Genomic DNA, 108,971 nt, shown 5'->3' with positions numbered 1-108,971 from the left:
GGTGACCGAGGAGGAGCTGGCGGTCGCGCGCTCCTGGCGGGCCGGGCAGCTCTCGGTCGAGCTGCAGACCCCCCGGGCGATCGCCTCCGCGCTGACCACCCTGGTCGTGCACGACCTGCCGGACGACTACCACGCCCGGCTGCGGGAGTCGCTGCTCGCCGCCGACGTGGCGGAGGTCTCGGCGGCGGCCGCCGCGCACCTGCGCCCGGAGGAGCTGGCCCTCGTGGTGGAGGGCGACGCCGCGGTGATCCGCGACGAACTCGTCGCCACCGGCCTGGGCGAGCTGGTCGAGCCCGCCTCCTGACCGGCCGGGGCGGTGTGACTTCGGTCGCGCCGCCCCCGGCCGGGTGCCGTGGCCGTGGCCGGGCGGCCGACGTGGATGCTCCGGCGAGCCGCCCCGCCGGCCCACGATTCTCCCGTCCCACCGGCCCGTCCGGCGCCGTCGTTCCGTCCCGGCGGCCGGCTCGGGTGACGACGGCCACCGCCGGGCGGGGCCGCCGCCGGCCCCGGTCGGTGGGAAAGCGTTCCCGGCCGGGTCGCCGGGCTGGGTAGCCTCGCGGGCATGAGGATCGGCATTGTGGGGGCCACCGGCCAGGTCGGTGGCGTGATGCGGCAGGTGCTGGCGGAGCGGGAGTTCCCGGCGGAGCAGGTGCGGTTGTTCGCCTCGGCGCGGTCGGCCGGGCGCACCCTGCCCTGGCGGGACGGCGAGGTGACCGTGGAGGACGCGGCCACCGCCGACTACGCGGGGCTCGACATCGTGCTCTTCTCCGCTGGCAAGGGCACCGCGAAGGAGCTCGCGCCGCGGGTCGCCGCCGCCGGGGCCGTCGTCATCGACAACTCCTCGGCGTTCCGGATGGACCCCGAGGTGCCGTTGGTCGTCGCCGAGGTCAACCCGCACGCCGCGGCCGTACGCCCCAAGGGGATCATCGCCAACCCGAACTGCACGACGATGGCGGCGATGCCCGTGCTGCGCCCGCTGCACGCCGAGGCGGAGCTGGTCAGCCTGGTCGTCTCGACGTACCAGGCGGTCTCCGGCGCTGGCCTGGCCGGCGTCGCCGAGCTCGACGAGCAGGTCCGCAAGGTCGCCGAGCACGCCGCCGGCCTCGCCTTCGACGGCGCGGCCGTGGAGTTCCCGGCCCCCCGCTCCTTCGCCCGGCCGATCGCCTTCAACGTGCTCCCGCTGGCCGGCTCGATCGTCGACGACGGCAGCTTCGAGACCGACGAGGAGCAGAAGCTGCGCAACGAGAGCCGCCGCATCCTGGAGATCCCCGGGCTGCGCGTCTCCGGCACCTGCGTCCGGGTGCCCGTGTTCACCGGCCACTCGCTCCAGATCAACGCCCGCTTCGCCCGCCCGATCACCCCGCAGCGGGCCCGCGAGCTGCTCGACGGCGCCCCTGGCGTGGCGCTCGCCGACGTGCCGACCCCGTTGCAGGCGGCCGGGCAGGACCCGACCTACGTGGGGCGGATCCGCGCCGACGAGACCGTCGAGCACGGCCTCGCCCTGTTCTGCTCCAACGACAACCTGCGCAAGGGCGCCGCGCTCAACGCGGTGCAGCTCGCCGAGCTGGTTGCCGCCGAGCGCCGCTGACCGGCGCGCCTCCACGGGCCCCCGCCGGCTTCGGCGGGGGCCCGTCGCGCACCCGACCCGGGCTCGCCCGAGGCGCGTCGCGTTACCCCGTCCGGTCGGCGGGTAGACGGCGGTGCCGACACCGAGAGGGGAGCACCATGACAACGGTCGGAGAGTTCATGACGACCCGGTTGGTGACGATGGACGGCAACGACACGCTGACCGCCGCGGCGCAGGAGATGCGCGACAGCGCCATCGGCGACGTGGTGGTGACCGACGGCGACGACGTCATCGGCATCGTGACGGACCGGGACATCACGGTCCGGGGCGTGGCCGAGAACATGGACCCGAACTCGACGCCGCTCAACCGGGTCACCAGCAAGGACGTGATCACGGTGAGCCAGTACGACGACGCGGTGGCCGCCGCCGACCTGATGCGGACGTACGCCGTCCGCCGGTTGCCGGTCATCGACGACGGGCGGCTGGTCGGCCTGGTCTCGATGGGTGACCTCGCCGTGGAGCGGGAGCCGCAGTCGGTGCTCGCCGACATCAGCGCCGACGAACCGAACAACTGACCGTCCGCCGCGGCGCGCCGGCTCCCCGGAGCGGGAGCCGGCGTCGCGTCTTCACCGTCGGCGTGGCGCCGTCACCCCGGGGTGATGGACCGCCAGTTCTATGATCTTGCCGTGTCCGCACAGCCCCCCACACCAGGCCGGAGCCAACCGAGCGGATGGCCGCCCCAGCACCGATCCACGATGACGGCGCCGGCTACCGGTTCCGGACCCATGGCGGGAGCCTGGTCGGCCGGCAGGTCGATCACGACGACGATGCTGGTGGTGCTGCTCGGTCTGGTCGTGATCGCGCTGAACACCGCCGTCGCGTACGTGGCGGTGGGCGCGACGGTCGTCCCGATCATCACCGGCCTGCTTCTCTGCCTGGCCTTCGTGTTCGCCGTACGTCTGCTGCACCGGGCCGCGTGGCTGGCCTTCCTCGCGGTTGTTCCGGCCCTGTTCGTCCTGGTGGGATCGGTGCAGCTCGCGCCGGAGGCGGTGCTGGAGGCGCGCGGCGTCCGCCAGGAGGTGGCCATCGTCGACGTGCAGGTCGTCGGCAAGCGGCACGAGTTCACGCTCCAGGGCGCCGACGGGCGCCTCGACGAGCCGCTGGTCCACCAGGGCAGCAACCCCGGCTACCGGGTCGGCGACAGGCTCGCCGTGCTCACCGATCCGGACGGGGTGGTCGACCTCGAGGCCGCCGACCGGGTCGACTCCGGCGGCATGCTGGCGGCACTGCTCCTCGGCGGCGTGGGCTGGACCGTCATCGCGCTGCTCGCCGGGTGGCGCGGCCACGTCCGCCGGTGGAAGGGCCGCCACGACACCCTGGTGATCTAGCCGGTGCGCCCGCCCCGGAACGGGGAGCGGGCCGCACCGTCGCCCCTCGCCGGAGGCGACTCACCCCATCCGGGCGAGGTTGGCCCGGCATCGGACGGGGACCCCCTGCTCGGGACATTGACCGACGGGGAGGAGATGACCCGATGGTGGACGCGACGACGAGGTTCTTCGAGGACCTCGACCGGCGGGGGTACGACCCCCTGCTGGCGAAGTCCTCCGGGACGCTGCGCCTGGACCTGCACGAGGGGGCGCACACGACGCACTGGCTCCTGCGGATCGACCACGGGCACCTGCAGGTGAGCCGGGAGGACCAGGAGGCCGACACGGTGGTCGGCACCAGCCCCGACCTCTTCGAGGAGCTCGCCGCCGGCCGCGAGCACGGGGTGGCGGCGCTGCTGCGGGGGGACATGACGGTGAGCGGGGACCTCCGACTGGTGATGCAGATGGAGCGGCTCTTCCCCGGCCATCCGGACGCCCGCGGACCACGCCGGCACTTCGAGGTCCACCGGGAGGTGCGGTGATGGCGAAGAGCAACACGATCCGGATCCTGGACGGCAGCACCTTCGTGGTGTCGGAGGACACCGGGGACATCGAGGCGACACCGAGCGAGCCGACCGGGTTCTTCGCCCTGGACACCCGCTACCTGTCGACGTGGGTACTGACGGTGAACGGCGACCGGCTCACCCCCCTGTCGTACGACGACCTCCAGTACTACGAGGCCCGCTTCTTCCTGGTGCCGGGGATGGCGACGCACTACGTCGACGCCAAGCTGTCGATCGTCCGCGAGCGGGCGGTGGGGGGCAGCTTCCGGGAGACGCTCACCATCCTCAACCACGACGAGAAGCCGGTCGACTTGGAGATCAGGATGGAGGCGGCGTCCGACTTCGCCGACCTGTTCCAGGTCAAGGACGAGATCCTCAACAAGAAGGGCGAGATCTACACGGAGGTCGAGTCGGACCGGCTGCGCCTGGGCTACCGGCGGGGCAACTTCATCCGGGAGACGTTGATCTCCGCGTCCCCGGCGCCGCGGTATGACCGCAAGGGCTTCGCCTACTCCATCCACCTCCAGCCGAACGAGCGGTGGGAGTCCGAGATCGACGTCAGGACCATGGCGCTCTCCCCGGGCGGGCGGGACCTGCGGATGGGCCTGCGGGCACACACCACCGAGCGGCTCGCCCTCCAGCACGACCTCGAGGAGTGGATCGCCAGGGCCCCCAAGGTCAACAGCCAGCACGACCGGGTCGCCTCGACGTACCGGCGCAGCCTGATCGACCTGGCCGCGCTGCGCTTCTCGCCGCTCTCCCTCGGCGGGGCGTCGCTGCCGGCCGCCGGCCTGCCCTGGTTCATGACCATGTTCGGCCGCGACAGCATCCTGACCTGCCTGCAGACGCTGCCGTTCACGCCGGACCTGTCGAAGACCACGCTGCGGATCCTGGCATCCCTGCAGGGCACCCGGTTCGACGACTTCCGCGACGAGGACCCGGGCCGGATCCTGCACGAGATGCGCTACGGCGAGACGGCCGCCTTCGAGGAACAGCCGCACTCGCCGTACTACGGGTCGGTGGACGCGACCCCGCTGTTCCTGGTGCTGCTCGACGAGTACGAGAAGTGGAGCGGCGACACCGGGCTGGTCATGGAGTTGGAGCGGGAGTGCCGGGCCGCGCTGCGGTGGATCGACGACTACGCCGACCTGGTCGGCAGCGGCTACATCTGGTACGAGCGGCGCAACACCGACACCGGCCTGGAGAACCAGTGCTGGAAGGACTCCTGGGACTCGATCTCCTACCGCGACGGCACGCTGCCGCCGTTTCCCCGGGCCACCTGCGAGGTGCAGGGGTACGCGTACGACGCGAAGCTGCGGGCCGCCCGCCTGGCCCGCGAGTTCTGGGGTGACCCGGATTTCGCCGACCGGCTGGAGCGGGAGGCGGCGGAGCTGAAGGAGCGGTTCAACCGGGACTTCTGGGTGGAGGACGGTCAGTACTACGCCCTGGCCCTGGACCCGGACGGCCGCCAGTGCGACGTGCTCAGCTCCAACATCGGCCACCTGCTCTGGAGCGGCATCGTCGACCACGACCGGGCCGAGAAGATCGCCGAGCACCTGGTCGGTCCCCGGCTCTTCACCGGCTGGGGGGTGCGGACGCTGGCCGAGGGCGAGGTCCGCTACAACCCGATCGGCTACCACAACGGCACGATCTGGCCGTTCGACAACTCGTTCATCGCCTGGGGCCTGCGCCGGTACGGCTTCGCCGAGGAGGCGGCGGTCATCGCCAGCGGCATCCTCGACGCGGCCACCTACTTCGAGGGGCGGCTGCCGGAGGCGTTCGGGGGCTACCCCCGCGAGCTGACCAAGTTCCCGGTGGAGTACCCGACCGCGTGCAGCCCGCAGGCCTGGTCGACCGGCACGCCGCTGCTGCTGCTGCGCACGATGCTCGGCCTGGAGCCGCACGAGGGGCACCTCGCGGTCGAGCCCCGGCTGCCGATCGGGATGGGCCGCATCGAGGTGCTGGACATTCCGGGCCGGTGGGGTCGCGTCGACGCGTTCGCCCGGGGCCGCCTCGACATGCACCGGCTCACCGACTAGCGCGGCCCGCGTGCGCGGGGGCCGGCGGCGACCGGGTGGACCGGGCGCCGCCGGCCGACCGCGACGGCACCGGCCAGTTCATGGTCGGCCAGCCCACCACCGGGACGCTGACCACGCAGCAGGCCGTGGCCGCCCGGCACGCGCGGGCGGGGACGGGCCCGCCACGGTGGCGCGGCGGGTCGGCATGGGGTTGAGCCCGGCAGGGTAAGTTCGCGCCATGCCGGAACTCGTGTACCCGCCCGTGATCGCCGCCGCCAAGACGATGTTCCGGGTCCTCGACCTGAAGATCACCATCGAGGGCGCCCACCACGTCCCGCGTACGGGCGGGGCGGTGCTGGCGAGCAACCACGTCAGCTACCTCGACTTCATCTTCTGCGGGCTGGGCGCGCAGGAGTCGAAGCGGCTGGTGCGGTTCATGGCCAAGAAGTCCGTCTTCACGCACAAGGTGTCCGGCCCGCTGATGCGGGGCATGCGGCACATCCCGGTGGACCGGCGGGCGGGCGCCGGGTCGTACGCGACGGCGGTCAGCGCACTGAAGCGCGGTGAGGTGGTCGGCGTCTTCCCGGAGGCCACGATCAGCCGGTCGTTCACGGTCAAGGAGCTCAAGAGCGGGACCACCCGGATGGCGTCCGAGGCCGGTGTGCCGGTGCTGCCGATGGCGCTCTGGGGCACCCAGCGGCTCTGGACCAAGGGCCGGCCGCGCACCCTCACCCGCCGGCACACCCCGATCACCATCCTGATCGGCGAGCCGATGGACCCGGCCGACTACCCGGACGCCAACGCGATGACCGCCGACCTGAAGACGCGGCTGAGCGCGCTGGTCGACCGGGCCCAGCGGAACTACCCCGACGCGCCCGCCGGCCCCGACGACACCTGGTGGCTGCCGGTGCACCTCGGCGGCACCGCGCCCACCCTGGAGGAGGCCGCCGCCCTGGAGGTCCGCCGCCGGGCCGCCGCGGTCAACCCCGACGCCTGACGCGGGCTCCCACCCCGCACCTCGGCGGGGTGGCCGGATCGTTCCGCAGCGGGGCGGGATGGTGCCTGCCGCGCCGACGCGCGCCCGGCGAGGATTCAACCCATGAGCAGAGCAGCACTCGTCGTCGTAGACGTCCAGGAGTCCTTCCGCCGGCGCCCCGTCTGGGCGTACGCCTCGAACCCCGAGATCGTGGGCCAGGTCGGCCGGCTCGTCGACGCCGCCCGCGAGCGCGGCGACCTGGTCGTCTGGGTCCTGCACGCCGAGCCGGGCACCGGCGGGGTCTTCGACCCGGCCAGCGGGCACGTCCGCCTGATCGAGGGGCTGTCGGCCGCCCCCGGGGAACCGACGCTGGTGAAGACGTCGCACAACGCCTTCACCACCACCAACCTCCAGCAGGTGCTGACGACGGCGGGCGTCCGCGAGATCACCGTCTGCGGCATCCGCACCGAACAGTGCGTCGAGACCACCGCCCGGATCGGCTGCGACCTCGGCTACCAGGTGACCTTCGTGACGGACGCGACGGTGACCTTCCCGACCCCGCACCGGGACCTGCCGGCCACGGCCACGCTGGAGGAGATCCTCGCCGACCCGCGCACCCTGTCGGTCGAGGAGATGACCGCCCGCACCGAGTACGCCTTCGCCACCGTCCGCACCGTGGCCGAGGTGACCGGCGCGGTCCCGGCCGGCGCGCGGGGCTGAGCCGATGGCCCGGGTCGTCTTCCTGCTCGTCCCGCAGCTGCACCTGCTGGACCTCGCCGGCCCGGCCCAGGTCTTCTCCACCGCCGCCGATCTCGGGTACGACTACCGGCTGCACTACGTCGCCGACCGGGAGGTCGTGCCGACCGTGCAGGGCGTACCGCTGGTGGCCGGGCTCCGGTGGCCCGAGCTGACCCGCGACGACCTGGTGGTCGTACCCGGATGGCGGCTGCGCGCGCACGGGCCGCAGGGGCCCGTCGGGCCGGACGACCTGCGGCGGCTGGCCGACCACCACGCCGGCGGCGGCACCGTCGCCAGCGTCTGCGCCGGCGCGTACGCCCTCGGCCGGGCCGGCCTGCTCGACGGCCGGCACTGCACCACCCACCACGACGTGCAGGACGACCTGGCCCGCCGGTTCCCGGCGGCGCGGGTGGTCCGCGACGTGCTCTACGTGGTCGACGAGCGGGTGGTCACCTCCGCCGGCATCGCCAGCGGCATCGACGTGGCGCTGCACCTGGTGGCCACCCGGCACGGGCCGGCGGTGGCGGCCCGGATCGCCCGCACCCTCGTCGTGCACTCCCGGCGCAACGGTCACGAGCCGCAGGCCGGCGCCATGCTGCGGCACCGGTCCCACCTCTCCGACGCGGTCCACCGGGTCCAGGACCTGATCGACCGCCGGTTCGCCGAGCCGCTGCCACTGGCCGACCTGGCCGCCGCCGGCGGGGTGGCCGAGCGGACGCTGACCCGGCTGTTCCGGCGGGCCACCGGGCTGACCCCGCTCGGCTACCAGCAGCTGCTGCGGGTGGAACGCGCCGAGCACCTCATCGGGCACGGGGCCACCGTGGAGGGGGCCGCCCGCACCGTCGGCTTCACCGATGCCCGGATGCTGCGCCGGCTGCGGGCCCGTGCCACCCACGGTCGAAGCGTTCCGGCCGGTAGTAGTCGTCCCGGGAGTGGAACTCGACCGGCAGCGACCCGGGCAGGGTGATCCGGACCTCGCCGGCGCCCGGCCCGGCCCCGGCCCGCACCGCCAGCACGTCCCGCTCGGGCGGCGAGAGGTCCACCAGCTCGGGGTGGGCCAGCCGGAACCCGGCCACCGCCCGGCGCACCCGGCGGGTCAGCCCGGTGATCTCCCCGGCGGGGCCGGCGAGGCCGAGGGCCGGCTGCTGGATGGTGCGCAGCGCGTCGCAGACCACCAGCAGGCGGGCGGGCTCTGCGGGCCCGGCGGCCAGCAGCTCCAGCCGGGACGGCCACTGCCAGCGGATCTGACCGCTGACCAGGCCCGGCAGCCGGGCGCCCCGGCGGTGCCGCGCGCCGTCACCGACCCCGTCGACCAGGGCGAGCTGCGGCCCACCGCCGACGTACGCGATCCGCCGGTCGGTGACGGTCACCGCCACCGGCTCGGGCAGCGTCCACCGCCGCCGCGCCTCAGTCGGGCCGAGCAGGTGCCCGGAGGCGTGCAGCCGGTGCCGGGCGAGCACCCGCTCGCCGGCCTCGACGACGAGTTCGTGCCGCCGGTCCAGCGCCGGGGCCACCTCGTCGTCCGCGTCGAAGCGGTGCGGGGCGATGAAGAAGGGGGACGCGTCATCGTGCATCGTCATGACCTCCGGTGCCGACGGCATCTCATGACGAGCGTCGCCGACCCCCGGCCGGCTGTCATGACGCCCGTTAGGGGGTCGGCCGGTCGTAGGAAGCCTGTGACCGGTAGATGCCGATCTCCTCCGGCCGGACTAGGCCGTCCTCGATCGCCCGGGCGAGCAGCGCCGCCTTGGTGGCGGCCGGGCGCCCCGCTCGGGTGTACTTGATCCGCGCCCGGTCGACGTACTGCTTCACGGTGTGCTCGCTGATCCGCATCCGACGGGCCACCGACGCCTTCGACATCGACTGGAACCACAGCAGCAGCGCCTCGCGTTCCTTGTCGGACAGGGCGGGCCGGTCCGGGCGGGGGTCACCCACGATCGCCCCGGCGAGCGCCGGCGGCACGTACGGGCGGTCGCTGGCGGCGGCCAGCACGGTGGCCACGCAGTGCTCCCGCCCCTCGTGCTTGGCCAGGAACGCGACCGCCCCGGCGTCCAGGGCGGCGAGCATCGTCTGCGGGTCGGTGTGCTCCGAGTAGACCACCACCCGCCGGCCGGCCGCGCTCAGCTCGGCGAGCCTGTCCAGGACCATCCGCCCGTGCAGCCGCAGGTCGAGCAGGACCACGTCGGCGTCGGGGGCGACCCGCAGCACGGCGTCGGGGTCGTCGCCGGTCGCCAGCACCCGCAGCCGGGGCTCGGCGGCCAGCCAGACGCGGATCCCCTCGATGACGACCGGGTGGTCGTCCACGATCGCCACGCCGACCGGCCGGCCGCCGGTCACCCCCGCCACCGGGTCTGCGCCCATCTGATCTCCCCGTCCCGCTCGTAGAGGTACTCCACCCGCCCGTCGTCACCCGGCGGCCCGGCGGTGTCGGGACCGGCCCGGTCGGGCGTGACCAGGCCGACCACCACCTCGTCGGGCCCGGCGACCACGGTCAGCCGGGCCCAGCCCCGCGCGTCGGCCAGGAGCGCGGTGAGCGGTTCGGCCAGCCGGCGGCGTACCTGCACCGGCAGCGGCGGCGGGTCGCCGATCGTCACCAGGTCGATCGGCAGCCCGTTGCGTTCCGCCAGGTCGGCGGCGGCCCGCAGCTCGTGCAGCAACGGGTCGGGCACGTCGTCGGACTCGGCGATGAGCCGGCGCAGCCGGGCGGCGGCCAGCACGGCCCGTCGCTGCACGTCCGGGTCGGTCGGGTCGGCCCGGCCGTCGGCCAGCTCCGCGAGCACCTCCTCGGCGGCGCCGCTGACCAGCGTGAGGCGGGCGCGCCGCTCCCGCCGGGCCCGTTCGGCGGCGTCCCGCTCGGCCTCCGCCGTGTGGGCGGCGGCCGCCGCCCCGGCCCGCTGCCGGGCCAGCCGCGCGATCGCCGTGCTGCCCACGAAGACCCCCACCTGCAGCGTCGCGGTGGCGTAGACGTACATCGCGTACCGGGCCAGGTCGGCTGGGGCGGTCGCGCCGTGAGCGAGCACCCCGGCCAGCGCGATCAGCGAGTGCGCGCCCAGCACGGCGAGCAGCCCGGCCGCCCGCCGCCCCCACAGCACCACGACGAAGAACCAGCCGAGGGTGCCCCACACCCAGTTCGCGGCGGTGAAGAGCTGCCGCTCGCCGGCCGCGGCGAAGACCACCGGGTCGACCACCAGCAGCAGCGCGGCCAGCGGCCAGGCCGGCAGGGGAGCGCCGCGCAGCAGCCGGAGGCCGGCCAGCACCCCGACCGTCGCCACGAGCAGCCAGCCGGCCAGGACCACCGCCGGCGCGGCGAGTTCCGCCCGCGCGGCCAGTGCCGCGGGCAGCGCGATCGCGACGTGCCAGGCCAGGGCGATGACCACCGCCACGATCCGGGCGCCGCCGTCGGAGGCGGCGGCCACGGCCGCGGCCGGGTCCACCGGGGGCGGGCCTCCGCCGGGCGTACGCGCTGCCGGCACCGCCCGCGTCGACGCGCTCGTCGTCTCAGTCGACACCGGACCACTCCAACCGGATCCGGGTGCCGGCGCCGGGCCGGGAGTCGATCTCGGCGCGCCCACCGACCGCGGACGTCCGGCCGCGTACGGACTCGCGCAGTCCGTACCGGTGCGCCGGGACGGCGGCCGGGTCGAAACCGGGACCGTCGTCGGCGACCTCGACCACGACGGTGCCGTCGACCCGGGCCAGCCGCAGCGCGGCGGTCGCGCCGGGCGCGTGCCGGGCCACGTTGGACAGCGCCGCGTACGCGCTCTCGGCGAGCGCCTCCGCCACCGGCGCCGGCACCGCGCAGGGCGTCAGTTCGGTGGTGACCGGCAGCTCCGGCAGCCGGGCGCGCACCGCCCGCAGCCGCTCGTCCAGCGGCACCCGCCCCCCGCCGGGAGTCGTCCGCGCGTCGGCCAGCGCGGTGAGGGTACGCAGGTCGGCGGCACACCGCTCGCGCAGCGCGGCGGACGGACCGGCGACCGCGCCCAGCCCGACCATCGTCAGCGTGGCCAGCACCGTGTCGTGCAGGTCCCGGTTCTGCCGCCGCTCCGCCTCGCGGGCGGTCCGGGCGACCAGCGCCTCCCGGGTGAGCCGCTGGTGCGCGACGAAGGCGTCGTCGGCCCGGTCGATCCGCCGCCGCATGATGGCGGTCATCAGCGCGGCGCAGGCCGTCTGCACCAGCAGCGTCGCCGCGTGCGCGGCGGCCTCGTCGGGTCGACCGGCGGCGTGCGCGCCGGTCGCGTAGGCGACGGTCACCAGCAGCCCCGCCGGGACCGACCACCGGACCGCGCCGCTCAACTGCGCGTTGATCACCGTGGTGCTGGCCAGCACCGCGATCCAGCTCACCTCGCCGGGAAGCACCTCCGGGGCCACCAGCACCGGCATCGCCAGGCAGGCGGCGGTGGTCGCGACCACGTCGCCGACCACCAGCGCGCCACCGATGCCGTGCCGCAGCGCGCGGACCGCGTACCAGAACGACCAGGCGGTCAGCGCCGCCACGGCCGGAACCAGCAGCGCCGGCTCGACGGGCGGGGTGCGCACCGACAGGGCGACCACCGCGCCGACCAGGCCGCAGGTCAGCCGCAGCAGCGCCGGCGTCCGGGTGAAGATGAGGGCGAAGGCGCCGCCGGCCGGATTGTCCAGCGTGGTCGGCGACGTGCTGGGGGCGGCAACGGCCGGCATCGGGGCAGAGACGTCCTTCTGCGACAACGACCCGATCGGGGCCGCGCGGCGAGATCGACGCCGGAGAATAGCACGAGCACCCGCCCGTGATCACCCTCGGTGCACGCCGTGTCGCCGGTCCGTCAGCCCGTCGGCCCTCGCGGCGACGCCCGGTCAGTTGATCGGTAGGACCCTCGTCCCGCCGCCGGCGATCGACCGGGTCAGCTTCTTCCCGCTGGACCAGTACCAGCAGCGGACCCCCCGGTCGCCGCGCGCCCACGCCTCCTCGGACGGGAAGCGGTACGTGCTGCCCGTGCGGTAGCGGAGCATGCCGTCGACCGGCACCTTCGCGTAGCGGGCGATGACCGGCCGGCACTTCGCGTGGACGGCCTTCTCGTCCTTCGTCGCGTCCGCGTAGGACACGTCCGGGGCGGTCCAGACGCCGACGTACTCGTAGCGGTGGACCTTCGTGCAGGCCACCGCCAGCAGGTGTCCCCACTCGTCCGCCTCGGCGCAGCCGTACTTGAGCGGGGTGGCCGCCTTCAGCACGTCCCGCAGGCTGCCCGCCCGGGTGACGGCCGCGTCGTAGTCGCCCCTGGCGCCGCCCATGGCGTCGAGCTCGAACAGGTCGCACCGGTACCACCGGCTGCCGCCCGTCCAGCCGGCCGGCGAGGTGGGCGCCACCTGCACGGACAGGCGGGCGCCGCGCCAGTCGCCGCCGACGAACTCCTTGGCCTTGGCGTCGCACTCGGCGAACGCGCCCCGCATCGCCGCCGACCCGACGCGGGGCGGGACCGGGCGGGCGGCCAGGTCGCCGGTGAACGTGCCGATGTGGAACGTCTCGACCAGGTGCGCCTTCGCGCAGTCGACCGGTTGGTGGCTGGTGAGGTAGGCGGTCGGCTCGGCGACCAGGTGGCACTCGCCGGCCTGCGGCGCGAACTGGCGGGCCTCGGCCACGGGCCGCCAGTCGTCGGTCAGGTCCCCGTCGGTGCCGGCCGGCGTGCCGCACCCGCTCACCGCCGCCGCGACCAGCGCAGCCGAAGCCGTGACGCCCAGCCAGCGTCGCATGTGGTCCTCCCCGTGCCCCCGTGACAACCGGCGCAGCATATGGCACCCGGGGCCGACCCGGGTGCCCCGCCGGCGCCCGCCGGGGTCAGCCGAGGCGCAGGTGCAGGTCGCGCAGCAGCGCGATCTCGGCGAGGTGGTGGATGGCCTCCCGGTTGATGTGCAGCACGAGCGTCGCCAGCGACCGGTCCGCGTAGGGCCCCTCCGCCGGGCCGCACGGCCGGGCCAGGCCCTCGCGGCCCAGGCCGCGCACGCCGGCGACCCACCGGTCGTACGCCTCGTCGAGCTGCGCCAGCGCCGCGTCGGCGGTGCCGGCGTACGCGAAGGAGCCGTAGTCCACCGGGGGACCGCCGAAGTGGGCGGCGACGCGGGCGCCGAACACCCCCACGACGAGGTGCCCGAGCCGCCAGGCGATCGTGGTGACGGGCGCGGGCTCGGGCTGCGGCGACGCGAACTCGATCAGGTGGTCGCCCTGCCCGAGCGCCATCGGGGCGGTGCTCCGCCCGCGCGGCCGGACGCCCCAGGCGTCGGGGACGGGCTCCCAGTGGTACTCGGCGTCGGTCAGCCCGTCGAGGCGCGGGCGGGCCTGCCCCCGCCAGTGCCAGTCGAGCTGTTCGAGCAGCTCACCGTTCCAGTCGACGTCCATGCCCCGACGCTACGCCCTGCCTGCGGCGTACCGCCGACATTGGACCGTGGTGCTACCTTCGCGCCATCGCCGTTCTTACCGCCGCCGGGAGCCCACCGTGACGAAAAGGTACGCCGGCCTGCTCGCCGTCATCGCCGCGACGGCATGCCTCGCCGTGGTCGGCACCCTCGGCGGGTGGTACCTGGCCGACCGCACCGCATCCGGGCCGGTCGACCCCACCCCGTCCGGACCGGTCGCCACCACCGCCGCTGCCACCACTGGCGGCCCGTCGGCGGGCTCCGCGGCCACCGGCTCGGGTCCGTCGCCGTCGCAGCCCGCAGCCCGGACCTACCCGCTCGACGAGCTGCTCTACAGCCGGGCGGGGCTGACCGTCACGCTGGCCAGCGCCGAGACCACCGGCGGCAAGCTGCGGCTGAACCTCACGTACCGCAACGACTCCTCCGTCGCGTGGCCGGTGAGCTGCCCGACCGTCGAGGTCGACCGGACCTCGTCACGGATCGTGCTGTCGGACGGCCGGACGGTGCGTCCCGAGTCCACCTGGTGCACCACGACGCGACCCGACGAGTCCTTCAGCATCGCGCCCGGCACGCGGGTGGAGAGCTGGGGCGTGTTCCCGGTGGTCCCGGAGGCCGGGTCGTCCTTCGAACTGAGCTGGTACGACTTCCCGGCCCTCGACGTCCGGCTCCGCTGAGAGCCTGCTACAGCACCACCGGCAGGGGTTCGACCCAGCAACTCGCGGCGTGGGGCTCGACCAGCCGCCTCGCCTCCTCGGCGTCCGCCTCGGTGAGGAAGACGCCCAGGTTGTCCCGGCGTCGGCGGCCGTCCTGCTCGGTCACCGCCGTGAGCAGATGCACGCTGCGGTGCCGGTCTCGTCGTACGCTCCCCGGCAGGCCCGTGAGGAACGCATCCGCCACCTCCTGCGGCGAGGCTATGTCGAGCTCACCGCCGACCCCCGTGAGCGGCTTGGCCGGCCACACCGGGTTGTACGGACTGAACGTGTTGAAGAACGAGGGTTGCAGGTACGACAGCTCGCCCTCGCACCACCCCACGTTGCCGGTGACGACGTAGCCCGTCACCCCTTCGCTCGCCAACACGAGCACCCGGGCGCCCTCGGACCGGTGGTCGTCGTCCGGGATGCCACCGTGGATCCGCGCGGCCTCCTCCTCGGTCGCGCAGCGGATCACCAACCCGCGGTACGCCGCCTGGATCTGCACCGCGTCGACCGGGTTGAACAGCACCTCCACCGTCGTCGGCAGGTGACGGCCACCGTCGGGCATCAGGTCCGCCCGCAGCAGCAGCTGGCCGTGGGTGGCCGAGTACGACCACAGGGCGAACAGCCGTTCGCTGCGGAAGAGCTCGGCACCGGGGCGGAAGTCCTCATCACGGGTGAGCCAGACCTTCGACGTCATCCGGTCACCCTCGGGCGCAGCGACGGCCGGCGTCAAGATCGGAACCGTCCGACCGGCTGTGCGAAGGCTGTTGTGATCGTCGCAGCCGGAAGCTGTCTTGGCTGTACGACCACGTGTCCGGCTGTGCGGCGGCGAGCTACGAGGTCGATCGCCACTCGTCCGATGCTGGCAGGATGATCAAGTGCGTCGGGTTGCAGCGGAATGGACAGGTCGGCTCCCGGATCTGCGGCCAAGTCATGATCTTGCGCCGCTGTACCGCATGTTCGTGGCTTGGCCAGACTGAAGATCTCGCCTCCGGTGCCGGGGTCGGCGTGCCGGTGGAAGTAGCTACGAATCTCGGCGACATCGGCGGCGGCTCGTTGGCACCACGCGCCGCCCCACGCGGCATGACCGGCCGAGAGAAAGTCCTGGTGCGCCCGGCAGGATTCGAACCTGCGGCCTTGGGATTAGAAGTCCCCTGCTCTATCCGCTGAGCTACGGGCGCGCGCGTGCGTGTCGCGCGAGAAGGGTACCGCCGCCTGCCGGGTGACCGGTGGATCGGGTGGTCGCGTGCCACGTCGCGGATCAGGGTCGCACGCGCCCCCGGCGCCGGTCACCCGGGTTCCGGCGTCCGCGCGGCCCCGGGACCGTCGGGTCGTACCCTCGGCTGGTGCTGCTTGACCCGGACACCGAGAACGACGTCGCCTACGAGCTGTGCCAGCTCCTCGGCCGCGCGATCCTGCCCATCCGCCGGACCGACGCCGTGGCAGCGGACGGCGACCGGGGCGAGGGCACCGCGTTCCTCGTCACCTGGCAGGGGCGGGAACACCTGCTGACCGCCGACGCGCTCACCCACGCCGGGGCGGGGGAGATCGGGTTGCGGGCGAGCGTGACCGAGCCGGCCGGGGTCGCCGCCGACGCCGTGGCCCTGTCCGACCTCGCCGACCGGTGGCGGCACCACGAGGATCCCGGTGTCGCCGTCCTGCCCACCACCGGGCTGCACGAGCACGCCGCCGGGGAGGGCTGGCGGTGGCGTACCCAGCAGGTGCCGGACGCCATCGCGGCCGACCGGGACGCGATCGCCCGGATCGGCGCGGAGCCCGGCTCGGCCGTCGTGCTCGCCCACGGCGTCGGCGCGGACGGCGCCCGGCCGCTGGAGGTGGCGATCGAGCGGGTGGCGCGCGTGGGCGGGGGCGTCCGGCTCATGGCGGAGCTGCCGACGGGCTACGTGGGGGCGCCGGTGTTCGGCGTGCAGGCCGGCGACGACGGCGAGGTGGGACTGCGGTGCCTGGGCCTGGTCCTGCCGGCCCGCGACGGCGGCCACCCGCTGGCCACCTTCGACCGGATCCGGGCGGCCGTCGACCGGGCGTGAGGCCGGCGGCGCGGCGCGCGGCCGGCGTGGGCGCTCAGCCGGCCTGCGCGGGGGCGGGCGCCGGGTCGGCTTCGTCCGCCGGCTGCCGGCTCGCCGGTGGGCGCTCCCCGGCGCGGACCGTCGGCCCGGCGTCGAAGAACGCGTCGGCCCAGCGTCCGACCTCCGCGAAGACCTTTTCGCGTACGGCGGGACCGGAGAGCGTGAGGTCGTGCATGCCGCCGTCGAAGCGTGCCACGGTGACGTGCCGGCCGAGGCGGGGCGCCCAGCGGACCATGTGCTCGACGTCCAGGACGGCGTCGGCGAGGGCGGCCGACTCGTGCCACTTCGTGCCCTTGAACGAGCGGGTCGAGCAGGCGAGCAGCACCGGCACCTGGATGTCCAGGCCGGCGCGGAGCTGCCGCTGGGCGGTGCGGACGGCGTTGAGCCAGCCGGCCCGGACCGGGAACCCGGCGAGCGGCTTCCAGGCCAGGTCGTAGGTCCACTCGCCGTGGTGCTCGGCGTGCAGGCTCTCGCTGTAGACCGTGCCCAGCCCGAACGGCAGCACCCGGCGCGGCGCCCGGCGGCCCAGTTGGCCGACGGCGGCGGCGAGGGGGCGGCGCACCAGCCACGGGGCGTTGATGTCGAAGAAGGGGCTGTTCAGGAAGAGCCCGTCGATGATGCCGGCGTCGCGGCGGGCGTGCGCCCAGAGCGGCATGATCAGCCCGCCGGTGGAGTGGCCCATCGCGAGCAGCGTGTCGTGCCCGTCGTCCTCGCGGATGATCCTCGCGGCGGCGTCCAGCTCGGGGAAGTAGTCGCTGAGGTCGCGGCAGAAGTTCGGCGTCTGGTGCGGCCGCAGGCTGCGCCCGTACTTGCGCAGGTCCAGGGCGTAGAAGTCCCAACCCCGCTCGGCGAAGAAGTCGCCGAGGTGGCTCTGGAAGAAGTAGTCGGTGAAGCCGTGCACGTAGAGCACGGCACGCCCCGTCGGTCGGTCGGCCCGGCGCCGCACGAGGGTGGCGACCACCGGCCCCTCGTCGTCGGTGCCCAGGTCGATCGTCTCCCGCTCGTACGGCGGGCCCAGCAGGTCCGGTTCCACGCCCCCGACGGTACGCCGGGAAGCTACCGGGCGGTAGCTCTGGGCGCGCTGCCCGGCCCCGCCCGCCCGCACCCGGCGGACGGGGCCTCGGGCGTACGCGTCAGACGGTCTCCGCCTCGGCGCGGGCCGGGTCGGTGTCGGGCTCGACCTCGGCGGCCGGCGGGGGCACGTCGCGCAGGTGCTTGTTGTGCCGCGGCTCCTGCTTGGTCTTCGCGTCGTTGAGTCGCCGCCGCAGGTCGTCGCGGACGTCGTTGAGCGCGGCGTGCAGGTCCTCCTCGGCCGAGGTGGTGACGATCTTCTGGCGGCCGGCGATCCAGCACTCCAGGGTGACCTTCTGACCCTTGGCCTCCCGGTCCTTGACCGACACCTCCAGCTCGGTGGCGTCGGCGTGGAACCCGGCCAGCCGGGAGTCGAGCGTGGCGAACTGCTCCGCGATCCAGTTCCGGTCGCCCTGGGAGAACCCCGCGCCGACCCGCAGGCACTCCGCCACGGTGGCCGGGTTGGCGACGGCGCTCATCGCCGCGCCTCGCCGGAGACGGTGGCGGCTGCGGTGCTGGTCATCTTCATGATCGCTGACCTCTCGTTCGTCGTGCTGTCGGCGGTGCGGTTGATCGAATCCATACCCCGCCGCGCTCCGTCCGGAACGTGACGTGTCGCCCCGTCCGTGGCGGCGGCCGGCCAGATGATCATCGAGCCGAGGGACCGGGCTTCCCAGGGCCACCCGGCCCTAGCACACCGGGACCTTGATCAGGTTCTTGTCCACAGGCGGCCCGGTTGTCCACAGGTCGGCGCGCGGTGCTGGCGGCGCCCGGGCCGAGGGCCCAGGCTCGGCACCGAGTCGACTCGCGATGGCAAGCCCGATCTCCCCTGGAGGGACGATGTTCGACACCTACGTCACGATCGTGGCGGATGGCGAACACCCATCAGGCTCGCCATCCGCCACGATCGTCAGTTCTCGCCGTTCCCGGCAGCCAGTCGCCGGCTGATGCTCCGAACGGCGGCTGCCGTGTCAGGGTCCAGGCCGGTCGGCATCAGCCGGACAACGTCCCCCTCGCCCCCCACGGCGATCGGGCGCTGTCCCTCGGTCCGGGTCCGGTGTGGCAGGTACGACACGGTCGGCGGGGTGTCGCGGATCGTCTCTTCGACCCGGTCGACGAGCTGCTCCATCTGGACGGCGAGGTCGCGGCGGATGCGGGCTTCGGCGGAGCGGGCGAGGTACCCGCAGGCGCCAACGATGAAGGCGCTCAGGGCGATGCCGTACAGCTCTCGATCGACCTGTATGTGGGTGGTCTGTCCGATCAGGCAGGCGATAAGGGCGCAGGTAAAGCTGGCGGCAGCCACGATTGCGTATCCGAGCCCGGGGGCGATGTTGTCGTCCTCGGGGAGGTTGTGCGGGGTCTTGCGGTTGTGCACTGGGTCAGCTCCGTTCGGTTGTGCTGGTGGTGAACGGAGGTCGGGGTTGCGGTGCCGGCCTCCCGGTGCCCGCGCGGGGTCGCGGGCGTGGTGCGGTCAGGCAGGTCGGGTGTCCACGCCGCCAGCGCGGCCTCCGGGCAGGTGCGAGCGGGGCCGCAGCTCGGCGAGGCGAGCCAGGCCCGGCGCGCCTACGGCTGCTGGCAGGGTGCCGTCGGCGAGGTGGCCGCCCTCGCTCTGTCCGGGCGGCTTGACGGCCAGGGGGCGGACGTCGGCCTGCTGTACCGGGTGTGGGTCATCGTGGCCGCAGCTGCCCGGGTTGCCGGCGGCTGCCGTGACGGCGGTTGCCGCCGACGGGGGCGGCTGGTCGGCGGGTGCGCTGGGCAGGACGGCGGCGATGGCCAGGGCACAGGCCAGGATGGCGCGAACGATTGTGCGTGGTGGTTGCACGCAGGCCTCCCCCCGGTGGCCGTGCCAGTGATCCCGCCGGTGGGACCTGTGGCAGCTAGGGAGACATGGTTGCGCAAGGGAAAGGAACTCGCATCTGTCCACGCTGGATCTACTGGCGGGTAGATGAGTGACGTGCGTAGATCTGGGTAGTTTGCAGTGCTCCTGACGGTGCGTCATCTGCAAAATGCGGCCCGTGGAAATCCCATCCCGGGCGTGTCGTACACGTGTACGACTTAAGTTTGATCGTCGATCATGACAGGGTCAGCAACGTCCGATCCGCCGCATACACGCCGCGCACCCGCCCGCCCAACGACACCACCATCACCGGCACTCCATCCGGTACGTCCAGCTCGGCCCGCTCCTCAGCCGTCGGCATCCGCGCCAACACCTCCGAACCGCGCGGCACCGACACACGCTGCCGCTCCGTCGGCATCCGCACCCGGGTCCCGCGACCCGACGCCACGTCGACCAGCCCCTCCGCCCGCAACAGCCCCACCGCCCGACGGACCGTACCGCGGCCCACCCCGTGCTCCTGGCTCAGCCGCGTCTCTGAGGGCAGCAGGGCGCCCGGCGGGTAGTCCCCGGCGCGGATGCGCGTGCGCAGCTCGTCGGCGAGCTGGCGGTGCCGCGGCACGCCGGAGTGCAGGTCGATCACCTGGCGGACGGTAGGGGGTCCGGGGTGGACGTTCGCCGGGCGCAACGTTCGAACGTTTGCCTGTCGGGCGCGGTGGCTTCGGCGCCTCGAACGCCCCTGGTCGCCGCCGTGGTGCAGGCCGTTGCCCGTGTCTTGGCCTGAGTCGGACACAGCGAAGCCCCCGACCACCAGGGCCGAGGGCTCGTCGCTTAGCGGCCGGCTCGCCGTCGCTGACGGCGCTTCCACCACCGCGTACCGAACCGATCCCGGCGCGGCGCACCCTTGCACCACCAGCACCGCCGAGACAGCGTCGGGTCCGATTCCGACCGGTGCACACCGCGGCCCTTGCACCAGCGGCAGTCCCGCTGCGGACGCACCACGCAGTGCAGCGGATACCACAGCACGACCACGGCGACGAGCACGCAGCCGACCCAGCCACCCCTCACCCGCGCACCTCCACATCGGCCTTGCTGCTCGCCACCCATGCGTCCAGATCGGGTCGCGCGTACAGGTCCGCGGTCCCCCGCTTGCTGCGCGGCGCGGGCACCGTCCCGACCTTTCGCTGCAACCTCTTCTTGGCAGCCTCGAACGTCCACGGGAGCACGCCCGCCTCCACCGCCTCACGCAGCGTCAGAAAGTCCCCGGCAGGCCTTGATAGGGCCTCTACCTGCAATGTCTCCGGGGACCGGGGACATGCGAGCGCGCGGGCCTGCTTCACGGTCAGGTAGGCGACCTGCACCTCCGTCGCCTGGCCCCCGATGACGACCTGCCACCGGCCGAGGGTGCGCGACGAGCGGGGCATCGCGGCCTCCGGCACGAGCATCTTCCAGTTGTTCGTCGTGTAGCGGGCCAGGAAGCGGATGCCGAAGTTCTCCCGCGCCTCGGGGCCGCCGATCGCCCGGGCGGTGAGCATCTGCGCGATGGCGAACACGTTCACCTTCGCCGACCGGCCCATGAACAGCAGGTCCGCCAGGGCGGAGATGGCCGGTGACCGCTTCGGATCACTCTTCTCCCGCACCTCCGCCCAGAAGTTCGTCAACTGGCCGATGGTGGCGTTCAGCTCCTCGCAGATGACCAGCTCACGCTCGCCCGGGTCCCAGTCCTCCGGCTCGTGCAGCGCCAGCGTGTTGCGCTCGTCAGCCTTGCCGGCGAGGCGGATCAGCGCGTCGTGCATCTGCGCCGGCCGGGTGCAGTAGTCGACGCCGGGCAGGCCGACGGCCCACCGGTGCGATCCCTTGCGGTCGAGGATGGTCACCCGGCCGCCGCGGGCGAGCACCTGCACGGCCAGGAGCTGCGCGAGCACCGACTTGCCGGCGCCGCTGCCGGCCGACGCGGCGATGTGCGGGGAGTCGTCGTGCAGGGAGATTACGACCGGGTTGTCCCCCGCGCCCTGCCCGATGTAGAACTCCCACTCGGCCAGCCTGGGCAGCCGCTCGACGAGCTGGTCGTGGCCGACCAGCGCCGGGGGGCGCTTGCGGACCGTCCAGCGGGCGCGGACCCGGGGGCCGACCTGGTCCCACGACTCGACGAGGTCCGCGACGGGGATCTTGCTGCCGATGATGGACGATACGAGCCTCCGCTGATCGCCGGTGAGGTACGGGCTGTCGATGGTCAGCTCGATGCGCGGCCCGTACTCGGGCGCCGGGCGGCGGAACATCTCCAGCCGCGACGTGGCCGGCCGGGCGTGCCGCTGGAGCGCCCACAGGCCACGCTGCATGTGTTCGGGCAGCCACCGCAGCACCGGCTCGACGTGTTCGCCGTACCAGAGCCGCACCTTCTCCTCGGCGGGTGACAGCGGCTTGGCCAGCCGTGGGGTGAGGTTGCCGAGCGACGGGTCGACGTGCAGCTTCACGCCGGTCTGCAACCCGAGCGGCGGGGTGATGGCGGCGAGCGTGGGCGCGATGTACGCGGCGTGGAACCGGCGCCGTACCACTCGCTGCCGGCCCCGCCATACCGCTGCGACGGCGACGCTGCTGGCGGCGGTCAGGGTGGGCTCCGGCATGGCCGCGACCATGCCGGCGGTGGCCGGCAGGCCGATGCGCAAGATCTGCCTCTGCCAGCCGGTCATGCGAGCGGGGCCGCGGGTGCGGTACGGGTAGCCGGTGCGGCCGTCGAGGGGCCGTCCGGCGAGGTAGCGGTACGACACCCGCCAGAAGGTGTGCTTCACCATCAGTGCTCCTCTCGCACGAGGTGGGCCAGGGCGGCGCCCATGCCGAGCACGGCGACGGGCAGGCACGCGACGAGGGTGGTGATCCACCACGGGGCCGCGGTTACGCCGGCGGCGACGAGCAGGTGGTAGGCGACCTGGCCGAGCGCGCCGACGATCAGCGAGGCGATCGCCGACCACTTCGCGAAGGTGCGAGCGGTGCCCGGCACGCGCCCGGACAGCCAGATGTAGAGGGCGTACGCGCCGTACGTCTCCACGCCGACGGGCAGCGTGATCGCCGAGTCGATCGTCGCCCAGCCGCCCGGCGCCACGATGCCGGGCAGCAGGTTCACCTTCCCGAACCCGGTGAGTCCGCCGAGTCCGACCCAGCCGCCCCAGATCGCGACGAACGCGGGCAGGGCCAGCAGGACGATGGGCCACACGACGGCCCGACGGGCCGGCTTGGCGGGGGTGGGCGTACCCGGGTGACCGGCCGTCGTGACCTGCTCGTCCGGCTCGGCGGCGGGTGGGGCCGGAACGGGCTCCGGGGCCGGTTCGGTGGCGGGCTGGACCTGGGTGTCCGGTGGGTCCACGCGGGGTTCCATGAGCGATCCCCGGGCGGCGAGGTAGCCGCGCAGCGCCTCCGTTTGGTCCGTCTCGGCGGCCGGGGCGGGGGTGATGTCGAGCGGGTCCGTGCCCGGGTCTGCGGCCGGAGCGGGGTCGGTCGGACCCGGGTTCGGGCCGATCGGCTCGGCGTAGTCCCACGGGTCCGTGGCGGGCTCGTCGTCGGGCTCCTCGACCGGGTCGACCGGCGCACCGGAGCGCGCCCGAGCCATCCGCATCAGGTTCCCCAGGGCGCCGGCCCGCTTCTCGTCGACGCCGAACACGTCGGCCAGCACCGGGGTGGCGGGGACGAACCCGAGTTCATCGGCGAGCCTGCCGGCGGCCAGGATCATGTCGGCCGGATCCGTGCCGGCCTCCCGTGCCTTCTCCTCGGCGTCCTCACGCAGCCGGTCGCGCAGCTCGTCGGCCTTCGGCGCACCGATGCGGAAGGTACGCATCAGTCGATTGCGGCTGGGCATCGTGCCCAGCTCGGCGGCCAGCTCGCGGGCCTTCGGCAGCAACGCATCGACGGGCTGCGGGTACTTCACGCCGTTCACGGTCGGGGCGGTCATGCGTTGGCCTCCTGCTTGTCGAGCAGATCAGTGAGGGTCATGGCGGTGGGCTGCTCAGGCAGGGCGGCAGCCGGCCGGGGGTCGAGGACGACGGGCCGCATCAGCCAGCGGCGGCGGCCCTCCCGGTAGCCGCGCCGCGCCAGCCGGTACACGCGCGGCGCACCCCACCGGACGGCGACGAACACGGCGAGGAGCAGGAGCTGCACGGCCTGGGCGAGGGCCTTCAGCAGCTCCCACAGGGCTCGGCCGGTGAAGGCGAGCAGGAAGCTGCCGAGGCCGCGCTGGCAGCCGCAGGTGCCGGAGATCGTGCACATCAGTGCGTCAGCTCCTTCCGACGCGGCTGCGACGCCCGGCGCTGTGCCGCACGCTCGGCCGCCGCCCGGGCGCGAGCGGCCTGCGCAGCGTCGTCGGCCGGCTTCTGCACGAGCAGGTACGCGAGGGCCACCGGGCCGCCGAGGGCGACGGGCCCGCCGGTGAGGATCAGCAGGAGGTGACCGGCGGCGCTCACAGCACGCCTCCCACCTGCGTCGAGACGCACATGCCGCCCGCGCCGACCTGCTGGCCGGTGCACGGCTCGGACTGGTGGTTGGACATGAACGCCATGGCGGCGAGAGCGGCGCACACGAGGACGGTGCGCTTCACCAGCTTGTCGACGAACGCCATCACCGGTCACCGCCGTTCGCCTCGACGAGGACCAGGCGGTAGCCGCTGCCCGGCCGGTACTTGTCCGGGTCGAGGGCCAGGAGGGTGCGGAACACGCTGAGGGCGCCGTCACGGTCGGCGGCGGTGTGGATGTCGCGGGCGGTCAGCGTCGCGTTCGTCAGGCCGTCGGGGCCGGAGGCGCTGCTGGCGTCGATGGTGCGTTCCTCGACGCGGAACCCGGTGGTGGGCTGCGCAGACGTGAACGCGTAGTTGATGATGGGCATGGGTCAGGACTCGCTTCCTGGTCAAGGGCCCTGGCCGGCGGCGGAATCGCTCGGCCGGGGCCCGCTTACGTGGCTGGTTACTTGCCGCCCTGGACGTAGCCGTGCGGGTTCTTGCCGCCGTGCATCCGCTTGCTGTGGGCGTTGGCGTCCTTGTTGGCCTCGCGGAACGTCCTGCGGACCGGGCCGCGCATGTCGTGGTCCGAGCAGCCGCCCCGGAACGCGCTGCCGTCGGTGCTCGTCGACTTCTTGCTGAACAGGCCCACGGCGGGCCTCCCTTCGGTGTGCTGGTCCGGTGCTCTGGCCGGCTCCGCGCGGGCATCCGGCGATGGGCGGATGCCCCACGGGGGCGGTCAGGCCCGGCACTTCCCTGCGTGCGCGCTGGTGGCCACCAGCGCCGGAGCAAGGCCGATCTTCTCCACGCTCCAGCCGCAGCCGGTGCAGATGCCCTGGAACTTGTTGCCGAGCTGGTAGACGTAGGCACGCTTCAGGCCGGCGGTGAGGATGTCCCTCGATACCTGCATTGCTCTGCTCCTTCGGGTAGTGGGTCAGGCGGCGATGATGAGGGCGGCGATGAACAGCCACCCGACGTGCCAGGACTGGTCGAGGGCGTACGCGCCGGTGCCGAGCGATGGGTTGTCGTCCCGGCCCGGGCGGGGAGCGCCGAGGGCCAGGAAGCCGGCGAGGCCGAGCCGGCCGGCGATCCAGCGCAGCGGGGTGCGGCGGTCGGCCAGGTAATGCGTGCCGAGGTTGACCGCCATGCCGGCGGCGAGATGGGCCGGGGAGACGGTCAGGTTGAGCACGAGGACCAGGGCGCCGATGGCGGCGAGCTGGGTTGCGCCGTAGGTGGCCACGTGCGCGGCACAGGCCCGCCGACCGGCCCAGCCGGGCTGCCCCTTGTGGGCGGCTTGGTGGTCGGTCTGGATCCAGTGGTCGGCGACCTGGTGGGCGGCGTACAGGGCCGCGAACACGGCGGCGAAGTCGGCGGTCGTCATCTCGGCCTTCCTGGTTTCGCTTGCACGTTTGCGTCTCTGATGAGACGCTAACCCCGCCAAGGATGCTGTGTCAACTGAGACAGGGAGCTGATAGCGTGATCGACGTGATCCGGCCCAAGACGACCTACACCGACGAACAGAAGCGCCTACGCGCCGCCGCCATCGACAAGGCGCAGGCCGCAGAGCGGGCCGAGGAAGAGGCGTGGGAGGCCATCAAGGCGGCCCGGGACGCCGGAGTGCTCGACACCGACCTGTGCGGCGACATGACGCCAGCGCGGTTCAACCGGGCCACCCTCAACCGGAAGTACGGTCCGCGCCCACGCTCGGCCTGACCCCAGACACGCGACAGCGCCCCCGCCCGGCCCGAAGGCTGGACGGGGGCGCTGTTGCGTCGGCTACCCGACGGTGGGGCTCCCTTGTGGCCGCTGGTCGCTACCCTGCCCGGATGCGCCGTACCCTCCACCTCCCCGCCGCGCTGCTGCTGGTCGCCGTCCTGGCCGGCTGCGGCAGCGACCCTGAGCCGGCCGCCGCCCCGCCGTCGAGCGCCCCGGCCGCGACCAGCGCCGGCCCCGGCCCGACGCCGAGCGCCAGCCCGACGCCCAGCGCTTCCCCGTCCCACAAGCCGACCCTGCCGACGGAGATGACTGACGAGGGCGGCAGTTGCGTGTCCAAGAACCGCTGCGGCTACTACGTCGCGGGGTCGAGCTGCAAGAACGTGGAGTGGTGCGAGAAGGCGCACCTCGTCGAGCCCGGCACCTGGGTGACCGAGGGAGGGTCGGACCCTACGGACTGCATGTGGGGGGTGTCCCTGCCGCCGGACTACGGCGTTGACGACGGCGGCTACGCCCCGCACTACCTCCAGGTCGAGGTGCCGAAGGGCGCCATCTTCAGCACGCGTGACTGCGCCGCCGGCTGGACCTGGCTGCACCCCTGACCCTGGACACGACGAAAGCGGCCCCGCCACCCTCGAACCGAGGGCAGCGGGGCCGCAGTCTGTGCAGGTGGTGGTGCTACATGCCGTCGGCGGCGACCGGCGTTCGGCTGGCGACGCCGTTGCCGGACACCGCGGGGGTGACCGCCACGCCGGCCGCCGTCAGGCCGGCCAGCACGAGGACGATCCACTCGCCGGAGTCCAGGCCGCCCAGCACGGCGGTGGCGAGGGCCTGGAGGACGGCGAGGACGACCGCGACGGCGGTCTTGGCCCACCGGTACTGCGGGGCGAGGGGCACGAGGTACACGCCGGCGGCGGTCGCGGCGGCGATGCTGATCTGCACGACCTCTTCGGCGTCGATGCGGTTGTCGCCTCCGAGGGCGGCGTACGCGGCGACGAGGACCGCGCCGATGACGGCGGCGATGGCCTTGCCGTACTTCTCCATCAGGTCTCCTAGGGTGTGGTGATGGCTGGGATGCCGCAGTTGCGTGAGCACGGCTGGCTGTACGGGCCGGGCGACCCGTGGGCGCCGCTGGCGGTGGTGCGGTTGTTCGAGCACCGCGACGGGTCAGGCCGGTGGCAGGTGCGGTTGAGCGTGAACGGCCCGCAGGATGGCGAGGAGCCGTCGCAGGTCGTCGACTACGCGGACGAGGCGTCTGCGCGGGCGGAGCTGGCGCGGCTGTACGCGCAGGGTGAGGCCGACGGGCAGTGGCGCATCCGCCAGCCCGACGGGTACTGAGTCGGTCGGTCCCCCGCTACACCGACCGGCCGTTCACCGCGCCCGGGCGCCCGACGAGCTTCCGCAGCGCCGGCACGTCCGGCTCGGGACGCCACACCTCCGCCGCCACCGAGATCAGCGTGTCCGTCAACCGGGCCGCCGCCTGCTGTGCCATGTCGAGCTGAATCTGGATGGCGTCGAGCTGGCCGCGTAGCCGCTTGACGTCGCCCTCAGCCTCTTCCTTGATTCGGTCGGCGCGCTCCCGGGACTCCTGCGCCTCCCGGCGGGCGTCCTGCTCGCTGACCTTCAGCTGCTTGGCCCACTCCAGCAGCGCAGTGTCCCGTTGCGCGCGGCCCGCGACCCGGCTGGTGATGATGCTGGCCCCGACCACCGCGCCGCCGGAGAGCAGCCCTACCACCACCGGCGTCCAGTCGATGCCACCGGCCGACGCAGCGGCGAAGATCACTCCAAGGGTGGGGTCCACGCGGGCCGCCCCTCTCCACTGTCGATGGGCTCTGGCCAGCCCGCGATCAGACCCACGATCAGCGCGAACGCCCCCCACACCGCAGCAGACACCCAGCCGTCGGGCAGCTCCCCAAGCAGCCACCCGCACAGGTACAGAGAGCACCAGAGCACCTTGATGCTGATGGCGGCTACGAACGCCACCCGGTCTTTGCCTCGGACGGCCCCACCGGCGCAGACCACGGCCACCACGGCCCACAGCGCCGCCCACGGCCACAGCGGCACGGGTCCGTGCAGCCACGCGTAGAGGGTGTTGCTGTCGGGGCGGGCGGTGGCCAGGCGCAGGCCGTAGGCGGTGTCGAGGGCGGCGAACGCCAGCAGGGCGCTGCCGCGCCTGCCGACCCGCCCGTGCAGGGCGTTGGCCGCCCGGCGCATTAGCTCTGCGGGGCGTCGGCGACGGAGCCGAGGACCCGCCGGAACACCCGCTCCAGCTGGGCGTCGTCCACCGGCGCCCCCGGCGGGAGCTCCGCGGCGATGGCGCGGGCCAGGTCCCCCGGCTTGGCCAGCGCCACCAGCATGGCGTGCGAGGCGAACAGCACGTCCTTGACGGTGCGGGTGTCCCGCTTGCCGTCTCCGCGCTCGTCGACGTACTCGGCGGCCTTCGCCGCCCACACCACGTTTGCGTCGGCCTCGGTCAGCATGTCGTCCTCCTGCGGTGCGGTCTGCGGCGCCGACAGGACGCCGATGTGGATGAGGTAGCGGCGGAACAGGGCCGTCTGGTCCCGGCCGGCCTTGATGGCGTCGCGGTGATACGAGATGTGCGTGTGCCAGCGGTGCGAGCTGTCGCCGCTGGAGCGGCGGCCGAGGCGGTCCCAGCGGCGCACGACCTGCCCGTCGGGGCTGTAGATGACCTCGCGGATGTCGCGGGTGTCGTCGGCGCCCGCCTTGCACTGCGCGACCAGCCACATCGAGAACGTGGCCAGCGTGTGGCGCTTGCCGCGGACGGAGACGGAGAAGTCGCCGACGTCGAGCGCGGAGGCGAACTCGGTCAGGCCGGTCCGGTCCCGCGGGGACTCGACGACGGAGTAGTCGCCGGACACCACCCGGTCGGAGCCGCAGTGGTAGCCGCCCCGGTGGGCGGGGTCCCCGACGATGCCGACCTCGGCGGGTTCCAAGTCCTGCGACCGGACGGTGTCCTCGTCGATGTTCAGGTGGGCGAGCAGCAGCCGGCGGACGGCCAGCAGGTTCTCCGGTGCCCTGGTCACGGCCGCCTCCTCACTTGTGCACCAGGCACTTCGGGTCGGCCTCGACGGTGCGGAACGCCGCGTACACGGAGTGGTAGCCGCAGGCGAACACGCCGGCGCGGGGCTGCCAGCTCCCGTACGCCCGGCAGGCGTTGCGGGCCCGGGCCGTCACCGCCGGGCTGGACGCGTAGTCCCACCAGTGCTGGACCTGCGACAGCCGCGAGTCCTGCCAGTACATCGGCAGGATGTAGTAGCGGCGGTCCCACCAGCGCGTCGGGTTCTCCGTGCCGAGCTGCTGCACGGCCCGGCCGGCGGCGAGGTGGTCGGGGTGGTTGTCGACGGTGTGCGACGGCGCCCACAGGCCCACGTCCCCGCCGATCGCGTCGGCCGTCGAGACGATCGCGGCCTTCGCCGCCGCGATGGTGACGCCCTCGTTGGGCAGGCCGGCCTCGTGGATGCGCTCCTGCGGGATCCCGAGCGCGCCGGCCGCCGCCACCAGCTCGCGCAGCCTCGCCTCGCCGAACGTCTGCTCCGTGAGCAGCTCGTAGCCCTCGAGCGCCGGGTTGTGGGGCACACCCCACCAGCCCATCGTGCCGCCGCCGTTGAGGCCCTCCAGCACCACGGACTTCTCGCCACGGGACAGGAGCAGGATGTGCACGTCGCGGCCGGCGGCAACGTGCTCGGCCAGGACCACGCCGGCGGCGAGGGTCTCGTCGTCGGCGTGCGGAACAACGAACAGGGCGGGACGGCCCACAGGGTCCTCCGAGGGGTTAGAGAGCGATGACGGTCAGACGGCGGTCACCGAAGCTGCCCGTGCCGCCGTTGGTGTGGTACTTCGCGGTGAACGTGTTACTGCCGGGCGTCAAGCCCTCCTCGAACATGACCTGCCCGCAGCGGGCCTCCTGGCCGACCGTCGAGGACTGGAACCGCAGCGAACTCGCGTCCTGCGGGGCGCGGGTGGTCGCGCCGGTGACCTGGTAATCCATGTACGTCTTGGCGTTGGCGGTGCTGTTTGACATCAGCGCAGACCACAGCAGGATCGCCTTCGTGCCGGTCGTGACCGTTACCGACGGGCCCACCGTGGCCAGGTCCGTGTAGCCCGTCGACCCGGTCGTCTGCGTCGTGGCGATGGCGTCCGACTCGACGGCCCGTTCCGCCACCGAGTTAGGGCCGGTCGTGACGATCAGTCGGCCCGCCGTCGTCGCCTTCGCCGGAGCCGTCTCCAGCAGGTTGTCGCGGACGCTGGCGTTCCACTGCGCCGCCGTCAGCGCCGTGTTGCTCACCGCCGTCAGGGGCGTTGACCACGCCATGTCAGAGTCCCTTCACGATGCCGGTCACGGGGTCGAACTCCAGGCCGAGACCAGCGAGGAGAGCGCGGGCCTGCTCGGCGCGATCCACCGATGCCTCTTCCTGCGCGCGAGCTTCCTCACGCAGCTCCGTCACGGTCTGCCCGTGCGGCTGTCCCGACCTCAAAGCCGCCGAGTGGCCTTGCGGAAACCAGTTCCGGGTGCGCTCCTGCGGACGCTCGCCGAGGACCGCGAGGATCTGCGCGATGTCGTCCGGCCACTGCACCGTCAGCGGATGCCCAGCGGCGCACACCTCCGACGCCTGACCGGGCTGGACCTCCCGGGCGTCGAGGCAGCCATCGTGGGGGCACTCGACGACCATTCGCCCCCAGTTGATGTAGACCTGCGCGATGTCGGTCACGTCGCGAACACCCCCTGGTTGAAGCCCTTGCCGACGGCATTGAAGGTGAACATGTTCGATGGGTTGTCGATGCCGTTGACACCGAAGGCGCCCTGGTCGAAGCCCTTGCCGGCGACGTTGAACGTCAGGACGTTGCTGGGCTGCGACGGCTCCACCACCTCGCAGGCGAGCTCGACCTCGTGGATGAGCCCGAGCTTGCGGATCGTGTGACTGATCCGCTCGATGATGAAGCTCGCGTTGACGCCGAGCACGTCGTTGCGGACCGTCACCCGGTCGGAGATGCGCCGGGTCAGGATCTGCGTCAGGTACGCGTCGTCGAGGTTGGCGATCCTGAAGGTGACCACCGGCCGGGCCGTCGCGTACGTCGCCACGATCCGCGCCGCGATCGCCCGCGCGTCGTACACCGACGCCCACGGCACCTCACCCGGCCACGTCTGCCGCCCGTACGTGCCGACGCTCGACGGATCCTCCTCGACGACCCGCACCGTCCGGGCCACCGCCAGCGGGTACGCGCGCACCGCCAGCCGCGTGAGCAGCGCACCCGCCCCGCCAGCGGTCACGAACAGCGTGATGGACTGCCCGGAGGTGCGCGACAGGGAGACCGTCACCGACCCGTACCGCAGCTCGTAGTCCACGCCCTCCACCGGCGCCACCGCGCCGACGAACGGTTCGTGGCCCTGCACCGTGATCGGCAGAGACTCGCCCGCCGCGAGGGTGAAGGGCTGGTCGGTCTCCCACACCCGGGCGAGGGTGCCCGGCTGCCGCTGGTCGACGCTGAAGTCGGCCACGTTCGCGATGGCCTTCAGGCCGTGGTTGTAGGTGAACGAGCCCTTCAGCACCTTCAACTCGCTGGCCGGCCCGGACCCGGCGGGCACCCGGTGAGAGAAGGTGGCCTGCGACGTCTGCGACGCCGCCCGCATCAGCCGGTGGTGCCGGTCGCGGAACACGAACGTGCCGCCGTCGACGTACGCGATGGCCGGCGGGCCCTCCGACGCGACGATCCTGCTCACCGCGGTCGCCGCGTCGGTGCCCTCCTCCCACCACCAGGGCATGAGGGTGGCGCCCGGGTCAATGTCCCGGCCGCCCCGCCAGCCGATCGCGTCGAGCACCAGGCCGATCGCGGCACCAGTGCGCAGCCCCGAGTACACCGGCGTGGACAGCCGCTCGGCGCCCGGCCGGCCCCACGCGTCCAGACAGTCGACGGTGACGTCGTGCGCCGCGGCGCTCGGGTCGGCGTCCAGGTCGTCGATGACCCCGGCGAACAGGGTGCGTAGGGCGCCGCTGCTGGCCTGTGTGACGGTCAGCTCTACTGGCGTGCCTGGCACCACCCGGCCGGCGATCGGCGAGCTGGTGTTCTCCGGGGAGAACTGCCGGCCGTCGTTGCGCAGCCCGGCCGTCAGCTTGCCCGCGCTGGTGTCGGTGCTGGCCTGCGACGTGTCCCGCCCGTACGCCACCGTCAGGACCGGCTCGTCGAGGACGTATGACGACACGTCCTCCAGCGTCCCGGCGTACGTGCCCCGCCTCGACCAGTCGACGCCGAGGCGGTAGCCACGGACCGCCATCAGATCTTCCTCTCCCGCTTGAGCTGCTGGTAAGCGGACAGGACCAGCTCCTGCGCGGCCTGCTTGCTGGTGACCGGGCCGTGGAAGTGGAAGTGCACGGGTGCGCCGCCGGGGCCGTGCACGCCGGGCGTGACCGTCTCCGGCCGGTAGTTCTCGCCGAACGAGTACGTCGTGCCCGACGCGCCGACGCCGAAGATGGGTTCGCGGATGATCCCGCCGCGGGCCATCGCCCAGTGGTTGTGGGCGTTGCCGCCAGCGAAGTTGTGCTGGTTCCACACCGCGCCCGTGTACCGGTGCCCACGCCCGTTGAGGATGTTGTACTCCTGGAACGGGCTGATGAACTCCTTGGTGCGGGCCCGGTAGTTCGACCACACCCAGCGCGCCATCTGCCGGTCCGGCGGGTAGTCCACCGCCCGGTTCCGCGCGTGGTAGCTGAGGTTGCCCGACAGGGTGCGTGAGCCCGGCCGGAACCCGGAGATCAGGCCCAGCGCCGGGAACGCCTGCCGCAACACCTGCACCATCCACGGCGCCGTAGCGCCACCCTGCGGGGCCGCCGGAACCACCCGCTGCGCCGCAGCCTCCCGCGACATCACGAACGTGTCCCGCACATCCACCGGGTACTTCATCCGTCGGGCCCAACTCGCCCCGGCGAGGGCGCCGATCGCCCCGCCGTCGGCATAGCCGGCCACGGGCGGCAGCTCGCCGCGCTCGTTGATGTAGTCCAGAGTCGAGCGGCCCAGCTTCCGCGCCGACCGCTGCCGGATCATGTACTCGTCGGCCGTCGCCCAGATCGGAATGTTGTCGGCGGTCTCCGACGGCGAGTGCCCGGGGATCGGGCCGCCGTCGGCCTTCAGCAGCCGCGGGTTGATCGGGTAGCCGCCGAGCACCTGCTCCTTCGCCTGGCCGAGGGTGATGCCCTGCGCCAAGCTGCGCTGGAAGATGTAGAGGTCCGTGAGGCTGCCGACGATGCGGTCCATGCCGTCGACCAGCAGGTTCGTGGTCTTGCTCGGCGGGATGTTGCCGTACGTCTTGATGAGCTTCTCGGTCTCGGTCTTGTTCAGACCCAGCCGGCGGGCCTCCTCCTTGATCGCCTTGATGCGGCCCTCGTGCTTCTTCGTCGCCTCCGCGACACTCGCACCAGTCTCGATCTCCGCGTACGCCAGGTCCGACGACCGGCCGATCAGCTCCTGCAAGGCGTCGCGGTTGGTGCGGCCCTTGTCGGTGTTGATCGACAGGCTGCGGCCGTTCTGCTCCACCGAGGCGGACAGGCCATCCCACGACGCCTGGTAGCCCTCGTTCGCCTCGCTGTTGCGGATCGCGGCGCCGAACATCTGGTCGTGGGCCTGCCGCAGCAGGTTCGCGGCGGTCTTCTGCGCCTGCATCTCTCCGGTGACCAGGCCGAGGCTGGTGAGCAGTTGGTCCATCTCGCCCTGGGCCATCGCGTCGACCTGGCTGAGCAGCCGGGTCTGCGCCTCCAGCTCCTTGGCGGTCTTCGCCGTCGCCACGTACTTGCCGGACGCGTCACCGAGGGAGCGGTTGACCTCGTCGAGCTTCGAGCGGAACGTGCCGGAGGCGTCGGCGGCGGCGATCTCCCCATCGGTCAGGCCAGCAGCCTTCAACGTCGCGAAGTCGGCCGCCTCGGCGGTGCCGAGGGTGGCCTTGCGGTACGCCTCGGCTTCCTTGCTGCCGGCCTTGAAGCCGTCCGCCGTCAGGTCGAGCTGCCAGCCGAAGTTCTCCAGCGCGCCACCCGACGACAGCCAGTCCTCGGTCCAGTAGCGGCCCTTGTCGATGGCGGTGTCGACCGCATCCGACCAGCCCTTCACCGCCGCAGCGGCATGGACGATCCCGCCGCTGACCCGGATGAAGTTCGCCACCGACATGGACAGGTCATCGATGGCCGAAGCGCCCTCGTCGGCGTCCTCAGCGAGCATGGTGAACGTGTCGCCGACCGCCTCACCGAGCCGGTCGAACGCAGCCCCGATGGACGCCACCGCCGGGTCGGCCTTGTCGACCACGTCAGCGATGCCGGCCACCATGCGGCGGGCGCCGCCCACGCCGCCGGCGACGAGCGGCTCCACGAACCGCGACGACGCGAAGATGCGGTCCAGGTCCGGGCCCATCTTGCGCCACTCGCCGCGGATGTCGCTGATGCCGTCGAGCACCACCGGCACGAACCCCGCCGCGCGGCCCTCCAGGTCGCCGAGGATGAACGCGCCCAGCGACGCACCGGCCTCCTTCACCCGCGAGTCGCGGGCAGCCAGCTTCACGCCGCCGATGACGCCACCGATACCAATACCGCCGACCACCGCGCCGGCCACACCAGCGGCCAGCGTCGGCGCCAGCGCAGCAGCCAGCACAGCGCCGGCCGCGCCAGCACCAGGCCCCACCGGCATGGACGCCATCAGCGGGCCGACGCGGGCCCCGAACCTGGCCACGAAACCGTGGGCCGCCTCTTCCCCGACGTCGCCGATGCTCTTACGGAACCGGCCCAGGTCGGCGAGTGCCTTGTTCGCGCGGATCCGCAGCTCGACGTCGTCGGCGTCCTCACGCAGATTCTCGAGCCGCGACTGCGCCGCCTCGATCGCCTTGATGGCGTCGCGGGGGTTGCCCTTCAGGTCCAGCGTCGGCAGGTCGAACTTCTTCAGCTCGCGGTCGATGCGCCGGGTCAGCGACGACGAGAACTCCTTGCCGACCTTGTCGCCCTCAGGCTTGGTGTCGGTCTTGCGCAGCTTGTCCTTGAGCTGCTGGTCGAACTTGCTGGTGTCCGGCTCGACCTTGACGAACGCCTTCCGCAGGATCGCCATCAGTCGTCGCCTCCCGTCAGGCCGCCCGTCGCGCCGTGCTTGATGGCTGCCGGCACGAGGTGCGGGCGCGGGGGTACGTCCTCATGGCCTGCCTCGACGATCCACCCGTACCAGCCGCGTTTCGTCCACCCGACGCCGTAGAAGATGAGCCCGGTGCGTTCGTCTTCCATCCGCTCGATGCCGATGCCCTTGCTCTTGAGCTGCCCCGACTCCGACGGGGCTAGCAGGCGGGCGTCGCGGGCGATGTCGGAGGCCAGCTTGCGGGTCTCCGCCTGCACCTCGGGCAGCTCGGAGAGGGCGACCAGCACGTCCTGCGGGATGCCCCGGCTGTCGACGTCCACGGTCGCCCCCTCTCACGCTGGTATCTCGCCCCGCCACAACGCCTCACGGCGCTGCCGGATCCGCTCGTGCATCTGCTCGTCACGGCCCGGCAGCGGCGCTTCCAGCAGGTCGTGGAAGCGGGCACGCGGACAGTCCCGGTCGCACTCCAGGGCGCAATCCGGGTGGTGTGGCGGGCGCAGGTGCATGTAGAGCAGGTTGAGTAGCTGCCGCATCGGGATGCGGGTCAGCCAGTCAGCACCTCCGACACCGGACGCAGATGCGCCAAGGCCGGGTGTGTTGAGGACGAGGTGCTCGCACTCGGCGAAGTTGCTTGCTGCCCAGCAGAGGAGCCTTGCGGCTCCACGGTAGGGCGGCCGGCCTGCACCTCGAACAGCTTGAACGCCAGGTCCATCAGGCTGTCCTCGTTGGCCTTGTGCGCCACCGCGAGCCGGTAGAACCGGTCGAACTGCGAGTCGTCGCCGCCCGGCTTGGTGAGGGCCGCACGCAGCGCCCCCCACATCGCGCCCATGCCGCTGGTGCCGCTCTCCCCGCCGACCATCGCCGCCGCGAGCTGGAACCGAAGGATCGCCGGCATGACGCCCTCGACGACGAACTCCTTGCCGAAGAACTCGAACGTGTCCCGCTCGGACTCCGGCTCGATCTCCCGCAGCGCGGCGCCGAAGCTGCCCAGGTGCGCCACCGTCAGACCCCCGTCGCCTGCGCCAGCGACCCGGCCGTGAACCGCTTGTACGGGGTGGTCAGGATCGTCGTGTCGGGCAGCTCCACCGAGAACTCGACCGGCAGCCCCGCCTTCGTCGCCATCTCCGCCCGGCCCGTCTCCACGCTGCCGCCGTTGAACACCTGCGGCCAGATCAGGACCTCTTCCTCGTCCAGCGAGATGAAGCCGAGCGCGACCCGGACCTCCGCGCCGACCAGCGGCGGCACGTACTCGGACAGCTTCGTCGCACCGGTGCCGGAGACCGTGATGGTGCCGCCGTTCATGGCGAGCTTCCAGTTCACGTCCGAGATGTGCGACATGGTGAAGGCGACCGTGCCGCCCTTCTCCGTCGTCACCGTGCGCACCGGGTAAGCCGACTCGGCCACCCGGATCGCCTCGGTGCTGGTCGACTCGTTGTACGTCAGCCCGGCCTCCGTCGCACCCACCTGCAACCAGCCGTCCGTGGCGTAGTCGAACACCACCTTGCTGCCGGCCGCCGTGATGGTCGGCATCGTCGTCAGCCCGTACTTGTAGATGATCAGCCCGGGGCCGGTCTTGATCTGGCCCGGCTGGATCGTCGGCGTCGCCATCGCTCAGCCCCTCCGCTCGTTCTTCGCGGCCGGCGTGCCGGACGCCTCGGCGACGGCCTGCTGGCCGGCGTTCGACTTGGCGGTGGCGACGTACGCCTCCCAGCCGTTGTCCTTGACCTGCTTCTCCGACACGGTGTCGCCGACCCGGAACGCGAACACGCCGCGGCCCGGATCGCCGATGGGGATGTCGGTGGTGACCACGCGGTCGCTCACGATTCCTCCGGGTTCACTCGGTACTGCACCTGACTGATCACTCGGGCCCGCCCTGACGTCTCGTCAGGCGACCACAACATGGACACCGGCAGCGCGACCCCCGTCACCCAGGCGACCGCGCCGTGGAAGCCCCACAGGGCCGCCTCACCGGCCCGGGCCAGCGTTTTCGCCTCGAACTCGCTGCCGCCCCACCACTCGACCTGGTACTCCGGCAGGGCCTCCCACGGCCACGGCTGCGTCCCGCCGATGCGGGCCACCCTCACCGACGGCAGCGACCCGGCAGCGAGCCGGGTGCCGACACGGCCACCGTGCAGCGGCACCAGCGGCGGGAAGGTGTCGAGGTAGTCGACGAACGCCTGGTCGACGTCGGGCATCGTCGGGAACACCTGTCAGCCCTCCGCGATGTAGACGCGCCGCAGCGCCACCTCAAGGCCCGGCCGCCAGCCGGTCAGCGGGGAACGCCACTCGCCGACCTCGCCCTCCACCTCGTACACCTCGCCGCGGACCTCCATGCGGTCCGTGGGAAGCACGTCGGCGTCGGGCGGCCCGTAGCCGGTCAGGCCGACGATCACGCTCGGGCTGTCCGACGTGGTGGACTCATCCGGCGTGCGGGGCGCGAAGCCCCACCCCGGCGAGTCGGTGCGGGTGGCGGCGTTCCAGTCGCGGCCCTCGTTGCCGTACGGCCCGGCGACCAGCGGCGCCCGCAGAATCACCGCGGTCTCGCCGTAGGCGAACCTCACGGCTCCACCTGCTCATACAGCGGAGCGCCAGCGATGTCCGCCCCGCACGAGCAGTACGCCGCCCCGAACATCAGCGCGCAGATCGGCGAGTGCTGGACCGCGCTACCGGGGGCGGTGTCGACCGCGAACGCCGTCGCCGGGCCGGCTGTGCGGCACAGCTCCTGGAGCGCCTCGATCTCGCTCGGCCACAGGTTGAAGCCGGTCCGCTGCCGCGTGTCCGTGGTGACGCTGAACGGGCCCGCCGCCTGCTGCTGAAGCGCACCCGACCCGGCCTCCGCCCACCGCTTCACCGCGCCGAGCAGGATCAGCTTCGCCTCGGCGAGCTGGTCGGCGGTCGGCGCCGGATCGGTAGCGGCCAGACAGGGGGCGACCCGCGACGCCTTCGCGTTCGCGCCGGCAACCATCGCCTCGACCAGCTCCGTCGTGCGGAGACTGGCCGGCAGGTCGGTGACCTGAATGATCTCAGCCACGGGTCACCCCCTCCCGTTACTGGTTGGCGCGGGCGTCGTCGTCCGCCTTCAGCGCGGCGACGAGGTCGGGCTTCCTGCCGTCCAGGGACAGCAGGTCGGCCTCGTCGCGGCCCTCGTTGCGGCGCTCGATCTCGGCCCTCAGGTCGGCGACCTTCATGGCGTCGTAGCCCTCGGCGCCCTCGGCGTCCCCGCCCGCCTGGGAGCCGTCGTACGGCGACCACAGGCGCGACGCGAACCGCTCGTCCTTGTCGTCGGCCACGCTCACGACGACCCCGGTCTCGGAGTTGATGAAGCGGCCCATCAGACGTTCGCCACCGAGTCAGTGACCTTGGCGAAGCCGTCCAGGTCCATGATCCCCCAGCCGTACACGACCTCCAGGCGCAGCGCGATCTGGTTCTTGCGCTTCAGGTCGCCCTGGCCGTCCGGGTCGCCGTAGCGGATCAGCTCGACCGGCACGCGCCGCTGCACGCCCCACCGGAGCAGGTCCCACTGGCCGACGATGGCCTTGATGTTGGTGTTCGCCGACGCCTCCGGGGTGCCGGACACCGTGCTCGACGACGCGGCGGTCAGGCCCTCGAACGCGCTGATGTTCGAGCCGAAGCCGAACTCCGGGTACTTCTTGCGGCCGTCGCTGTAGCGGGCCGTCGCGATCGTCCACGCGTACGTCGGGTCGAACGCGATGCCGGTCGGCACGTACCCGTCGGCGATGACCAGGCCGGCGGCCTGCTCCAGGACGATGTCCGGCGTGGTCAGGGTCGCGGTCGTGATCTCCACCGCGTTGGTGGTCGACGCGATCCGGTCACCGGCGGCGATGCCCGCGATGACGGCGCCGCTGAGCGGGTTGATGCCGTGCAGGACACCGAGGTCGAGGGCCCGCGCCAGCGCCAGACCGCCCTCGCTGGAGAGGGTCGACAGGATGCCGAGCTGGTAGTCCTCGTCGGCCCACATGACTTCCTCGTTGAACCGCATCGTGACCTGCACCTTGTGGGGGGTCACGACCTTCGTGCCGAACGTGGCGTTCGTCGAGGACTTGTCCGCGCCCTCACCGACGTACTCGGCCCGCGGCCGGCCGGTCAGGGTCATGTGGGTGACCTCGCCGAACTGCTGCGGCTCCGCGCCCGACAGCTGGGCCACGGCCGAGCCGGTGGTGGCCTTGCTGAAGAGGCCGGCTGCAATGTTCTTCGGCAGGGTGATGTTGCTCGTGGCGAGAACGGCCACAGCCGTACTCCTTCCGGGTCAGTCTCCGGCGAACAGGGAGCGAGCCAGTTCCCGCTCCTCGCTTCCACCGGAGGTGGGAGATGTGCCCTCGCGGGGCACGTGGTTGGTCTTCTTGCGCTGCGAGCCACGCGCCAGCAAGCGGTCCGCCTGCTTCAGCAGCAGCTCGGGGTCGGTCGCGGTGAGGAACAGTTCGGCGTCCTCGGAGTCGATCGCGTGGAGCTTCACCAGGTGCTCACGCAACTGGCCGGCGACCAGGCTCGGCACCTTCGCCGCCTCGGCCTCAGCCTTGGCGACGCGGTCGTTCGCCTTCTCGATCTCCGACTTGTTCGCCTGCTCGATCTCGTCGAGCTTCGCGGCCTTCGCCTTCAGGTCGTCGTAGTCGGCGGGCTTGGCCCGCTTCACACGCTCCCCGATGATCCGGTTCAGGTCGTCCTGCGAAGTGATCGGCTTGAAGCCGTCGCCAGCGCCGGGCGTGGTGTCGCTGGTGGTGTTACCGCCCTCAGTCGACGTGCTCGTCTCGCTCACCGTTCCTCCTGCATGTCCGCGCGTTGACCGCCGCGCGTCGGCGTAACCCCGCCCTCGGCGGGAAGCTCAGTTGACGCCCAGGTCCTCGCGCATCTGGGCAGTGATCGCCTTCGGGTCGCCGCCAGCCTTCGACCGGGCCGCGTTGTACTGCTGGAGCAGCGCGTCCACGTCGTACGGCTCCCGCTGGCCCCGCCACACCGGCACCGGCTGGCAGTCACACTCGTTGTGCCAGTGGTTGTCGTCGCCGCCGGCCGACTCGCGGCTGAGGTATACCGCGCCGCGGCTGGCCAGCATCCGGCACCACGCGCACGTGTCGGCGCCCTGCGGCACCCGAGCCCACCGCGGCTCCGACGGATCGCGACGCACGTTGCGGTAGAGGGTGTTCCGGCCGCCTTGCTGCACCAGGCGCTGCACCGCGCCCGACGCCAGCCCGAGGGCCTTTGCGCTGTCGGTGGCGCCGAACAGCGGCCCGACAGCCCACCGAGCGACCGCCCGGACCTGCTCGTCCGGCAGCGCTTCGGGCAGCGTCGCCCGGAACGCCCCGGGAGCCTGTGCCTGCTCGCGCTGCTGGTCGTACCAGTCCGCCGCCACGGTCATTGCCAGATCCCCGTACGCGGCGACCAACTCGACCAGGAACGCCTCCAACGCCGCCACCACCGCCCGCGGGTCCGACACGTCGAGCATCGCCCACCACGCGGCCAGTTCGCGGCGCGCCAGAGCCACCACGTCCTGCTGCGACGACCGGTAGGCGGCAACCTCAGCCGGCGTCGCCACCGGTCACCACCGGATCCTGCCGGGCCGCCTGCGCCGCCGCCGCGAGGGCCGTCAGCCGCTGCTGAGCCTGCGCCCGCCGGCGGTCCGCCAACGCGCGGGCGATCTGCTGCCGGTCGAGGCCGAGCAGTTCCAGCCCCACCTCGGTTTCGGCCAGCCACGGGATCGCGCTGAGCTGCTTCATGCCCGCGTCGGCCTGCGCCGCCCGCGACAGAAACCGCGGGTCACGCCAGCGCGGCTGGATCGTCGCCCACTCCGGCGGGATGTCGTCGGCGGTGACGCCGTTCGCCATGGCCAGAGCCCGCACCGCCGCCCGCCGCAGGTACGGCGCCCAGTCGTCCGTCGCTCCCTCCGCCTCCGCGATCAGCTCGTGCTGCGACGCGTCGTACGCCTCCGCGCTGGTCGGGTTCGCCAGGTCGGTGATCGCCACCGCCGTATCCGGCAGCGACGTGGCGCGGGCGAACATCTTCGCGAACGCGTTCAGCGCCGCCAGGTGCGGCTCCGGCGACGACGCCGGGAACTGCTTCACGTCCGCCCGTGGCTGCGTGGCGTCGTCGTCATCCGGGACGCCCTTGATGCGGCCCATCACGACCTGCCACGCGGCCTTCGTGGTCCCGTCGGCGTTCTTGAAGATGCTCTCGTCGGCGCCGAGCAGCCACAGGTCGGGGATGGCGTAGATGTCGCTGTGCGCCTCCAGACGGATCAGCGCCCGGGTGGCCTGGTCTTGGAGGTTCATGACCTCGCGGGAGATCCTGCTCGACCCGAACGGGCGGTCCAGGCGGGGCCGGTACGGCAGCGGCTCCGCCGGCACACCCCACGGGTGCTCCTGCACGTCCACGGACCAGCCCGACGAATCCTGCTCGGCGACGACCGTGCGGCCCTCGAGGTACAGCGCCAGCGCTGTCGGCTTGCCCTCGCCGTCGCGGCCCGTGATGGACAGCAGGTTGTCCAGCCGGCGCCGGCGCGCGTTCCATACCCCGGTCGCGTTGGTCGCGTCCCGGAAGTGCAGCAGCGCCGGCGGCTCGCCGTCACCGCCGACCGTGTTGACGACGAACGCCGTCGAGTGGATCAGCGACGAGACAACGCCCTGCGACACCTCGGAGCCGAGGTTGTTGCCCTCCCACACCTCGCCCCAGCCCAGGCTGGCCAGGTCGCCGTCCGGCCACACGAAGCCGTCGAGGTTGCAGCGGCGGGCGAGGATGTCGACCGCCTTGCCCGACCAGCCCAGCACGATGCCGAGCCCCCAATACTGGGGTGGGATCACCGACCCGACGAGCCGGGTGACCCGCTTCATGTCGTAGTACGCCGACCGCAGCCGGTTCCGCTGCCCCTTCGCGTCGAGCTGCTCCAACAGCCCGTTCAGGGTGCGGTTGTCGTCATCCGGGACGCCCGGCAGGGTGATCCGGTCCATCATCAGAGCACCACCGCCTTCCGTCTGCCGCTGCTGCGTCCCACGCCGCTACCGCCCCGCCAGGGCTTGCGCGGCCGGCTGTGCTGCGCCCCGATCAGCGCCAGCGTGCCCGCCTGGATCGGCGTGATGTCCGACTCGGCCGTCTTGCGCGACCACACCCACATGCCCGTGTCACCGAGCGGGCGCTTGCCCGCCGGCAGGGCCGCCGACGTGAACTGCGGCTGCCCGATGTGCCAGAGCCATCCGGTCACGATCCCGTCGAGGACCCGCGAGCACCCGGCGCCCAGCTCGGCCACCTTCACCGGCATGACCTCGATCTTCGTGTTCTTGAAGAACCAGCGACCGTTGCGCTGCTCCAGCAGGGCGGCAATCGGCCCGCCCACGTCCACGATCACCGCACGGATCTGCGGGTTCGCTGCGAGGGTCGCCTCGATGTGCGGCACCAGCCACGCCACCCCGCGGCCCCGGGTGTGCTGGTCGTCGTCTAGCTCCATGTGCCAGCCGCCGTCCGCGCGCTGGCCGGCCAGGGCCACCGACGCCCACGCCAGATCCGGGCCGCACTCCACACCCAGGGCGAACCGGTCCACCGCCACCGACAACTCGTCGGCCTGGTCCCGCCACGACGGCGCCGGGATCACACCCGAGCCCTTCGCCGCATCCCAGATCCCGAGGCCCTCACGTAGGAACGACTCGTCCGCCGGCAGGTTCGCCCGCATCCGCAGCATCGCCTCACGGGGCGTGCGGTGCGGGTACGACGGGTTCGCCCGCTCCCACTGCTCCTGGTCGTCCGGGTCGGCGTCCTCGTCGGCGCTGCACTCGACGTACACCATGTCGTCGGACTCGCCGGACAGCGCCTGGGCCCGCTTGTTTGCGAACACCTCGCCTGGGTCCACCGGCCTCGGCGGCGTGCCCATGTAGAACAGCAGCGCCCCGTGCGGGTGCCTGCTCTGGTTGGTCGCGGCGATCATGTCTTCGAGGGCCTTCTCCGTCAGGATCTGCGCCTCGTCGAACACCTCGACGTCGACCTCGTCGAAGCCGCGGCCGAATCCCTGCTCCCGAGCACCGAACATGATCAGGCTGCCGTTGCGGAAGCCGATCTCCTGCTCGCCGTTCGCGGTGCGGATGTGGTCGACGTGCGGGGCGATCTTCTTCCGCCGCACCATGCCCTGCATCGACCGGAACGTGTTCGTCGCCGTCCTGGTGCGGTGCGCCGTCCACACGACCTTCAGACCCGGGAACAGGATGCACAGGATCACGACCAGGGCGCCGACGAAGTACGTCTTCCCGACCTGCCGCGGAATCGACAGCACCACGCCGCCGACCGTCGCCGCGTACTTCCCATCGGCCCGCTTGCCGAGCGCCAGCCGGCCGGCGCCGTCCTGCCACGGATCGAACAGCAGCCCCAGCTCCGCACCCTTCGCGCGGACCGCCGAGAAGCCCGTCGTCACGATCCCCGACGGGAACACGACGTGCCGGGCCGCCTCAGAGAGCTTCGGCGCTGAACGCCTCGTCGGAGACCGGACCGCCACGCTCCGCCTCCTGCTCCTCCCGGGCGTCGATCGCCTCGATGTCCCGCACCACCTCGACCAGCCGCTTCGTCAGCGCCGCCAGGTCCCGGGCCGGTGTGTTCGGGTCCTCGACCGCCTTAGCGATCCGGGCCCGCATCGCCACCAGCAGCTCACGAGTCGTGCCCTTGTCCGCGGCCTCGGTGACCGTCTTCGGCTTCGTCGGCGTCGCAGCCTCGCCAGGGGCGACCACGCGCAGAGCCTTGCGAGAACGAGGGGGCATGGTCACCTCCTGGTGGAAAGAAGCCCGGAGAGAGATCCCGCCTAAGCCGGGAGACGCGGGCCGGGGGTGGGGGTGGGGGACCTCCCCCTATGTCCGGTTTGGTCGGGTCAGGCTGCCGGAGCGTCGGAGGATCGGGCCGCCGTCGGTGCGGTCGCTCTTGGCTCGGTTGCACATGCGATGGGCTGCCTGCTTGTTGGCCAGGATGTCGGGACCGCCGCGGTTGACGGGGATGACGTGGTCGACGACGTAGCTCATGGGGTGCGGCACGCAGCCAGTGCAGGTCGGCCCGGTGCAGCGCTTGCCGTGCTCGCCTGGTGCAACGGTCAGCGAGTAGTCGATGGTGTCGCCGCAGATCCCGCATGGTGGCTTACCTCGGGCGATGGTGGCGCGGTGCCGGTCGCGGATGGCGGTGTTGCGAGGGGCGGGCACTTGTCACCTCTGCTCGTGCAGCTCGCGTCCGTCGAGGCTGTGGTGAACGACCACCCAGCCCATCGCCCCGTCCTCGGCCTTGACCGGCTCGGTGGTCGGACCGCACACGCAGTCCTGTCCGCCGCTGCTGTCGTGCTCGATGAGGTCGTTGATGGGCACGACGTGCTGGGTGCTCATCGCGCCTCCACCTCCCGCCGGGTGTGCGGGCAGGCCGGGCCCCGCTTGCCTGGCCTGCCCGCTGACCCCCCGCCCCGAGCCGGGCACGACGAAGCCCCGCCGGCGTAGAGACGCTGACGGGGCTTCAAAGCTGACGTTCTATGCGGCGCGGATCGGCTCCACGCCAGCCTTGGTCCTGATCTCGTTGATGAACTCGACCAGCTCAGGCGTGGCATGGAACAGCTCGTTGATGACCCGGGCCTTCTTGAATCTCGTGTGCAGTTCCTGCTCTTCGGCGTAGCCGCCGGGGATCACCGCCAGCACGTCGGTGGTTGGCTTGCCCAGTGCTCGGAGTCGGCCGTGAAGCTGGGTGCTGTACCCGATCTTCACGTACGGCCCGAACTTGATGAAGTAGACCACCGAGCCCAGCGACTTCAGCGCCGTACTCAGTTCCTTCATGCGCTGCCGATGCACGGCGCCCGCTGAGATCCCGAGGGACACCGCTTGCGCCAGGTCGCTGTACCCGCCGGTGGGACGGACAGGCTTGCTTGTACGCTTGGCCACGTCGACTCCTCTACAGTCGGCCACGCCCCGGGAGTGTTACCAGCACTCGCCGGGGCTTCTGCTTCCAGCACCTTGGCTGGATAGCAAAAAGGCTCGAACCGCTACGCCAGTTCAAGCCACCCTAATGGTGGGGGTGTTCTGCGCCGGAGTCAAGTTGACGCGCTCAGGGTCGCCATTCGTCTCGGTAGCCGGGCCGGTCGGCGTACGGCAGGGCGATGAGCTGCATCAGACGTCGGGCCTGGATGCTTCGGCGCTCTTCGCAGTCGTCGAGGATGCGCTGCTTGGCGTCCACCTCGGCCAGCACCCGCCCCGGATCCCAGCGCGCCATGTGCTCGGCGTTGGGGATGAACACCTCACGTGCCACCGTCCAGTAGTGGCCGCTGCGGTCCTCGGCGATGTGGCAGCGGTTCGGCTCGCTGTGGTGCTCGGAGTTGTGGTGCTCGGTAGTCCAAACGCCTGGGTTGGCGGCATCGGGGTGTAGCGCCTCGCGTGCCACCCGCTCGTCATCGTCGAGCTGGGCGCGCAGCCAGGTCGCCAGGTCATCCATGTCGCTCACGCTGCCACCTGCTCCCACAGCTTCTTGGCGTGCCCGCGCAGCTCGTTCAGGTCGAACACCGTCCGCCCCTTCCCGTCCTTGCCCAGCGGCTTGACGTCGCCCTTGAACGCCCACTTCCGCAGCATCGCCGGCGTCACCTCCCGCCGGTGCCGCAGCGACAGGTCAGCCGCCGCCGTGTACGCGTCCACCTCGACCGGGGCCTCGCCGACGAGCTGCCGCTGCCACCACTCAACGGTCTCCTCCGTGCCGCAGCCGGTGCACTGCACGAACGGCTGGTCGCCGTACGCGTGCAGCCGCGTGCCGCACGGGCCCGGGTTGGCGCCGTCGAGGTCGGCCACGATCAGCGGGCAGTCGCCGATGTAGAGCCGGTCGGTGCCGGCCGGGTAGGCGAGGCGTCGGGTGCGCGGATCACCGGCGATGTCCCGCAGATCCCGCGCGTGCTCGTCAGCGGCCCCGTGAGCGGCCAACCACACCGCATGGTGGGCGACGTATGCACCGAGGGCTGAAACCTCGTCAGCGGGCAAATGAAGGCCCCTCTCGTCGGCGATGATCCGCACCAGCGACACGAGGGTGGCTCGGATCGCCTGCCGGGCCTCCATCACCTCGTCGTCGGGCACCGGCGCGGACAGGCTCGACGACGCCACCCGCTCCCCGCCCCGTCCCCGGCGGATGAGGGTCAGCGCGAGTTCTTCGTGGAGCACGGCGGCGGTGCGGGCGTCCTCGGCGAGACGCCGGGTGTCCACCTCGCACAGGCGCAGCCCGTCGGCGGCCGGGCGGGGCAGGCAGCCGCGGCATTTCGTGTCGGTGCAGCCTTCGGCGTGCTGGCCGGTGATGCCGCAGTGGTCGGCGATGCAAAGGGTCGAGGTCACGGTGTCCCCCCGGTTGTAGGCTGGCCTGCGATCAAGGCGGGCGCCTGCGGGGTGCTCGGGGTGGGCCTCCTGGTGTGCAGCCGGGAGGCCCACCGGCGTCTACGGGGTTGGGGCCTTGCCTCGGTGGCGGCCGGTGGCCTGGCGACGCAGCACGTCTGACACCCCCGCCGACGTCCACCGCCGGCCGCGCTTGGTGGTGCGGCCTTCGGCGTTGAGTGCGGCGGCGACCTGCCGCGTGGACGCCCCGGCACGGCTCAGCTCCAGCAGGCGGCGGATGGTGGCCTGCTCGGTGGGGTCCTTGACGAGCTGCTTGTTGACGGACCGCTGCCCGAACGCCGGGCTGCCGTAGGCGAAGCCGCCTTTGGTGGCCTTCATGCGCCGGCCGCGCCGCATGCGGAGCACGATCATGTCCCGCTCGTACTCGGCCATCAGGCCGAACATCCGGCGCACGAACTTGCGGGTGGGGTCTTCCGGGTCGTCGCGGAGGTTGTTCTCGTTCGGGGCGGTGGAGTAGACCTCGCCGTCGAGCTTCCAGATGGCCTGCATGAAGGTCTCTTGGATCATCATGTCGCGGGCGAGGCGGTCGAGCTTGAACATCACGACGCCGCCGGCGCGCTTGGTGGCGATGTCGTGTTCGACGTCGGCCCAGCCGTCGCGTTCGGCGAGGGTGCCGCTGGCGTCGTCGCGGTGCCAGTCGATGATGCGCCGCTTGTTGGTCTTGGCCCACGCCTTGATGGCTTCGGTCTGGACGTCGAGGCCGAAGCCGTCTTCGGCTTGGCGGTCGGTGCTGACGCGGAGGTACGCGACCAGCGGCGGCAGGGTGATCACGCGGTGGCCTCCCGCGCCTCGTGCCACTTCCGGTAGCAGGCGGGGCGCTTGCAGATCGCCTTCTCGGGGATTCGGTCCGCCTGCTCCGTCAGGAAGGAGTCGAGCATGATCGTGGTGCGGGACGACTCGTCGCCGTCACGGCATGCGGCGAACCACCGGCCCGGGGCGGCCTGGGCGTGGTACCTCCATGCCTGGCCCGGGTGGTCAAGGTACGAGGCGTCGCGGTGGGCGAAGCGAATCTCGGTCATCTCTCGTCCTTTCGGGTGCTGTGACCTGCGGTGCCGTAGCTATTGAGATAGATCCGGCGCTTCTGGTGTCTGATTCGGGGCGGTTGGCGGCTTTCTGGTGCCGGGGAGTGTCAGTTATCGCGATGCAGGGGTGCCGATGTCTGGGAGTTATCCGGTGGGCTGGCGGCGCTTGCCCGAGTACCAGGGCAACGCGAGTCCGTCGTTCTCCCGGCGCGGCACGATGTGCAGGTGGAGGTGAAAGACGCTCTGCGTCGCCTCCCGGCCCGCCGAGGTGATGATGTTGAACGCGCCCTGGCAGAACATCGGGGCGAGCGCCGCCGCGAGCCGCATGGTCTCGGCGGAAACGTGCGGGTCTTCGGCTGCGTCTCGGACGTGCTTCACCGGGAGCACGAGCAGGTGCCCGGCGACGACGGGCTTGAGCGGTCGAATGGCGATGGCGTCGGTTCCGGCCGCGACCTGGGTTGCGGGTTCGCGGCCGGCAACGATCTCGCAGAACACGCATGGGCTGTCGGTCATCTCGGTCCCTCCTTGATCAATCCGTGCCCTCTGAGCAGTGCTTCTGGGGCTACGGCTGGCTGTCATCGGCGAGTGCATCGCGTACGTGCTGGCGCAGTCGGATCGTTCGGCGGGGCCGTTCCACGCCGTGATGGGCGGCCAACGTCTCCGGGTCGAGGTGGTCGGTGTGGCCGGTCTGGTGCGGCACCACCACCGGCGCGGGCTCGTCGTGGATCGGGCAGCCAGCGGGCCGCCGAGGGGAGACGACGCAGAACGCGCAGTCGTCCAGCTCCTCATCGGTCCACCGCGCTGCGGCGGCGATCTCGTCGAGGTGGAACGGCTCGCACGGCTGGGTGCGGGCACGGGGGATCTTCGGGCCGAGGAGCCGGGTGTAGGTGACGCCGCGTCCGCGGGGCCCGTTGGCGGCGAGCAGCGGGATGGCGCCGACCCAGCCGGCGACCTCGTGCACCCGGTTCCATTCGGCGGGGCCGAGCTTGCCGTCTTCCTTGCACTGGACGACGAGGAGCTGGCCGGGCTTGAACCCGACGAGGTCGATCTTCGTGCCGCCCTTGCTGCCGGCGGCGCGGAGCACGTCGTAGCCGTTGGCCGTCATGTCGTCGCGGGTCTTCCACTCGAAGCGGCGACCGGTGTCGTAGCGGGTCACGGCTGCGCCTCGGCGTCCTGGACGAGCCGGTAGCCGGTGCTGGTCGGGCGGAACCGGTCGAGCCGGATCCGGGTGCGGCGCCCGGGCTGGCCGTCGTCGTGGGTGCGGGCCGTCACCTGCTCGACGAGGGCCCGGGCGGGGACGGCGCGGTGGTGGGGCTTGGCGGGCTGGGCGGGTTCGATGGCGATGACGCGGATCTGGCGGCCGTAGCCGCGCGGGTCGTTGTCGGCCCAGACCTGGCCGGGACGGACGGTGGGCATGTCGGGCTGGGTCATCGGGTCACCTCGGCGTCGTCGGTCTGCTCGGCGGGCGGGGTCTGCTCGGTGGCGCAGTAGGGGCGGTGGGGGCCGGGGTCGCTGTTGATGTCGCAGGTGCACTCGGCGTAGTAGTCGGGGCTCACGGTTGCTCCTGTCGTCGGAGGGCGGGTGTCTGGCGGGCGAGGCGGTTGAGGGCGGCGCGCTGGCGGGCGGCGAGGTCTGGGTCGGCCTGTTGCGCTGCGAGCCGGTCGAGCACTTCCTCGGCGATGGGGCCGACGGGCTCGGGCTCCGCGCTGGGGGTGTTTTGTTGATCTCTCCCCCCTCTCGGGTCACGTTCCGGCCTCCCTATAGAGAGGCCGGAAAACGTGACTTTCCGAGGGAGGGGCCGCGTGACTTTCTCTTCCGGGCCGCGTGAGTTTCTGACCTGCGGAAACTCGGCGGATGTATCGACGCGTGACTTTCCCCGTGACTTTCGGCCAGACATCGACGTGTGACTTTCTCCGTGAGTTTCTTCGCCACGCTTCGTGGCTGACATGTCACCGCTCGTGTCGGTCATCGCTGGCCTCCGAATCGGGCATCCAGGACGCGGGAGCGGCGGCGAACCAGCGGGTTCCGTGACCCCGGCCGCCCTTCCCGCCCGTCTCGGCGCGCTCCGTCAACAGGCCCTGCTTCACCAGCTCGCGCAGCTTCCGGCGGGCCTTCTCCACCTGCGCCGCGGTCGGCTTCTCCGTCGAGAAGATCCGCCCCGCCGCCTCGTTCGCCGAGATCCCGTCGGTCACGCAGCGGCGGGCCAGCACCATCACGTCGGTGTCCTCGTTGTGGAACACCTCCGACAGGCCGGTCTCCCGGTTGTGCAGCACCCGCAGCGGCCCCACCTCGTTCATGGGCTGCTTCAGGTGGGTGAAGTCGATGACCGGGTCGCCCGGGTCGCCCCACAGCAGCACCACCGAGCCGCAGCCGGACGTGAGCCACGTCGAGCCGTAGATGCCGTTGATGTTGTTCGGCTTCCCGCCGTCCGCGCCGCTCTTCACCACGTGGTGCAGCTCGACGATCTGGACACCCTCGGCGAGGGCGAGCTGGCGGGCCCGGTTGTAGCCGGCGCCGACCTCGTCCTTCGACAGGCCCACCGCGGCGTCCTTGAGGCTGTCGACGAACACCACATCGGCGCCGTGCTGCTGGGCCAGGCGCAGCAGGCCGGCCGGGTCGGCGGCGAAGTCCGTCGGCGGCGGCCCGGACCAGAACCGCAGCACCTCGGCGAGGTAGGAGCGGCCAATCTCCTCTTCGGCGTCGGCGAACATGCGGGCGAGGTTGCGGCGGGCCTGCTCGGGCCGGTCCATCGCCAGGTACAGCACCCGCTGCTCGCACGGCTCGACGGGGAAGCCGAGCACCTCGCCGGAGATGCCGGCGACGGCGCGCAGGAGCTGCCCGGCGATGGTGGTCTTCCCGACGCCCTGCGGGCCGGCGATCATCAGTGCTTCGCCGCGGGCCCACAGGATGTCCTCGCCCTTGCCCCACAGCGCCGGGGGCGTCGGCGGCAGGTCGAGCAGGAAGCTCGCGCCGTCGTGCACGCGGGCCGCGTCGTCGGCCTGGGCCTTGGCCAGCACCGCCTGCTCTTCGTCGTAGGTGGCTTGGGCGGCGGCACGGGCCTTGAGCCGGATGAGTTCCCGCTCGGTCTCCTCCTCGAGGTAGCGCGCCTTGCGCTCCTCACGCTGGCGGACCAGCTCTTCGCGCTGCCGGACGCGGGCGGCTTCGACCTGGGCGCGGGCGGAGGCGGTCTGCTTCTCCCAGGCGGCGTGCTCTTCCGGGTGCCGGTCGGGGTCGAACGGGTTGGGTTCTTCCGGCGCCACGGTGTCCATGCCCTCCCAGTCGATGTCGACGGTCATGCCGTCACCTGCTCGCCGGGGGCCAGCGGGCGGCCGGTCTCCCAGTCGACGGGCCCGCCGTCGTAGCGGTAGCCGGGCGGTCTGCCGAGTTCGGCGTTGATCTGGGCGGCGCAGGCGGGCATCTCTGCCATGCGCTGCTGGTAGCGCTCCTCGGCGGTGGTCCGCTGCTGCGGATGGCGGGCCCAGGTGGCGTGCAGCTCGGCGACGTCGGCGACGTACTCGGCGGTGCGCCCGGACTCGTAGGCGAGGTGCATCAGGTAGGCGACCTGCTCGCGGTTGAAGGTCTGCTGAGGGCCCTGCAAGGCGTCAGCGGCGGCGAGGATCCCGCCGGCGCTCGGGGTGGTGCTGGTCATCAGGTCCCCCCTGGTCGTGGTCGTGCTGGTCGTGTGGTGGGGCCCCGTCGCGCGCTCGATGCGCGGTGCCGGCCTGGTCCGGGCGGGGCGGGCCGTCATCAGGCGGCCTGGTCGGTGAGCTGGCGGACGATGCGGCGGGCGTGGCCGCCGGAGAGGCGCAGGTGGGTGCCGATGGCGGTGGCGGTCATGCCGCGCTTGAGGCCGATGCGGAAGGCATGGACCCGCTCGGCTTCGGTGAGGCGAACCCGGTCGCCTTCGAGGGCGCGGCGCACGGCGACCTCGTCGACCAGCTCGTCGGTGTCGGGGCCGCCGAGGTTGGGCTGCTCGTTGGGGTCGTCGATGTCGTCCCAGGCGAGCGGCGGGGCCCAGCCGTGGCGTCGGGCGGACACCTTGGCCCGGGACGCCGGGTAGCCAGCCGGTGCCGGCACCGGCGACAGCTCCTCGTAGAGCTGGTGGATCAGGTCGGCGGTGGCCGGGGTGACGTTCTTCCGCCGGCCGCTGACGATCAGGTTGAGGTTGCCGACGCTCCAGCCGATGCGGGCGGAGAGAGTGGACTGGTCCCAGCCGAGCGTGCCGAGTGCCTGAAGGCGACGCCGGGAACCGGTGGCGTCGACGTAGGGCATCTGCGGGTTGGTGACGGCGAGGAGCTTCCGCGCGCAGGTGACGTGGACCTTGGTGGTCTTGCCGCCCAGGATGCGGCGGATGGTGTGCTCGGTGACGCCGGCGTTGCGGGCGAGGGTGTCCCGGCCGATGCCGCGGCGGCGCAGGGCGAGGATGTGCTCGCGGACGGGTGCCGGGTCGACCCAACGGTTCCATCGGCCGTAGGCGATCTGCCGGCGGCGGTGCCGCTCGTAGTCGGTGTGGCCGAGGGCTTTGGCCGTGGGGCCTTCGGTGATGATGATGGTCATGGCTCAGGCCGCCTCGGCGAGCTGGGCGGAGCGGGCGGACCAGGCGTCGAGCACCTGCGGGTCGCGGATGCCGTTCTGCTGGCAGACGGCCTTGATCTCGTCGAGGCGTTCCTGGGTTTGCGCGGCGGCGATCTCGTCGAGCACCTCGGCGGCGGTGAGCGGCTGCTCGTCGGCGGCGGTCGGCTCGATGAAGTCGGCGGCGGAGACGAGCCGCGGCGCGGGCCGGTGCTCGACGGTGACGCCCTGGTCGCGGATCTCCTCGGCGGTGTAGGGCATGCCCATGATCGCGTCGGATGCGATCCACCGGCACACCTCGGCGGTGGCGCGGGCGACGAGCATGGCGGCGGGCTGCTGCTTCCACTGCGACTTGCTGGTCAGCCCCATCTGCTGGGCGCGCTCGATCGTCCAGGTGGAGGTCTGCCACTCGCTGTCGTCCTTGCGGCGGCCGACGACGACGGCCCGCTCGGGGCTGGACTCCTGGACCTTCACCTCGTGGCCGAGGCCCTGGGCGATGGCCCGCAGCGTGATGGCCTTCGGGGCGGGGGTGCCCTGGATGTTGTCGAAGGCCCGCAGCGAGGCGATGGGGCTGAGGCCGACCTCGGCGCCGGCGAGGATGGCGGCGGCGGCCTCGGCGGGCTTGCCGCGGTAGGCCTGCGGGGCGACGGCGGTGTTGCAGATGCCCTCGGCGAGGCTGTGCGCGGCGTGGGCGGCCTGGGCCCACTGGACGAGCTGGGCGGTGGCGGGTTCGGTGCCGGTGGGGACGGCGAGGTGCTGGTCGGCGCGGACGGCGATGTCGCTCATCAGAACTCCAGGGCTCGGAGGGCGTACGGGGGCAGCGAGATGGTGGTGATGTCGGCCGGGTAGCCGGGCCACTCGCCGGTGCGTTGGCACTCGGCGAACTTGTCGATGGCCTTGTTGTTGAGGTGGCGGCCGGCGGCGAGTTCGTCGGGGCCGAGCTGCACGACGTGCACGAGGTGCGGTGGGGCCTTCTCGACGAACACGAACAGGAACGGCAGGTCGCCGAGGCCGAGCGTCCGGGCGCCGTCGAGGTAGTAGTCGGCTTGGGCGTGGTAGCCGTAGCGGGCGATGGCCTTGGCGACGTGTTCCTCGTCGGCGGACTCGCAGCTCTTGAGGTCGACGATGGCGTCGGTGCGCAGCCAGTCGAGGCGGGCGCGGCGCCAGATGCCGGTGCGCTCGTCGGTCCAGAACAGCGACTGCTCGGGCTGGCCCTTGGACAGCAGCGCCGCGGCGAGCGGGTGGCGGCGGACGGCGGCGGCCATCGCGTCGACCTGCTCGGCCTGGTGGGCGAGCAGCGGCACCTTGCCGGCGGCGTACGCCTCGGCGCGGGCTTCCTTCGCGGCCTTGGTCTGCCACGTCTTGGCGTCGACGACGACGATGGCGGCGCCGACGCCGAGCACGCGGGTGTGGAACGCCTTGCCGAGGTCGAAGTCCTCGCGGGACGGCGGCGGGTTGTCGACGTCGTGCCGGTAGTGGGCGGGGGTCTTCGGCGGGACGAGCTTCCGGGCGCCCGACGACGAGAGGCTGCCGCCGGGGACGGGGTCGGCGTGGTAGACGTTCTCCGGCATGTCCGGGTGGATGCCGGGCTCGGTAACGAGCACCTCGGTGGTCGTCACGCCGCACCCCACCGGTGCTCGGTGCCGGCGCCGATGCCCGCCATGTTGGCCACGGCGAGCGTCCGCGAGTCCCAGTAGTCGGGGTCGACACCGCTGCACTCCGGGCAGTACGACACCTTCTCGCCCTTGCCGTCGACGCCGAGCCGCCAGCCGGCGACGCGGGCAACCTCCTCGACGGCGAACGGCTTGTCCGCGCTGCCGGGGAGCGTCTCGCCGAGGTCGCAGTAGGTGCAGGTGAATCGCTGCTGGGTGGTCACGGCTGGCCTCCCGTGAAGACGTTGGGGTCGTGGATGGGGCAGCGGGGGCCCTGGATGAAGGCGCGGACGCCGACCTGGCTGCCGCACTCGCGGCCCTCGGCGCCGATCCAGTGCCGGCAGGGGCTGGTGGTGGTGCCGTTGCCGGGCGGGTGCTTGACCGTGGTGCTCATGCGACGGCCGGCTTGTGGTAGTTGTGCTCGCGGGAGCAGCCGGTGCAGCGCTGCTGGTTGTGGGTGCGGGGTCTGAACGGCTTGCGGCAGCCCCGGCACGTGCGGGAGGCGGGGAGGTTCGCCTTGGCCCACTCCTTGCGCTCCTTGCCGGTCATGCCGGCGCGGACGCCCTCGAAGTCGTGGGTGCGGATGGACTCGATGAAGCACTCGGTGGCGACGGGGCAGCCGTTGCAGCGGGCCTTGGCGCGGGGCTCGTCGGCGACCCGCTCGGGGTACATCTCGTCGGGGTCGACGCCGCGGCACTTGCCGCGGAGCCGCCAGTCGAGGTCGACGGTGGGGGCGGTCACCGGGTACCTCCTGCGGCGAGGTGGTCGGCGATGCGGGCGGGCTCCAGCGGGCCGACGATCAGCACGCCGAGGTGCTCGTCGACGACGGGCCGGTAGGCGACGGCGGCGAGTGCGGCGGCGGGCCGGCGGATGGGCGTGATGAGGGCGGTGGCGGTGAGGTCGGGGCGGCTGGTGGCGGGCTCGTCGCGCAGGGCGGCGAGGGGCGACCAGTTGTCGTCGGCGCCGGGGTGGGTGTCGAGGCCGAGGCGGGTGGCTGCGGCGGCGCGGAGGTACTGGACGGTGGTGATGCGCATGGGCGCGGGGGCGGTCACAGCGACACCCCCGGCAGCGCGACGGTCTCGACGGCCCGGGTCTCGGGGCGCTCGTCGTCGTCGATGACCGGCCGGCCGAGGTCGGCGAGGATGGCCTTGAAGTCGAGCGCCAGGTTGGCGACCTCGTCCTCCGCGAGGGGCCGGTAGTCGCCCTGCTCCAAGTACTCCAGCAGGCCCTGAACGTGCTTGATGGCGCGCTCGTTGCCCTGCGCCTGGTTGGCCCAGGCGGTGTTGGCCTTGACGGCGCTGTCGCGGTCGGCGCGGGTGCCGGCGAGTTCGCGGGTGGCGTGGTCGAGGGCAGCGCGCACGTCGGCCAGCTCGGTGGTGAGGGTGACGGCCTCCTCGCGGAACTCGTCGCGCTCCTGCTGCGCGTCGGCGACGGCGCGGCTGTAGACGGCCTGGGCGGCGCGGAGCTGCTCGACCTCGTCGCACAGGGCGGGCACGTCGGCGGCCGACATCCGGCCGGAGAACCTGTCGGGACGGGCCTCCCGCTGCATGCGCTGGAAGGTGACGGACCGGGCGCGGATGGCGTCGATGTCGTTGGTGGTCATGCGAGGCTCCAGATCAGGAGGGCCAGCAGGATGGCGTCGAGGGCGACAGCGAGCGGCAGCGCGTGGAGCAGGCCGCGGAAGAACGGGGCCGGCCGGGGTGCGACCGCTGGGCAGGCGAAGCCGTGCTCCCGGCCCGGGCGCGCCCAGCAGAGGCCGCAGTAGTCGGAGCTGGTGTTGACGGGCGTCCCGACGGTGGGCTTCGGCCGGTGGTGGATCGCGAAGACGGCCACCTGTCAGCCCACCAACTGGTCGGTGAGCACCGAGCAGGTCTCGCCCTCGCAGGCGTTCGCGGCGATGGCGAATGCCCGGACGAGGGGAAGGACCACCGGGTCGGCGACGAGGGACTCCATGGTGCGGGTCCAGTCGATGTCCGACTCGGTGAGCTTGCGGGCCGCGATGCGCAGGCAGGTGAGGCAGACGGAGGTGGTGAAGACCATCCGGCCGCTGAGCAGGTGGGTGATGGTCCAGCCTCCGTGCAGGCTGCCGTCCTCCTGGATGCCCGGCGTGATGGCCAGGCCGGGGGCGATGGTCTCGCCGATGACGGCCAGTTCGGTGATCGGGCCGTCGGGGCGGTCCTGCATGCAGATGGTGACGGGGACGATGCTCATGCGGCGGCCCTCCGGTGGGCGAGGTGGATGACGGGGGCGTAGGCCAGCTCGATGCGGGCCCGGGTGGCGTCGCACTCGTCGGTGGACAGGTCGCCCGGCAGGTAGCAGTCGGCGGGCACGAGGCGGGGCCGCCGCGGGGTGTGCGGGTACTGCGGCGGGTCGGCGGGCGTGGTGGCCGGCCTGGTGGGGGCGGGGGTCGCGCCGGCCCGGTCGAAGATGCGGCCGAGGTTGCCGAGGTCGATGGCGGTCATCGGTGGCCTCCGGTGCACTCCCACGCGGGCGGGTCGAGCGGGCCGTAGGGCAGCATCACGAGTCCGCTGGTCGCGCCGCAGGTCCGGCAACGGCGGTCCGGGTTGGTGTCCTTGGTCGGGGTGGCCCAACTCGCCTTAATCTCGGCGGCGGTCTCGTCCTCGACATCGGCGAAGTAGCCGTCGTGCCAGCCGGCCGCGTACTGCGACGACAGGTAGACCGGCAGGATGCCGAGGGCGACGAGCAGGTCCACGGCCTGGCGGATGCTGCTGGCGATGTGGCCGGCGGTCGGGCCGAAACGGCCGGTCGCGGACTTCCGGCGCCGGAGTTCGAAGCCGTTTGACCGGATGGTGATGCTGGTGTCGGCGTTCTCCCAGCGGTATTCCTTCCACTCCCAGCCGTTGGTGCGGGCCCAGCGGTGCACGTCGGCGAGGAGGCGCCGGTCGTCGGTGGTCTGGCTCATCGCGCACCGCCGGCGACCATTGCGCGGTAGTGGCCGGCGAGCAGCTCGTACACGGTCGCGTCGTCGTCGCACTCGGCGACGCCCTTGACCTCGTCAGCCCAGCGCTTGCCCATCGAGTCGATGACGTCGCCGGCCGGGTCGAGCAGGGCGAGGTGGTTGCCGAGCAGGTCGTAGGAGACCTGGCCGTGCTCGCCGGTGACGGTCCAGCGGTAGCCGATCTCGCGCTGGGTCTTGTCGGTGGCGAGCAGCTCGCCGGTGGGGATGACCGTGGCGGCTGGCGGGGTGGGCCGTTCGCTGGCCGGGCTGTGGTAGCTGTCGTTGAGTTGGCAGCGGCCCATGTGGTCGACGGCGCTGGGGTTGGGGTTCATGGTCTAATCCCTTCGTTCGGGCGTCCCTGCGGCTCTTGGTCGGGTAGCGGGGGCGCCGTTCGCGTCTCGGGCCGGGCGGCCCGGACGGGGTCTCAGGCGGCGTCAGCCGCGGTGCCGGCCTGTCGGCGGCGCTTCACGGCGAGCAGGATTTCGGCGAGGGCCTGGCTGAGGGACTCGGCGGCGGCCTGCCCGGCGGGGCTGTCCGGGTCGAGCGCGGTGATCTGCTTCCTCGGGCCCGACGGCAAGGCGTGGGCGCTGGACGTCGGCTGCGTCATGACGTCACCTCGAAGAGTTCTTCGACGGTGGTCCCGAGCCCCTCGGCCATCCGCATCGCGGTCTCCAGGGTCGGCGTGACCTTGCCCTGGCGGATCTTGTAGAGGTTGGTCCTCTCGATGCCGAGCGTGCGGGCGAGGTCGGTCTTGCTGACGTCCCCCCACCGCTGGTCGACGAGCTGGTCGAAGACGGTGGTGCGCATCCGAACCGGTGAGGGTGTGGCGTTGTCGCTACGTGTCGGTGCGGCGTTCATGCAACAGACCGTACGCCCGGAGTGCTCGATGTTGCAACCCTGCAACACATCGGCCGTTCGGGTGATTTGAGAGCGCCTGGAAAGTCACCTACCGTTGCACCCATGCAACGTGGAGAAAAGGCCGTCCGGGTATGGACTCGGCGGCATATCAGGCTGCGGCAAGAGCGCCGCACGACCCGTCCAGATCCGTCCCGACCTGCGGAAACGCCCCACGGATTGCTCTACCGTGTGCCTGTGGCGACCACTACAACACCCGAGCGTGGCAACTGGGCCACGTATGTGACCCGCGTACGCGAGCACGTCGGCATGACGAAATCGGAGCTGGCCCGACGCCTCGGCGTGGACCGCGGCACCGTCATCCGATGGGAATCGGGCAAGAGCCGACCCGAGGACGCCGTCGTCGTCACAGCCTTCGCCGAGCTGTTCGATCTGGACGTCGACGAGGCCCTCACCGCCGCCGGCCTGCGAGTCAGCGCCACCCCCGCGGCGCGCCCCAACCGCGACGCGCCACTCGATCCCGACCTGAAGGTCATCATGCGGAGGCTGACGAACCCCGACGTCAGCGAGGCCGAGAAGACGACTATCCGCGCCACACTCCGCTACCTCGCCCAGGTTGCCGAGCAGCAGGAGCGCGGCGCGGCTCCGAACCAGGACGACCGCGCCGTCAACTGATGCCCCGCCGCCCTAAGCCCGCGCCTGACCGGCCGGGCCGAGTTGTGCTTTACGTCCGCGTGTCCGCTCTCATGGGGCGCGGCGGCAACGACTTCCACAGCCCCGACGTGCAGGTCGCCGCCATGCGCCGCGCCACCATGGGGATGGTCGAGGTCGACCTCGTCGAGGACATCGACCGCAGCGGAACCCACTTCTCCCGCGAAGGCATCGAACGGGTCCGCCGGATGGCCCGCGCTGGGCACCTCGACGCCATCGCCGTCTACGACGTGTCCCGGTTCGGTCGAGACGTGCTGGAATCCCTGCTGGTGCTCCGCGAACTCGCCCAGTCCGGCGTCACGATCATCTCCGCGTGCGAGCACATCGACACGTCCTCGCCAGCCGGCGAGATGATGCTCATCAACATGCTCAACGTCGCCCAGTACCGGGCGCGTGAGATCGGCCGAGGCTGGTCCAACACGATCGCCCGCCGAGCCGAACGCGGACAGCACCATGGCCGGCCGCTCGGATACACCCGCCACGACAAGCGGATGGTGCCCGACCCGATCCTCGGGCCCGCGATCACCGAGGCGTTCCGCCGGTACGCCGCCGGCGACCCGATCGGCGAGATCACCAGCTACCTTGCGGCCGTGCGCGGCACCGCGATGATCGCCGCGAACGTCAAGAAGCTGTTCCGCAACCCCGTCTATCTCGGCCAGGTCGTCGCGGGCGACGAGGTATTCCCCGGACAGCACGAACCTCTCGTCGACGAGGACACCTGGCGGCGGGTGCAGGAGCGCCTCGTCGTGGACGCCGGGACCCCACCGAGGCATCTGGCGCCGACGTGGTCGCTGGTCGGGCTGTGCGAATGCCCGGCGGGCCACAAGCTGCAACGGCAGCCTCACCGCCACCGCCATGGCGGGCTCGTGGACCGGCTGGTGTGCGGCATGGGCCGCGGCGGCGTCGCTGGCGGCTGCGAGGGTGTGGGCCGCCCCCTGCTGGACGCGGTGGAGGCCGAGGTGCTCCGCCAGGTCGCCGAGTACGCGGCGCGCCTGCGCACGGACCACGAAGCGCGGGAGGCGCGGCTGGCGAAGCTGACCGCCGGCCGGGCGGACCGCGGCGCGTTGGAGCGGCGACTGAAGGATGCCCGCGCGGGCATGGTGCGGCTGGCGAAGAACAACGCGTTGGATCCCTTGCCCGGCGAGGTGTACCAGCAGGCGATGGCCGAGCTGCGGGATGCAGAGCGGGCGACGGTCGCGGAGCTGGCCCGGCTGGGGCCGGCGGAGGAGTCACCCGACCCGGCCGAGGCGGCGAGCGCAGTGGATGCTCTGCTCGGGTTGTGGCCGGAGATGACGCACGCGGAGCGGGGAAAGGCGCTGCGGGCGGTCGTGGAGCGGGTGGTGGTTCGGCCGGCTGGCCGGTGGCGTGAGCCCGAGTCGGAGCGCGTTGACGTGCAGTTCCGCTGGTAGCGGTTACCGATCTGTCAGGATCGTGGGCAACGTGCTGACCGCGCCGGAGTGGCGTCGCACCACCCAGAGCAACACCCTGGTGGCCAACTTCAAGGTCGCCTCGACCGCCCGCCGGCTCGACCGCGACAGCGGGCGCTGGGTCGACGGCAACAGCCTGCGTGTCCGGGTCAACTGCTGGCGCAAGCTCGCCGAGGGGGTGGCCGCCTCGGTGATGGTCGGCGACCCGGTGGTGGTCTGCGGCCGGCTCTACACCCGCGACTGGACGGACGACGCGGGCAACCACCGCTCGCTCTACGAGCTGGAGGCGGTCGCCGTCGGCCACGACCTGTCCCGGGGCCGCAGCCGGTTCCGGCGCAACCGGCCGACGATGACGACAAGCACGATCGAGGACACCGAGGCCGAGCACCGGGTGCACGGCGAGGCGACCGAGCCGGTGCCGGACGGGGAGGCCCCCGTCCTGCCGGACCGCCGCCCGCTCGACGACGACTTCGAGCCCGACTTCGGCGCGTACCCCGCCGGCCGCGCCCTGCCGGCCGACGCCGCCGTCGACGGCTCGCTCGACCCCTTCGACGACCCGGCGGACGACCCCCAGGGCGAGGAGCCCGACGGCCCGGAGCTGGAGGACGGCCGAGGGCCAGGGGAGAGGGGAGGGACGGGGGACGGCCGCGAGCCGGAGATCGATGGTCCGACGCCGGTGACCGACGGTCCGTCGCCGGAGGCCGGTCCGTCGCAGGACGCGGCGGGTGCTCGGGGTGACCGGCGTGACGTGGCGGCGAGGGAGCCGAGCCCGTCGTCCGAGGAGGTCGGGGCGGGCGTCTCCCCGACCGGCCGTGGCCGCCGGGGGCGGGGGAGGGTGCCGCAGCCCGCGTGACCAGCCGCGCCCGGGTGACACGCCGGGGGCGGGGCCGGGGTGTCGCAGCCCGGGTGAGTGGCCGCGTCCGGGCGACAGGACGGGGGCGGGGTGGCGCCGGCAGCGCCGGTGTCACCCCGCGTGTCGCCCGTGGCGCTCCGGTGGGCGGTGCGTTGGCGGGCGGCGTTTCGGGGCGCGGCGGTCAGGTCGCCCACCGGTACGGGCCCCCGACGCTCACCCCTGGACACTGCCCGATCGTGGCTTCGGTCGTGCGGTGATCGTTTGCGGATCAGCCGGGCGCGCGCCGTCGTTTCGCCCGGGCCGACGTCAAATGATCACGGGCCTCGTGGGGCTGCGTGCCGGTTCCGTCCGCCCCGTTCGTGTGGTCGTCGATCCGTTCGCCCCGCCTGGCCGGCCGGACGCGACGACCGGGGCGGGCCCGGCTCGGGGTAGTCGGGGACGGCGACGGCGGGGCGCGGGTGGTCGGGTTCTCGGTCGGGGACGGGTGGGCGCTCGGCTAGGCTGGCCGGCCGGAGGTGGTGGCGGGTGCGACAGGCAACGCCGGTGGCGACTGCGGCGGGACTGGTCGCGGGGTACGCCCTCGACGCGCTCCTCGGGGACCCCCGCCGGTACCACCCCGTGGCCGGCTTCGGCCGCGCCGCCGGGGCACTGGAGCGGCGGCTGTACCGCCCGGAGCGGCTCGCCGGCGCGGCGTTCACCGCGCTGGCGGTCGGCGCGCCGGTGCTGCTCGGGGTGGCCGCCACGGTTGCCACCCGACGCCGGCCGGTGGCCCGGGCGGCTCTGGTCGCCGCCGGCACCTGGACGGTGCTGGGCGGGCGCACGCTGCGGCACGAGGCCACCGTGATGGGGCGTGCGCTGCGCGCCGGCGACCTCCCGGCGGCCCGGCAGCGGCTCGGCCACCTCTGCGGCCGCGACCCGTCCGCGCTCGACGAGCCCGAGCTGGCCCGCGCCACCGTGGAGTCGGTCGCCGAGAACACCTCGGACGCGGTCGTCGCCCCGCTGCTGTGGGGCGCCGTCGCGGGGCTGCCCGGCCTGCTCGGGTACCGCGCGGCGAACACCCTCGACGCGATGGTGGGCCACCGCTCGCCGCGCTACGCCCGGTTCGGCACCCCCGCCGCGCGCCTCGACGACCTGCTCAACCTGGCGCCCGCGCGACTGACGGGCCTGCTCACCGTCGCGGTCGCGCCGACCGCGCACGGCGACCGGGAGCGGGCGTGGCACGTGTGGCGCCGGGACCGCAACGACCACCCCAGCCCCAACGCCGGGCAGTGCGAGGCGGCGATGGCCGGTGCCCTCGGCGTACGGCTGGGCGGGCGCAACGTCTACTTCGGGCGCTCCGAGGTACGTCCGTTCCTCGGCGACGGCCCCCGGCCCGAGGCGCGACACCTGAAGCGGGCCGCCCGGATCTCGGGCGCGGTCGGGCTGGCGGCGCTCGGGCTGGCCGCCGCGTACCCGCTGACCCTCGGCTGGCTGGTGGGCGCCGTCGGCCGCCGGGCCGTGCACCGCGGTGTCGTCGGGCAGCGCGTCCTCCGACAGCGCGTCCTCCCACAGCGCCTCCTCGGGCGGGGCGTCCTCGGGCGGGTCGGCATCGGCCGGCCCGTCGTCGGGAGCGTCGTGGCGTCAGCGGGGCGGGGGAGTCAACGGTGAACGGCGGCCTGCTGGTCGCCGGCACCACCTCCGACGCCGGCAAGAGCGTGCTCACCGCCGGCATCTGCCGCTGGCTGCACCGCCGGGGCGTGAAGGTGGCGCCGTTCAAGGCGCAGAACATGTCCAACAACTCCGCTGTCGTCGTCGGCCCGGACGGCCGGGGCGGCGAGATCGGGCGGGCGCAGGCGATGCAGGCCGCCGCCTGCGGGCTCGCCCCCGACCTGCGGTTCAACCCGGTGCTGCTCAAGCCAGGCAGCGACCTGGCCAGCCAGGTGGTGCTGCTCGGGGAGGCGGTCGACACGGTCACCGCGGGCAACTTCCGCGAGCTGCGTCCCCGGCTCGCCGAGACGGCGTACGCGGCGCTGGCCGAGTTGCGGGCCGCGTACGACGTCGTGATCTGTGAGGGCGCCGGCAGCCCGGCGGAGATCAACCTGCGCGCCGGCGACTACGTGAACATGGGCCTGGCCCGGCACGCCGGCCTGCCCACGATCGTGGTCGGCGACATCGACCGGGGCGGGGTCTTCGCCTCGATGTTCGGCACCGTCGCCCTGCTGGACCCGGCCGACCAGGCGCTGATCGCCGGCTTCGTGATCAACAAGTTCCGGGGCGACCTCGGGCTCCTCCGGCCGGGGCTGGACATGCTGCGCCAGGTCACGGGCCGGCCGACGTACGGGGTGCTGCCCTGGGCGCTCGACCTCTGGCTCGACGCCGAGGACTCGCTCGCCTACGGCCGGGTGCTCGGTCGACCGGCCGCCCCGCGCGGCACCGACTGGCTGGACGTGGCCGTGGTCCGGCTGCCCCGGATCAGCAACGCCACCGACGTCGAGGCGCTCGCCACCGAGCCGGGCGTACGGGTCCGGCTCACCGTCGAGCCGGCCGAGCTGGCCGCCGCCGACCTGGTCGTACTGCCCGGCTCGAAGTCGACCGTGGCCGACCTGGCCTGGCTGCGGCAGACCGGCCTGGCCGACGCCGTCCTGGCCCACGCGGCGGCGGGCAAGCCGCTGCTCGGCATCTGCGGCGGCTTCCAGATGCTGGCCCGGGCGATCCACGACCCGGTGGAGAGCCGGCAGGGGAGCGTGTCGGGGCTGGGCCTGCTGCCGATCGAGGTCACCTTCGACCCGCGCAAGACCGTCCGCCAGTCGGCCGGCACCGCCGGCGGCGACGTCCCGGTTCGCGGCTACGAGATCCACCACGGGTACGTCTCACACGCCGACCCGGCGCTGACCCCGCTGCTGACCTGCGCGGACGGCAGCGGCGAGGGCGCGGTGGACGGTGCCGTGCACGGCACCCACTGGCACGGCGCCTTCGAGTCCGACGGGTTCCGCCGCCGGTTCCTGACCGAGGTGGCCCGGCTCGCCGGCCGGACCGGCTTCACGGTGGCCCCCGACACGGTCTTCGCCGCCGCCCGCGAGCGCTCCCTCGACCTGCTCGGCGACCTGGTCGAGGAGCACCTCGACACCGACGCCCTCTGGCGCCTCGTCGAGTCCGGCCCGCCCGCCGGCCTCCCCTTCATCCCACCCGGCGCCCCACCCCGCCCCTGAAACCCACCCACCCGCGCCGCCGCACCGGCTGCCCTGGCGCACCTGCACCCTCGCACCAGCACCGCCGTCGCACCCCGCACCGCCGGCACCTTTGTGCCCTCGCACCCCGCACCGCCGGCACCTTCGTGCCCTCGCACCCCGCACCGCCGGCACCTTCGCGCCCGCGGCGCCCCGGCGCCCTGCACTCGCTCCGCACCGCCGCGCACCCGCGCCGCCCCGCGCCGCGCTCGCGAGGTTGATCAAGAAGTTTGCGTCCGGCGGGGCCGCGAATCATGACGCAAACCTCTTGGTCACCGATGTTCGGCGGTTTTGAGGCACGTGTCTGGGGTCGGTGCGGCGGCGATCTGCACGGGGCTCGGCAGGGCGCGACCCTGGCGGGGACTGGGGCCGGGGACCGGGGCGGGGACTGGGGCCGGGGACTGGGGCTGGGGACCGGGGCTGGGGACCGGGGCGGGGACCGGGCGGGGGTCAGTGGCGGATGTCGGCGGGGCGGTCGGACATGGGCAGCCCCGCCTCGCGCCACGCCTGCACGCCACCGATCATGTCGGTCGCGTGGTGCAGCCCGAGCGCCCGCAGACTCGCGACCGCGAGGCTGGAGCTGTAGCCCTGGCGGCACACGACCACGATCCGCTGGTCGTACCCCGTGGCCTCGGGGATCCGCCACGCGCTGGCCGGGTCGAGTCGCCACTCCAGCACCGTCCGGTCGATCACGATGGCGCCGGGGAGGTCGCCCTGCTCCCGCCGCTGCACGTCGGTGCGGGTGTCGACCAGCAACGCCCCGGTACGGACCGCCTCGACGGTCTGGTGCGGGGTCAGCCGGCGTACCCCGGCGCGGGCCTGTTCCAGGAGGGCGTCAACGCCCGGACTCATCACGCTGTGGGACACCAGCAGATCATCCCGCCCCGTCCCGGGTACCGCCCGACGAACGCCCCGGCCCGCCCGACGACCGCTCGTTCGGGCGACCCCCGATCGGAGTGCCCGTGCGGGCCGAGGACGCCGGGCTTGCCGTCGACGCCGGGCTTTCCGCCGACCCCCGGGCCTCCGCCGATCCGGCCCGCCCGGCGGCCGGGGATCCGGCCTGGTTACCGTCGGCCGCGTGGCAGTGGCGGTGGTCGAGGCGTACGACCGGCTGGCCCAGCGGGTGCTCGCCGGGCCGGCGCGGTTGGGACGGACCCGGCTGGTGGCGGTGGACGGGCCGAGCGGCGCGGGCAAGAGCGTGTTCGCGGCGCGGCTCGCGGACGCCCTCGCCGCCCTGCCCGGCGGCGGCCCGCCGGCGGTGGTGCACACCGACGACCTGCTCGACGGCTGGGACGACCAGTTCACCTTCTGGCCCCGGCTGGAGGAGTCGGTGCTCGGGCCGCTGCGCGCCGGTCGGCCGGGGGCGTACCGCCGGTACAGCTGGGTGCGCCGGGCCTTCCTGCCGCGCCCGGTGCCGGTCCCGGTCGTGCCGGTGCTGCTCGTCGAGGGGGTGAGTGCGGCGCGGGCCGCCGCGGCTGCGGACCTGACCCTGGCCGTCTTCGTCACCGCCCCGGCGCCGCTGCGGCTGGCCCGGGCGCTGGAGCGCGACGGCCCGGGGATCCTGCCGGAGCTGCGCCGCTGGCATCTCGGCGAGCGGGCGCACTTCGCCGCCGACGGCACGGAGGCACGGGCGGACCTGGTGGTCGACGGCGCCCCGGGCCTGCCACACGACGCCGACCGCTACTACGTGCGCCGCCGCTGAGGCCGTCGGGGCGCGCGGCGTCGCGGACCGCTGCCGCATGTCCCGTCGTTGAGGCCCCCGGGCGGCGTGACGTGGTCGGTCGGTCGCCGCGTGCGCCGCCGCTGAGCCCGCCGCTGGGTCGCCGGTCGGGTCGGACCCGCCCGTCGCGCCGGGCTCGGGCGGTGCGGTCGGTAAGGCCGGCATACGATGCCGGTCATGACCACACCGATCATGTCCGAGTCCGAGGTCCGGGCCGCCGTCGAGCGGGAGCTGCCCGGTGTCCGCGCCGACCTGGAACGCCTCGTCCGCATCCCCGGCATCGCGTTCGAGGGCTTCGACCACTCGCACGTGGAGCGTTCCGCCGAGGCGGTGGCCGAGCTGCTGCGCGGCTGCGGCCTCGACGTCGAGATCGTGCGCTCCGGTGGCCAGCCGGCGGTCATCGGGAAGAAGGCGGCCCCGCCCGGCGCGCCGACGGTGCTGCTCTACGCCCACCACGACGTGCAGCCGGTCGGCGACCTGACGCTGTGGGAGTCGGACCCGTTCGAGCCGGTGGAGCGGGACGGCCGGCTCTACGGCCGGGGCGCCGCCGACGACAAGGCCGGCATCATGGCGCACGTGGCGGCGCTGCGCGCGTACGGTGACGCGCTGCCGGTCGGCGTGGTGCTCTTCATCGAGGGCGAGGAGGAGTACGGCTCCGACTCGCTGGAGCGGCTGCTCGCCGAGCACCGCGACGAGATCGCCTCGGACGTCATCGTGATCGCCGACTCCGCCAACTGGGACATCGGCGTACCGGCGCTGACCACCTCCCTGCGCGGCATCGTCAACTGCTTCGTGGAGGTGCGCACCCTCGACCACGCCGTGCACAGCGGCATGTTCGGCGGCGCGGTGCCGGACGCCCTGACCGCCCTGGTGCGGCTGCTGGCCACCCTGCACACCGACGCCGGCGACGTGGCCGTCGACGGGCTGGTCGCCCGGGAGGGCGCGAGCGTCGACTACCCCGAGGACCGGTTCCGCGCCGAGGCCGGGCTGACCGAGGGCGTGAGCCTCATCGGCACCGGGCGGATCACCGACCGGCTCTGGACCAAGCCCGCCCTCGCGGTGCTCGGCATCGACGCCCCGGCCACCGCCGAGGCGCCGAACGCCCTGGTTCCCGCCGCGAAGGCCAAGCTGAGCGTACGGCTGGCGCCGGGCGACGACCCGAAGCGGGCGTACGCGGCCCTGCGCGCCCATCTGGAGAAGCACGCGCCGTGGGGCGCGCGGGTGAGCGTCACCTTCGAGCACGACGGCGACCCGTGCGTCATCGACGCGTCCGGCCCGATGTTCGACGCGGCCCGCTCGGCGTTCCGGACCGCCTGGGACGGCACCGACCCGGTGGACCTCGGCATCGGCGGCTCGATCCCGTTCATCGCCACCTTCCAGGAGATGTTCCCGCGCGCGGCGATCCTGGTGACCGGCGTGGAGGACCCGCACGCCCGGGCGCACGGCCCGAACGAGAGCCTGCACATCGGGGAGTTCGCCCGGGTCTGTCTCGCCGAGGCGCTGCTGCTGAAGAACGTCGCCGAGGCGGGCGTCGACGGGCGTTAGGTGTCGGAACCGTAACTTCGCGGTCGATGTGGGCGTTTGCGGTGTGTCGGCCGCGTGGTTGTTATAGCCTCTCGAACATGCGTACGAACGAGGTGATGGGCCGGCTCGAGGCCGCCGTCAGCGCACTGGGGGACGTCGACGTCTCCGCGTGGTCCGAGGACACGCTCAAGGAACAGCTCGGCGACCTGTCCGCCGCGCTGGTCGCGCTCGACCGAGGGCTCTCCCGGGTCGCCGAGGAGATCCGCGCCCGCGGCCTGCGCATCGAGGAACCCGTCTCGGCCTGACCCGCTCGGCATCCGGGTCAGGAGCGCCACCGCGAGGGCGGCACCCGTCCCTGAGGGGCGGGTGTCCGCCGGCGGTCGGGCGCGGCAATGCCCGGGTCGTGTCGGGGGTGGCTGGCAGGATGGAGCCCGTGCGGTTCCTCGACCTGGCAGCCACCTCCGCCGCCGTCGGCGCCACCCGGGCCCGACGGGCCAAGGTGGAGCTGCTCGCCGCCGCGTTGCGGGCGCTCGACCCGCCCGAGGTCCCGGCGGGCGCCGGCTGGCTGGCCGGCGAGTTGCGCCAGCGGCAGACCGGGGTGGGCTGGGCGAGCCTGCGTGACCTGCCGCCGCCGGCCGCCGAGCCGACCCTCACCGTGGCGGCCGTCGACGCGGCCATCGACGAGATCGCGGCCGTGCACGGGCCGGGTTCCCAGGCCCGCCGCCGGGCGCTGCTGGGCGCGCTCTACGCCGCCGCGACCGCCGAGGAGCAGCGGCTGCTGACCGGCCTGTTCAGCGGCGAGCTGCGCCAGGGCGCGCAGGCGGGGCTGCTCGCCGACGCGGTGGCCCGGGCCGCCGACGTGCCGGTCGCCGCCGTACGCCGGGCGCTGCTGCTCGCCGGCGACCTGCGCGCGGTCGCGGTCGCCGCGCTCGACGGGGGCGCGCCGGCGCTGGCCGCCTTCGGCCTCCAGGTCGGCCGCCCGCTCGCGCCGATGCTGGCCCAGAGCGCGCCCTCGGTCGACGAGGCGCTCGCGGCCACGGGCGTTCCCGCCGTGGTCGACGTGAAGCTCGACGGCATCCGGATCCAGGTGCACCGCTCCGGCGACGACATCGCCGTGTTCACCCGCAGCCTGGACGACATCACCGCCCGGGTGCCGGAGGTGGTCGCCGCCGTGCGGGCGCTGCCCGCCCGCGAGCTGGTGCTCGACGGGGAGGCGATCGGGCTCGACGAGACGGGCCGGCCGCTGCCCTTCCAGCAGACGTCGAGCCGGGCGGCGCGGCGCACCACGCCCAGCAGCGCCGGCCGCGCCCCGGTCGCGCCGGCCGTGCTCGCCGCCGCCGCGAGCACCGGCGAGACGGTGCTGACGCCGTACTTCTTCGACCTGCTCCACCTCGACGGCGACGACCTGGTCGACCGGCCCGGCCGGGAGCGCTGGGCCGCGCTCGACGCCGCGGTCGACGCATCGCTGCTGGTCGGCCGGATGGAGGTGGACGGCCCCGAGCGGGCCGGCGAGGCGTTCGCCGCCGCCATCGACGCCGGCCAGGAGGGGGTCGTGGTGAAGGCGCCCGACGCCCCCTACGACGCCGGCCGGCGGGGCGCCGCCTGGGTGAAGGTGAAGCCCCGGCACACCCTCGACCTGGTGGTGCTGGCGGTGGAGTGGGGCAGCGGCCGGCGTCAGGGCTGGCTGTCCAACCTGCACCTCGGGGCCCGCGACCCGCGCACCGGCGACTTCGTCATGCTCGGCAAGACGTTCAAGGGCCTCACCGACGAGCTGCTGCGCTGGCAGACCGAGCGCTTCCTCGGCCTCGCCGTCGAGCGCGGCGACTGGGTGGTGCGGGTCCGCCCCGAGCAGGTGGTCGAGATCGCCTTCGACGGGGTGCAGACCAGCTCTCGCTACCCGGGCGGGATGGCGCTGCGCTTCGCCCGGGTGGTGCGCTACCGCGAGGACAAGACGGCGGCGGAGGCCGACACCATCGACGCCGTACGCGCCATCCACGCCGGTCGCGTCACCGGCTGAGCGGGCGGGCGGGCCCGGCCGGCGGGGACGGTCAGGCTGCGCCCTGCGCCGCGGGCTCGGCGGCCCGGTCGACGGGCCCCCGCGGCCCCACGCCCGCCAGCCGGCGGGCCTCCCGGCGGGCCACCCAGCCGTAGCCGAACAGGGTCATGACGGCGAAGATCCACCACTGCACGACGTAGCCGAAGTTCTGCCAGTTGTTGGTGTATCCGACCGGCACGTCCTTGAAGGCCGGGTCCTCGACCGGGGCCTGCTCGTCCAGCAGCAGGTACGCCCCGTGCACCGGGTAGGGCAGCTCCCGGGCCAGCCGGGGCACGCCGATCCGCCGGGTCTCCAGCTTGCCGTCACGCCGGGTCACGGCGACCGAGCCGCTCTCGCTCAGGTGCACCCGCCCCGTCACGGTGACCTCGCCGGTCGGGAGGGCCGGCACGTCCGGCTGTACGGTCGCGTCGCCGCCCCGGGCCGGCGGGATCCAGCCCCGGTCCACCAGCACGGCCGTGCCGTCGCTCAGCACGAGCGGGGTGACCACCTCGAAGCCGACCGTGCGGTCCACCGAGCGCCCCCGGACCAGGACCACGTTCGCGGGGTCGTAGCGGCCGGTCACGGTGACCTTGGTCCAGGCCCGCTCCGCGGCGGGGGCGGGGCCGGCCGTGCCGCTGCCGCCGGTCGGGGCGGGCAGCACGTCACGCAGCGGCACCGGGTCCATCCGCAGGCCGGCGTCGATCCGTTCGTTGATCTCCGTGCGGCCGTGGTAGCGGTCCAGCTGCCAGTTGCCGAGCAGCACCATCACCGCCGCGGCGACCAGGGTCAGCGCGAGAATGCCCAGCCAGCGCGGCGTCAGCAGGAACCGGTACACGCCCACGAGGCTACCCCTGTGACCGGAGGCACTCGCTCCGACAGCCCCCTTCCGAACCCGGGCGGGCCGCCGCCGGGCCCGCCCGGCCGCGCGCCCACACCGTCGCCGGACCGGCTCGGCGGCACTCCGACACCGTCGCCGGGCCCGCACCGGCCCCAGCGCCGACACCGCCGACAGGGGCCGTTCGGCGGCGGTCACCCGCCGGTCGGTTGGGCTATCGTCACGCGGACGGACCGCGCGGTCGGTCCGCCGCAGGTCCCCCGCCGCCCCGCAGGGAGTCGATGATGACCGTCGTGCCGCGCCTGGTGCTCAGCGCGCCGTCCTCCGGCCACGGCAAGAACGCGCTGGCGATCGGGCTGCTCGCCGCGTTCGCCGACCGGGGCCTGGACGTCGCCGGATTCAAGGTCGGCCCCGACCACGTCGACGCCGCGTACCTGGGGCTGGCCGCCGGCCGCCCCGGTCGGACCCTCGATCCCCGGCTGGTCGGCGCCGACCGGGTCGCCCCGCTCGTCGGCCACGGCGCGGCCGGCGCCGGGCTCGCGGTGGTGCAGGGCAGCATGGGGCTGTACGACAGCCTCGCCGGCCGCCCGGAGAGCGAGTCGACGGCCGCCGTGGCCACCGCGCTGCGCAGCCCGGTCGTGCTGGTGGTCGACGTCGCCGCGACGGGGCAGTCGGTGGCCGCCCTGGTGCACGGCTTCCGGTCGTACGACGAGCAGCTCTGGCTCGGCGGGGTGATCCTCAACCGGGTGGCGTCCGCCCGGCACGAGGAGCTGCTGCGCGAGGCGCTCGACGACATCGGGGTGCCGGTCTACGGCGCGCTGCGCCGCCAGGACCTGCCGTCCGTGCTGCCCGCCCGCCGGTACGGGGCGGTGCCCGCGCTCGCCCGCACCGAGGAGGCCATCCGCGCGGTCCGCCGGCTCGGCGAGGCGGTCGCCGCCGCCGTCGAGCTGGACCGGCTGCTGGGCCTGGCCCGCTCCGCCCCGCCGCTGCCCGCGCCGCCCTGGACGCCGGAGGCGGGGCGGGAGACCGCCGGGTCGCGCCCGGTCGTCGCGGTCGCCGGGGCGCCGGGCGGCAGCTACAGCCACGCCGAGACCGCCGAGCTGCTCCGGGCGGCCGGCGCCGAGGTGGTGACGGTCGACCCGCTGCACGACGAGGCGCTGCCCGCCGGCACCGGCGCGCTGGTCGTCGGCGGCGGGCTGCCCGAGTCGTACGCCGGGCAGCTCTCCGCCAACCGCCGGCTCTGCATCGCGGTCGCCGAGCTGGCCCGCACCGGGCGGCCCGTCGTCGCCGAGGGGGCCGGGCTGCTCTGGCTGGCCCGGGAACTGGACGGGCTGCCCATGTGCGGCGTGCTCGACGCGGTGGGGACCCGCCGCGACGGCCTGGTGGTGGGCTACCGGGAGGCGACCGCGCTGACCGACAGCCTCGTGGGGCCGGCGGGCACGGTGGTGGCGGGGCACAAGGAGCACGGCAGCGTCCTCACCCCGCGCGCCGGGGCGCGGCCGGCGTGGAGTTGGGACGGCGGGGCGCCCGAGGGCTTCGTCTGGCGGGGCGTGCACGCCTCGCAGCTCACCCTGCACTGGGCGGCGTATCCGCAGCTGGCGGCCCGGCTGGTCGACGCGGCGGCGCGGGCGGCGGCCGACCCCGCGACCGCCCGGCCCCACGGGGTGCCCGCGTGATCGGCCAGGTGGCGGTCCGCCGCTTCCCGGCGCTGACGGTCTCCACGCCCCGCACCGAGGTACGCGCGCTGACCGGGGCCGACGCGGCGGCGGCCGACGAGGTCTTCGCCGACCGGCAGACCCAGCGGTGGCTGCCGCTGGCCGACACCTCCGGCCGGATCGACGGGCTGGCCTGGTGCACCGACCTGGCGCGGCAGCGGCGCGACAGCGGCGACGGCGACCACTACGCGGTGGTACGCCGGGAGGACGACCGGGTGGTGGGCTGCCTGTGGACCCGGCGCACCGACTGGGGCGCCCGGTGCACCGAGGTCTCCTACGCGATGGCGGCGCACGCGCGGGGCTTCGGCCTGGCGGCCGAGGCGGTCGACGCGCTCGCCATCGCGCTGATCCTCGAACACGGCTTCCAGCGCGTCGAGCTGCGGGTCGCCCCCGGCAACCTGGCCTCCCGCCGGGTCGCGGAGAAGGCCGGGTTCAGCTACGAGGGCCTGCTCCGCAACGCCGGCTTCGTCCGCGGCGGCCGGGTCGACCTGGAGGTCTGGTCCCTCGTCTCCGCCGACCTGCGCTGAGCCGCCCGGCCCGCGCCGACCCGCCCGGCCCGTGCGCGCAGCCGGTCAGCCGACCATGCGGTCCGAGGGCGGGGTGAACTGGCGGGTGGGCTGGCCCTTGAGGCCGTCGCGGAGGGTCTGCGCCACCGCCTTGATCGGGATCTGCGACTGGCCGTCGCCGACCGCGTTGAACGGGTTGTCCGGGTCGGAGATGAAGCTCGCCGCCGCCAGCTCCGGGGTGTAGCCGACGAACCAGGCCGACCGGGTGCTGTCGGTGGTGCCCGTCTTGCCCGCCACCGGGCGGCCCACGGTGCCCCGCACGCTGTCCGCGGTCGACCAGCCGCCGCAGCTCCCGCGCGCCGGGGTGTCGCCGGTCGGGCAGCGGGCGGCGTCGGTGGCGGCGCGGGCGGCGTCGGCGTTCACCACCTGCCGGCAGCGGGGCTTGGCGACCTCGCGTTCGATCCCGGAGGCCGTCTTCCAGGTGGTCGGCGTGCCGTCGCGGTTGTAGATCGCCTGCACCGGGATCGCCTCGCAGTAGCGGCCGTCCGCGGCGATCGCGGCGTACGCGTTGGCCATCTCCAGCGGCGTGGCGTCGGAGACGCCGAGGGTGAACGCGCCCCACTTCTTGACCTTGGCCGGGGACGCCTGTTCCTTGTCGACGTCCGTGCGCCAGCGCAGCCCGAGCTGCTCGGCGAGGTGGACCGCCTTGTCCGCGCCGACCTGCTCCTCCAGCCAGACGAAGTACGTGTTGACCGACTTGCCGAAGCCGGACCACATGGTCTGGTTGCCGCTCATCGCGCCGCTGGCGTTGGACGGCGCCCAGCCGTCGTAGACCTCGGAGCGGTACCGGTGCGGGGCGTTGAACGAGGTGGACAGCGGCATGCCCGCGTTCAGCGCGGCCAGCATCGGGAACATCTTGAACGTCGAGCCGGCCTGGTAGCCCGGCAGGTCGCCGCCGCCCAGCAGGGGCGCCACGGTGTTCGGGTAGTTCGCCTTGACCTTCGGCCCGGCCTCGGGGTTGGAGCTCTGTCCGTTCTGGCTCAGGTCCAGCGAGTACGTCCGGTTCACCGCCATCGCCTTGACCCGCCCGGTGCCGGGCTCGGAGACCACGATGCCGTTGGCGAACGGGCTGCCGGTGTTCTCCTTGGCGCCGACGTTCTTCTCGGCCGCCTCCTGGATCTTCGGGTCCATGCTGAGCACGATCCGGTAGCCGCCCCGGCGCAGCTTGTCCATCCGCTCCAGCCGGTTCTCGCCGAACGCGGGCTGCGCGCTCCACCAGTTCTTCAGGTAGTCGCAGGCGAAGCCCCAGCTGTTCCACTTCTCGGGCACGGCGGCACAGTCGTTCGGCGGGTAGGTCAGCTTCAGCCGGATCGGCTCGGTCTTCGCCTGCGCGGCGGCGTCCGGCGAGAGGTAGCCGAGCTGGGCCATCCGGTCGAGCACGTAGTTGCGCCGGCCGGTGGCGTCCTTCTGGTCGGAGCTGGCCGGGTCGTACTCGGACGGGGACTTGACCAGGCCGGCGAGGGTTGCCGCCTCGACGGGGCTGAGGTCCTTGGGGGCCTTGGAGAAGAAGATCTCGCTGGCCGCGTAGATGCCGTACGCGCGGTGCCCGAAGTACGCCGAGTTGAGGTAGCGCTCCAGGATCTGCTCCTTGCTCAGCTCCTTCTCCAGGTCCATCGCCATCCGCATCTCGCGGACCTTGCGCAGGCTGGTCTGCTGGGTGGCCTCCTGCACCTCCTTCGGCGTCTTCGCGCTGTCGCGCAGCGCCATCCGCACGTACTGCATGGTGAGGGTGGAGGCGCCCTGGGAGACGCCGCTGGAGCGGGCGTTCGCCACGAAGGCGCGGGCGACGCCCTTCGGGTCGACGCCCCGGTGCTGGTAGAAGCGGTTGTCCTCGGCGGCGACGATCGCCTGCTGCATGTGGGGCGAGATCTCGGCCAGCTTCGTGTACTGCCGGTACTCCTCGTAGAACATCGTCAGCACCGTCCTGCCGTCCGGCGCGTAGACGTACGACGTCTCGGCCGGCAGCGCGGTGGTGAGGATCTTGGTCTTGTGTTCCATGGCGTGCGCCGTGACCTTGGCGCCGAGGCCGGTGGCGGCGGCCACCGGGTACGCCACAGCGGCGACGACGATGCCGGCGATCAGCCCGGCGCGGAGGAGGGGAACGAGACGACCAGCGGCAGCAAGGGGTCGATTGCTCACCAGCTCAAGTTATGACATTTCCGATTCGCACTTGAGAAATATTCATGAACGCCCGTGTGGTGACGCGGCCCACGCCGGGATGCGCTGTCCCGCGCGCCACCTTCCCGGCAGGATCGCGGACATGCGTGGTCAGCCGACCGAGACCCGCCCCGAACCGGGGCCCGCCGGATACGAACCCGACCTCACCCACCACGGCGACGTCGAGGTGGGGCCGGGGCTGGTCGACCTCGCCGTCAACGTGCGGCGCGACGCCATGCCCGACTGGCTGGCCGACCCGATCACCGCCGCGCTCGGCGACCTCGCCGCGTACCCCGACCCGGGGCCGGCGCGGGCCGCCGTCGCGGCCCGGCACGCCCGCCCGCCGGCCGAGGTGCTGCTGACCGCCGGCGCGGCCGAGGGCTTCGTGCTGCTCGCCCGGGCGCTGCGCGGCGTGCGCCGGCCGGTGGTGGTGCACCCGCAGTTCACCGAGCCCGAGGCGGCGTTGCGCGCCGCCGGGCACCAGGTGGAGCGGGTGCTGCTCGACGCGGACGACGACTTCCGGCTCGACCCAACCAGGGTGCCCGCCGACGCCGACCTCGTGATGATCGGCAACCCGACCAACCCGACCTCGGTGCTGCACCCCGCCGGCGACCTGGCCACCCTCGCCCGGCCCGGTCGGGTGCTGGTGGTCGACGAGGCGTTCGCCGACACCACCGCAGCCCCCGGCGTGGCCGGCGAGCCGGAGTCGCTGGCCGCCCGGCGGGACCTGCCGGGCCTGCTGGTGGTCCGCAGCCTCACCAAGACCTGGGGCCTGGCGGGCCTGCGGATCGGCTACCTGCTCGGCGAGGCCCCGCTGCTGGAGCGGCTGGCCGCCGCCCAGCCGCTCTGGGCCGTCTCCACCCCGGCCCTGGCCGCCGCGTCGGCCTGCGCCACGCCCGTCGCGGTCGAGGCCGAGCGCGCCATCGCCGCCCGGCTCGCGGCCGACCGCGACCACCTGGTCGCCCGCCTGTCGGCCCTGCCCGGCGTACGCGTCGCCGGCCGCCCCGCCAGCGCGTTCGTGCTGGTGCACGTCCCCGGTGCCGCCGACGTGCGGCTCGCCCTGCGGCGGCGCGGCTGGGCGGTGCGCCGGGGCGACACGTTTCCCGGCCTCGGCCCGGACTGGCTGCGGATCGCCGTACGCGACCCGGCCACCACCGACGCGTTCACCGAGGTACTGGCGGAGATCCTGGAGGCATGATGCTGGAGACCACGATCGCGGCGATCCGGCCGCCGGACGAGCCGGCGATGGCCGCCGCCCGGGAGTTGCAGGGGCGGCTCACCAAGCCCGCCGGCTCGCTCGGCGCCCTGGAGGAGCTCTCCGTACGCCTCGCCGGCCTGGCCGGGCACTGCCCGCCGCCGCTGCCCGAGCCGGCCGCCGTCGCCATCTTCGCCGGTGACCACGGCGTGCACGCCCAGGGGGTGACGCCCTGGCCGCAGGAGGTCACCGCGCAGATGATCGGCAACTTCCTGGCCGGCGGCGCGGTGGTCAACGCGTTCGCCCGGCAGGCCGGCGCCTCGGTCACCGTGGTCGACGTCGGCGTGGCCACCCCGCTCCCGGTCGCCGCGCCGGGCGAGGAGGGCGCCGGCGCCCCGCCGACCCGCGGCGCGCCCCGGCTGGTCGCGGCGAACGTCCGCCCCGGCACCCGGGACCTGGCGGTGACCGCCGCGCTGACCCGCGACGAGGCCCGCGCGGCCGTCGAGACCGGCATCCGGGTGGCCGACGAGCTGATCGACGCCGGCGCGGGCATCCTGCTCACCGGGGACATGGGCATCGGCAACACCACGCCGGCCGCCGCCCTGATCGCCGCGTTCGCCGGCATCGACCCGGCGGAGACGACCGGCCGGGGCACCGGGGTCGACGACCCGACGTACGCCCGCAAGGTCGACGTCGTGCGGGCCGCGCTGCGCCGGCACGCCCCCGACCCGGCCGACCCGCTGGGCGTGCTGGCCGCCGTCGGCGGACTGGAGCACGCCGCGCTGGCCGGGCTGATCCTGGGCGCCGCCGCCCGCCGGACGCCGGTGTTGCTGGACGGGGTGATCGCGGTGGCCGCGGCGCTCGCCGCGGCGGCCCTCGCCCCGCACGCCGTGGCCGCCATGGTGGCCGGGCACCGCTCCGCCGAGCCGGGGGCCACGGTCGCGCTGCGCCGGCTGGGCCTGGAGCCGCTGATCGACCTCGGGCTGCGCCTGGGCGAGGGCACCGGCGCGCTGCTCGCGCTGCCGGTGGTCACCGGCGCGGTCCGGGTGCTGCACGAGGTCGCCACCTTCGACTCGGCGGGGGTGGCCGAGAAGTGAGCGGGCGGAGCATCGGGCCCCGCGGCGAGGCGACGACGTGAGCGGCAACCCGTACCCGCTCGGCCTGCGGCTCGCCGGCCGGCGGGTGGTCGTGGTCGGCGGGGGAGCGGTGGCCACCCGGCGGGTGCCCGCCCTGCTCGACGCCGGCGCGCACGTCTTCCTCGTCGCGCCGGAGCTGACCCCGGCGCTGCGCGCGCACGCCGACGCCGGACGGCTGCACTGGGCGCCGCGCCGGTTCGCCCCCGACGACCTGGACGGCGCGTGGCTGGTCCAGGTCGCGGTCGACGACCCGCTCGCCGCCGCGTCGGTCAGCGCCGCCGCCGCCGAGCGCCGCATCTTCTGCGTACGCGCCGACGACCGCGCCGCCGCCACCGCCTGGACCCCGGCGGTGACCCGGCACGGGCCGGTGACCGTGGCGGTGCTCGGCGGGGGCGACCCGCGCCGGGCGATGGCCGTCCGCGACGCCGTCCGCGGCCTCCTGGACGTGCGGACGGGCCCCCTGTCGACGCCCGCGGCGCAGGAGGGGACCCCTCCCCGCGCCCGGGCCGGGCGGGTCGCGCTGGTCGGTGCCGGCCCCGGGGACCCGGAGCTGATCACCGTCCGGGGCTGGCGGCTGCTCACCGAGGCGGACGTGGTGGTCGCCGACCGGCTCGTCCCGGGGCTGCTCCTCGACGAGCTGCGCGCCGACGTCGAGCTCGTGGACGCCTCCAAGATCCCGTACGGGCCGTCCCGCGCGCAGGAGGAGATCAACCGGATCCTGGTGGACCGGGCCCTGGCCGGGAAGGTCGTGGTCCGGCTCAAGGGCGGCGACCCGTACGTCTTCGGCCGCGGCGGCGAGGAGCTGCTGGCGTGCGCGGCGGCCGGCGTGCCGGTGACCGTGGTGCCCGGCGTGACCAGCTCGATCGCGGCCCCGGCCGTGGCGGGCATCCCGGTCACCCACCGGGGGGTGGCCCACGAGTTCACCGTGGTCTCCGGGCACGTCGCCCCCGACTCGCCGGCCTCCCTGGTCCGCTGGGACGCGCTGGCCGGGCTGCGCGGCACGCTGGTCGTCCTGATGGGGCTGAAGAACCTCGCGGCGATCACCGCGACGCTGGTCGCGCACGGCCGGCCGGCGCAGACGCCGGCCGCCGTGGTGCAGGAGGCGACGACCGGGGCGCAGCGGGTGCTCCGCTCCACGCTCGGCGCGGTGGCCGCCGACGTGGTCGCCGCGGGGCTGCGCCCGCCCGCGGTGGTGGTGCTGGGGGACGTGGTCGAGGCTCTGTCCGCGTCGACCGGGTGACCTCCGGCCCCGCCACGATCGTTTCCGCACAGTACGACGGCGGCCGGAGAGGGATTTCTCCGGCCGCCGTCGTCGCTGGTCAGGTCACTGCTTGAGCATGTTGTCCAGCAGCAGGGCGCAGCGGATCAGGCCGAGGTGGCTGTAGGCCTGCGGGTGGTTGCCCAGCCCGCGCTCGGCCAGCGGGTCGTACTGCTCGGGCAGCAGGCCCGTCGGGCCGGCGGTGTCCACCATCTGCGAGAACAGCTCCTCGGCGTCGGTGCGCCGCCCGGTGCGCAGGTACGCCTCGATGAGCCACGCCGTGCAGATGTGGAAGCCGCCCTCGCGCCCGGGCAGGCCGTCGTCCCAGTGGTAGCGGTAGACGACCGGCCCGCTGCGCAGGTCCGCCTCGATCCGCAGGACGGTGGAGAGGAAGCGCGGGTCGTCGCCGGGGAGCAGGCCGGACAGCCCGATCCACAGCGACGAGGCGTCCATGTCCTCGTCCCCGTACGCCACGCTGTAGGCCTCGACGGTCTCGTGCCAGCCGTACTCCAGCACGTTGGCGCCGATGCGGTCGCGCAGCTCCACCCACTCCGGCCGGTCCTGGCCGCCGTGCTGGCGCATCACGTGCAGCGCCCGGTCGACGGTCATCCAGCACATCACCTTGGAGAAGATGTGGTGCCGCGGGGGGAGGCGGGCCTCCCAGATGCCGTGGTCGGGCTCGTGCCAGCGGCGGCGGACCGCCTCGACCATGTTGTCGAGCACCCGCCACTCGTCCTCGCGGACGGAGCCACGGGCGTCGGCCACGGCCGCGATCAGGTCCGCGATCGGGCCGAAGACGTCGAGCTGGAGCTGGTGGTTGGCGAGGTTGCCGACCCGGACCGGCCGGGAGCCGGCGTAACCGGGCAGGGTGTCGATGACCGCCTCGGCGCCCAGCTCGTAGCCGTCCACCGTGTAGAGCGGGTGCAACCGCTCCGGGTGCCCGCCGGTGCGCTCGATGCACCCGTCGACCCAGCGCAGCAGCGCCTCGGCCTCCTCGATCGAGCCCAGGTCGACCAGGGAGCGCGCGGTCATCGCCGCGTCCCGCAGCCAGCAGTAGCGGTAGTCCCAGTTGCGGACGCCGCCCAGCTCCTCCGGCAGCGAGGTGGTCGCGGCGGCCAGGATCGAGCCGGTGGCCTCGTGGCAGAGCCCGCGCAGGGTCAGCGCGCTGCGGGCCACCAGGTCCCGGGCGGTGCTCGGCAGCCGCAGGGTGGCGACCCAGTCCTTCCACGGCTGCTCGGCCAGGGCCTGCCGCTCGTGGACCGGCAGCCGGTGGTGCTCCAGGCTGTGCGTGCCGAAGCGCAGCTCCAGCACGACCTGCCCACCGGCGGCGGAGAGGTCGACGACCGCCTTGGCCGTCTCGTAGCCGCCGTCGTTGGAGACCTGCCACTCGACCCCGGGGGAGTAGAGCGCGACCGGCTCGTTGGAGCCGAGCACCAGCAGGCCGTCGCCGATCGGCTGCAACTGCACCGCGACCTGGCCGAACTCCGGCCGGGGCGCGAACTCCAGCCGGGCCCGGCCCGAGCCGGTCAGCACCCGGACCAGGGTCGAGTCGCCGGTCACGACGGCCGGGCCGTCGGGCGTGGTCTCCTTGGCCGGCTTGTCCAGCCAGTCGGTGACGGTCAGCCCCGACCACCGGGTCTCGACGGTCATCGTGCCCGAGCGGTAGCGCTGGCCGAGCGGGATGCCCCCGCGCTCCGGCGCGACGCTGAAGTGCCCGGCCGGGCTGCCGCCGACCAGGTCGGCGAAGATCGCCGCCGAGTCCGGCTTGGGGTGGCAGAGCCAGGTGACCTTCGCCTCGGGGGTGAGCAGGGCCACCGTCCGCCCGTTGGCCAGCATCGAGTGCCGCTCGATGGGCACCGCCCGCTCGCCGAAGAGCCAGTGCCGGCGGGTTTCCAGCAGCAGGCCGAGGGCGCGGGCGGCCTCGATCGGCTCGGCGACCCGGTAGCCGGCCCTGGTGTCACCGGGGCCGATCTTGATGCCGACGTCCGGCCCATGCAGGTTGCCGAAGGCGTTCTCGTCGGTGACGTCGTCGCCGATGAAGAGCACCGCGCTGGCGGAGAGCTGGGTGCGCAGCTGGTCGACGGCCGTGCCCTTGTGGGTGGCGACCACCGACAGCTCGATGACCTCCTTGCCCTGGGTGACCGTGACGTCGTCCCAGGTCGCGGGGCCGCTGCGGACCGCCTCGATGGCGGCCGCCGCGACCTCGGGGGCCACCCCGCGGGTGTGCACCGCGACGCTGGCCGGCTTGCGCTCCAGCCGGATGCCCGGATGGGCCGCGGCGATCTCGCGCAGGGCGTCGCGCAGCCGCGTCCGGACCGCGATCAGCTCGGGCGAGAGCCGCTCGACGAAGCCGATGTCGAACTCGGAGCCGTGGCTGCCGACCAGGTGGACCTCGCTGGGCAGCCGGGAGAGGGCGGCCAGGTCGCGCAGGGCCCGCCCGGAGACCACCGCCACGGTGGTCTGGGGCAGGGCGGCCAGCGCCCGGACGGCCGCCACCGACTCCGGCAGCGGCACGGCCTTGCTCGGGTCCTCCACGATCGGCGCCAGGGTGCCGTCGTAGTCGCAGGCGATCAGAAGCTGGGGCACCCGGGCGATGCGGCCGATGGCGGCGCGCAGTTCCGGGTCCATCGTGCCGGCCGCCGGGGTGATGATCTCGCTGGCGGCGTTCACGCGACCTCCGCTTGAGGCACACCGAGCTCGGTGAGGAAGGACTTCGCCCAGTGCCCCACATCGTGGGTGCGTAGATGGCGTTGCATTGTCCGCATTCTGCGGCGTGCCTCCGGCTTCTCGACGTGCACGGCCCTCAGCAGGGCATCCTTGACCGCGTCAGGGTCGTGCGGGTTACACAGGAACGCCTGACGCAGCTCGGTGGCGGCGCCGGCGAACTCGCTGAGCACGAGTGCACCGCCCTGGTCGGCGCGCGATGCGACGTACTCCTTGGCTACCAGGTTCATTCCGTCTCGCAGCGGGGTCACCATCATCACGTCGGCGGCGGCGTACATCGCGGCGAGCTCAGTGCGACTGTACGACTGATGCAGATAATGCACCGCCGGCACGCCGACCCTGCCGAACTCGCCGTTGATCCGGCCGACCTCGCGCTCCACCTTCACGCGTAGTGCCTGGTAGTGCTCCACGCGCTCGCGGCTGGGCGTGGCGACCTGCACCATGACCGCGTCGGGAACTGTCAACTTTCCGTCAGCCAGCAGCTCGCGGAAGGCCTTCAGCCGCAACTCGATGCCCTTGGTGTAGTCCAGCCGGTCGACGCCCAGGATGATCGTCTTCGGGTTGCCCAGCTCCTCGCGGATCTCCTTCGCCCGGGCCTGGATGCCCGGGTCGGCGGCCAGCCGCTCCATCTCCTTCGTGTCGATGGAGATCGGGAACGCGCCGGCCTTCACCTGGCGGCCGTCGACCTGGATCATCTGCCCCTCGTAGCGCAGCCCGAGCAGGTGCCGGGCCAGGCGGACGAAGTTCTGCGCGGCGAGGCGCTGCTGGAACCCGACCAGGTCGGCGCCGAGCAGGCCGCGCAGGATCTCGGTGCGGAACGGCATCTGCATGAACAGCTCGATCGGCGGGAACGGGATGTGCAGGAAGAAGCCGATCCGCAGGTCGGGCCGCAGCTCGCGGAGCATCGCCGGGACGAGCTGGAGCTGGTAGTCCTGCACCCAGACCGTGGCCCCCTCGGCCGCGACCTCCGCCGCCGCCTCCGCGAAGCGGGCGTTGACCAGGCGGTACGCCTCGCGCCAGCGGCGCTTGTAGGCCGGCGTCTCCACCGCGTCGTGGTAGAGCGGCCAGATCGTCGCGTTGGACTGGCCCTCGTAGTAGCGCTCCAGCTCCTCCGCGCTCAACGGCACCGGGTGCAGCCGGATGCCCTCCAGGTCGAAGGGCTCGGGGGCGGCGCCGGTGCCGCCGGCCCAGCCGACCCAGGTGCCCTGGTGCTCGGCGAGGACGGGGTGCAGTGCGGTCACCAGCCCTCCGGGGCTGCGACGCCACTGCCGTCCCTCGGGGGTGCTCACCTCGTCGACGGGTAGCCGGTTCGCCACTACGACAAAGGAGCTGCGGACGGTCACGTTCGGCCACCTCCGGGTGCTGACGGGTCAACCGCGAATGAGCGTACTGAGCGTAGCTGCGGCTTCTGGGGCCCCGTGCCGGAGTCACCTACCCTTCCCACGATGGTCCAACCCCTTGCGTGATCTTGTCGATACCCCTGCTCGGAAGCAGGGGTGGCAGGGCGCGGGCGGAGCGTCGGAGGCGGGGTGATGTGGGGGCGGCGCCGCGAACCTGTCAGGATTGACGACGGCGTGCGTGCGGCCGGCCGCCGGCCGGCGGTGGCGGGCGGAAACCGCAGCCCGCGCCCGCGCCCGCCGACCCCAGTCGCAACCTACGGAGGTAGCCCGCACCGTGGCCCAGTACATCTACGTCCTGGAAAAGGCGCGCAAGGCGCACGGCGACAAGGTCGTGCTCGACAACGTGACGCTGAGCTTCCTCCCGGGGGCCAAGATCGGTGTGGTCGGCCCCAACGGCGCCGGTAAGTCCAGCCTCCTCAAGATCATGGCAGGCCTGGACCGCCCGAGCAACGGCGAGGCCCGGCTGATGCCCGGCTACACCGTCGGCCTGCTCGCCCAGGAGCCCCCGCTCAACGACGCCAAGACCGTGCTCGGCAACGTCGAGGAGGCGGTCGCCGAGACCAAGGCCAAGCTGGAGCGGTTCAACAAGATCGCCGAGCAGATGGCCACCGACTACTCCGACGAGCTGATGGAGGAGATGGGCAAGCTCCAGGAGGAGCTGGACCACGCCGACGCGTGGGACATCGACTCCAAGCTCGAACTGGCGATGGACGCGCTGCGCTGCCCGCCGCCGGACGCCGACGTGACCCAGCTCTCCGGGGGCGAGCGGCGCCGGGTGGCGCTGTGCAAGCTGCTGCTGGAGGCGCCCGACCTGCTGCTGCTCGACGAGCCCACCAACCACCTGGACGCGGAGAGCGTCTCCTGGCTGGAGCAGCACCTGGCCAAGTACGCGGGCACCGTCATGGCGATCACCCACGACCGGTACTTCCTCGACAACGTGGCCGGCTGGATCCTGGAGCTGGACCGCGGCCGGGCCGTCGGCTACGAGGGCAACTACTCCACCTACCTGGAGAAGAAGGCCGCCCGGCTGGCCGTCGAGGGCCGCCGCGACGCCAAGATGAAGAAGCGCCTCACCGAGGAGCTGGAGTGGGTCCGCTCCAACGCCAAGGCGCGGCAGACCAAGTCCAAGGCCCGCCTCGACCGCTACGAGGAGATGGCCACCGAGGCGGAGAAGACCCGCAAGCTGGACTTCGAGGAGATCCAGATCCCGCCGGGCCCGCGCCTGGGCAACACGGTGATCGAGGCGCACAACCTGACCAAGGGCTTCGGCGACCGGGTGCTCATCGAGAACCTGTCGTTCTCGCTGCCGCGCAACGGCATCGTCGGCATCATCGGCCCCAACGGCGTCGGCAAGACCACCCTGTTCAAGACCATCGTCGGGCTGGAGCAGCCGACGAGCGGCGACGTCCGGGTCGGCGAGACCGTCTCGCTGTCGTACGTCGACCAGAACCGGCAGGGTCTCGCCGGGGACAAGACGGTCTGGGAGGTCGTCTCCGACGGGCTCGACCACCTGATGGTCGGCAAGGTCGAGATGCCGTCGCGGGCGTACATCGCCGCGTTCGGGTTCAAGGGGCCGGACCAGCAGAAGCCGACGAAGGTGCTCTCCGGCGGCGAGCGCAACCGGCTCAACCTCGCGCTGACGCTGAAGATCGGCGGCAACGTGATCCTGCTCGACGAGCCGACCAACGACCTGGACGTGGAGACCCTCTCCAGCCTGGAGAACGCGCTGCTGGAGTTCCCCGGCTGCGCCGTGGTCATCTCCCACGACCGGATGTTCCTCGACCGGGTCGCCACGCACATCCTGGCCTGGGAGGGCGACGACGAGAACCCCGCCAAGTGGTTCTGGTTCGAGGGCAACTTCGAGGCGTACGAGAAGAACAAGGTCGACCGGCTCGGCGCGGAGGCGGCCCGCCCGCACCGGGTGACCTACCGCAAGCTGACCCGTGACTGAGAGCGGGGACCGCTGCCGATCATGAGTGATCGCTTTGTGTACCACTGCACCCTGCGGTGGTCCGACCTGGACGCGTACGGCCACATCAACAACTCGCGCTTCCTCACCCTCTACGAGGAGGCGCGGGTGGCGTTGATGTTCGCCGGCGGCCGGGCGTGGGGAGTGGGCTCGTTCGCCGACGGCGTCGTGATCAGTCGGCACGAGATCGACTACCTGCGCCCGGTCGAGTACGCCCTCGGCCGGGCCACCGCGGAGGCCGCCCCCACCGTGCGCATCGAGCTGTGGGTGGAGGAGATCCGGGGCGCGTCCTTCACCGTCGCCTACGAGCTCTTCGACGGCGAGGTCCTGGCCAGCCGCGCCCGTTCGGTGCTGGTGCCGTTCGACCTGACCCGGCAGCGGCCCCGGCGGATCACCCCGGAGGAGCGGACGTTCCTGCTCACGTACGCGCCGCAGGGGCCGGTGGCGTGACGGCGACCGACGGGCCGGCCGCCCGGGCACGGGCCGGCGGCGGGCCGGCCGCCGCCGGGCACGGGATCGCGGACGCCGCCGACGCGGGGGCCTTCCTGGCCCGCCTCGTCCGGCTGGACCGCGACGCCCCGGTCCGACTCCGGTCGACCGGCGCGACGGGCCGTACGGCCCTCTGGGGGCGCCTGCCGTGGGGTGTGCTGGTCGTCCGCCCGGTGGCCGGCGACGGCCCCGGCGACGCCACGGTCTCGGCCGGCGAGCTGCTGGCCGAGCTCGCGGCGGGCGGCGCGGCCCTGCCGACGCGGCGGGACGAGCGGTGGCGGTGGCCGCTGCCGCCCACGGCGAGCCGCCGGGTGGAGACGCTGCCGGGCGCGGAGCTGCGGCGGATCGCGGCGGCGGCCGCGGGAGCCCTGCGTGACGCCAGCGCCCACGGCGTCGGCGGGCGGGCGGTCGGGCAGCGGGCGCTGCGGGACGCGCTGCTCGACCACGTGCCGGTGGTGGTCACCCCGGACGACCCGCCCGGCGAGCCGGTCGAGGTGACCCAGCGGATGGTCCAGGGGTTGGTCCGGATGGGCTTCCTCGGGGCGGCCGAGGGGTCCGCCGAGGCGGGCGGCGGGGGCGACGTCCAGGTGCGAACGGTCGGCCGATGGGTCGGTCTGGTGGGACCGTACGGAGCGATCTGGTCGCAGAAGGCCACCGATCTTGCCGTGCGGCCCGTCTGAGTTCATCCGTTCGGATGACCCTTGGTCGTTCTTCTGTCCTGGTGCTGTCGTTGGGGGGGTGCTTCAACCCGGCTGTCCGGGTACCGTCCATCCTCGGATCCAACGCACTGTAGGCGACTGGATCCGCTGGGGAGTGAGGTGCGCGAGCGATGCCGTGGTGGTCATGGCGCCCCGGTCCCGCCAATGGCGGCGGCGACCCGGAAAGGCAGAGCGGGATCACAGTGGAGAGCACCGTCCGGGTCGGACCACCGACCCCGCGTCAGCCGGGAGACGACTGCCCACCGACGGAGCGTGCCGTGATAGCGGACATGCCCGCCACGGTCGAGCCGGTCACCCTGCGCCGCGTCTGCGACGCACTCGACATGCTCGACGTGCGCTACCTGGCCGACGGCGACGGCAACCTGCTGGCCATGTGGGAGCGGCACGCCGTGCTGGTCACCCTGGAGGGTCCGGAGGACGAGATCCTGGTGATGCGGGCCCGTCCACACGCGACGGTGCCGCCGGACTGGGCCGACCGCGCCTACCGGGTGGTCAACGAGTGGAACCACACCCGCCGCTTCTGCAAGGCCTACATCGGAGACCCGACCGAGCGCGGGCAGTTGCCGATCTACGCGGAGTTGCAGGTGCCGTTCGGCGCCGGGGCGCACGACGCGCTGCTGGTCGAGATGCTCGACTGTGGAGCGGCGGTCGCCACCAGCTTCGTGGACTGGCTGCACGACGAGGGCGCCCTGCTCTGAGCCGCCCGACGCCCGACGCCCGCCGGGCGACGTGTGCCGTACGACGCCGGGCCGGGCCCACCGGCCCGACGTCCGTGCGATCGCCCGGCGGCCGGCCGGAGTCCGTCCGGCGGCCGGTCGGGTCAGGTCGGTCGGCGTCAGGCCGGTCGGGTCAGGCCGGCCCCGCCGGGTCCTCCATCGCGTTGACCATGAAGTAGGCGGCCCGCTCCAGGTAGTCCCACAGCGCGGTGGCGATCTCCGGGGGCAGGTCGAGACGGTCGACGGCGCGGCGCATGTGGAGCAGCCACGCGTCCCGCTCGGCGGCGCCGATCCGGTACGGCGCGTGGCGCATCCGCAGCCGCGGGTGCCCCCGTTGCGCCGAGTACGTGTTGGGGCCACCCCAGTACTGTATGAGGAACAGGGCCAGCCGGTCCGCGGCCGGGCCCAGGTCCTCCTCGGGGTACATGGGGCGCAGCAGCGGGTCGGCGGCGACCCCGGCGTAGAACTCGTCCACCAGCTTGCGGAAGGTGGGCTCGCCGCCCACCGCCTCGAAGAGGGTCATCGACGCACCGGGCCGGTCGGACTCACCTGCGGCATTCACCGTTCCATCCTGCCAGGTGCCGCGCCGGGCGAGCGGAGGGTGCCGGCTGTGGGTCGGGTCACCGTGTGCCGCTGCTGTCCCGCCTCGCCGGGGCGACCGTCCAGCCGCCCGCCGGCCCGCCGGGCCGCTCCTCCCCGGGGCGCCCCTGCGCGCTCGCCGCGGTGGCGGGCCCGCCTGCCTGCTGGGGGGCCGCCCCGCTCGCCCGCTGGGCCGCCTCCACGGCCGCGTCGATCGTCGAGCGGCTCGGCCAGCGCAGGGCGGCGAGCGTCATCAACAGCACCCCGACGGCGCTCCAGACCCCGACCACGAGCGGGATGGAGTACCGCTCGGCAAGCAACCCGGTGACCAGGACGGCCATGCCCTGGATGACCTGGACGCCGGTCGCCATCACGCCGAAGGCGCGGGCCCGGAAGCCGTCGGGCAGGGCCCGGACGAAGAGCCCGTTGGCCACCGGCAGCATGCCCGCGACGGCGAACCCGCAGGCCGCGGCGAGCAGCGCCACCACCAGCGGCGGCGGGTCGAACAGGGCGGGCACCAGGGCCAGCGGGGAGAGCACCGCCAGCGGCCGCATCAGGCTCAGCCGGCGGTCCGGCCCGAACGCCCGGCTGACGATCAGGCCGCCGAGGATGAAGCCGACGGGGTTCGCCGCCATGATGATGGCCTGGGCGGCCCCGGCGTCCAGCCGGCCGGCGTGCTCGCTCGCCCAGGCGGCGGCGAGGCCCTCCGGCACCACGGAGAAGAGCATGGCGGCGAAGACCAGCACGGCGATGGCCCGCAGCACCGGGGTGCCGAACACGATCTGGAAGCCCTGCGCGGTCTCCCGCAGCAGGTGGCTGCGGTGCGCGGCGGTCATCGCCGACGGCCGGTCGGCCACGCCGAAGCGGACCAGCGCGGCCGACAGGGCGAAGGTCGCCGCGTTCACCAGGAGCGCGGCGGTCGGGTCGAACGCGGCGATGGCCGCGCCCGCCAGGTAGCCGACGACCTGGGCGGCCTGGCCGACGCTGCTGATCATCGACAGCCCGACCACCAGGCGGTCCCCGGTGAGGATCAGGGGGATCAGCGCCGACTTGGCGGCCTGGCTCGGTGGATTGGCCAGCGTGGTGGCGAAGAGCAGGGCCAGGATCACCGGGACGGGCATGCCGGGGATGGCGATGCACACCATCAGCACCATCCGGACCAGGTCGCAGATCACCATGACCTGCCGGTAGCGGTGCCGCTCCGCGAGCGTGGCGAGCAGGGGACCGCCGACCAGCCAGGGCAGGTAGCTCACCGCGAAGGCGGCGGCCGAGAGCGCGACGGACCGGGTCTCCTCGTAGACCAGCAGGGTGACCGCGGCCTTGGCGATGTAGTCGCCGATCCAGGAGAGAGCGCTCGCCGTGAAGACGGCGCCGTATTCGCGATTGGCGAACACCTCGCGGAAGGTTGCGGGCCCTTCCGGGGATGGTCGCTCGTCAGGCACCGTCGCCTCCATCGTTCCCCTGGGCGGGCCACTCGTGATGGACGGCCCGGGAACCGTCGTCAGATCTACGGATCAGCGAGGACGTGATCGCGCTCCGGGGAGCGTGCACCGGATTTTGCCCGATCGTCCGACGACTGGCTAGGGCGAAGGGGTTGATCGTCGCATCTCCGACTGAACGAACGGACGATACCCGAGGGGCCACCCGGCTCGCGACCCCCGCCACCCGGCGTCCCGGCGCCTCAGGTGGGGCCGCCCTGCCCGGTCTCACCGGGGGCGCGGACCGGCATGCCGGGGTAGAGGCGGGCGGCGGCGATCTTCGCGGTGATGCCGGAGTTCTCCAGCGCCTCGGCGAGCCGGCGACGCAGCTCCCGGCCGACGGCGAACTGCCCGTCGGCGGTCGTCTTGACCACCGTACGGATGACCGCGCCGTCGACCGTCATCTGCTCGACGCCCAGCACCTCCGGCGGCTCGACGATCTCCGGCGCCAGGTCGGGGTCCATGGCCACCGAGGCGGCGGCGGTCCGCAGCACCGCCGTGGCCTCCTCCGTGCCGGCGAAGCCGATCGGCAGGTCGACCACCACCAGGGCCCAGCCCTGGCTCTTGTTGCCCACCCGGACGATCTCGCCGTTGCGGATGTACCAGAGCACGCCCCGCCCGTCGCGGACGGTGGTGACCCGCAGCCCGACCGACTCCACCACGCCGGTCGCCTCGCCGAGGTCCACGGTGTCGCCCACGCCGTACTGGTCCTCGATCAGCATGAACAGGCCGGCGATCAGGTCCTTGACCAGGCTCTGCGCGCCGAAGCCGAGGGCCACGCCCGCGATGCCGGCGCTGGCCAGCAGCGGGGCCAGGTCGAAGCTGAACTCCTTGAGGATCATCAGCAGCGCGATGCCGAAGATGAACGCGGTGCTCAGGCTGCGCAGCACCGAACCGATGGCCTCGGCCCGCTGCCGGCGTCGCTCCGGGACGAACTCGCCCGGCTCGACGGTGGCCGTGGGGATCCGCTCGCGCAGCGGACGCAGCATGGTCGGCACGCCCGCGTCGGTGGTGGTGCGCACCAGCCGGCGGATCGTCCGGTGCACCAGCCACCGGGCGGCGATCGCCAGCAGCAGGATCAGCACGACCCGCAGCGGCTTGAGCAGGATCCAGTAGCTGCCCTCGGCGAACCACACCGAGCCGGTCATGTCGTAGACGCTCCGGCAGAGGGCGTCGTCCAGGCAGGTCGGCGACGGAGTCGGGTCCGGCGCCTCGACGGCGGGCAGGGCGAGCGGCGTCAGGCTGGCAGCGGTCACGCTGTCTTCGTACCCCACCCGGCACGGCCGGATCCCGTCGACCCTCCGCGTCGTGACCGGCCCGGCACCCCTCGCGGGACGGCGCCACCGGCCGCGGGCGAACCGGTCATCTTGACACGGGTGGGGATCGCTTCCGGAGGGACCCCGGATTAGTACGTGCAATCCGGGGGCCGATCAGGGACGATGGGCGCACGGACGTCGGTGATCCGGCCGGCGTCGGCCGTGGTGGGTCGCCGTGCCCGTTTCCGGTCGGCGGTGGTGAGCAGGGGCCGCTGAACCGGGAGGGTGAACGCGATGCCTGACATACGACCCACGGTGGGCTCCGGTGCGCTGGTCCTCAATGCCACCTACGAGCCGCTGTGCGTCGTGTCGGTGCGTCGTGCCGCCATTCTCGTGCTCTCCGCCAAGGCGGTCTGCGTCGCCGACGGCGACGGCATCCTGCACAGCGCCCGCGACGCGCTGCCGGTGCCGTCGGTCGTCCGGCTCACCCGCTTCGTGCGGGTGCCCTACCGCACCCACGTCGGGCTCTCCCGGCGGGCCATCTTCGCCCGGGACGGCTGGCGTTGCGCCTACTGCCGGGGGCCCGCCGAGACCATCGACCACGTCTTTCCGCGCAGCCGGGGCGGCCGGCACGCCTGGGAGAACGTCGTCGCGGCCTGCGCCCGGTGCAACCACACGAAGGGCGACAAGACGCCGGCCGAGCTGGGCTGGCGCCTGCACGCGCTGCCGGCGGCCCCGAAGGGCACCGCCTGGCGGGTGCTCGGTCACCGGGCGCCGGACCCCCGCTGGGCCGACTGGCTCGACCTGCGCGAGCCCGAGGCGGCCTGACCGTCGCCACCCCCGCGGAACGCGGCGGGCCGCACCGACGCGGCCGCCGGTCACGTCGTACGGGCCCGCACCAGGGATGCGAAGACCACCACGTTGTCGGCGTACCCGGTCTCCCCGCCGACCCAGCGCCCGCCGCAGGTGATCAGACGCAGCCGGGGACGGCTGAAGTCCCCGAAGACCTCGTCCACCGGCAGCCGGTCCTTGTCGAAGCGCTCGACGGAGTCCACCTCGAAGACGGCCACCGAGCGGTCCTGCCGGGCGACCTCGATCCGGTCCCCGTCGCGCAGGTCCCGCAGCTTGTGGAAGACCGCCGGCCCGGTGCCGGTGTCGACGTGCCCGACGATCACCGAGGGACCGTACTGCCCCGGGGTCGGGCCCTGGTCGTACCAGCCGGCCTCGTGGGCGCGGGCGGCCTCGGGCACCGCGATGCTGCCGTCCGGGGCGATGCCGACGCCGTGCACGGGCGCCCGGACGTCGATCGGGTCGATGGCGATGCCGACGGGCCGGCTGGCGGGCAGCACCGGGAACTTCTTCGGGGCGGGTCGCAGCCCCGCGAGGAACCGGTCCGGCAGCACGCTCACGCCGGCGATCCGCTCCACGCCGAGCATCGTGACGATCAGCGCCATCAACGTACCGATCACGAGGACCGGCAGGCCGGGCCCCCGACCGGGGGCCAGCCGGCGGCGGCCGGCCGGGATCCGGCCGTGGCGGGGCCGGGCCGGCAGCGGTCGGGCCTGCGGGTCGGTGGTGGCGACGCTCGCCGACACCGCCTCCCCGGCCACCCGGCGCAGCCGCCGGGCCGCCGCGGCCGCCGCCCGGCCGGACGCCCGCAGCGCCCGCCGGCCGGTCGCCCGGATCCGGTCCGGGTCCGATCGCCTCGTACGCCTCCGGGAGCCGGCCATGGCGACGGCGGGTCAGGAACCGGCCCCGGTCCGGCGGCGGTTGCCGAAGAAGCCGAAGCCGACGGCCAGGGCCACCACCGCGAGCCCGCCGACCATCAGCATCGAGCCGGTGCCCGAGGCGCCGGCGGTGCCGCCGCCCCCGGTGGCCGGGCCCTTGCTGGGCTGCTCCATGTTCAGCACCGTGAGCGTGGTGGTCGCGGTCCTGCCGTTGTCGCAGCGCAGGTTCACCGGGTAGTCGCCGGGCTCCTTGCTGCCCGGGATGGTGACCTGGCCGGTCAGGAAGCCGTCGTCCGGCCGCAGCATCACCCGCCCGAAGGCGTCGGAGTGCACGTCGGCCTGGCGGTCGTTGGCGTTGTCGCAACCGGCCCGGATGCTGACCCGGGTGCCGGCCTGCGCGCTGTTGGGCACCACCTCGACGAAGGCCTCCTCACCCGCCCAGGCGGGTGCGACGGTCGTCAGGACGAACGCCCCGACCAGGCCCAACACGGTCAGGGCGCGGGTCAGGGCACGTTGGAACGCTGTGAGCACCGGCATGATCCCCCCTTCCGGTGACGAACACCGGAATCCTCCCCGGGCAACAGGGCCTGCTTTCCCGCTGGCCGGGGGGCAAACCCGGGGGCGGTCAGCGGGGCCGGTCGGCGGGGGGCAGCGGGGTGACCGGCTGCCACTCGAGTGGGGTGGAGAGCACCATCGTGCTGGACGGCTGCCCGTACGGGGCGAGCCGGTCGATCACCGCCTCGAAGTCCCCGATCGACCCGGCGGCCACCTTGAGCATGCTGCACGCGTCGCCGGTGATGCGGTGGATCTCCAGGATCTCGGGCCAACCCGCCACGTCCGGGTCGTGCAGGATGCAGCGCGCCCCGTAACAGGACATCCGGATCAGCGCGACCACGGTGCGCCCGGCCCGGGTCAGGTCGACGTGGGCGTGGTAGCCGGTGATCACCCCGGACTCCTCCAGCCGGCGTACCCGCTCGGCCACGGCCGGCGGCGACAGGTGCACCCGCCGGGAGAGCTCGCTGAAGGAGAGGCGCGCGTCGGCCTGCAGTTCCCGCAGCAGCGCCCAGTCCATGTCGTCCATGGGGCGACCTTACTTTCTCGAAGCCGAATCCGGCTCATGCCTTCTGCGTCGCAGGTCAGACGGGGTGAGTGCCGTTGATCCGGCATTCCATCCGGGGGTTCCGCCGAGAGATCATGTCGGCATCCCGAAAACGGCCGACCGTCGGCCGTCCCGGGTGACGAAGAGCAGAGGGAGGCCACCGGTGGAGCAGACGGACGTGCGCGTACCCGCCAAGGCGGCGGTGCGCCCGGCGACCCCGCGGCAGCGCGCGGCCCGCGCCGCCCGCAACGGCGGCGAACCGACGCTGGAGTTCGCCGAGCGGGTGCCGTACGACGCGTACGTGCAGGCCAGCACGCTGCACCAGCTTCAGCAGCCGCTGAGCGACGACCCCGGTGAGATGTCCTTCCTGATGGTCAGCCAGATCATGGAGCTGTACTTCGGGCTGACCTGCCACGAGCTGCGCGAGACGCAGCGGCTGCTGCGCGCCGACCGGGTGTGGGACGCGCTGGCCCCGCTGCGCCGTGCCGCGCTGCACCTGGAGGGGCTGAACGCGGCCTGGAAGGGGCTGCGCTGGATGAGCCCGGCCGACTTCAACCGGTTCCGCAACCTGCTGGGCGAGGGCTCCGGCTTCCAGTCGGCGATGTACCGCCACCTGGAGTTCCTGCTCGGCCTCCGCGACGAGACGCTGATCCGGCCGTTCCGGCGGCAGACCGACGTGTACGCCGACCTGCGCGCCACCCTGGCGGCGCCGAGCGTCTGGGACGACGTGCTCGCCCTGCTGGCCCGGCACGGCCACGACCTCCCGGCCGACCTGCTCGACCGGGAGTTCGCCGCCGAGCACCAGCCGCACGCCGCCGTCGAGGCGGCCTGGGTGCGGATCTACGCCGAGCCGGGGCCGGAGAACCACCTGCGGATGCTGGGCGAGGCGCTGACCGAGGTGGCCGAGCAGTTCGGCGACTGGCGGCAGCACCACGTCAAGGCGGTGCAGCGGACAATGGGCGCCAAGGTCGGCAGCGGCGGCTCCGCCGGGCTCGCGTGGTTGCAGCGCAGCATGGCCCGGGTGGTCTTCCCCGAGCTGTGGTCGGCCCGGACAGCGATGTGACCCGAGAGCGAGAACACCCCATGAACACCGGAGCACCTGAGTCGTCCGGGCTCGCCGCCGGCGAGGCCGAGGCGCGCCGCCTCGACGCCGCCCACCCCGGGCACCGCCACCTGTTCCACGTGCCCCCGGCCGAAGGCGGGCGCTTCCGCGACGCCGCGTACCTGGCCGGCAACTCCCTTGGTCTGCAACCGCGGGCCACCCGCGACGAACTCGTCGCCGACCTGGACGCGTGGCGCCGGTTGGGCGTCGAGGGCCACCTGGAGGCCGAGCGCCCCTGGCTGCCGTACCACGAGCTGCTGACGGCGCCGGCCGCGCGACTGGTCGGCGCCACCCCGGCGGAGGTCGTGGTGATGAACTCCCTGACGGTCAACCTGCACCTGCTGATGGTCAGCTTCTACCGGCCGGCCGGGGCGCGGACCAGGATCGTCATCGAGGACAGCGCCTTCCCCTCGGACAGCTACGCCGTGCGCAGCCAGGCCCGCTTCCACGGCCTCGACCCGGACACCACGGTCGTCCGGCTGCGCCCGCGCGCCGGCGAGGACACCCTGCGCACCGAGGACGTGACCGCCTACCTGGCCGCCGAGGGCGACACGGTGGCGCTGGTGCTGCTCGGCGGGGTCAACTACCTCACCGGCGAGCTGATGGACATCCCGACGATCACCGCCGCCGGCCGCGCGGCGGGGGCCGTGGTCGGCTGGGACCTGGCGCACGCCGCCGGCAACGTCCCGCTCGCGCTGCACGAGTGGGACGTCGACTTCGCCGCCTGGTGCTCCTACAAGTACCTGAACTCCGGGCCCGGCGCGCTGGCCGGGGTCTTCGTGCACGAGCGGCACCTCGGCGACGCCGACCTGCCCCGCTTCGAGGGCTGGTGGAGCACCGAGGCGGCCACCCGGTTCGAGATGACCCCGGTCTCCCGGCCGCCGGCCACCGTGGAGGCGTGGCAGATCTCCAACCCGCCGATCTTCGCGATGGGCCCGGTGCGGACCTCGCTGGAGCTCTTCGACGCCGTCGGGATGCCCGCGCTGCGCGAGCGCAGCGTCCGGCTCACCGGCTACCTGGCGGGGCTGCTCGACGAGGTGACCGCGAACCGTCCGCTGACCGTGGTCACGCCGCGGGAGCCGGAGCGGCGGGGCTGCCAGCTCTCGGTGCGCATCGGCGCGGGCAGCGCGGCCGGGCTGGCCAAGCGGTTGCGCCACGAGCACGGCGTGATCGCCGACGCCCGGGAGCCGGACGTCATCCGGTTCGCCCCGGTGCCGCTCTATTCCACGTTCCACGACTGCTGGCGGGTCGCCGAGGCGCTGGCCGCCACGGTGGAGGTGAACTCATGACCGACGAACGCAACGAGATCGCGGTGGTCGGCGCGGGCCTGGCCGGCTGCCTGCTGGCCTGCTTCCTGGCCCGGCGCGGCTACCCGGTGGCGCTCTACGAGCGCCGGCCCGACCCGCGTACCGGCACGGTGGAGCGGGGACGCTCCATCAACCTGGCGCTCTCCGAGCGCGGCCTGGACGCGCTGCGCCGGATCGGCCTGGACGAGCAGGTGCTGGCGGACGGGCTGCCGATGCGCGGCCGGATGATCCACCCCGTGGACGGCGAGGCGCAGTTCCAGTCCTACAGCGCCGCCGGTGACCGGGCGATCAACTCGATCAGCCGGGGCGCGCTGAACAACGCCCTGCTGGACGCGGCCACCGCCCTGCCCGGGGTGCGGGTCGCCTTCGACCACCGGCTCGTCGGGCTCGACCCGATCGACGGCGGGATGACCTTCGAGACCCCGCAGGGCACGGTCGCGGCCACCGCGTCGGTCGTCCTCGGCGCCGACGGCGCGGGCTCGGCGGTGCGCGGGCAGCTGCTGGCGTACGGGCTGCTGACCGAGAGTGTGGACTTCCTCGACTACGGCTACAAGGAGCTGACGATCCCGCCGCTGGGCGGGGACTTCGCCCTCGACCCGGAGGCGCTGCACATCTGGCCGCGGGGCACCTCGATGATGATCGCGCTGCCGAACCCGGACCGCTCGTTCACCTGCACGCTCTTCTGGCCCACCCACGGCACCGCCAGCTTCGCCTCGCTGGGCAGCCCGGCGGCCATCGAGCGGCACTTCGCCGAGCACTACCCCGACCTGCCGCCGCTCGCCCCGGGCCTCGTCGACGACTACCAGCACAACCCGGTCGGCGTGCTCGGCACCGTCCGCTGCACCCCGTGGCAGGCGTACGGGAGGGTCGGCCTGCTCGGCGACGCGGCGCACGCCATCGTCCCCTTCTACGGCCAGGGCGCGAACTGCGCCTTCGAGGACGTGGTCGAGCTGGACCGCTGCCTGGACGAGTGCGCCGACGACTGGTCGGAGGCGCTGCCGCTGTTCCAGCAACGGCGGCAGGAGAACGCCGAGGCGATCGCGCAGATGGCGCTGGCGAACTTCGTGGAGATGCGGGACAAGGTCGCCTCGCCGCTGTTCCAGGCCGGCCGGAAGGTCGAGCACGCGCTGGAGCGGGTGCTGCCGGGCCGGTACGTTTCCCGCTACGAGCTGGTGTCCTTCTCGACCACCCCGTATGCGGAGGTGCGTCGCCGGGTCCGCCGGCAGCACCGGGTGCTCGGGGCGGTGGCCGCCGGGGTGGCGGCGGTGCTGGCCGGCGCGGTCGGCCTCACGATCAACCGAGGGAGGCGTCGATGACCGTGACCTGGGATCCCCGGCTGATGGCGGGACGGGCGCCCGACGGCCCGGGCCTGCTGCGCAACTTCGTCGGCGGCGAGTTCGTCGAGGCCGGGCGGCGGTTCACCAAGCGCAGCCCGGTGACCGGCGAGCCGGTCTTCGAGGTGGCCGAGGCCGACCGGGCGTGCGTGGACGACGCCGTCGCCGCCGCGCGGGCGGCGCTGCGCGGGCCGTGGGGCCGGATGGGGGAGCGGGAGCGCGCCGAGGTGCTGCGCCGGGTCGCCGACGAGCTGGAGCGCCGCTTCGACGACCTGGTCACCGCCGAGGTCGCCGACACCGGCAAGTCGATCTCGCAGGCGCGGACGTTGGACATCCCGCGTGGCGCGGCGAACTTCCGCGCCTTCGCGGAGATCGTGGCGACCGCGCCGACGGAGTCCTTCACCACGGTCACCCCGACCGGCGGCCGGGCGCTGAACTACGCGGTCCGCAAGCCGGTCGGCGTGGTCGCGGTGATCGTGCCGTGGAACCTGCCGCTGCTGCTGCTCACCTGGAAGGTCGCCCCCGCGTTGGCCTGCGGCAACGCCGTGATCGTGAAGCCCAGCGAGGAGACGCCCGCCTCGGCGACGCTGCTCGCCGAGGTGATGGCGGCCGCCGGCGTGCCCGCCGGGGTGTTCAACCTGGTGCACGGCTTCGGCCCGGACTCGGCGGGGGAGTTCCTCACCCGGCACCCGGGGGTGGACGCGATCACCTTCACCGGCGAGTCGGCCACCGGGGGCACCATCATGCGGGCCGCGGCCGACGGGGTGAAGGCCGTCTCCTTCGAGCTGGGCGGCAAGAACGCCGGGCTGGTCTTCGCCGACGCCGACCTCGACGCGGCGGTGGCGGGGTCGGTGCGCTCCAGCTTCACCAACGGTGGCCAGGTCTGCCTCTGCACCGAGCGGATCTACGTGCAGCGGCCGGTGTTCGAGGAGTTCACCGCCCGGCTCGCCGAGCGGGCCGCCGCGCTGCCGTACGGGTGGCCCGTCGACGAGGCCACGGTGAACATGCCGCTGATCTCGCACCAGCACCGCGACAAGGTGCTCGGTCACTACGAACTGGCCCGCACCGAGGGCGCGGAGGTGCTCACCGGGGGCGGCCCGCCGCGCTTCGGCGACGCCCGCGACGGCGGCGCGTACGTGCTGCCGACGGTGCTGACCGGGCTGGGCCCGCAGGCCCGCACCAACACCGAGGAGATCTTCGGCCCGGTGGTGCACGTCGCCCCGTTCGACGACGAGGACGAGGCGTACGCGCTGGCCAACGGCACCCAGTACGGCCTGGCGGCGACGGTCTGGACCCGCGACGTCGGCCGGGCCCACCGGGCCGGCACCCGGCTCGACGCCGGCATCGTCTGGGTGAACACCTGGTTCCTGCGCGACCTGCGCACCCCGTTCGGCGGGATGAAGGCGTCCGGCATCGGGCGCGAGGGCGGCGTGCACTCACTCGACTTCTACTCCGAACTCACCAACGTCTGCGTGGACCTGACATGAGCGGGCGCAGCGCGCGGACCATCAGCCGCAGTGCCGTGGAGCCCCGTGGCGGCTCCGAGGGCAGCGAGGAGCCGACATGAGCGTTGATTACGAGGCGGCGGCCCGGGAACTGGTCGACGCGCGGGAGAACGGCAAGCCCTGCCCGCCGCTGCGCGGGCGGCTGCTGCCCGAGGGGGACGTCACGTCGGCGTACGTGGTCCAGCAGCTCCAGGTGCGCCAGTGGTCGCAGCGGGGCCACCGGCGGGTGGGCGCGAAGATCGGGCTGACCTCCCGGGCGGTGCAGGAGAGCTTCGGCGTCTTCCAGCCGGACTTCGGGGTGCTGCTGGACGACATGGCGGTGCCCGACGGGGCCGAGGTCGCGATGGACCGGCTGCTCCAGCCCCGGGTGGAGGCGGAGGTCGCCTTCGTGCTGGGCACCGACCTGCCCGACGAGCGGATCACCACCGCGGACGCGATCCGGGCGGTCGACCACGTGCTGCCGGCGATCGAGATCGTCGACTCGCGGGTCGCGGGGTGGGACATCTCGATCGTGGACACCGTCGCGGACAACGCCTCCAGCGGCCTCTTCGTGCTCGGCACCGCGCCGCGTCGGCTCGCCGACGTGGACCTGCGGCTGTGCGGGATGGTGCTGGAGCAGGCCGGTGAGCCGGTCTCGGTCGGGGCCGGCGCGGCCTGCCTCGGCAATCCGCTGCACGCGCTGGAGTGGCTGGCACGGACGATGGCCCGCTCGGGCGATCCGCTGCGCGCGGGCGACGTGGTGCTCTCCGGGGCGCTCGGCCCGATGGTGCCGGTGACGCCGGGCGCGGCGTACGAGGCGCGGATCTCCGGTCTGGGCTCGGTGCGCACCTGCTTCTCCGGGAAGGCGTCGTGACCACCGGCGTGGCGGTGATCGGGTCGGGCAACATCGGCACCGATCTGATGATCAAGGTGCTCCGGCTCTCGGAGTCGCTGCGGATGGTGGCGATGGCCGGCATCGACCCGGAGTCCGACGGCCTGGCGCGGGCCCGGCGGCTCGGCGTGGCGACCACCGCCGGTGGCGTGGACGGCCTGGTGGCGATGCCGGAGTTCGCCGACGTCGAGCTGGTGTTCGACGCCACGTCGGCGGGCGCGCACCGGCACAACGACGCGGTGCTGGCCGCGCACGGTCGCACGGTGGTCGACCTGACCCCGGCGGCCATCGGCCCGTACGTGGTGCCGCCGGTGAACCTGGACGAGCACCTGGGCGAGCGCAACGTCAACATGGTGACCTGCGGTGGACAGGCGACGGTGCCGATTGTGGCCGCCGTCGGCCGGGTCACGCCGGTGGCGTACGGGGAGATCGTCGCCTCGATCGCCTCGAAGTCGGCGGGGCCGGGCACCCGGGCCAACATCGACGAGTTCACCGAGACCACCGCGCGGGCGATCGAGGTGGTCGGCGGCGCCGACCGGGGCAAGGCGATCATCGTGCTCAACCCGGCGGACCCGCCGCTGCTGATGCGCGACACCGTCTACTGCCTCTGCCCGGACGCCGACGCCGACCGGGCCGCGATCGCGGCGTCGGTGGCGCGGATGGTGGCGACGGTGCGGGAGTACGTCCCCGGCTACCGGCTCAAGCAGGACGTGCAGTTCGACCGGGTCGACACGTACGTGCCGGCGCTGGGCCGGCACCTGACCGGGTTGCAGGTCTCGGTGTTCCTGGAGGTCTCCGGCGCCGGGCACTACCTGCCGGCGTACGCCGGGAACCTGGACATCATGACCTCGGCCGCGCTGCGCACCGCGGAGCGGCTGGTCGCGCTGCGCCCCGAGACCGCCGCGGAGGTGCTGTCATGACCGACCTGTACATCCAGGACGTGACGTTGCGCGACGGCATGCACGCGGTCGCCCACCGCTACACCGTCGAGCAGGTGCGCACCATCGCCGCCGCGTTGGACGCGGCGGGGGTGGCGGCGATCGAGGTGGCGCACGGCGATGGGCTGGCGGGTTCCAGCGTCAACTACGGCCACGGCGCGGCCAGCGACGCGGAGTGGATCGCGGCGGCGGCCGAGGTGATGACGACCGCGAAGCTGACCACGCTGCTGCTGCCGGGGATCGGCACCATCGCCGACCTGAAGGCGGCGAAGGCCCTCGGCGTGACCAGCGTGCGGATCGCCACCCACTGCACCGAGGCCGACATCTCGGCCCAACACATCTCGTGGGCGCGGGAGAACGGCATGGACGTCTCCGGCTTCCTGATGATGTCGCACATGACCGACCCGGCCGGGCTCGCCGCCCAGGCCAAGCTGATGGAGTCGTACGGGGCGCACTGCGTCTACGTGACGGACTCCGGCGGCCGGCTGCTGATGTCGGACGTGGCGGCGCGGGTCGACGCGTACCGGCAGGTGTTGGAGCCGGCCACGCAGATCGGCATCCACGCGCACCACAACCTCTCCCTCGGGGTGGCCAACAGCGTGGTCGCGGTCGAGCACGGGCGGATCCTCGGCGACGCCGCGGCCGGCCCGCAGGCGGCCCACGGTCGGACGGTGCGGGTGGACGCCTCGCTGGCCGGGCAGGGCGCCGGCGCCGGCAACGCCCCGCTGGAGGTCTTCGTCGCGGTCGCCGAGCTGCACGGCTGGCAGCACGGCTGCGACGTCTTCGCGCTGATGGACGCCGCCGACGACATCGTCCGGCCGTTGCAGGACCGGCCGGTCCAGGTCGACCGGGAGACGCTCTCGCTGGGTTACGCCGGGGTCTACTCGAGCTTCCTGCGGCACGCCGAGCGGGCCTCCGACCGCTACGGCGTGGACGTCCGGTCGATCCTGGTCGAGCTGGGGCGCCGCCGGATGGTCGGCGGCCAGGAGGACATGATCGTGGACGTGGCGCTGGACCTCGCCGGCGACCAGCAGAAGGGTGGCAGAGCATGATCGGGCCGGACACCGCGGGCATCGCCGAGCGGCTGGGCGTGGCGGCGGACACCGCCACCGCGATCGGGCAACTGGCCGCCGAGACCGGTCTCGACGTCGACGCCGCGTACGCGGTGCAGACCGCGCTGGTGCAGCGCCGGCTGGAGCGCGGCGAGCGCCTCGTCGGGCTGAAGATGGGCCTGACCAGCAAGGCGAAGATGGCGCAGGTCGGCGTGGACGAGGTGATCTGGGGCCGGCTCACCGACACCATGCGGGTGCCCGACGGCGGCAGCGTCGACCCGGCCGCCTTCATCCACCCCCGGGTGGAGCCGGAGGTGGCGTTCCTGCTGGACCGGCTGCCCGAGCCGGGGGAGCCGGTCGGCGACTTCACCGACGCGGTCCGCGCGGTCGCCCCGGCCATCGAGCTGATCGACTCCCGGTACGCGAACTTCACCTTCTCCCTGCCGGACGTCATCGCCGACAACACCTCCGCCGCCGCGTTCGTCGTCGGGCCGTGGAGCCCGGTGCCCGACGGGCTGGAGAACCTGGGCGTGCTGCTGGAGGTCGACGGACGGGTGGCGCAGGTCGGCTCGACCGCCGCCATCCTCGGCGATCCCCGACGGGCCCTCGACGAGGGCATCCGGCTGGCCGGCCGGCACGGGGTGCGGCTGCGCGAGGGCTGGGTCTTCCTGGCCGGCGCGGCCACCGCCGCCGTCCCGCTGCGCCCCGGCGCCCACGTCCGCGCCGTGGTCGAGAAGCTCGGCACGGCCTCGCTGCGGGCGTCGGCATGAGCGGGCAGGCGCGCGTCGTCGCGGGCAAGGCCGTGCCCCGGGGCGCCTTCCCGCACGTCAAGGTCGCCGGCGGGTTCGTCTTCGTCTCCGGTACGTCGTCGCGGCGGCCGGACAACACCTTCGCCGGCGTCGAGGTGGACGAGTTCGGCACGACGAACCTCGACATCCGGGCGCAGACCCGGGCGGTGATCGAGAACGTCCGTGACCTGCTGCGTTCGGTCGGCGCCGACCTCTGCGACCTCGTGCAGGTCACCAGCTACCTGGTCAACATGAACGACTTCGGTGGCTACAACGAGGTGTGGGCCGAGTTCTTCGACGCGACCGGCCCGACCCGCACGACGGTGGCGGTGCACCAGCTGCCGCACCCGCACCTGCTCGTCGAGATTCAGGCCGTGGCCCTTCTTCCGTCAGGAGGTCAGTCGTGAGTGAGATCGCGGAGCCGTTCAGCTTCCCCGGTTGGATCGCGGAGAACCAGCACCTGCTCAAGCCGCCGGTCGGCAACAAGGAGATGTTCCCGGGCTCCGACGACTTCATCGTCATGGTGGTGGGCGGGCCCAACCAGCGCACCGACTTCCACGTCGACCCGTACGAGGAGTTCTTCTACCAGGTCAAGGGCAACATGCACGTCAACCTGATGACCCCGGAGGGGCCGCGTACGGTGCACGTGCGCGAGGGCCAGATGTGGATGCTGCCGCGCAACACCCCGCACTCGCCCCAGCGGCCCGAGGCCGGCTCGATCGGCGTGGTCGTGGAGCGGGTCCGCGAGGAGGGCACGCTGGAGAGGTTCCAGTGGTACTGCGCCGAGTGCGGGCACAAGGTGCACGAGGTGGAGTTGCAGGTCCGGGACATCGCCGCCGACCTGCCCCCGGTGTTCCAGGCGTTCTACGCCGACGAGGCCGCGCGCACCTGCGCGAACTGCGGCGCGCTGCACCCGGGCAAGGGCTGATGCGCGGTCCCGCCCCGGGCCTGCCGGGGCAGGCGCGGCTGCCGGTGGTCGACGTGCACACGCACGTCGTACCGAAGGGGTGGCCGGACCTCGGCGCGGCGTGCGGCGGGTCCGGCTGGCCCTGGCTGCGGGTCGACTCCGAGCGGGCGGCCATGATCATGGTGGGGGAGACGGAGTTCCGCCCGGTCGGGGCGGAGTGCTGGGACGCGCCCACCCGGCTCGGCGACATGGACGCCGACGGCGTGGACGTGCAGGTCGTCTCGCCCACCCCGGTCTTCTTCAGCTACGACCGGCCCGCCGACCAGGCGGTGAAGGTGGCCCGGATCTTCAACGACCTCACCCTGGAGGTCACCGCCGCCGGTGGCGACCGGCTGGTGCCGTTCTGCCAGGTGCCGTTGCAGGACCCGGAGGCGGCCTGCGCCGAGCTGGACCGCTGCCTTGCGGCCGGGCACGCCGGCGTGGAGATCGGCAACCACGTCGGCGACCGCGACCTGGACGACGCCGGGATCGTGGAGTTCCTGACGCACTGCGCCGAGGTGGGCGCGCCGGTCTTCGTGCACCCGTGGGACATGCCGGGCGGTCCCCGGCTGGACCGGTGGATGGCCCGCTGGCTCGCCGGGATGCCCGCCGAGACGCACCTGTCGGTGCTGGCGCTGATCCTCGGCGGCGTCTTCGACCGGGTGCCCGACACGCTGCGGATCTGCTTCGCGCACGGCGGCGGCAGCTTCCCGTTCTGGCTCGGCCGCGCCGACAACGCCTGGCACCGCCGGGGGGACCTGGTACGCGGCGCCTCCACCGCCCCGCCCAGCTCGTACGTCGACCGGTTCCGCGTCGACTCGGTGGTCTTCTCCGCGCCCGCGCTGCGGCTGCTGGTCGACACGATGGGCGCCGAGCGGGTGCTCGTCGGCAGCGACTACCCGTACCCGTTGGGGGAGCGGCCGGTCGGCCGGGTGGTGCGCGAGGCGGACTTCCTCACCGGGGAACAGCGCGGCATGCTGCTCGGCGGCAACGCGCTGCGGTTCCTCGGCACCCGCCCCTAGCGGCGCGGCGACGCCGCCGCCCGGCGGGGGTGGAATCCGGAGCCGTCGCGGCCCCCAGTGCGCGCGACGGCTCCGGAGCGTGGGATTCAGGAGCGCGGGCAGCTGTCCCGGTGCCCCTCGATCGCCGAGCCACCGATGTGCGGTGATCACCGTTGATCGGGTCCATCCTCGGTGCCGGAGCCGGTGGGCGGTCATCCCGATGTGGTCATGTCAGGGGGATATGGCGCTCGTCGCAGCGCCGGCCGGTCGTGTCGTGCGGCACGGCGGGGGACGGGCGGGCAGGATGAGGGGATGGCCGAGCCGCACGACCTGACCGCGCTGGAGCAGGCCGCCGCGATCGCCGCCGGCGAGCTGTCCAGCGTCGAGCTGGTCGAGCACCACCTGACCCGCGTCGACGCGCTCGGCGACACCGTCGGCGCGTTCGTCACGGTCACCCCCGAACGGGCCCGCGCGGCGGCCCGCGCCGCCGACGCCGTCCCCGCCGGCGAGCGCGGCCCGTTGCACGGCGTGCCTACCGCGATCAAGGACCTCACCCTCACCGCCGGGGTACGCACCACCTTCGGCTCGGCGGCGTTCGCCGACTTCGTGCCGCCCGTGGACGCCGACGTGGTCCGGTTCATGGCCGAGGCCGGGCTGGTGAGCCTGGGCAAGACCACCACCTCCGAGCTGGGCTGTTCGCTCTACTCGGAGGGGCTGGTCGCGCCGCCGGCCCGCAACCCGTGGGACCTGGCGTACACCGCCGGTGGTTCCAGCGGAGGGGCGGCGGCGGCCGTCGCGGCCGGGCTGGTGCCCCTCGCCCAGGGCTCCGACGGCGGCGGCTCGCTGCGCATCCCCGCGTCGCTGTGCGGCCTGGTCGGCTACAAGCCGAGCCGGGGCCTGGTCTCCGGCGGGCCGGTCGGCTCCGGCGCCTACGGCCTGCCGACCCACGGGCCGATCGGGCGCACGGTCGCCGACGTGGCGGCGCTGCTCGACGTGCTGGCCCGGCCGGTGCCCGGCGAGCCCTACCTGGCGCCCGCCGCGCCCGCGGGCGGCTGGCTCGGCGCGGCCCGGGCGGCCGACCCGGGGCGGCTGCGGGTCGGGCGGTTCACCACGCCGATGCTCGCCGACGAGCCGGTCCACCCCGACTGCCTCGCCGCCGTGGACCGGGCGACGGCGCTGCTCACCGCCGCCGGCCACGAGGTGGTCGACGTGCCCGCGCCCCTCGGGCCCGCCGTGTGGCCGCTGTTCGAGATCGTCTGGTACGTGCTCGCGCTCGCACCCGTGCCGACCGGGCGGGAGAGCGCGCTGCTGCCGCTGACCCGCCACCTGCGGGCCCGGGGCGCGGAGATCTCCGCCGGCACCCTCAGCGCCACGCTCGGCGAGCTCCAGGCGCAGGTACGCCTCGGCGTCCGCCGCACCGCCGGCTGTGACCTGCTGCTCTGCCCCACCCTCGCCGCGCCGCAGGCGCCGTTGGGCTGGTTCACCGAGGGCGGCGACCCGGTCGAGGACTTCGACCGGCAACGCCGGTTCTCGCCGTACTGCGCCGTCTTCAACGTCACGGGCGATCCGTCCGTGTCGCTGCCGGTGGGCGTCACCGCCGAGGGGCTGCCCGTGGGGGTCCTGCTGACCGGTCGCTACGGCGACGACGCGAGGTTGATCGCCACGGCTGCGCAGCTGGAGCACTCCAGTGGCGGGTGGGATCGCCACCCCGCAATCTGGCGGGCCGTGGGCTCCGCTAACGTGAATGGCAGCGGTGTCGGGCGGTCGGCGCCATGATCGTCCACCCGACCCGGATCCTTGAGGTCTCTTCTTCCGCCTGGGGGCGTTGGGATTGTCTGTAACCGAGACGTTGCTGGTCTTCGTCGGCATCCCGGCGGCCGCGGTGCTGGTGATCGCCGGTCTGGCGTACGCCGGTAGCCGTGGTGGCGGCGGTGGCGGCGCCAAGCGCTACCGACCGGGCCGGCCCTTCGACTTCACTCCGGTCTGGTTCCTGGGCCGGCCGGAGCAGCTGGCCGACTCGGCCGGCACCGCCCTGGCAGCGGGCGCCCAGGCGCCGGCGCTGACCAGCCACAAGCTCGAGCGGGCCGGCGTCGAGCCGCCGGCCGGTGGAACCGGAGGCGCAAGTGACCGTTGGTGAGAAGCAGGCCGGGACGGGAACCCCGCCCGAGGTGCTGGACGGGCCGTTCTCGACCCGCCAGCTGCTGCGCATCGACGAGGCCCTGCGCCTGGCCGACCAGGGCACCGGCCTGGTCTTCTCGGTCTTCGTCGGCGGTCTCGACGAGCCGATCCGGGAGCACGCCGAGCGGCTGCACCGCCAGCTCGCCGAGCCCGACCGGTCGATCCTGATCGCGGTGTCGCCCAACCAGCGGCAGCTGGAGATCGTCACCGGTCGGCACGCCCGCAAGCGGATCCCCGACACCTACGCCCGGCTCGCCGCGCTCTCCATGGTGGCGGCGTTCGGCGGCGGCGACCTGGCCGGCGGCATCATCAACGGCCTCGACCAGCTCGCCAGCCACGCCGGCAAGGGCTGAGCGACCCCGGCGCGCCTCGCGCCTCCCGCCTCACGACGAAGCCCGGTCCGCCACGCGGACCGGGCTTCGTCGTGTGCCGCGTACGTCAGGCGCTGCGGAGGTCCCGCTCGCGGGCCCGCAGGGCGCGGACGATGCCGTCGCGACCCTCGGCCACCAGCCGGCGCAGCGACGCCGGGTGGCCGTCGCCGGCCAGCCACGCGTCGGTGGCCGCCACGGTCTCGTCGTCCACCAGGTACGCCGGGTACGCCAGCTGCGTGAACTCCTGCGCCGGCTCGCTGTCCCGGCTGCCCCAGACCTGGTCCACCGCGGCGAAGTACTTCTCCCGGTAGGGCGCGACCAGCTCGATCTGCGCCGGGTGGATGAAGCCCTGCAACAGCGCCCGGTTGCGCCAGTTCGGCAGTGCGTCCGGGCCGGTCAGCTCGGCCCAGACGGCGGCCTTGTTCTCCGCCGTCGGCACCAGCGCGTGCGCGTACGCGGCCTCCCGCTCGCCGCTGGCCGTCCGGTCCCCGGCCAGTTCGGCCTCGATCTCGGCGGTGCCGGCCGCGCCGTTGGCGACCAGCGCGCCCAGCACGGCCCAGCGCAGCTCGGTGTCGATGGCGAGGCCGGCCGGGACGTCGGCGCCGGCCAGCCAGCCGCGCAGGATGGCCAGGTCCTCGGCCGAGCGGGCCGCCGAGGCGTACGCGCGGGCCCAGGTCAGCTGGAAGCCGCTGCCCGGTTCCGCCGCCGCCAGCGCCGTGCGCGCGGTGCGGGCCAGCTCCGCCCAGCCGGTCGGCGCCCAGGCCGGGTCGGCGTAGAAGCTGAGCGCCGACTTGGCCTGCCGCAGGGCGGCGTTGACCAGGTTGATGTCGGTCTCGGCGGGCAGCCCCGCCAGCACCAGCGCCACGTAGTCGCGGGCGGCCAGCTCGGCGTCGCGGGTCATGTCCCAGGCGGCGGTCCAGCACAGCGCGCGGGCCAGCGACGAGTCGAAGCCGGCGATGTGCTGCACCACGGTGGCCATCGACCGCTCGTCGAGGCGCAGCTTGGTGTAGGTGAGGTCCTCGTCGTTGAGCAGCAGCACGTCGGCGGCGGGCAGGCCGCGCAGCACGGGCAGCTCGGTGCGCTCGCCGGTGACGTCGACCTCGTGGCGCTCGCGGCGGACCAGCCGGCCGTCGGTCAGGTCGTAGAGACCCACCCCGATCCGGTGGGTACGCAGCGTCGGGTGCCCGGTGGGCGCCTCCTGGAGCACCACCACCTGCTCGTAGGTGCCGTCCGCGCCGATCGTCAGCTCCGGCCGCAGGGTGTTGACCTGCGCCGTCTCCAGCCACTGGGCGGCGAACTTGCGCAGCTCCCGGCCGGAGGCCGTCTCCAGCTCGGAGAGCAGGTCGTCGAAGGTGGCGTTGCCCCACGCGTGCTTGGCGAAGTAGGCCCGCAGGCCGGCCAGGAACGGCTCCTCGCCGACGTACGCGACCAGCTGCTTGAGCACGCTCGCGCCCTTGGCGTAGGTGATGCCGTCGAAGTTGACCTCGACCGCCTCCAGGTCCGGCATCTCGCAGTAGACCGGGTGGGTGGAGGAGAGCTGGTCCTGCCGGTAGCCCCAGTTCTTCCGGATGGACAGGAACGTCGTCCAGGCCTCGCGGAACCGGGTGGCGTGGGTGTTGCACCAGTGGCTGGCCCACTCGGCGAACGACTCGTTCAGCCAGAGGTCGTTCCACCAGCGCATGGTGACCAGGTCACCGAACCACATGTGCGCCAGCTCGTGCAGGATCGTGTTCGCCCGCTGCTCGTACTCGTAGTCGGTCACCTGGGAGCGGAAGAGGTAGTGCCCCTCGGCGTGCGTGACGCAGCCGAAGTTCTCCATCGCGCCGGCGTTGAAGTCGGGCACCCAGAGCTGGTCGTACTTGGGCAGCGGGTAGCGCACGCCGAACTGCTCGTGGAAGAAGTCGAAGCCCTGCTTGGTGACCAGGAAGAGGTCGTCCGAGTCGAGGTGCTGCGCCATCGAGGCCCGGCAGAACACGCCCAGGTCGATGCCGTCGTGGCTGTCGCGCACCTCGTGGTACGGCCCGGCGCAGAGGGCGGTGACGTAGGTGCTCATCCGCACCGAGGTGGCGAGGTGGACCGTCTTCAGCCCCTCGCCCGCCGCCTCCTCCCGCTCCACCGGCATGTTCGAGACCACCCTCCAGTGGTCCGGGACGGTGGCGTGCCAGGTGTAGACGCTCTTCAGGTCGGGCTGGTCGAAGCAGGCGAAGGCCCGCTGGGCGTCGGCCGTCTCGAACTGGCTGTAGAGGTAGGTCTCGCCGTCGACCGGGTCGACGGTGCGGTGCAGGCCCTGCCCGCTGTTCGAGTACGCGAACTCCGCCTCGACGACCAGCGTGTTCTCGCTGTCCAGTCCCGACAGGGTCAGGCCCTTCTCGGCCGACCAGTCGCTCAGGTCCACCGAGGCGCCGTTCAGCGTGGCGGACCGCACGGAGTCGGCGGCCAGCTCGATGAAGGTGCTCGCGCCGGGCTGTGCGCACCGGAACCGGACCTCGGTCGTCGAGCGGAAGGTGCGAGCCTCGGCCGCCCGTACGGCGGACGAGAGATCCAGACTGATGTCGTACCCGGTCACGTCGAGCAGGCGGGCCCGCTCGGTGGCCTCGACCTGCGTCAGGTTGCGCACTCCCGGCACTTTTCGTCTCCATCCCGTTTCGCCGCACGCCCTGTTGGCGCCGCCATCGACCGCTCGTGACGGCCGGATTCGAGTCTTCCATGCACGAACACCCTGTGGTGGTCGAGGTCACGCTCTCATTCCGCTGTCGGTCGATACCTGCGGGGGTGAGGATCGCAGGAGGCGCCGGGAGGCCGGCGCACCCGTCGTGAAGGGACCAGCCGTGAGCGAGCGTGCCGCCGTAGACATGTGGTTCGACCCCCTCTGCCCGTGGGCGTGGATCACCTCCCGTTGGCTGCTGGAGGTGGAGCAGGTCCGGGACGTGGACATCCGGTTCCACGTGATGAGCCTGTCGGTGCTCAACGAGGGCCGGGAGCTGCCCGAGCAGTACCAGGAGCTGATGCGGGACGGCTGGGGCCCGGTGCGGGTCTGCATCGCGGTGGAGCAGCGGTACGGCCAGGACGCCGTCCGGAAGCTCTACACCGCGCTCGGCACCCGGATCCACCTCGGGCAGGAGAAGATCACGCGGGAGCTCTGCGCCGCCGCGCTGGCCGACGTCGGGCTCGACCCGGCCCTGGCCGACGCCGCCGAGGGCACCGGCTACGACGAGGCGCTGCGGGCCAGCCACGAGGCCGGCATGCGGCCGGTCGGCACCGACGTCGGCACCCCGGTGATCCACGCGCCCGGCCCGGACGGCGGCACGGTCGCCTTCTTCGGTCCGGTGATCACCCCGGCTCCGAAGGGCGAGGCCGCCGGCCGGCTCTGGGACGGCGTCCTGCTGGTCGCCGGCACCCCGGGCTTCTACGAGCTCAAGCGCACCCGCGACCTCGGCCCCATCTTCGACTGACCCCTCCCTCCGGCCCGCCCTCCCTCCGGTGGGCTCCGCCCGGGTCGATCGAGGATTCCGTCGGATTCCCGACCCGAACCCCTCGATCGACGGAGGAAGGGCGGGCAGGCGGGGCCCGGGGGAGGGCGGGGGTCGGGCGGGTGGGGCGTCACCGGGGTGGCGGCGGGATCGTTGGCCCCGGTGTCCGCCGCAGCGACCCGCAGGGCCGCACCCCGCAGCTCGTGGAGGCAATTCCGATGGCCAAGCACCGTGTGCCCGGTGACGATCCGTCGACCCGGGAGGGGGTGACCGAGCGCCCGGACGCGGCGTACTGGTCGGTCGACGACTCCCGGTGGCCGGCGGTCCGACCCGACCTTCCCGCCCACATGGTGGACCTGCTCGCCCCGCCGATCGTGGTCGGCGTCGCCCGCGTGCCGGCCACCTCCCGGCTCACTCCGCCGGCCGAGCACCGGCTCACCCCGCAGGTCGGGCCCCACCCCGGTGCGCCGGCCGAGCCCCGGCCCGCGCCGCAGGTCGAGCCCCACCCCGGTGCGCCGGCCGAGTGAGGCGGGAGGTGGCCGGCACGCGGGCGACGCCCACCACCATCC

General features: G+C 73.4%; 132 protein-coding genes, 1 tRNA gene and 1 pseudogene (1 of these 134 running past the window's edge). 49 read left to right on the top strand and 85 right to left on the bottom strand.

Annotated elements, in window-relative coordinates; translation table 11 throughout:
• The 9 genes from AB0G08_RS13325 to AB0G08_RS13285 all read left to right on the top strand — a co-directional run.
• Positions 1-304, top strand: partial view of a pitrilysin family protein gene (locus AB0G08_RS13325; protein ID WP_358086896.1) — the 3' portion only. Its footprint begins 1,043 nt before the window's first position; 304 of the gene's 1,347 nt are visible here — the last part of the coding sequence; its start codon lies beyond the left edge, outside the window; its stop codon occupies positions 302-304.
• A 258-nt stretch (positions 305-562) separates the two neighbouring features.
• Complete coding sequence (locus tag AB0G08_RS13320) at positions 563-1,588, top strand: aspartate-semialdehyde dehydrogenase (protein WP_358086894.1); 1,026 nt, start codon at positions 563-565, stop codon at positions 1,586-1,588.
• 137 nt (positions 1,589-1,725) lie between these two features.
• Positions 1,726-2,142, top strand: a complete 417-nt coding sequence (locus AB0G08_RS13315; protein WP_358086892.1) for a CBS domain-containing protein — start codon at positions 1,726-1,728, stop codon at positions 2,140-2,142.
• A 210-nt stretch (positions 2,143-2,352) separates the two neighbouring features.
• The gene (locus AB0G08_RS13310; protein WP_358086891.1) at positions 2,353-2,955 is read left to right on the top strand and encodes a hypothetical protein; all 603 of its coding nucleotides are present in this window, start codon (positions 2,353-2,355) and stop codon (positions 2,953-2,955) included.
• 143 nt (positions 2,956-3,098) lie between these two features.
• Positions 3,099-3,476 (top strand): SCP2 sterol-binding domain-containing protein, encoded by a 378-nt coding sequence (locus tag AB0G08_RS13305; protein WP_358086889.1) that lies wholly within the window; start codon positions 3,099-3,101, stop codon positions 3,474-3,476.
• On the top strand, positions 3,476-5,536 hold the full coding sequence (locus tag AB0G08_RS13300; RefSeq protein WP_358086887.1) for a glycogen debranching N-terminal domain-containing protein: 2,061 nt from the start codon (positions 3,476-3,478) through the stop codon (positions 5,534-5,536). The genes AB0G08_RS13305 and AB0G08_RS13300 overlap by 1 nt, the downstream gene beginning before the upstream one ends.
• 217 nt (positions 5,537-5,753) lie before the next feature.
• Positions 5,754-6,512, top strand: a complete 759-nt coding sequence (locus AB0G08_RS13295) for a lysophospholipid acyltransferase family protein (RefSeq protein ID WP_358086885.1) — start codon at positions 5,754-5,756, stop codon at positions 6,510-6,512.
• A 102-nt stretch (positions 6,513-6,614) separates the two neighbouring features.
• The gene (locus AB0G08_RS13290; protein ID WP_358086883.1) at positions 6,615-7,211 is read left to right on the top strand and encodes an isochorismatase family protein; all 597 of its coding nucleotides are present in this window, start codon (positions 6,615-6,617) and stop codon (positions 7,209-7,211) included.
• 4 nt (positions 7,212-7,215) lie between these two features.
• Positions 7,216-8,196: a DJ-1/PfpI family protein gene (locus AB0G08_RS13285; protein ID WP_358086882.1), complete on the top strand. Its 981-nt coding sequence runs from the start codon at positions 7,216-7,218 to the stop codon at positions 8,194-8,196.
• Here AB0G08_RS13285 and AB0G08_RS13280 read toward each other — a convergent pair.
• From AB0G08_RS13280 to AB0G08_RS13255, 6 genes are all read right to left on the bottom strand, one after another.
• Positions 8,078-8,803 carry a hypothetical protein gene (locus AB0G08_RS13280; protein ID WP_358086980.1) on the bottom strand — a complete coding sequence of 242 codons (726 nt, stop codon included), beginning with the start codon at positions 8,801-8,803 and terminating at the stop codon, positions 8,078-8,080. The two genes, AB0G08_RS13285 and AB0G08_RS13280, sit on opposite strands and share 119 nt — an antisense overlap.
• Before the next feature lie 73 nt (positions 8,804-8,876).
• Positions 8,877-9,590, bottom strand: coding sequence for a response regulator transcription factor (locus AB0G08_RS13275; protein ID WP_358086880.1), 714 nt, complete (start codon positions 9,588-9,590; stop codon positions 8,877-8,879).
• The gene (locus AB0G08_RS13270) at positions 9,563-10,702 is read right to left on the bottom strand and encodes a hypothetical protein (protein WP_358086978.1); all 1,140 of its coding nucleotides are present in this window, start codon (positions 10,700-10,702) and stop codon (positions 9,563-9,565) included. Before AB0G08_RS13270 ends, AB0G08_RS13275 begins: the two co-directional genes overlap by 28 nt.
• Before the next feature lie 25 nt (positions 10,703-10,727).
• The gene (locus tag AB0G08_RS13265) at positions 10,728-11,906 is read right to left on the bottom strand and encodes an ATP-binding protein (protein ID WP_358086878.1); all 1,179 of its coding nucleotides are present in this window, start codon (positions 11,904-11,906) and stop codon (positions 10,728-10,730) included.
• A gap of 153 nt (positions 11,907-12,059) precedes the next feature.
• On the bottom strand, positions 12,060-12,953 hold the full coding sequence (locus AB0G08_RS13260) for a septum formation family protein (protein WP_358086876.1): 894 nt from the start codon (positions 12,951-12,953) through the stop codon (positions 12,060-12,062).
• Between the two features lie 85 nt (positions 12,954-13,038).
• Positions 13,039-13,596 carry a DinB family protein gene (locus tag AB0G08_RS13255; RefSeq protein WP_358086874.1) on the bottom strand — a complete coding sequence of 186 codons (558 nt, stop codon included), beginning with the start codon at positions 13,594-13,596 and terminating at the stop codon, positions 13,039-13,041.
• A gap of 97 nt (positions 13,597-13,693) precedes the next feature.
• Between AB0G08_RS13255 and AB0G08_RS13250 the strand changes: the two genes are divergently transcribed.
• Positions 13,694-14,287 (top strand): hypothetical protein, encoded by a 594-nt coding sequence (locus AB0G08_RS13250; RefSeq protein WP_358086872.1) that lies wholly within the window; start codon positions 13,694-13,696, stop codon positions 14,285-14,287.
• Between the two features lie 7 nt (positions 14,288-14,294).
• On the opposite strand, the gene AB0G08_RS13245 is transcribed toward AB0G08_RS13250, so the two are convergent.
• The gene (locus tag AB0G08_RS13245) at positions 14,295-15,005 is read right to left on the bottom strand and encodes a hypothetical protein (RefSeq protein WP_358086870.1); all 711 of its coding nucleotides are present in this window, start codon (positions 15,003-15,005) and stop codon (positions 14,295-14,297) included.
• A gap of 408 nt (positions 15,006-15,413) precedes the next feature.
• Positions 15,414-15,489 (bottom strand) — tRNA-Arg (locus tag AB0G08_RS13240).
• Between the two features lie 165 nt (positions 15,490-15,654).
• On the opposite strand from AB0G08_RS13240, the gene AB0G08_RS13235 reads away from it, so the two are divergent.
• Positions 15,655-16,356: a hypothetical protein gene (locus tag AB0G08_RS13235; protein ID WP_358086868.1), complete on the top strand. Its 702-nt coding sequence runs from the start codon at positions 15,655-15,657 to the stop codon at positions 16,354-16,356.
• A gap of 34 nt (positions 16,357-16,390) precedes the next feature.
• Here the strand turns inward: AB0G08_RS13235 and AB0G08_RS13230 are convergent, their stop codons facing one another.
• The 13 genes from AB0G08_RS13230 to AB0G08_RS13170 all read right to left on the bottom strand — a co-directional run bounded on the left by AB0G08_RS13230 (position 16,391) and on the right by AB0G08_RS13170 (position 25,161).
• Positions 16,391-17,428 (bottom strand): alpha/beta hydrolase, encoded by a 1,038-nt coding sequence (locus AB0G08_RS13230; RefSeq protein ID WP_358086866.1) that lies wholly within the window; start codon positions 17,426-17,428, stop codon positions 16,391-16,393.
• 100 nt (positions 17,429-17,528) lie between these two features.
• Positions 17,529-17,945, bottom strand: coding sequence for an HPF/RaiA family ribosome-associated protein (locus tag AB0G08_RS13225; RefSeq protein ID WP_358086864.1), 417 nt, complete (start codon positions 17,943-17,945; stop codon positions 17,529-17,531).
• 431 nt (positions 17,946-18,376) lie between these two features.
• Entirely contained in the window at positions 18,377-18,841 is a 465-nt protein-coding gene (locus AB0G08_RS13220; RefSeq protein WP_358086863.1) for a hypothetical protein, read from the bottom strand.
• Positions 18,842-19,538: 697 nt separating this feature from the next.
• Entirely contained in the window at positions 19,539-19,943 is a 405-nt protein-coding gene (locus AB0G08_RS13215; RefSeq protein ID WP_358086861.1) for a GntR family transcriptional regulator, read from the bottom strand.
• A gap of 421 nt (positions 19,944-20,364) precedes the next feature.
• Positions 20,365-22,092, bottom strand: a complete 1,728-nt coding sequence (locus AB0G08_RS13210; protein ID WP_358086859.1) for a hypothetical protein — start codon at positions 22,090-22,092, stop codon at positions 20,365-20,367.
• Positions 22,092-22,910: an ABC transporter permease gene (locus tag AB0G08_RS13205; protein WP_358086976.1), complete on the bottom strand. Its 819-nt coding sequence runs from the start codon at positions 22,908-22,910 to the stop codon at positions 22,092-22,094. Before AB0G08_RS13205 ends, AB0G08_RS13210 begins: the two co-directional genes overlap by 1 nt.
• A gap of 329 nt (positions 22,911-23,239) precedes the next feature.
• Complete coding sequence (locus AB0G08_RS13200; protein ID WP_358086858.1) at positions 23,240-23,557, bottom strand: hypothetical protein; 318 nt, start codon at positions 23,555-23,557, stop codon at positions 23,240-23,242.
• Positions 23,557-23,751, bottom strand: coding sequence for a hypothetical protein (locus AB0G08_RS13195; protein ID WP_358086857.1), 195 nt, complete (start codon positions 23,749-23,751; stop codon positions 23,557-23,559). Before AB0G08_RS13195 ends, AB0G08_RS13200 begins: the two co-directional genes overlap by 1 nt.
• A complete protein-coding gene (locus AB0G08_RS13190) occupies positions 23,748-23,906 on the bottom strand; it encodes a hypothetical protein (protein ID WP_358086855.1) in 159 nt (52 codons plus the stop codon). The genes AB0G08_RS13195 and AB0G08_RS13190 overlap by 4 nt, the downstream gene beginning before the upstream one ends.
• Positions 23,906-24,169, bottom strand: coding sequence for a hypothetical protein (locus tag AB0G08_RS13185; protein ID WP_358086853.1), 264 nt, complete (start codon positions 24,167-24,169; stop codon positions 23,906-23,908). Before AB0G08_RS13185 ends, AB0G08_RS13190 begins: the two co-directional genes overlap by 1 nt.
• Positions 24,170-24,246: 77 nt before the next feature.
• Positions 24,247-24,432 (bottom strand): hypothetical protein, encoded by a 186-nt coding sequence (locus tag AB0G08_RS13180; RefSeq protein WP_358086851.1) that lies wholly within the window; start codon positions 24,430-24,432, stop codon positions 24,247-24,249.
• Between the two features lie 87 nt (positions 24,433-24,519).
• Complete coding sequence (locus AB0G08_RS13175) at positions 24,520-24,690, bottom strand: hypothetical protein (RefSeq protein ID WP_358086849.1); 171 nt, start codon at positions 24,688-24,690, stop codon at positions 24,520-24,522.
• Between the two features lie 24 nt (positions 24,691-24,714).
• Complete coding sequence (locus AB0G08_RS13170; protein WP_358086847.1) at positions 24,715-25,161, bottom strand: transcriptional regulator; 447 nt, start codon at positions 25,159-25,161, stop codon at positions 24,715-24,717.
• Between the two features lie 95 nt (positions 25,162-25,256).
• On the opposite strand from AB0G08_RS13170, the gene AB0G08_RS13165 reads away from it, so the two are divergent.
• Together AB0G08_RS13165 and AB0G08_RS13160 are read left to right on the top strand one after the other, a co-directional pair.
• Positions 25,257-25,493, top strand: a complete 237-nt coding sequence (locus AB0G08_RS13165; protein ID WP_358086845.1) for a hypothetical protein — start codon at positions 25,257-25,259, stop codon at positions 25,491-25,493.
• A gap of 113 nt (positions 25,494-25,606) precedes the next feature.
• Entirely contained in the window at positions 25,607-26,095 is a 489-nt protein-coding gene (locus AB0G08_RS13160; RefSeq protein ID WP_358086843.1) for a hypothetical protein, read from the top strand.
• Positions 26,096-26,171: 76 nt separating this feature from the next.
• Here AB0G08_RS13160 and AB0G08_RS13155 read toward each other — a convergent pair whose 3' ends face one another.
• A complete protein-coding gene (locus tag AB0G08_RS13155) occupies positions 26,172-26,537 on the bottom strand; it encodes a hypothetical protein (RefSeq protein ID WP_358086841.1) in 366 nt (121 codons plus the stop codon).
• Positions 26,538-26,558: 21 nt separating this feature from the next.
• Between AB0G08_RS13155 and AB0G08_RS13150 the strand changes: the two genes are divergently transcribed.
• Positions 26,559-26,831 carry a hypothetical protein gene (locus AB0G08_RS13150; RefSeq protein ID WP_358086839.1) on the top strand — a complete coding sequence of 91 codons (273 nt, stop codon included), beginning with the start codon at positions 26,559-26,561 and terminating at the stop codon, positions 26,829-26,831.
• A gap of 16 nt (positions 26,832-26,847) precedes the next feature.
• Here AB0G08_RS13150 and AB0G08_RS13145 read toward each other — a convergent pair whose 3' ends face one another.
• From AB0G08_RS13145 to AB0G08_RS12895, 51 genes are all read right to left on the bottom strand, one after another.
• Positions 26,848-27,294 (bottom strand): hypothetical protein, encoded by a 447-nt coding sequence (locus tag AB0G08_RS13145; protein ID WP_358086837.1) that lies wholly within the window; start codon positions 27,292-27,294, stop codon positions 26,848-26,850.
• Complete coding sequence (locus AB0G08_RS13140; RefSeq protein ID WP_358086835.1) at positions 27,273-27,707, bottom strand: hypothetical protein; 435 nt, start codon at positions 27,705-27,707, stop codon at positions 27,273-27,275. Before AB0G08_RS13140 ends, AB0G08_RS13145 begins: the two co-directional genes overlap by 22 nt.
• Complete coding sequence (locus tag AB0G08_RS13135) at positions 27,707-28,537, bottom strand: hypothetical protein (protein WP_358086834.1); 831 nt, start codon at positions 28,535-28,537, stop codon at positions 27,707-27,709. Before AB0G08_RS13135 ends, AB0G08_RS13140 begins: the two co-directional genes overlap by 1 nt.
• 10 nt (positions 28,538-28,547) lie before the next feature.
• Positions 28,548-29,270 carry a PIG-L family deacetylase gene (locus AB0G08_RS13130; protein ID WP_358086832.1) on the bottom strand — a complete coding sequence of 241 codons (723 nt, stop codon included), beginning with the start codon at positions 29,268-29,270 and terminating at the stop codon, positions 28,548-28,550.
• A gap of 16 nt (positions 29,271-29,286) precedes the next feature.
• Entirely contained in the window at positions 29,287-29,826 is a 540-nt protein-coding gene (locus AB0G08_RS13125; RefSeq protein WP_358086830.1) for a hypothetical protein, read from the bottom strand.
• Between the two features lies 1 nt (position 29,827).
• Positions 29,828-30,223, bottom strand: coding sequence for a hypothetical protein (locus tag AB0G08_RS13120; RefSeq protein ID WP_358086828.1), 396 nt, complete (start codon positions 30,221-30,223; stop codon positions 29,828-29,830).
• Positions 30,220-31,785: a hypothetical protein gene (locus AB0G08_RS13115; protein WP_358086826.1), complete on the bottom strand. Its 1,566-nt coding sequence runs from the start codon at positions 31,783-31,785 to the stop codon at positions 30,220-30,222. The genes AB0G08_RS13120 and AB0G08_RS13115 overlap by 4 nt, the downstream gene beginning before the upstream one ends.
• Positions 31,785-34,589 carry a hypothetical protein gene (locus AB0G08_RS13110; RefSeq protein ID WP_358086824.1) on the bottom strand — a complete coding sequence of 935 codons (2,805 nt, stop codon included), beginning with the start codon at positions 34,587-34,589 and terminating at the stop codon, positions 31,785-31,787. Before AB0G08_RS13110 ends, AB0G08_RS13115 begins: the two co-directional genes overlap by 1 nt.
• Positions 34,589-34,930, bottom strand: coding sequence for a hypothetical protein (locus AB0G08_RS13105; protein WP_358086822.1), 342 nt, complete (start codon positions 34,928-34,930; stop codon positions 34,589-34,591). The genes AB0G08_RS13110 and AB0G08_RS13105 overlap by 1 nt, the downstream gene beginning before the upstream one ends.
• A 12-nt stretch (positions 34,931-34,942) precedes the next feature.
• A complete protein-coding gene (locus tag AB0G08_RS13100) occupies positions 34,943-35,143 on the bottom strand; it encodes a hypothetical protein (protein WP_358086820.1) in 201 nt (66 codons plus the stop codon).
• Between the two features lie 11 nt (positions 35,144-35,154).
• Positions 35,155-35,610: a hypothetical protein gene (locus AB0G08_RS13095; RefSeq protein WP_358086819.1), complete on the bottom strand. Its 456-nt coding sequence runs from the start codon at positions 35,608-35,610 to the stop codon at positions 35,155-35,157.
• 2 nt (positions 35,611-35,612) lie between these two features.
• Entirely contained in the window at positions 35,613-36,218 is a 606-nt protein-coding gene (locus AB0G08_RS13090) for a hypothetical protein (RefSeq protein ID WP_358086817.1), read from the bottom strand.
• A 3-nt stretch (positions 36,219-36,221) separates the two neighbouring features.
• Positions 36,222-36,431, bottom strand: a complete 210-nt coding sequence (locus AB0G08_RS13085) for a hypothetical protein (protein ID WP_358086815.1) — start codon at positions 36,429-36,431, stop codon at positions 36,222-36,224.
• The gene (locus AB0G08_RS13080) at positions 36,428-36,805 is read right to left on the bottom strand and encodes a hypothetical protein (protein ID WP_358086813.1); all 378 of its coding nucleotides are present in this window, start codon (positions 36,803-36,805) and stop codon (positions 36,428-36,430) included. Before AB0G08_RS13080 ends, AB0G08_RS13085 begins: the two co-directional genes overlap by 4 nt.
• Before the next feature lie 15 nt (positions 36,806-36,820).
• Positions 36,821-37,171, bottom strand: a complete 351-nt coding sequence (locus AB0G08_RS13075; protein ID WP_358086811.1) for a hypothetical protein — start codon at positions 37,169-37,171, stop codon at positions 36,821-36,823.
• Positions 37,168-37,641, bottom strand: a complete 474-nt coding sequence (locus AB0G08_RS13070; protein WP_358086809.1) for a hypothetical protein — start codon at positions 37,639-37,641, stop codon at positions 37,168-37,170. The genes AB0G08_RS13075 and AB0G08_RS13070 overlap by 4 nt, the downstream gene beginning before the upstream one ends.
• 16 nt (positions 37,642-37,657) lie before the next feature.
• Positions 37,658-37,942: an SAP domain-containing protein gene (locus AB0G08_RS13065; RefSeq protein ID WP_358086807.1), complete on the bottom strand. Its 285-nt coding sequence runs from the start codon at positions 37,940-37,942 to the stop codon at positions 37,658-37,660.
• Positions 37,942-38,859, bottom strand: a complete 918-nt coding sequence (locus tag AB0G08_RS13060; protein ID WP_358086805.1) for a hypothetical protein — start codon at positions 38,857-38,859, stop codon at positions 37,942-37,944. Before AB0G08_RS13060 ends, AB0G08_RS13065 begins: the two co-directional genes overlap by 1 nt.
• An 18-nt stretch (positions 38,860-38,877) precedes the next feature.
• Complete coding sequence (locus tag AB0G08_RS13055) at positions 38,878-39,384, bottom strand: hypothetical protein (RefSeq protein ID WP_358086803.1); 507 nt, start codon at positions 39,382-39,384, stop codon at positions 38,878-38,880.
• A 66-nt stretch (positions 39,385-39,450) separates the two neighbouring features.
• Positions 39,451-40,158: a hypothetical protein gene (locus tag AB0G08_RS13050; RefSeq protein WP_358086801.1), complete on the bottom strand. Its 708-nt coding sequence runs from the start codon at positions 40,156-40,158 to the stop codon at positions 39,451-39,453.
• Complete coding sequence (locus AB0G08_RS13045) at positions 40,142-41,569, bottom strand: phage portal protein (protein ID WP_358086799.1); 1,428 nt, start codon at positions 41,567-41,569, stop codon at positions 40,142-40,144. Before AB0G08_RS13045 ends, AB0G08_RS13050 begins: the two co-directional genes overlap by 17 nt.
• Positions 41,569-43,014 (bottom strand): hypothetical protein, encoded by a 1,446-nt coding sequence (locus tag AB0G08_RS13040; protein WP_358086797.1) that lies wholly within the window; start codon positions 43,012-43,014, stop codon positions 41,569-41,571. Before AB0G08_RS13040 ends, AB0G08_RS13045 begins: the two co-directional genes overlap by 1 nt.
• Positions 43,015-43,048: 34 nt before the next feature.
• Positions 43,049-43,354 carry a hypothetical protein gene (locus tag AB0G08_RS13035; protein WP_358086795.1) on the bottom strand — a complete coding sequence of 102 codons (306 nt, stop codon included), beginning with the start codon at positions 43,352-43,354 and terminating at the stop codon, positions 43,049-43,051.
• Between the two features lie 87 nt (positions 43,355-43,441).
• A complete protein-coding gene (locus AB0G08_RS13030) occupies positions 43,442-43,783 on the bottom strand; it encodes an HNH endonuclease (protein ID WP_358086793.1) in 342 nt (113 codons plus the stop codon).
• A 3-nt stretch (positions 43,784-43,786) separates the two neighbouring features.
• Positions 43,787-43,960: a hypothetical protein gene (locus AB0G08_RS13025; protein ID WP_358086791.1), complete on the bottom strand. Its 174-nt coding sequence runs from the start codon at positions 43,958-43,960 to the stop codon at positions 43,787-43,789.
• A gap of 138 nt (positions 43,961-44,098) precedes the next feature.
• Positions 44,099-44,503 (bottom strand): GIY-YIG nuclease family protein, encoded by a 405-nt coding sequence (locus tag AB0G08_RS13020; RefSeq protein WP_358086789.1) that lies wholly within the window; start codon positions 44,501-44,503, stop codon positions 44,099-44,101.
• A gap of 163 nt (positions 44,504-44,666) precedes the next feature.
• On the bottom strand, positions 44,667-45,050 hold the full coding sequence (locus AB0G08_RS13015) for a DUF6221 family protein (protein ID WP_358086974.1): 384 nt from the start codon (positions 45,048-45,050) through the stop codon (positions 44,667-44,669).
• A gap of 5 nt (positions 45,051-45,055) precedes the next feature.
• Positions 45,056-45,928 carry a hypothetical protein gene (locus AB0G08_RS13010; protein WP_358086787.1) on the bottom strand — a complete coding sequence of 291 codons (873 nt, stop codon included), beginning with the start codon at positions 45,926-45,928 and terminating at the stop codon, positions 45,056-45,058.
• Positions 45,929-46,027: 99 nt separating this feature from the next.
• Positions 46,028-46,756 (bottom strand): recombinase family protein, encoded by a 729-nt coding sequence (locus AB0G08_RS13005; protein ID WP_358086785.1) that lies wholly within the window; start codon positions 46,754-46,756, stop codon positions 46,028-46,030.
• On the bottom strand, positions 46,753-47,004 hold the full coding sequence (locus AB0G08_RS13000) for a hypothetical protein (protein WP_358086783.1): 252 nt from the start codon (positions 47,002-47,004) through the stop codon (positions 46,753-46,755). Before AB0G08_RS13000 ends, AB0G08_RS13005 begins: the two co-directional genes overlap by 4 nt.
• 147 nt (positions 47,005-47,151) lie before the next feature.
• A complete protein-coding gene (locus AB0G08_RS12995) occupies positions 47,152-47,520 on the bottom strand; it encodes an HIT family protein (protein WP_358086781.1) in 369 nt (122 codons plus the stop codon).
• 49 nt (positions 47,521-47,569) lie between these two features.
• Entirely contained in the window at positions 47,570-48,163 is a 594-nt protein-coding gene (locus tag AB0G08_RS12990; protein WP_358086779.1) for a hypothetical protein, read from the bottom strand.
• The gene (locus AB0G08_RS12985) at positions 48,160-48,438 is read right to left on the bottom strand and encodes a hypothetical protein (RefSeq protein ID WP_358086777.1); all 279 of its coding nucleotides are present in this window, start codon (positions 48,436-48,438) and stop codon (positions 48,160-48,162) included. The genes AB0G08_RS12990 and AB0G08_RS12985 overlap by 4 nt, the downstream gene beginning before the upstream one ends.
• Positions 48,435-48,563, bottom strand: a complete 129-nt coding sequence (locus tag AB0G08_RS12980; RefSeq protein ID WP_358086776.1) for a hypothetical protein — start codon at positions 48,561-48,563, stop codon at positions 48,435-48,437. Before AB0G08_RS12980 ends, AB0G08_RS12985 begins: the two co-directional genes overlap by 4 nt.
• A 393-nt stretch (positions 48,564-48,956) precedes the next feature.
• Complete coding sequence (locus tag AB0G08_RS12975; RefSeq protein WP_358086774.1) at positions 48,957-50,303, bottom strand: AAA family ATPase; 1,347 nt, start codon at positions 50,301-50,303, stop codon at positions 48,957-48,959.
• Complete coding sequence (locus AB0G08_RS12970) at positions 50,300-50,656, bottom strand: hypothetical protein (RefSeq protein ID WP_358086772.1); 357 nt, start codon at positions 50,654-50,656, stop codon at positions 50,300-50,302. Before AB0G08_RS12970 ends, AB0G08_RS12975 begins: the two co-directional genes overlap by 4 nt.
• Positions 50,657-50,754: 98 nt before the next feature.
• Positions 50,755-51,564 (bottom strand): hypothetical protein, encoded by an 810-nt coding sequence (locus AB0G08_RS12965; RefSeq protein WP_358086771.1) that lies wholly within the window; start codon positions 51,562-51,564, stop codon positions 50,755-50,757.
• A gap of 3 nt (positions 51,565-51,567) precedes the next feature.
• Entirely contained in the window at positions 51,568-52,365 is a 798-nt protein-coding gene (locus AB0G08_RS12960; RefSeq protein ID WP_358086769.1) for a hypothetical protein, read from the bottom strand.
• Positions 52,365-53,198, bottom strand: coding sequence for a PD-(D/E)XK nuclease-like domain-containing protein (locus AB0G08_RS12955; RefSeq protein WP_358086767.1), 834 nt, complete (start codon positions 53,196-53,198; stop codon positions 52,365-52,367). The genes AB0G08_RS12960 and AB0G08_RS12955 overlap by 1 nt, the downstream gene beginning before the upstream one ends.
• Complete coding sequence (locus AB0G08_RS12950; RefSeq protein WP_358086765.1) at positions 53,195-53,455, bottom strand: hypothetical protein; 261 nt, start codon at positions 53,453-53,455, stop codon at positions 53,195-53,197. The genes AB0G08_RS12955 and AB0G08_RS12950 overlap by 4 nt, the downstream gene beginning before the upstream one ends.
• A complete protein-coding gene (locus AB0G08_RS12945; RefSeq protein ID WP_358086763.1) occupies positions 53,452-53,625 on the bottom strand; it encodes a hypothetical protein in 174 nt (57 codons plus the stop codon). The genes AB0G08_RS12950 and AB0G08_RS12945 overlap by 4 nt, the downstream gene beginning before the upstream one ends.
• Positions 53,622-53,972: a WhiB family transcriptional regulator gene (locus AB0G08_RS12940; protein WP_358086761.1), complete on the bottom strand. Its 351-nt coding sequence runs from the start codon at positions 53,970-53,972 to the stop codon at positions 53,622-53,624. Before AB0G08_RS12940 ends, AB0G08_RS12945 begins: the two co-directional genes overlap by 4 nt.
• Positions 53,969-54,283, bottom strand: a complete 315-nt coding sequence (locus tag AB0G08_RS12935) for a hypothetical protein (RefSeq protein ID WP_358086759.1) — start codon at positions 54,281-54,283, stop codon at positions 53,969-53,971. Before AB0G08_RS12935 ends, AB0G08_RS12940 begins: the two co-directional genes overlap by 4 nt.
• Complete coding sequence (locus AB0G08_RS12930) at positions 54,280-54,834, bottom strand: hypothetical protein (protein WP_358086757.1); 555 nt, start codon at positions 54,832-54,834, stop codon at positions 54,280-54,282. The genes AB0G08_RS12935 and AB0G08_RS12930 overlap by 4 nt, the downstream gene beginning before the upstream one ends.
• Positions 54,831-55,064: a hypothetical protein gene (locus tag AB0G08_RS12925; RefSeq protein WP_358086755.1), complete on the bottom strand. Its 234-nt coding sequence runs from the start codon at positions 55,062-55,064 to the stop codon at positions 54,831-54,833. The genes AB0G08_RS12930 and AB0G08_RS12925 overlap by 4 nt, the downstream gene beginning before the upstream one ends.
• A 3-nt stretch (positions 55,065-55,067) precedes the next feature.
• Positions 55,068-55,442: a hypothetical protein gene (locus AB0G08_RS12920; RefSeq protein WP_358086753.1), complete on the bottom strand. Its 375-nt coding sequence runs from the start codon at positions 55,440-55,442 to the stop codon at positions 55,068-55,070.
• Positions 55,439-55,693, bottom strand: coding sequence for a hypothetical protein (locus AB0G08_RS12915; protein ID WP_358086751.1), 255 nt, complete (start codon positions 55,691-55,693; stop codon positions 55,439-55,441). The genes AB0G08_RS12920 and AB0G08_RS12915 overlap by 4 nt, the downstream gene beginning before the upstream one ends.
• Complete coding sequence (locus AB0G08_RS12910) at positions 55,690-56,154, bottom strand: hypothetical protein (protein ID WP_358086750.1); 465 nt, start codon at positions 56,152-56,154, stop codon at positions 55,690-55,692. Before AB0G08_RS12910 ends, AB0G08_RS12915 begins: the two co-directional genes overlap by 4 nt.
• The gene (locus AB0G08_RS12905; RefSeq protein WP_358086748.1) at positions 56,151-56,522 is read right to left on the bottom strand and encodes a hypothetical protein; all 372 of its coding nucleotides are present in this window, start codon (positions 56,520-56,522) and stop codon (positions 56,151-56,153) included. Before AB0G08_RS12905 ends, AB0G08_RS12910 begins: the two co-directional genes overlap by 4 nt.
• Before the next feature lie 92 nt (positions 56,523-56,614).
• Entirely contained in the window at positions 56,615-56,797 is a 183-nt protein-coding gene (locus tag AB0G08_RS12900; RefSeq protein ID WP_358086746.1) for a hypothetical protein, read from the bottom strand.
• Positions 56,794-57,048, bottom strand: coding sequence for a helix-turn-helix domain-containing protein (locus tag AB0G08_RS12895; RefSeq protein WP_358086744.1), 255 nt, complete (start codon positions 57,046-57,048; stop codon positions 56,794-56,796). The genes AB0G08_RS12900 and AB0G08_RS12895 overlap by 4 nt, the downstream gene beginning before the upstream one ends.
• A 234-nt stretch (positions 57,049-57,282) precedes the next feature.
• Here AB0G08_RS12895 and AB0G08_RS12890 point away from each other — a divergent pair, with 234 nt between their 5' ends.
• The 5 genes from AB0G08_RS12890 to AB0G08_RS12870 all read left to right on the top strand — a co-directional run bounded on the left by AB0G08_RS12890 (position 57,283) and on the right by AB0G08_RS12870 (position 63,224).
• Positions 57,283-57,720 (top strand): helix-turn-helix transcriptional regulator, encoded by a 438-nt coding sequence (locus AB0G08_RS12890; RefSeq protein WP_358086742.1) that lies wholly within the window; start codon positions 57,283-57,285, stop codon positions 57,718-57,720.
• Complete coding sequence (locus AB0G08_RS12885) at positions 57,720-59,165, top strand: recombinase family protein (protein ID WP_358086740.1); 1,446 nt, start codon at positions 57,720-57,722, stop codon at positions 59,163-59,165. The genes AB0G08_RS12890 and AB0G08_RS12885 overlap by 1 nt, the downstream gene beginning before the upstream one ends.
• 19 nt (positions 59,166-59,184) lie before the next feature.
• A complete protein-coding gene (locus tag AB0G08_RS12880; protein WP_358086972.1) occupies positions 59,185-60,036 on the top strand; it encodes a single-stranded DNA-binding protein in 852 nt (283 codons plus the stop codon).
• 525 nt (positions 60,037-60,561) lie between these two features.
• Positions 60,562-61,683, top strand: a complete 1,122-nt coding sequence (locus tag AB0G08_RS12875) for a cobalamin biosynthesis protein (RefSeq protein ID WP_358086738.1) — start codon at positions 60,562-60,564, stop codon at positions 61,681-61,683.
• Positions 61,680-63,224 (top strand): cobyric acid synthase, encoded by a 1,545-nt coding sequence (locus tag AB0G08_RS12870; protein WP_358086736.1) that lies wholly within the window; start codon positions 61,680-61,682, stop codon positions 63,222-63,224. Before AB0G08_RS12875 ends, AB0G08_RS12870 begins: the two co-directional genes overlap by 4 nt.
• A 468-nt stretch (positions 63,225-63,692) precedes the next feature.
• Here the strand turns inward: AB0G08_RS12870 and AB0G08_RS12865 are convergent, their stop codons facing one another.
• Positions 63,693-64,094: a rhodanese-like domain-containing protein gene (locus tag AB0G08_RS12865; RefSeq protein ID WP_357867486.1), complete on the bottom strand. Its 402-nt coding sequence runs from the start codon at positions 64,092-64,094 to the stop codon at positions 63,693-63,695.
• Here AB0G08_RS12865 and AB0G08_RS12860 point away from each other — a divergent pair.
• The 4 genes and pseudogenes from AB0G08_RS12860 to AB0G08_RS12845 all read left to right on the top strand — a co-directional run bounded on the left by AB0G08_RS12860 (position 64,029) and on the right by AB0G08_RS12845 (position 68,503).
• Positions 64,029-64,944: pseudogene (locus AB0G08_RS12860) on the top strand (hypothetical protein). The gene AB0G08_RS12865 and the pseudogene AB0G08_RS12860 overlap by 66 nt on opposite strands.
• A gap of 210 nt (positions 64,945-65,154) precedes the next feature.
• The gene (locus AB0G08_RS12855; protein ID WP_358086970.1) at positions 65,155-66,507 is read left to right on the top strand and encodes a dipeptidase; all 1,353 of its coding nucleotides are present in this window, start codon (positions 65,155-65,157) and stop codon (positions 66,505-66,507) included.
• A gap of 77 nt (positions 66,508-66,584) precedes the next feature.
• A complete protein-coding gene (locus tag AB0G08_RS12850) occupies positions 66,585-66,791 on the top strand; it encodes a hypothetical protein (RefSeq protein WP_334607940.1) in 207 nt (68 codons plus the stop codon).
• A gap of 119 nt (positions 66,792-66,910) precedes the next feature.
• Positions 66,911-68,503, top strand: a complete 1,593-nt coding sequence (locus AB0G08_RS12845; RefSeq protein WP_358086734.1) for an ATP-dependent DNA ligase — start codon at positions 66,911-66,913, stop codon at positions 68,501-68,503.
• A 31-nt stretch (positions 68,504-68,534) separates the two neighbouring features.
• Here AB0G08_RS12845 and AB0G08_RS12840 read toward each other — a convergent pair whose 3' ends face one another.
• Positions 68,535-69,362, bottom strand: coding sequence for an SURF1 family protein (locus AB0G08_RS12840; protein ID WP_358086732.1), 828 nt, complete (start codon positions 69,360-69,362; stop codon positions 68,535-68,537).
• A 278-nt stretch (positions 69,363-69,640) separates the two neighbouring features.
• On the opposite strand from AB0G08_RS12840, the gene AB0G08_RS12835 reads away from it, so the two are divergent.
• Together AB0G08_RS12835 and AB0G08_RS12830 are read left to right on the top strand one after the other, a co-directional pair.
• Positions 69,641-71,032 (top strand): cobyrinate a,c-diamide synthase, encoded by a 1,392-nt coding sequence (locus AB0G08_RS12835; RefSeq protein WP_358086730.1) that lies wholly within the window; start codon positions 69,641-69,643, stop codon positions 71,030-71,032.
• Positions 71,029-71,598, top strand: a complete 570-nt coding sequence (locus AB0G08_RS12830) for a GNAT family protein (protein WP_357867275.1) — start codon at positions 71,029-71,031, stop codon at positions 71,596-71,598. Before AB0G08_RS12835 ends, AB0G08_RS12830 begins: the two co-directional genes overlap by 4 nt.
• A 45-nt stretch (positions 71,599-71,643) precedes the next feature.
• Here the strand turns inward: AB0G08_RS12830 and AB0G08_RS12825 are convergent, their stop codons facing one another.
• Positions 71,644-73,776, bottom strand: coding sequence for a transglycosylase domain-containing protein (locus AB0G08_RS12825; RefSeq protein ID WP_358086728.1), 2,133 nt, complete (start codon positions 73,774-73,776; stop codon positions 71,644-71,646).
• A gap of 121 nt (positions 73,777-73,897) precedes the next feature.
• On the opposite strand from AB0G08_RS12825, the gene cobC reads away from it, so the two are divergent.
• Genes cobC through cobA form a run of 3 tightly spaced genes read left to right on the top strand, consistent with a single transcriptional unit; the run spans position 73,898 to position 77,365 of the window.
• Entirely contained in the window at positions 73,898-74,992 is a 1,095-nt protein-coding gene (gene cobC, locus AB0G08_RS12820) for an Rv2231c family pyridoxal phosphate-dependent protein CobC (protein WP_358086726.1), read from the top strand.
• Positions 74,992-76,086, top strand: coding sequence for a nicotinate-nucleotide--dimethylbenzimidazole phosphoribosyltransferase (cobT, locus tag AB0G08_RS12815; protein WP_358086968.1), 1,095 nt, complete (start codon positions 74,992-74,994; stop codon positions 76,084-76,086). Before cobC ends, cobT begins: the two co-directional genes overlap by 1 nt.
• Before the next feature lie 37 nt (positions 76,087-76,123).
• A complete protein-coding gene (cobA, locus tag AB0G08_RS12810; RefSeq protein ID WP_358086725.1) occupies positions 76,124-77,365 on the top strand; it encodes a uroporphyrinogen-III C-methyltransferase in 1,242 nt (413 codons plus the stop codon).
• A gap of 84 nt (positions 77,366-77,449) precedes the next feature.
• Here cobA and otsB read toward each other — a convergent pair whose 3' ends face one another.
• The gene (otsB, locus tag AB0G08_RS12805) at positions 77,450-80,053 is read right to left on the bottom strand and encodes a trehalose-phosphatase (RefSeq protein ID WP_358086723.1); all 2,604 of its coding nucleotides are present in this window, start codon (positions 80,051-80,053) and stop codon (positions 77,450-77,452) included.
• Positions 80,050-81,450 (bottom strand): trehalose-6-phosphate synthase, encoded by a 1,401-nt coding sequence (locus AB0G08_RS12800; protein WP_334607924.1) that lies wholly within the window; start codon positions 81,448-81,450, stop codon positions 80,050-80,052. The genes otsB and AB0G08_RS12800 overlap by 4 nt, the downstream gene beginning before the upstream one ends.
• A gap of 331 nt (positions 81,451-81,781) precedes the next feature.
• On the opposite strand from AB0G08_RS12800, the gene ettA reads away from it, so the two are divergent.
• The 4 genes from ettA (at position 81,782) to AB0G08_RS12780 (ending at position 85,382) form a co-directional block, all read left to right on the top strand.
• Positions 81,782-83,458 (top strand): energy-dependent translational throttle protein EttA, encoded by a 1,677-nt coding sequence (gene ettA / locus AB0G08_RS12795; protein ID WP_357867258.1) that lies wholly within the window; start codon positions 81,782-81,784, stop codon positions 83,456-83,458.
• Between the two features lie 21 nt (positions 83,459-83,479).
• On the top strand, positions 83,480-83,926 hold the full coding sequence (locus tag AB0G08_RS12790; protein WP_358086721.1) for a thioesterase family protein: 447 nt from the start codon (positions 83,480-83,482) through the stop codon (positions 83,924-83,926).
• Positions 83,923-84,645, top strand: coding sequence for a hypothetical protein (locus tag AB0G08_RS12785; RefSeq protein WP_358086719.1), 723 nt, complete (start codon positions 83,923-83,925; stop codon positions 84,643-84,645). The genes AB0G08_RS12790 and AB0G08_RS12785 overlap by 4 nt, the downstream gene beginning before the upstream one ends.
• 149 nt (positions 84,646-84,794) lie before the next feature.
• Positions 84,795-85,382: a YbjN domain-containing protein gene (locus tag AB0G08_RS12780; RefSeq protein ID WP_357867252.1), complete on the top strand. Its 588-nt coding sequence runs from the start codon at positions 84,795-84,797 to the stop codon at positions 85,380-85,382.
• A 151-nt stretch (positions 85,383-85,533) separates the two neighbouring features.
• On the opposite strand, the gene AB0G08_RS12775 is transcribed toward AB0G08_RS12780, so the two are convergent.
• The 3 genes from AB0G08_RS12775 to AB0G08_RS12765 form a co-directional block, all read right to left on the bottom strand.
• Positions 85,534-85,923: a globin gene (locus AB0G08_RS12775; RefSeq protein ID WP_358086966.1), complete on the bottom strand. Its 390-nt coding sequence runs from the start codon at positions 85,921-85,923 to the stop codon at positions 85,534-85,536.
• A 97-nt stretch (positions 85,924-86,020) separates the two neighbouring features.
• Positions 86,021-87,433 (bottom strand): MFS transporter, encoded by a 1,413-nt coding sequence (locus AB0G08_RS12770; protein WP_358086717.1) that lies wholly within the window; start codon positions 87,431-87,433, stop codon positions 86,021-86,023.
• A 227-nt stretch (positions 87,434-87,660) separates the two neighbouring features.
• Positions 87,661-88,713, bottom strand: coding sequence for a mechanosensitive ion channel family protein (locus tag AB0G08_RS12765; protein WP_358086715.1), 1,053 nt, complete (start codon positions 88,711-88,713; stop codon positions 87,661-87,663).
• Between the two features lie 294 nt (positions 88,714-89,007).
• Here AB0G08_RS12765 and AB0G08_RS12760 point away from each other — a divergent pair, with 294 nt between their 5' ends.
• The gene (locus AB0G08_RS12760; protein WP_091628780.1) at positions 89,008-89,541 is read left to right on the top strand and encodes an HNH endonuclease; all 534 of its coding nucleotides are present in this window, start codon (positions 89,008-89,010) and stop codon (positions 89,539-89,541) included.
• Positions 89,542-89,591: 50 nt separating this feature from the next.
• On the opposite strand, the gene AB0G08_RS12755 is transcribed toward AB0G08_RS12760, so the two are convergent.
• The 3 genes from AB0G08_RS12755 to AB0G08_RS12745 form a co-directional block, all read right to left on the bottom strand.
• Positions 89,592-90,443 carry a class F sortase gene (locus AB0G08_RS12755; protein ID WP_358086714.1) on the bottom strand — a complete coding sequence of 284 codons (852 nt, stop codon included), beginning with the start codon at positions 90,441-90,443 and terminating at the stop codon, positions 89,592-89,594.
• Positions 90,444-90,455: 12 nt separating this feature from the next.
• Entirely contained in the window at positions 90,456-90,929 is a 474-nt protein-coding gene (locus AB0G08_RS12750; RefSeq protein ID WP_358086964.1) for a hypothetical protein, read from the bottom strand.
• Positions 90,930-91,065: 136 nt separating this feature from the next.
• Complete coding sequence (locus tag AB0G08_RS12745) at positions 91,066-91,521, bottom strand: Lrp/AsnC family transcriptional regulator (protein ID WP_358086712.1); 456 nt, start codon at positions 91,519-91,521, stop codon at positions 91,066-91,068.
• A gap of 181 nt (positions 91,522-91,702) precedes the next feature.
• Between AB0G08_RS12745 and AB0G08_RS12740 the strand changes: the two genes are divergently transcribed.
• From AB0G08_RS12740 to AB0G08_RS12675, 14 genes are all read left to right on the top strand, one after another.
• Entirely contained in the window at positions 91,703-92,602 is a 900-nt protein-coding gene (locus tag AB0G08_RS12740; RefSeq protein ID WP_358086710.1) for a tryptophan 2,3-dioxygenase family protein, read from the top strand.
• Between the two features lie 20 nt (positions 92,603-92,622).
• Positions 92,623-93,930 carry a kynureninase gene (kynU, locus tag AB0G08_RS12735; RefSeq protein WP_358086708.1) on the top strand — a complete coding sequence of 436 codons (1,308 nt, stop codon included), beginning with the start codon at positions 92,623-92,625 and terminating at the stop codon, positions 93,928-93,930.
• A complete protein-coding gene (locus tag AB0G08_RS12730) occupies positions 93,927-95,264 on the top strand; it encodes an NAD(P)/FAD-dependent oxidoreductase (RefSeq protein ID WP_358086707.1) in 1,338 nt (445 codons plus the stop codon). Before kynU ends, AB0G08_RS12730 begins: the two co-directional genes overlap by 4 nt.
• Before the next feature lie 23 nt (positions 95,265-95,287).
• Positions 95,288-96,769 (top strand): 2-hydroxymuconic semialdehyde dehydrogenase, encoded by a 1,482-nt coding sequence (locus tag AB0G08_RS12725; protein WP_358086962.1) that lies wholly within the window; start codon positions 95,288-95,290, stop codon positions 96,767-96,769.
• 76 nt (positions 96,770-96,845) lie between these two features.
• Complete coding sequence (locus AB0G08_RS12720; protein WP_358086705.1) at positions 96,846-97,640, top strand: fumarylacetoacetate hydrolase family protein; 795 nt, start codon at positions 96,846-96,848, stop codon at positions 97,638-97,640.
• Positions 97,637-98,578, top strand: coding sequence for an acetaldehyde dehydrogenase (acetylating) (locus AB0G08_RS12715; protein WP_358086703.1), 942 nt, complete (start codon positions 97,637-97,639; stop codon positions 98,576-98,578). The genes AB0G08_RS12720 and AB0G08_RS12715 overlap by 4 nt, the downstream gene beginning before the upstream one ends.
• Positions 98,575-99,648 (top strand): 4-hydroxy-2-oxovalerate aldolase, encoded by a 1,074-nt coding sequence (gene dmpG, locus AB0G08_RS12710; RefSeq protein ID WP_358086701.1) that lies wholly within the window; start codon positions 98,575-98,577, stop codon positions 99,646-99,648. Before AB0G08_RS12715 ends, dmpG begins: the two co-directional genes overlap by 4 nt.
• Entirely contained in the window at positions 99,645-100,418 is a 774-nt protein-coding gene (locus AB0G08_RS12705; protein ID WP_358086699.1) for a fumarylacetoacetate hydrolase family protein, read from the top strand. The genes dmpG and AB0G08_RS12705 overlap by 4 nt, the downstream gene beginning before the upstream one ends.
• Entirely contained in the window at positions 100,415-100,843 is a 429-nt protein-coding gene (locus tag AB0G08_RS12700) for a RidA family protein (RefSeq protein ID WP_357867217.1), read from the top strand. Before AB0G08_RS12705 ends, AB0G08_RS12700 begins: the two co-directional genes overlap by 4 nt.
• Positions 100,840-101,364 (top strand): 3-hydroxyanthranilate 3,4-dioxygenase, encoded by a 525-nt coding sequence (locus AB0G08_RS12695; RefSeq protein ID WP_358086697.1) that lies wholly within the window; start codon positions 100,840-100,842, stop codon positions 101,362-101,364. The genes AB0G08_RS12700 and AB0G08_RS12695 overlap by 4 nt, the downstream gene beginning before the upstream one ends.
• Entirely contained in the window at positions 101,364-102,404 is a 1,041-nt protein-coding gene (locus tag AB0G08_RS12690) for an amidohydrolase family protein (protein ID WP_358086695.1), read from the top strand. Before AB0G08_RS12695 ends, AB0G08_RS12690 begins: the two co-directional genes overlap by 1 nt.
• A gap of 291 nt (positions 102,405-102,695) precedes the next feature.
• Positions 102,696-104,159: an amidase gene (locus AB0G08_RS12685; RefSeq protein WP_358086693.1), complete on the top strand. Its 1,464-nt coding sequence runs from the start codon at positions 102,696-102,698 to the stop codon at positions 104,157-104,159.
• 73 nt (positions 104,160-104,232) lie between these two features.
• The gene (locus AB0G08_RS12680; RefSeq protein WP_121399403.1) at positions 104,233-104,520 is read left to right on the top strand and encodes a hypothetical protein; all 288 of its coding nucleotides are present in this window, start codon (positions 104,233-104,235) and stop codon (positions 104,518-104,520) included.
• The gene (locus AB0G08_RS12675; RefSeq protein WP_358086691.1) at positions 104,507-104,914 is read left to right on the top strand and encodes a DUF5130 family protein; all 408 of its coding nucleotides are present in this window, start codon (positions 104,507-104,509) and stop codon (positions 104,912-104,914) included. The genes AB0G08_RS12680 and AB0G08_RS12675 overlap by 14 nt, the downstream gene beginning before the upstream one ends.
• Positions 104,915-104,999: 85 nt before the next feature.
• Here the strand turns inward: AB0G08_RS12675 and pepN are convergent, their stop codons facing one another.
• Positions 105,000-107,549, bottom strand: a complete 2,550-nt coding sequence (gene pepN / locus AB0G08_RS12670; RefSeq protein WP_358086690.1) for an aminopeptidase N — start codon at positions 107,547-107,549, stop codon at positions 105,000-105,002.
• Positions 107,550-107,760: 211 nt separating this feature from the next.
• Here pepN and AB0G08_RS12665 point away from each other — a divergent pair, with 211 nt between their 5' ends.
• Together AB0G08_RS12665 and AB0G08_RS12660 are read left to right on the top strand one after the other, a co-directional pair.
• The gene (locus tag AB0G08_RS12665) at positions 107,761-108,384 is read left to right on the top strand and encodes a disulfide bond formation protein DsbA (protein WP_358086688.1); all 624 of its coding nucleotides are present in this window, start codon (positions 107,761-107,763) and stop codon (positions 108,382-108,384) included.
• A gap of 236 nt (positions 108,385-108,620) precedes the next feature.
• On the top strand, positions 108,621-108,929 hold the full coding sequence (locus AB0G08_RS12660; protein WP_358086686.1) for a hypothetical protein: 309 nt from the start codon (positions 108,621-108,623) through the stop codon (positions 108,927-108,929).
• Positions 108,930-108,971 lie beyond the last annotated feature (42 nt).

Origin of the sequence: Micromonospora sp. NPDC023644, from assembly GCF_040640115.1 — a bacterium.
GTDB lineage: Bacteria > Actinomycetota > Actinomycetes > Mycobacteriales > Micromonosporaceae > Micromonospora.
Note: the sequence above shows the minus strand (reverse complement) of the source record. Positions and strands in the feature narration are given on the sequence as shown.

Bases quoted from the DNA above. Each gene is read 5' to 3' on its own strand.
- AB0G08_RS13320 (WP_358086894.1), top strand. From the start codon at position 563: ATGAGGATCGGCATTGTGGGGGCCACCGGCCAGGTCGGTGGCGTGATG.
- AB0G08_RS13315 (WP_358086892.1), top strand. From the start codon at position 1,726: ATGACAACGGTCGGAGAGTTCATGACGACCCGGTTGGTGACGATGGAC.
- AB0G08_RS13310 (WP_358086891.1), top strand. From the start codon at position 2,353: ATGGCGGGAGCCTGGTCGGCCGGCAGGTCGATCACGACGACGATGCTG.
- AB0G08_RS13305 (WP_358086889.1), top strand. From the start codon at position 3,099: ATGGTGGACGCGACGACGAGGTTCTTCGAGGACCTCGACCGGCGGGGG.
- AB0G08_RS13300 (WP_358086887.1), top strand. From the start codon at position 3,476: ATGGCGAAGAGCAACACGATCCGGATCCTGGACGGCAGCACCTTCGTG.
- AB0G08_RS13295 (WP_358086885.1), top strand. From the start codon at position 5,754: ATGCCGGAACTCGTGTACCCGCCCGTGATCGCCGCCGCCAAGACGATG.
- AB0G08_RS13290 (WP_358086883.1), top strand. From the start codon at position 6,615: ATGAGCAGAGCAGCACTCGTCGTCGTAGACGTCCAGGAGTCCTTCCGC.
- AB0G08_RS13285 (WP_358086882.1), top strand. From the start codon at position 7,216: ATGGCCCGGGTCGTCTTCCTGCTCGTCCCGCAGCTGCACCTGCTGGAC.
- AB0G08_RS13280 (WP_358086980.1), bottom strand. From the start codon at position 8,803: ATGCACGATGACGCGTCCCCCTTCTTCATCGCCCCGCACCGCTTCGAC.
- AB0G08_RS13275 (WP_358086880.1), bottom strand. From the start codon at position 9,590: ATGGGCGCAGACCCGGTGGCGGGGGTGACCGGCGGCCGGCCGGTCGGC.
- AB0G08_RS13265 (WP_358086878.1), bottom strand. From the start codon at position 11,906: ATGCCGGCCGTTGCCGCCCCCAGCACGTCGCCGACCACGCTGGACAAT.
- AB0G08_RS13260 (WP_358086876.1), bottom strand. From the start codon at position 12,953: ATGCGACGCTGGCTGGGCGTCACGGCTTCGGCTGCGCTGGTCGCGGCG.
- AB0G08_RS13255 (WP_358086874.1), bottom strand. From the start codon at position 13,596: ATGGACGTCGACTGGAACGGTGAGCTGCTCGAACAGCTCGACTGGCAC.
- AB0G08_RS13245 (WP_358086870.1), bottom strand. From the start codon at position 15,005: ATGACGTCGAAGGTCTGGCTCACCCGTGATGAGGACTTCCGCCCCGGT.
- AB0G08_RS13225 (WP_358086864.1), bottom strand. From the start codon at position 17,945: ATGAGCGCCGTCGCCAACCCGGCCACCGTGGCGGAGTGCCTGCGGGTC.
- AB0G08_RS13210 (WP_358086859.1), bottom strand. From the start codon at position 22,092: ATGGTGAAGCACACCTTCTGGCGGGTGTCGTACCGCTACCTCGCCGGA.
- AB0G08_RS13205 (WP_358086976.1), bottom strand. From the start codon at position 22,910: ATGCGGATGGCTCGGGCGCGCTCCGGTGCGCCGGTCGACCCGGTCGAG.
- AB0G08_RS13200 (WP_358086858.1), bottom strand. From the start codon at position 23,557: ATGTGCACGATCTCCGGCACCTGCGGCTGCCAGCGCGGCCTCGGCAGC.
- AB0G08_RS13190 (WP_358086855.1), bottom strand. From the start codon at position 23,906: ATGGCGTTCGTCGACAAGCTGGTGAAGCGCACCGTCCTCGTGTGCGCC.
- AB0G08_RS13185 (WP_358086853.1), bottom strand. From the start codon at position 24,169: ATGCCCATCATCAACTACGCGTTCACGTCTGCGCAGCCCACCACCGGG.
- AB0G08_RS13175 (WP_358086849.1), bottom strand. From the start codon at position 24,690: ATGCAGGTATCGAGGGACATCCTCACCGCCGGCCTGAAGCGTGCCTAC.
- AB0G08_RS13170 (WP_358086847.1), bottom strand. From the start codon at position 25,161: ATGACGACCGCCGACTTCGCCGCCGTGTTCGCGGCCCTGTACGCCGCC.
- AB0G08_RS13160 (WP_358086843.1), top strand. From the start codon at position 25,607: ATGCGCCGTACCCTCCACCTCCCCGCCGCGCTGCTGCTGGTCGCCGTC.
- AB0G08_RS13155 (WP_358086841.1), bottom strand. From the start codon at position 26,537: ATGGAGAAGTACGGCAAGGCCATCGCCGCCGTCATCGGCGCGGTCCTC.
- AB0G08_RS13150 (WP_358086839.1), top strand. From the start codon at position 26,559: ATGGCTGGGATGCCGCAGTTGCGTGAGCACGGCTGGCTGTACGGGCCG.
- AB0G08_RS13140 (WP_358086835.1), bottom strand. From the start codon at position 27,707: ATGCGCCGGGCGGCCAACGCCCTGCACGGGCGGGTCGGCAGGCGCGGC.
- AB0G08_RS13125 (WP_358086830.1), bottom strand. From the start codon at position 29,826: ATGGCGTGGTCAACGCCCCTGACGGCGGTGAGCAACACGGCGCTGACG.
- AB0G08_RS13115 (WP_358086826.1), bottom strand. From the start codon at position 31,785: ATGGCGGTCCGTGGCTACCGCCTCGGCGTCGACTGGTCGAGGCGGGGC.
- AB0G08_RS13110 (WP_358086824.1), bottom strand. From the start codon at position 34,589: ATGGCGATCCTGCGGAAGGCGTTCGTCAAGGTCGAGCCGGACACCAGC.
- AB0G08_RS13100 (WP_358086820.1), bottom strand. From the start codon at position 35,143: ATGCGGCAGCTACTCAACCTGCTCTACATGCACCTGCGCCCGCCACAC.
- AB0G08_RS13090 (WP_358086817.1), bottom strand. From the start codon at position 36,218: ATGGCGACGCCGACGATCCAGCCGGGCCAGATCAAGACCGGCCCCGGG.
- AB0G08_RS13080 (WP_358086813.1), bottom strand. From the start codon at position 36,805: ATGCCCGACGTCGACCAGGCGTTCGTCGACTACCTCGACACCTTCCCG.
- AB0G08_RS13065 (WP_358086807.1), bottom strand. From the start codon at position 37,942: ATGGGCCGCTTCATCAACTCCGAGACCGGGGTCGTCGTGAGCGTGGCC.
- AB0G08_RS13045 (WP_358086799.1), bottom strand. From the start codon at position 41,569: ATGATGGACCGGATCACCCTGCCGGGCGTCCCGGATGACGACAACCGC.
- AB0G08_RS13035 (WP_358086795.1), bottom strand. From the start codon at position 43,354: ATGCCCCCTCGTTCTCGCAAGGCTCTGCGCGTGGTCGCCCCTGGCGAG.
- AB0G08_RS13025 (WP_358086791.1), bottom strand. From the start codon at position 43,960: ATGAGCACCCAGCACGTCGTGCCCATCAACGACCTCATCGAGCACGAC.
- AB0G08_RS13015 (WP_358086974.1), bottom strand. From the start codon at position 45,050: ATGGATGACCTGGCGACCTGGCTGCGCGCCCAGCTCGACGATGACGAG.
- AB0G08_RS13000 (WP_358086783.1), bottom strand. From the start codon at position 47,004: ATGACCGAGATTCGCTTCGCCCACCGCGACGCCTCGTACCTTGACCAC.
- AB0G08_RS12995 (WP_358086781.1), bottom strand. From the start codon at position 47,520: ATGACCGACAGCCCATGCGTGTTCTGCGAGATCGTTGCCGGCCGCGAA.
- AB0G08_RS12985 (WP_358086777.1), bottom strand. From the start codon at position 48,438: ATGACCCAGCCCGACATGCCCACCGTCCGTCCCGGCCAGGTCTGGGCC.
- AB0G08_RS12975 (WP_358086774.1), bottom strand. From the start codon at position 50,303: ATGACCGTCGACATCGACTGGGAGGGCATGGACACCGTGGCGCCGGAA.
- AB0G08_RS12970 (WP_358086772.1), bottom strand. From the start codon at position 50,656: ATGACCAGCACCACCCCGAGCGCCGGCGGGATCCTCGCCGCCGCTGAC.
- AB0G08_RS12965 (WP_358086771.1), bottom strand. From the start codon at position 51,564: ATGACCATCATCATCACCGAAGGCCCCACGGCCAAAGCCCTCGGCCAC.
- AB0G08_RS12960 (WP_358086769.1), bottom strand. From the start codon at position 52,365: ATGAGCGACATCGCCGTCCGCGCCGACCAGCACCTCGCCGTCCCCACC.
- AB0G08_RS12945 (WP_358086763.1), bottom strand. From the start codon at position 53,625: ATGAGCACCACGGTCAAGCACCCGCCCGGCAACGGCACCACCACCAGC.
- AB0G08_RS12930 (WP_358086757.1), bottom strand. From the start codon at position 54,834: ATGACCACCAACGACATCGACGCCATCCGCGCCCGGTCCGTCACCTTC.
- AB0G08_RS12920 (WP_358086753.1), bottom strand. From the start codon at position 55,442: ATGAGCATCGTCCCCGTCACCATCTGCATGCAGGACCGCCCCGACGGC.
- AB0G08_RS12915 (WP_358086751.1), bottom strand. From the start codon at position 55,693: ATGACCGCCATCGACCTCGGCAACCTCGGCCGCATCTTCGACCGGGCC.
- AB0G08_RS12910 (WP_358086750.1), bottom strand. From the start codon at position 56,154: ATGAGCCAGACCACCGACGACCGGCGCCTCCTCGCCGACGTGCACCGC.
- AB0G08_RS12905 (WP_358086748.1), bottom strand. From the start codon at position 56,522: ATGAACCCCAACCCCAGCGCCGTCGACCACATGGGCCGCTGCCAACTC.
- AB0G08_RS12900 (WP_358086746.1), bottom strand. From the start codon at position 56,797: ATGACGCAGCCGACGTCCAGCGCCCACGCCTTGCCGTCGGGCCCGAGG.
- AB0G08_RS12895 (WP_358086744.1), bottom strand. From the start codon at position 57,048: ATGAACGCCGCACCGACACGTAGCGACAACGCCACACCCTCACCGGTT.
- AB0G08_RS12885 (WP_358086740.1), top strand. From the start codon at position 57,720: ATGCCCCGCCGCCCTAAGCCCGCGCCTGACCGGCCGGGCCGAGTTGTG.
- AB0G08_RS12865 (WP_357867486.1), bottom strand. From the start codon at position 64,094: ATGAGTCCGGGCGTTGACGCCCTCCTGGAACAGGCCCGCGCCGGGGTA.
- AB0G08_RS12855 (WP_358086970.1), top strand. From the start codon at position 65,155: ATGTCCGAGTCCGAGGTCCGGGCCGCCGTCGAGCGGGAGCTGCCCGGT.
- AB0G08_RS12850 (WP_334607940.1), top strand. From the start codon at position 66,585: ATGCGTACGAACGAGGTGATGGGCCGGCTCGAGGCCGCCGTCAGCGCA.
- AB0G08_RS12845 (WP_358086734.1), top strand. From the start codon at position 66,911: ATGGAGCCCGTGCGGTTCCTCGACCTGGCAGCCACCTCCGCCGCCGTC.
- AB0G08_RS12835 (WP_358086730.1), top strand. From the start codon at position 69,641: ATGACCGTCGTGCCGCGCCTGGTGCTCAGCGCGCCGTCCTCCGGCCAC.
- cobC (WP_358086726.1), top strand. From the start codon at position 73,898: ATGCGTGGTCAGCCGACCGAGACCCGCCCCGAACCGGGGCCCGCCGGA.
- cobT (WP_358086968.1), top strand. From the start codon at position 74,992: ATGCTGGAGACCACGATCGCGGCGATCCGGCCGCCGGACGAGCCGGCG.
- AB0G08_RS12790 (WP_358086721.1), top strand. From the start codon at position 83,480: ATGAGTGATCGCTTTGTGTACCACTGCACCCTGCGGTGGTCCGACCTG.
- AB0G08_RS12780 (WP_357867252.1), top strand. From the start codon at position 84,795: ATGCCGTGGTGGTCATGGCGCCCCGGTCCCGCCAATGGCGGCGGCGAC.
- AB0G08_RS12775 (WP_358086966.1), bottom strand. From the start codon at position 85,923: ATGACCCTCTTCGAGGCGGTGGGCGGCGAGCCCACCTTCCGCAAGCTG.
- AB0G08_RS12770 (WP_358086717.1), bottom strand. From the start codon at position 87,433: ATGGAGGCGACGGTGCCTGACGAGCGACCATCCCCGGAAGGGCCCGCA.
- AB0G08_RS12760 (WP_091628780.1), top strand. From the start codon at position 89,008: ATGCCTGACATACGACCCACGGTGGGCTCCGGTGCGCTGGTCCTCAAT.
- AB0G08_RS12755 (WP_358086714.1), bottom strand. From the start codon at position 90,443: ATGGCCGGCTCCCGGAGGCGTACGAGGCGATCGGACCCGGACCGGATC.
- AB0G08_RS12745 (WP_358086712.1), bottom strand. From the start codon at position 91,521: ATGGACGACATGGACTGGGCGCTGCTGCGGGAACTGCAGGCCGACGCG.
- kynU (WP_358086708.1), top strand. From the start codon at position 92,623: ATGAACACCGGAGCACCTGAGTCGTCCGGGCTCGCCGCCGGCGAGGCC.
- AB0G08_RS12730 (WP_358086707.1), top strand. From the start codon at position 93,927: ATGACCGACGAACGCAACGAGATCGCGGTGGTCGGCGCGGGCCTGGCC.
- AB0G08_RS12725 (WP_358086962.1), top strand. From the start codon at position 95,288: ATGGCGGGACGGGCGCCCGACGGCCCGGGCCTGCTGCGCAACTTCGTC.
- AB0G08_RS12720 (WP_358086705.1), top strand. From the start codon at position 96,846: ATGAGCGTTGATTACGAGGCGGCGGCCCGGGAACTGGTCGACGCGCGG.
- dmpG (WP_358086701.1), top strand. From the start codon at position 98,575: ATGACCGACCTGTACATCCAGGACGTGACGTTGCGCGACGGCATGCAC.
- AB0G08_RS12705 (WP_358086699.1), top strand. From the start codon at position 99,645: ATGATCGGGCCGGACACCGCGGGCATCGCCGAGCGGCTGGGCGTGGCG.
- AB0G08_RS12700 (WP_357867217.1), top strand. From the start codon at position 100,415: ATGAGCGGGCAGGCGCGCGTCGTCGCGGGCAAGGCCGTGCCCCGGGGC.
- AB0G08_RS12690 (WP_358086695.1), top strand. From the start codon at position 101,364: ATGCGCGGTCCCGCCCCGGGCCTGCCGGGGCAGGCGCGGCTGCCGGTG.
- AB0G08_RS12685 (WP_358086693.1), top strand. From the start codon at position 102,696: ATGGCCGAGCCGCACGACCTGACCGCGCTGGAGCAGGCCGCCGCGATC.
- AB0G08_RS12660 (WP_358086686.1), top strand. From the start codon at position 108,621: ATGGCCAAGCACCGTGTGCCCGGTGACGATCCGTCGACCCGGGAGGGG.